The sequence below is a fragment of the Candidatus Zixiibacteriota bacterium genome (assembly GCA_035380245.1).
Lineage (GTDB): Bacteria > Zixibacteria > MSB-5A5 > GN15 > FEB-12 > DAOSXA01.
The window spans coordinates 812,716-928,058 of the sequence record DAOSXA010000001.1 but is presented as its reverse complement, the minus strand read 5'-3'; the positions used below and the strand labels follow the sequence as shown (position 1 = coordinate 928,058).

Genomic DNA, 115,343 nt, shown 5'->3' with positions numbered 1-115,343 from the left:
TTTGGGAATAGAAAATGAAAAGAACGTTTCAACCTTCGAACCGAAAAAAACTCAACGATCACGGTTTTCGGAAGCGTATGTCCTCCCGTGGCGGCCGCGCCGTACTGGCTCGCCGTCGCTCCAAAGGACGCAAGCGTCTGACTTCGAGAGTTGGTAGAAAGAAATAAACTTCCCCGAAAGCTCAGCCTCAAAGGCCGAGCTCGGATCGCACGGCTGTTTCGGACAGGTCGGCGTCTGACCGGGGATTATTTCATTTGTATCTGGGAAAAGAGCGACCGGTTCCGCTATGGCTTGTTTATCCCGGCTCATGTCGGCAACGCGGTCGCCAGAAACCGGGTCAAAAGGCAATTGCGGGAGGCAGTCAGGCTCTGTCGACAGCGCCTGATCAGTCCTGTTTGCCTTGGCCTGATCCCCCGGAAAAACACTGGGAAAATTAGCTGTGAGCTCGTCAAAGCGGATGTCGACCGAATCATCGACCGCCTCAATTCAGCAACCGGCTAAAACCTCAATCTGGGCCTACCCCCTCATCCTATTAATCCAGATTTACCGGGCTACCCTCTCCCCTATCTACGGCGGAGCTTGTCGTTTTGTCCCTACCTGCTCCGAATACGCCGAACAAGCCCTTCGCAAATATGGAGCATATCGCGGGAGCATTATGGCTATCAAGCGTGTGCTCCGGTGCCACCCGTGGCACGCACCGGGATACGATCCGGTCGAGTAAATAATTCTGAATATCAAGGAATTGAGACAGTATCTCTATTTATAGATACCAGGCAGGCCCAAGCGGCCAGGAAATGAAGACTCAGGAAGTATAGGAACAGGAAGTTGGACAAAAAGACCCTCCCGCTGGTGATACTGCTGGTGATCGTAATCATCGCCTATTACCCGGCGCTACAGTATTTTGGCGTAATTCAGGAACCTGCCCCTAACACAGCCGATACGACTGCGGTTGCCGAACCTCCGGTCGATATGCAGGCGGACCAGGTCAAGCCCGCCCAGGAAACGTTAACTACCGAGCGACCCGTCAAAGACGGACAACCGCCGACAATGACCGAACCAGTTGACGCCATGACGTTTGACACGGTGGTCGTGCACACCAACAAATACGATATCGTTATGACCTCCTACGGCGGCGGTCCGGTCTCGATGATTCTCAAAGAGTACACTCTGCGCGACGGCAATCCGATCGACATGCAGGCCGGCTCCGACCGGGCCATGCCGGAAGCGACTTTCGCCCGGCAGACCTTCTCCACTTCGCAGATCAATTTCGAATGCAACTTCCCGCCCGGCGACTACCCGGCAACTTCGGGACCGCTTGAGGTAATCTACACTTATCGCAACGGTCAGGGCGGCGAGATCGTGCGCCGGTATACATTCCATCCCGACAGTTACAGCTATGATTTCGCCCTCGAGGTGATCGCGCCGGAGACGTTCGGGTTCGAGCGCCAATACCGACTCGAATGGAACAGCCCGCTTCAGGTTACCGAGCCGCAGGCGGATATGGATTACCAGGCCATGGAAGCGGTGGCGATGATGGGCGGCTCACGCGAGACACTCAATGATTTCGACGATGGTCGGATGAATCAGTCGCTCGACGGCACCACGACCTGGGCCGGGGTGCGGCAGAAGTATTTCGCGGCGGTGATGATTCCGCACAGCCGTGAGGCGGACGGCGTCGTGGCTCGCGGGATCAAGCAGAAGGTAGCTACACCGGACGGTAAGGTCGAGCGCCGTGAGATCACCATAGCGATGATTATGCCGTTTGCCTCGGTCGAAAGTGTCACCGACAGTTTTCAGGTGTTCGCGGGACCGCTCGATTATACCCTCATGTCGGGCTACAATGTCGATCTTGAAGACATGCTCGGTATCGGTACGACACCACTCGTCGGCTGGCTGATCAAGCCGTTCGCAATCGGTGTAATCTGGCTGTTGCCGCGCATGTATGATTTCCTTCCGAACTATGGCCTGGTAATCATTATCTTCGCGTTGCTGGTCAAGATCGTAACCATGCCGCTTTCGGCCAAATCGTTCCGTTCGATGCAGGCAATGCGAGACATACAGCCCAAACTCGAAGAGCTCAAGGTCAAGCACAAGAAAAACCCGCAAGCGCTTCAGCAGGAAACGATGGCGCTCTATCGCAAACACGGAGTGAACCCGGTTTCCGGCTGCCTGCCGATGTTGCCGCAGATGCCGCTGTTTTTTGCGATGTTCTCGGTGTTTCGCTCGACTATTTTGCTCCGCGATGCTCCCTTCATTTGGTTTATTGACGACCTCTCGCGCGGAGCACAGAGTTTTACCGATCCGTACATAATCCTGGTCGTGTTTATGATAATCGCGCAGTATTTATCACAGAAATTGACCATGCCGACCGGCGGTAATCAGCAAAACAAGATGCTAACTTACATGATGCCGCTGGTCATGGGCTTCATTTTCTACAAATTTTCGGCCGGATTAGTCCTGTACTGGGCTTGTTTCTCGATATTCTCGCTGCTTGACTACGTGGTGTTCAAACGCAAGGCGATCAAGAATCCGGAGGTCCAGTCAGCCGGATGAGCGATAAAAAAAAAGTATCGCCGGACCTGATCAGTCCGATACCATTGTAGCCCCGATTACTCCCCCCGGCGCAGGTGGCATTGCCGCTCTGCGCCTGGCCGGGCCGAACAGCCGTGAGATGCTCCGCAAGCATTTCCAGCCCTCCCGAAACACTTCATCCCAGCCTAAACCATTCCTGATGCGCTATGGGCGCTTTCTGGGAGCATCCAAGGAACCGATTGATCAGGTACTCGCAGTCTTCATGCCGGCTGGAAGATCCTACACCGGCCTGGATCAAGTAGAGATATTCTGTCATGGCGGCGACCAGGTGCTCCGGAGACTCCTTGAGGAGCTGATCCACTCAGGCGCCAGAGCCGCCGATCCCGGTGAATTTACCCGACTGGCTTTCGAAAACGGTCGGATAAACCTCAGTGAAGCCGAAGCTGTGGCTGAAATCGTGGCTGCCAACACCGAGCAATCATACCGCGTTGCTCGGGAGCACCTGATTGGGGCTTACACGGAGCACGTAACTATGCTCCGCAATCAACTTACGGAAATTATGGCCGAAACGGAGGCTTCGGTAGATTATCCCGAAGAAGATATCGACCTGGAACAAAAAGACCAGATGCTCCGCCTGTTGGACCGGCTTACTCAACAAACCAGGGAACTGGCAGATACTTATCGTGGTGGTCGGATTATCCGCGAAGGTTTCACAATTGCGATCGCCGGGCGCCCCAATGCCGGGAAATCATCGCTGTTTAACCTGCTGCTGAAGCAGGAGCGGGCACTGGTAGCGCCGACCGCCGGGACAACCCGGGATTATCTGAGTGAGTGGATTGATCTCGGCGGGTATGCTGTCAGGCTGATTGACACGGCCGGTATCCGTAGCGGCGGGGGGCAGATTGAAAAGGCCGGACAGGCACAGGCAAAGCGGTTAATGGAAGAAGCTGACCTGGTGTTATGGTTGGCCGATGTCTCAGCGAAAGGCTGGCAGGCACATCTCAAGAAAGATAAAATAGACCTGAATAAGCAGGTGATAATCTGTCTTTACAACAAGATAGATATATTAGAAAAACCAACTGAAGCGCAATATGCAGACAACTCGGACCAATCAATAGCGATTAGCTGTGTGACCGAGGTGGGTATTGCGGAATTGAAAGAAGTAATCCTGGAGCGTATCCGAGCCAACCAACCGGACCTGACTTCGGGCCTGGTGGTGACTTCGGCGCGGCATCACCAGAAGCTGGAGCGAGCGAGCGAGCGACTGGCCGAAGCCCGCAGTTTGCTGGAACTGGACGAATCGCCGGAAATTATTTCACTGGAGCTGCGTGGCGCTGCCGATCAGCTTGATGAAATCACCGGCCGGATATATACTGAAGATATCCTGGAGCAGATATTTGCCAAGTTCTGCGTGGGTAAATGAGTTTCACGTGAAACCGGTGTTGGGTAGGTCAGGTTCCTTGGAACCTGACACGGACAAAGGCAGTAGGGCAGGTCTCAGGGAGACCTGCCGTGAAACCGACGACTGAAGCAAAGGATTGGCGGGATCTCATGGATCCCGCTACGAGAGATTGATTGAAACGTACTAACGGTATGCGAAACCCTGAATTTGATCTGATTGTCGTGGGCGGCGGACATGCCGGGGTGGAGGCGGCTCTGGTGGCGGCGAGGATGGGCAAAACTGCAGCCCTCGTCACTATGGACCGCACCAAACTGGCCCTGATGTCCTGCAATCCAGCCGTGGGCGGAATCGGCAAGTCTCATATTGTCAAAGAGATAGATGCTATGGGCGGGGTCATGGGACTGGCCGCCGATGCTTCCGGAATCCAATTCCGACGACTCAACCTTTCACGCGGTCCCGCCGTCTGGTCGACCCGGGTGCAGTCTGACCGGGATGGTTATCGGCAGTTTATCTGCGACTATGTCGAGGCTCAGACACGAGTTGAGGTAATTGAGGGAATCGCCGACCGGATCGTGGTCGAAAACGGCCATGTGGTCGGAGTCGTGACCGAAGCGGGAGAATCACTCAGTTCCCGGACAGTGCTGCTCGCAACCGGCACTTTTCTGGGCGGGATGATCCACATTGGGGAAAAGCAGATCCGGGCGGGCCGGATCGGCGAACCGGCCGCTGTCGGCATGACCGAATCGCTGATTGAGCACGGTTTCGAGGTTGGGCGTCTTAAGACCGGCACACCACCGCGCCTGGACGGCGATACGATCGATTTCGAGCGCTGCACGGTCCAGCCGGGAGATAACCCGATCCCATGGTTCTCACCGAAAACTATTCCTCGGGAACTCAAGCAAGCTGTCTGTCACCTCACTTATACCACCGATAAAACCAGGGATATCGTTACCTCCCAGTCACATCGTTCACCTATCTTCTCCGGACAAATCCACTCCCGCGGTCCGCGTTATTGTCCCTCGATTGAGGATAAATTCGTGCGCTTTGCCGACAAAGACCGGCACCAGATATTCCTTGAGCCGGAAGGAAACGGCACCAATGAAATTTACCCGAACGGCTTTTCAACCGCCTTACCGGAGGAAGTTCAATACGCGGGAGTCAGGACGATCACCGGACTGGAGAACGTGAAAATCACCCGTCCGGGGTACGCAATCGAATACGATTACTGCCCAACTTATCAGATAAAGCCCTCACTGGAGACCCGACGGATCGCCGGACTCTTTTTCGCCGGCCAGATCAACGGGACTTCAGGGTACGAAGAGGCAGCCGGGCAGGGACTTATGGCGGGGATCAACGCAGTCCGACATATCGACCGTGAGCCTGCCGTAATTATCAACCGCTCTACTGCTTATATCGGTGTTATGATCGATGATCTGTGCACTCGCTCCACCACGGAGCCTTACCGGATGTTCACCTCACGGGCGGAGTATCGCCTGACGTTGCGTGAGGACAACGCCCGCGACCGACTCAATGACCTGGCGCGGGAGTTGAGATTGATTCCGGAGGAGGAATATCGAGGTTTTCAATTACTCCAGGCCGAGACGAATCGGGCGGCGAAGCATTTTACCGGGGTGCGGGTGCCTATTGCTGAGTTGGGAACGCTTGGCGAGCGTTTTCAGAAAGCGGAATCGACCAGCCTGGAGAATCTGATGCGTCAGCCGAATCTTTCACTGGAGCAAGCGTTGGAACTGGTGGGCCGCTTCGACGGCAGCAGTGATGTTTCACGTGAAGCGCTTGAACGGGCGATTATCTCCTTGCGTTATTCCGGCTATATCGATAAACAGCAGCGGGAGATCGAACGGTTTCGCAAGTTGGAGGCAGAGACGATCCCGGAAGATTTTTCCTACGACGGGATCAGGGGACTGAAGCAGGAAGCACTCGAGAAATTTATCAAGTTCCGACCCGGGTCGCTGGGCCAGGCGGGCCGGATCGAGGGAGTATCTCCGGGAGATATTGCCGTCCTGGCCGTACATGTAAAGCGGCGCAGGGGAGTAAGCAAATGAGCGAGACGGCTGTTTTCGAGACAACTACCGAGGCGCTGATTGCCGAATACCTTCCCGATGGTGCGGCCGAGGCATACCTTGATGCCCTCCTTGAGGAAAACGAGCGGGTCAATCTGGTTTCACGTGAAACATCGAAGGAAGATCTTCGCCGTTTGATCGCCGAATCGCTTTTACCGCTACACTTCATTGAAACTGTCCCCCGGAGCTATCTCGATATCGGCTCCGGTGGCGGTTTTCCCGCGATTCCGCTGATGCAGGCCCTAATTAGGCAGGGAACCGCACCGGAAGCAATCCTGATGGAACCACGCCAGAAAAAATCGGCGGCGCTGCGAAGAATCTGCCTGAGCCTCGGATTGAAACCGGATATACTCAAAGAGCAGTTTCCGGAAAAAGTTCCCCTGAGGAAGTTCGATCTCATCACAGTGCGCCTTGTTAAAATAACACCGATATTACTCAAAGCAGCCCTGAAAAGTCTTTCAGCAAAGGGCGAATTTGCTTATTTCGGTCACCTCGACAATAATCTGACCATCCCTGAAACCGCTTGTAAATACATCGCTTACCGCCTCGACAAGAGCGCTTCCGTTAAAGCCATCTCACTTATTTCCAAAAACTGATCGAACCCGCCACTTTTTGCTTGTGTGGGTCAAGCGCGACCGCTAAAATCCAATCAGAAAATCAATTCTGGCCTATAAACAAGGAGTGTTGATTGGGCAAAATCATAGCTATTGCCAATCAGAAAGGCGGGGTAGGAAAAACCACCACCGCCGTCAATCTTGCCTCCTGCCTGGCCGCCGCCGAACGTAAAACTTGCCTGGTCGATATGGATCCCCAGGCCAACTCGACCTCTGGAGTCGGTTTCGACAAATCCGAAATCGAATACTCGGTTTATGATGTCCTGGTGGGGAATAAATCCGCCCGCGAGGTGATCCTCACCACCGAATTGCAGTACCTGAACGTCATTCCTTCCTCGATCTCCCTGGTCGGAGCCGAGGTGGAACTGGTGACGATGATGTCGCGCGAACAACGGCTTAAAACCGCCCTGTCGCAGATTGTGGATGATTATACCTACATTGTCATCGACTGCCCGCCCTCGCTCGGTCTTCTGACGGTCAACACCCTGACCGCGGCCGACTCGGTCATTATTCCGATCCAGTGCGAATACTACGCCCTCGAAGGATTAGGGCAGCTCATGAACACGATCAAGCTGGTGCGCGAACATCTCAATCCGAGTCTCGAAATCGACGGGGTGCTGTTGACCATGTTCGACGGTCGGTTGAATCTCTCCAAGCAGGTCAGCGAGGAAGTCCGCAAGTATTTCGACAACAAGGTTTACAATACGGTCATCAGTCGCAACGTGCGTCTTTCGGAGGCGCCCTCGTTCGGCAAGCCGATCATCCTTTACGACATCCTGAGCTCCGGCGCCGAAAACTACATGGCCCTGACCAAGGAGGTAATGTCGCAATGAGCAAAATCGTTTTGGGCAAGGGCCTTCAGGCGCTGATCCCCGGCGAATCGACCGAGGAAACGAAGGAACGCCGGTTCCGTTCGGTGCCGCTCGACCGGATCAGTCCCAATCCGTTGCAACCGCGCCGGACATTCGACCAAGCCGCCCTGGCCGAACTGGCCGAGTCGTTCCGTCGCAACGGCGTCATGCAGCCGCTGGTTCTTAGGCAAGATGGGTCCAGTTTTACAATTATTGCCGGAGAGCGCCGGTTCCGCGCCGCCCGCCTGGCCGGGATGAACGAGGTCCCCGCCGTATTGATGGAGGATGTCGACGACGGCCGCATGCTCGAGTTGGCCCTGATAGAAAACCTCCAGCGTGAGGATCTGAATCCGCTCGAAACGGCCGAGGCCTATCGCCTGCTGCTCGACAAGATCGGCCTGACTCAGGCGCAGCTCGGCGAGCGAGTCGGCAAGAGTCGCGCCGCCGTAACCAACGTACTGCGGTTGTTGACGCTGCCGGCGAAGATCAAGGAGATGATTCGCGAAGGCAAACTCTCCGAGGGACATGCCCGTGCGATCCTGGCGCTTGACGATGAAACCGAAATGCTGAGTCTCGCGGACAGGATTATCGAGGGCGCCATGTCGGTGCGCGAAACCGAACGACGGACGCGCAAGCCGAAAGGCCGCAAACTGATTCCGAAGCGGCGTCTTCCCGCTATCGCCGAAGCGGAATCGATGGTGCGTCAGAAGCTCGGCACGGCGGTCAGGATCAATCACACCCTGAAGGGGGGCAGGATCGAGATCGAGTATTACAGCGACGACGACTTGACGCGTTTGCTGGAGTTGTTTCAGAAGATTGAAGTCTAGCCGATAATATATAATTGTAGACGATTACCCGTCGTCATCGCATGCCGCGTTGAAAAAACACACAACATGCGAACGGCAGTATAAAAAGTATGCGAACGAGTAAATACGTAACGATAATGATTATTCCCGACGGCACCGGGGCGCGCCGCGAGTTCCGCATGCGGAGCTGGTTGCTGCGTACACTGCTGCTGCTGCTCGGAGCGATTATTATCGGCATCGTGTTGTTCGCGGCTTTTTACGGACAGGTGCTGGAACGCGCGGCGATCACCGAGCGGGTACAGGCTGAAAACGAAAGGCTTCAGCGTTATCAATACAAGGTGCAATTGCTCGAAATGAATCTTCAGCAGGCGCGCGAGATTGTCGGTCGCCTGACCGAGCTGGCCGGAATTGAATACGTTTTCCCGCCGATGCCGAGCGACTCGGCCATTCTCGGGGACAACGAACCGAATCCGGTGGTGATGGCTCGTCCGCCCGATGCGGATTTCAATTATCCGCACGGCCTTCCGCTCAACGGCACGATCTCGCAGCAATTCCAGATCAAAGATCCCGAGCGGTATCATCCGGGAGTCGATATCGCCTGCCGTATCGGCACGCCGGTGTTGTCGACCGCCAACGGCACGGTTACTTCGGCCGACTATGATTCCGTTTACGGCAACGTGTTGATCGTGCAGAACTCCGATACGATCGAGACATTGTACGGTCACAACGATACCATCCTGGTCCATCCGGGGCAGGAGGTACTGGCCGGGAGCCGGGTGGCTTTGTCCGGCAACACGGGGATCTCGACCGCACCGCATTTACATTATGAAGTGAGATTAAAAGGTGAACCTATAAATCCTTTGGAAAGCAGTTATGATCAAGAAAGGTAGCAACGGCGAAGGAGGCGGCCTGACCAACACGATCATCGGCCGCGACACCGTCATTACCGGCACGCTTGAAATCAAGGGAGCGCTGCGAGTCGACGGTGAGGTAAAAGGAAAAATCAACTGCAACGACTGCGTGACGATCGGCACGACCGGTCGAGTCGAAGCACAGATTGAGGCTGAATCGGCCATCATCGCCGGGAAAATGATCGGTGATGTGGTTACTTCGGAGAAAATTGAACTCCAGGCGAACTGCGAAATGGACGGCGACCTCCGTACCAAGTCACTCATAATCGAAGAAGGCGCTGTGTTTTGCGGCGGTTGCAGTATGAAAGATGCCGCCCCGAACCTCGGTTTTCTGACTCCGGAGCCGATGATGGAGGAAGAACCGGCGAGCACCGAAGAGGACTGAAATAAACACCATGTGAATTGTGTGGAAAATAGGCGAAAAATGTGGACATCCTTGCAATAAATTGTCTTTCAATAAGATACCTTGAGCTTCCATCGCCCGCAAAGGCAGCCTTTTCCACACCTCATGATTCACTGTTAAGTTACTGTTAGGTTATTCGTTAGAGCGCTTTGGTCAAGTAGTACATTATTTCCGGTTGCCGCTAAACGGTTGGTGTGATAGAAGTTAACGAGTAAGTTCAGGGATATTGCCGGGCGGATCTATTGGACCGGATATAATCTCTAACCGAAGATGCGGAAAAGCTCACCTGACCGGTCTGGAGTTTTCGTCCCGAACGTCGTTGTGATTGTATAAGTCGATACATGAAAACAACATATTGTGACTGCTGAACCTGGAGGAATTGATGTCCGCCGCTGAATCCGGATCCGATATTGCCGCTGTCGAGAGACTCAATAAAAGTTACGCCGAGATAAAAGCCGAGATAGGCAAGGTTATTATTGGTCAGGACGCCGTAATCGAACAGCTCCTGATCTCCCTGCTTTCCAACGGCCATTGCCTGCTGGTCGGCGTTCCCGGCCTGGCCAAGACATTGCTGATTTCCACCCTCGCTCAGGTGCTCGACCTGAAATTCAACCGGATTCAGTTCACACCGGATCTGATGCCTTCCGATATCACCGGTACGGATATTATCGATGACGACCGGGCCACCGGCAAACGTCAGTTCCGTTTTGTCAAAGGCCCCGTGTTCGCCAACATTATCCTGGCCGATGAAATCAACCGCACGCCGCCGAAAACGCAGGCGGCTTTGTTGCAGGCGATGCAGGAGCACGAAGTAACCGCGAGCGGCGAGACCTACAAACTGGACGAGCCGTTTTTCGTGCTCGCGACGCAGAACCCGATCGAGCAGGAGGGGACCTACCCATTGCCGGAAGCGCAGCTTGACCGGTTCATGTTTAACGTTTTCGTGGATTACCCTTCCGACGCCGAGGAAGCACGAATCGTCAAGTCAACTACGACTATACTCAATTACCAACTCAACAAAGTGTTGACACCGACCGAGATCGGTGCTTACCAGCAGCTGGTGCGTAAGGTGCCGGTGTCGGATCATCTGGTGCAATACGCCGTCAGTCTCGTTCGGGCAACCCGCCCAGGCGAACCGAACGCTCCTGATTTCGTGAAGAACTGGGTCAACTGGGGAGCCGGACCGCGTGCCTCACAGTATTTGATCCTGGCCGCCAAGACCCGCGCGATTCTCGACGGCCGCCCGACTCCCGGCCCGGAGGATGTCCGCTTTGCCGCCTATCCGGTGCTGCGGCACCGCATCGTCACCTCGTTCAACGCCGAGGCGGACGGGGTTGACACGCTCGAGATTATCAAGCGACTCCTTGAGCAGATCAAAGAGCCGAAGGGATAACGGCCGGAACGAGCAGACGTTTGCACAAACCGGACATAGGTAACCGTGCCCCACCCCTTGGGTGGGAAAAAGGTTTCACAAGGTACTATGAACAAGGTCAGCCCCTGCGCTTGCGGGGGCTTTTTTGGTTTGTCGAAAATTACATTTTCTTCGTAGGTCAGGACCCTCGCGGTCCTGACGCTGAAGTTACTCGTAAGACCAAATCACTGTGATTTCGACGATATCAATCCTTCCAAGCATCCAGTAGAGCAGATCTTTCCGAGACCTGCCATCAATTGGCAATAACGCTCCGGAACCGGCCGGGATCGCGGGGATCCCGGCCTGCGCACCGCACGCTAGTCAAGCGCAGGATGTCGGGACCAAGGGTCCCGACCTTACAATTCCCGTCATTGCAATAAACCTTGATAGCCGCGCCCGGTACGCCTACCTTGTGACATCGTTTGACTTGTTCGCGGTCAAACCAGCAGGAATTAATAATCTAGATTACGAGCGCCGGGAGTTTGATGGTTTGAATCCAATTGCTACTCTCAAGAAATTGAAGGATACCAACAAAGCACTAATCTTCATTGCGGCTGTCGTCGGTCTTTCGCGTCTGCCGTTTCTGACACCCGGTTACGGCAATGACCCCGACGCCTGGCGGGTTGCGAATGCCGCCAGGACTATCCTGGACACAAGCAGTTATGTCTACTCACGTCCTCCCGGTTTTCCTCTGCACGAGATTATCTCCGCGTTTCTCATTCCCGGCGGGCCGTGGCTCATGAACGGCGCAAGTATGATAATGAGTGTCGCCGCGGTGGTCTTTTTTATTCTCTCGCTCCGCCTCATGAAGGTAAGAAACGCGGAACTCGCTGGTTTGGCGCTCGCTTTCACGCCTATTGTCTATGTGGCCGGCACAATTACGATGGACTACATCTGGGCGCTGGCGTTCATCATGCTGAGCCTTTACCTGTTTCTCAAGGGGCGTTTGATATGGAGTGGAATAGCGCTCGGAGCGGCTGTTGGTTGTCGCATTACCTCGGGAGCTATGGTTCTGCCGTTCTTGATCATCCTTAGCCTTACCTGGCGCAAAGTTTCTTTGCGAACCGTTTTCATCCAGTTAATGTGCTATCTGATTCCCGTACTTGCAACCTCCGCAATTTTATATCTGCCCGTTTACATGAAATACGGCAAGGCCTTCTTCACTTTCTACGATGTCTCGGGCACACCGATGGTGGACGTCCTCAGTAAGTTGACGTTCGGTGTCTGGGGTTATTTCGGCGCCGTTGCGCTTGGCCTCATTTTAGTGGCGGCAGCGTTTTTCCCCGGCGCCGTTGTAACGGACGACCAACACGACAGGTCATGGCGCCGTTTTCTTCGGCCGTCGATCGTGGCAATCGTCCTGTACGTCGTAGCTTTCCTTCGCCTCCCCTGTGAACCGTCCTATCTGATTCCACTCGTGCCGTTCGCGATATTGATCCTGGCCGGAAGTTTGCATCGAAGAGTCATGATCGCTATATGCGTGATCCTGGCGTTTACCTGCTTTTTTGACTTGAAAGAATCCGGCGCGTCGATGCAAATATCACAGGGACAGATCTTGTCTCTGCGCGACAAACGCATCAGAAGCGATCGCTTCGTACATAACCTGATCGAGCAGGGTGAATCGCTCCCCGGGAAAGCAGCGGTCTGCATCGCCTGGTGGGAGCCGTACGTAAGAATGTTGCGACGTAACGACGATAACGACAGCCTCAAATTCATCTACTACCTCGATCAAAATCAGGTTGATATCCTATCGGCCGAAGGATATCGTTTCTATCATTTGCCTGAAGTGGAGAAGTACAACCTGGACAATCAGCATTTCGATCTCACGGAAGTCAGCACGCCGTTGCATGTTATTTTTTGATCGTTCGAGGAGTGAGAGTATACTATGCGCAAATTTCTGATCGGATTCGCAATAGGTATCGCGCTCTGGTTCGTAATCGAGTTGTTCCGGCCGATGGACAGCGGCGATACCGCCGACACCGTTGTTCCCGACACCACCATAACGACCGACACGACTTCGCCGAAATTCGTCTCTGATGAGGCGGAAAGTGCACGGCTCGATTATATCAACAGTCTCAAGGATGACTCCACCGCCCGCCTCGCCCCGATCTGGGACAGCAATTTCGCCGGCGCCGAAGGAATCGCCGATTCCGTCTCGATGGAGATCAAGTTCCGCGAAAGCGACTCGATTTGGGAAAAGAACCAGCGCCGTTATGAGGCGGGGGAAGAATAAACCTCACCATTTTCCCAATCAAGCGGACTGAGATTGCTTTGTTGTCCCGCTCCATGCAATGACAGGAACTGTAGAGGGGAGAGACTTATCAGCGGCGTGTGAAAAGACCCTCGCGATAACGATGAATAATCTTGAATCCCAATCGCCGATAGGCGCGAATGGCCGGATCGTTCTCGGAATGAACGTTGAGGGAGACTGTTTTCTTTTCCTCAACCAGCTCTCCGACCAGTGCCCCGGTCAACCTGGTCGCGATACCGTGTCGACGATGATCCGGATGGGTAGTGATATTACCTAAAACGGCGATGTTGTATTCATCGGAGTCAACATGCACCCCGGCCGCGCCAACCAGTTCGTCGTCTTTGAAACAGCCTAAATACTTGCCGGTGTCCAGCATGCGACGGTCGAAATAATTTCCCGGATAGGCCTTGCGATAAAGCGCCGTCAGATCATCGGCATGATCGGCATGTAAGCGTTTGATGCCCCGGTCGTCCGAAAGCGGCGGTCGATAAGCCTCCGGAGTTAGACCCATCTTGAAATACTCGCCGAACGGCTGTTCATCGAAGAGCTTACGGATAATATCACCGTTGGGATCCTGATAATGGCAATAGAACTTGTCGGGTAGGCTCGTCAGTGAGTTGTCCAGAAAGGCCGGGAAATCATCCGTTTTTCCGAGCGCCAGAACGGTTGGGTGGCCGGGTCCCCGGTAAATGAGAATCACTTCACGGACCGGACCGTCCTCGCCGCCGAGAGTCAGCCAGCGACAGCGCTCGAAATAGAAATCATCCAGATCGCCGATATGTAGCGCAAAAAGCTGCGGGTCTTTCTTAAAGCGTGCAAAGAGTTGTTGTTTGTCCGCCATTTTCAGACACCCTTGTTATCAGCCCTGGTTTTGGAGCGGTTACTTTGCTTTAACCGCTGTTATGGACAATTGGTTCTAGTAATCGACCAATTAAAAAACGTGAAGGCAATAAGTAACTTTTATGAACACTCCCCAATTACGGAACGACAGACTCTAGCCTCGCGTAGTGATTAACTTCATCCTGGCAGAGCCTATCCCGGTAATTTGAACTCCATTTCGAAATGGGTTTCGTTCTGGTCGATAATCACGAACCCAAGGCGTTCGTACAAACGCCGCGCCGGATTGTTTTTCAATACATGCAATCCTACCGGGAGACCGGCGGAGGAAGCTCGATCCATAATCAAGCGCATGATACGCGTGCCGATGCCTCGGTTTTGCCAGGCCGGTAGAAGATACAGCGAGCGGACATAAAACCTTTCGGAGCCTTCTTCATAGCGCAAAGTCCCCATCTCCCGTCCTTCTGCAATCACCACATAACTATTGTCGATGTGCCATTTCTCTTCATGCAGACGGCGCTGTTGATCCTCATCCCAGCCCCAGGTCAACTCGATATATTTACCGAGGGCTGCTTTGGTAACCTCGAAGAAAAACTCGGAGTCCGCGTCGCTCGCGGTTCGGAGGGAGATGTCGGGAACGGCAGTCATGGTCTCTCTTCACTTCTCCCAAATCGCCACGTAGGGCTCGCCGCCAGGCATGAGAAATCCTCGGTACATACCGACTGTGTTATACGGCAGAGTAAAATTGCCGTCGCGATCGATCGCGATCAGTCCACCCGTTCCCCCGGTCGCGTCGAGCTTGTCGGCCACCGTGGTCCGGGCTGCTTGTTCAAGCGTCATACCGCGATAGGCCATGTTGACTGCAAGATCGTACGCCACCACCCCGCGCATAAAAAACTCGCCGTGGCCGGTAGTGGAAATCGCACAGGTTTTATCGGCCCAGGTGCCGGCGCCGACAATCGCCGAATCACCGACCCGCCCGAACCGTTTATTGGTCATACCGCCGGATGATGTCGCTGCGGCCAGACGGCCTTCCTTATCGAGGGCCACCGCTCCGACCGTCCCGTGCTTGCCGTCCTCGGAAAGAGTTATCGAGCCGGAATCTTTGCCCTCAGAGCTTTTTTCTTTTTCGAGTGCGGCCTTGAGTTGATCGCGACGTAGTTGGGTATGAAAATACTCCGGGGGCATCATCTCGAATCCCTGCTCCCGTGCGAACTGCTCCGCGCCGCCGGCAATGAGAAGAACATGCGGCGATTTTTCCATCACCGTTCGGGCGAGATTGATCGGATTGGCAATCTGGCGTACCCCCGCCACCGCTCCGGCTTGGCCGGTGGTTCCATCCATGATCGTGGCATCCTGCTCACAGTCGCCGTCGTGAGTAAACACCGCTCCCTTGCCGGCGTTGAACAGGGGAGAGTTCTCCATCACGTTGATTGCCGCCACCACCGCATCGAGCGCTGCGCGACCGTCGTCCAGAAGATCGTAACCGGCTTGTAACGATTGTTTGAGGGTGGCGCGAATTTCCGTTTCGGTTTCGGGAGTCATTTTCTCGCGCAGAATTGTCCCCGCACCGCCGTGGATCACAATGCCGTATTTATTTTTCATACTGTCCGTTCAGGTTTGAAAGTATGAGGCAATATAGCATCCCCACAACCTGACGAGCAAGAAAGCATTGGCATGTCTCGGAGAGACATGCCCTACTAAGACCTGAAGGTCTGCAACCCACTCCCCACCCGTGGACGGGTTGGCCACCCGAGTCTTCACTACAGGAGCAGACGAAGCATTTGCTGCCCGCGGATAACCTTTTCTGCAGGGGAGACAAGCCCCGCCGCTACGCGTTAAATAACCTTAACCTCGCGCAGCGGGTGGCCTTATGTCGCTCGCATCACAGTTGTGTTTTTCTGAATATCCGAGTGTATGACTTTTTCAGCAGTCCCTATTTGACCGACCACACAGATCCCTTCCCATGAAATTTCATGAGTCTCGTACAGTCCGTTTGAAAACAACATTTATTGGGGAATTATCGGACCGCGATATCAGTTGACACGCATCTTTGTCTATGACTATTGAAAAGCGCTCGTCGCTAACTCAAAGGACTTTTATGCTCAACGTTGAATTCATCAACCAGCGCCTGAATCTTTTCATCGTCCCAGCCCTTCTGTTGACACAGCTCCTTTAACGTTCCCCAGAAAGGCTCCCCACAAACAACACAGGGAAGACCGTGGGCGATGAGCCATTTGACCGTGCCGGGATATTTATGGACCATATCTTCGATGTTTATGTTTGCATCTATCAAAGTCATCACCTCCTGCTCTGTTAGATCGCGTTCGGACCGGATTGATTCAGAAAAAGCTCCTTCGAGAGAACTGTCATGCAGTCTGACATTCAACAATCCACAATGGATAAAATATCTCACTACAGACGAAATAGATAAAAAAACAGTTATAAACCAATATCATTAGAAGTAAATTATACTTGACACTATGTAAAGTATTCTTTACATTAGACCGACATCAATAAACAGCTCGGCTCTTGCCGGATAAAAGCGATGTCATAAAAGGTAATCGATTGAAAACGAACCTCAGAAAACAACGCTTCCTAAACGGGGAGCTTACCCAGCAGCAGACAGCCGATCTGGCCGGTGTGTCGCGCCAGACAATCGCCGCGATCGAGCGCGGCGATTACAGTCCCTCGGTCAAGCTGGCGCTGATCCTGGCGAAGAAGCTCGGGTCGACTGTCGATGGGCTGTTCGAGCTGGAGGAGTCGGATTTATGATTAAGCGTGACCCGATTTTCTATTCCGCTTTGGGGATTTTTGCCCTGGGCCTGATCGCGGCCGCCTTTCAACAAAACTGGGCGATCGTTCTGCTCGTCGGCGCTTACCTTCTGCGACCGGCCTTGAACGTTTTAAACCTGGCCGGGAAGTACGAGGACGAGCGGCAAAATCAAATCCACTCGCGCTCGGGAAATATCGGCTTTCTCGTGCTGATAATCGGGATCGTAGCCTTGATTGTCGTCCGGACGTCGCGCGGCGAGCCGGGTGATGAGCTGTACGGTCTTTTATTTGTCGGGCTGGCGGCGCGGGCTTTGTCGGGCCTGTTGATGGTCGGTGAACCACGCACGGCCGGAACCGTGATCCTGATTTCGATAGGCCTTTTATATCTGCTCTTCAACGCGGCGGAGGGACTTACGCTGGAATCTTTGATGAACAGCACCCCCGGCTGGGCCATATTGATTCTCGGCCTGCTGTCGCGCAAGTTCCCGCGGCCGATTGCGCTGATCGTGATCGCTCTGTCGTTGTTTCTGTTTTACTTTTTCGGCTTGTACAAATCGGAGCAGATCGTGGTGACCTTGTTGTTGTTCGTGCCGCTGGTAGTTTCGGCGGGATGCCTCTGGTACCGCCGTCGCCTCGACCCCGAACCGGCCGGGTGAACCTAATACAGCCCCTCGTAAGGTTCCCAAGGAACTTGACCCGCATGGCTTTTACTGACAGGAGTTTCGATCTCCCTGTCTATTCAGCTAATACCGAGAATCACCTCAACCCCCCCACATTACCGGAACATTATAGCCATTAATGCTTTAATTAATCTTAGGATTGCGTATATTCTTTAACCTGCCGGGCAACGCTGCAATTTCCCGAGCAGATTTGAGCAGAATATGATTTTCCGCCCTTTTACGGGGCTTAGTTGAAATGAGGCTATTATGATTAGCAAAGATGCGGTGATGGAGGTCCTCGGCAAGATCGACGACCCGGAACTGAAAAGACCGCTGACCGATCTCGGCATGATCAACAAAGTCGAGATCGACGGTGAAAAGGTAACGGTAGGGGTAACCCTGACCATCGCGGGCTGTCCGCTCAAGGCAAAAATCCAGGATGATGTGGCGGCGGGCGTCGGTGCGCTCGAGGGCGTTTCCGAAGTCGTGGTAGAATTCGGTGTCATGACCGATGAACAACGCCAGGCACTCAAGGATAAGTTGGGTTACGGCAAGAAGGATCGTGAAGATGCCGCCGAGAAAGTCAAATTTGCCAAACGCTTCATCGCGGTGGCCTCCGGCAAGGGGGGGGTCGGCAAATCGACCATAACCGCCAACCTGGCGGTGGCAATGGCAAAAATGGGTTACAAGGTAGGCTTGCTGGATGCCGATGTCTACGGTTTCTCCATCCCGCACATGATCGGTCTGGAAGGACAGCCGACCGTGATCGACGACAAAATGGTCCCGCTCCGCTGGGGCAACAATCTGCAGGTCGTTTCAATGGGCTTTTTCGTCGGTCCGGATGAACCGGTAGTCTGGCGCGGTCCGATGCTGCACAAAATGATCACGCAGTTCATTTCCGACGTCCTTTGGGACAATCTCGATTTCTTGTTGCTCGATCTGCCGCCCGGCACCGGCGATGTAACCATCACCGTGGCCCAGTCTCTCCCCAAGGCGGAGCTCCTGGTTGTGACGACACCGCAGTCGACAGCCACACATGTCGCCGGTCGTGTCGCCGGCATGGCTAAAAAGACCAACCTCAGTGTCCTTGGCGTGATCGAAAACATGGCCTATTTCGAAAGCAACGGTCAACGCGAGTATATTTTCGGTAAAGACGGCGGCAAACAACTGGCCGAGAAGCTCGGTGTTAAGCTAATAGGTGAAATACCCTTGATGACCTCCTTACGCGAGGGCGCCGACGCCGGTAAGCCGGTTGCGGCTTTTGGCTCCGACGAACAGATAAAAATGTTCGAGGCGATTGCGAAGTCGCTTTAGCGAAACGAAAAATAGCGGTTCGTTAATTCGGATCACACAGACTCAGATCGGGCGGCGTATAAGTCGCCCGATTTTATCTCTGTGACAACGATGCGATGCGAATAAAACCCGAACCGCAACTCTATCCGATCGCCAACGATGAAACCGCGATAAGTGCCTGCCCATAAACGGATTTTCGTAGAAGTGGTTTTCAACACACGCCCGGATATAGAATGCGAGTGAATCGTGTTACCGTGAACGGTATCCGTAATAGCGTGCCAACCAGTAACTTCAGAAATCCACAAATTAATCTGTGACGAGGTCTTGACGCTACCCCCCGTAAGGGCTATTTATACACATGAAAGTGATTGAGCCACATTGTGTTAATAACCTGTGGATAGCTATTCGCCACCTACATAAAACCTGTTGAGATTAAGACACTTAGGGCGGGGCGTTTTTAACAAGAATGTTGATAACTATGTTTATATCCTTCACCGCCGGTTGCAAGTTCTACAACTGCAAGCAATTGGATTGCGACAGCACTTTACCAATGGACTGTAATACTTACCGATCTGGGGGGATCCGTTGAGTACACAGAATGAACTCACCAACAGCAGGGAATGGAAGGAGTGCCTGAAGTATATTTCATGTCGGATGAAAGAGCAGTCGTTTAATACGTGGCTCAAACCGACCCGAGGCACACCCAACAGTGACGGGCAATTCTGCATTTCCGTTCCCAACAAGTTTGTAGCTGATTGGATCAGCTCAAACTACAAAGGTCTTATTGAAGAATCATTTCGTGAGGTGCTCGGCAACGAGTTCGCCATCAGCTATGTCGTGTCGAAACCGATCGAAATAGCCAATCAGACCTCGCTGGAATTCCAGCAACCAACCGTACCGGTTCCTCAACCGGCGCCGGCATCGAGCAAACCGATGCCTCACAACCTTAACGACCGCTACCAGTTCGATTCTCTGGTAGTCGGCGATTTTAACCAGTTCGCCTGCGCTGCCTCAATGGCGGTGGCCGAAGCTCCCGGCACCACTCGCTACAATCCGCTTTATATCTACGGCGGCACGGGGCTCGGCAAAACCCATATCATCCAGGCGATAGGCCATCGCATACTCGAGAACTTCCCGGACAAACGGGTAGTGTATGCGACTTCCGAACAGTTCACCTCGGACTTTATCTCCTCGATTTCCGAGGGATCGGTTGCGGAGTTTGCCCGCTCGTACCGCGATGTCGACGTGCTGATCATCGATGACATCCAGTTTTTCACCGGAAAAGAATCGACTCAGGAGCAGTTTTTTCACACTTTCAACACCCTCTATCACCTCGGAAAACAGATTATTCTCTCCTCCGACCGACCGCCGCGTGATATCAAGGGACTGGAAGAACGTCTTCTTTCGCGCTTCTCCTGGGGTCTCGTAACCGATCTCCAGGCGCCCGATCTGGAAAACCGCACCGCGATCGTCTACAAGAAGCTCGACTCCGAGGGAACCTCCATGCCGGACGAGGTAATCCGCTACGTAGCCGGGAAAGTAACCACCAACATCCGGGAGTTGGAAGGTACTTTGATTCGTTTGATGGCTTACGCTTCTCTCAAGAAAGTCCCGATTGATCTGCCGATGGCGGAAAAAGTTCTTTCCGACAGTTTTTCGAAACCCAAGCGGGACGTTTCCATCGATGCCATCCAGCGCAAGACATCGGAGTATTTCAGCATCGATCCGGAGATGATGCGGGCGAAAAAGAAAACCTCGAATATCGCTTTGGCGCGGCAGGTTGCCATGTACCTGTCGCGTTCTTTGACCAACAGCTCACTCAAAGCCATCGGTGCGGAGTTCGGCGGTCGCGACCATTCTACCGTTATTCACGGCTGCGATATAATCTCGAAACGGATGTCCTCGGACAGCGCCCTGCGCGAAAAAGTGGACCAGATTACGGCATCTTTGCTGTATTGATAAGTTGTGAATGACGATGTGGATGCTTTTGGGAAAACTATTGATAAGTCGGCCGGCGGTGGAAAAGCGGTTGCTTTGTGCAGAAGACGGTTATAAGTTTGGGGATAATTCAGCACCCTTCTATAGCCGTTAAATTATTGAGGTTAATGAAGAAAGGAAAATACAGCAGCAGCTTGTCAACATTTCGACAGCATTAATACTACTGTATTTGATATATAAAAAGGGATTATAATAAGACCACCGGAGGATAACCCGTCGGGGGAGTCAGTATGAAATTCAAATTACCCAAATCACGCCTCGGTTACTGTCTGCAGAATGTTCTGCAGGTGGTGCCAACGAAATCAACTCTTCCTATTCTCACCAATGTCCTGATCGAAGCTCTGGATAACAAGCTCAAGATATCGGCGACCGATCTGGACGTGTCGATCACGGAAGCGATCGAATGTGATGTGAGTAAGAAAGGGGCGGTATCGGTCCCGGCCAGGATCCTCTCCGAAATTATCAAGGAGATTCCGGAGTCGGAGATTACGGTTGAAGTTAACGGCTCACGCATGGAGATAAAGATCCCGAATGGATCGTACAAAATCGGAACCGTCGCAGCCGATGATTTCCCGAAACTGCCCGCGGTGAACACCAAGCGTGAAATTAAAATTGCCGGTAACGAACTGGTTCAGATGATCACCAAATCAACTTTTGCCTGCTCCGATGATGAAACCCGTCCGGCTCTCAACGGCATTCTCTGGCAGACAAAAGGTGATAAGATGCAGATGGTGGCCACCGACGGTCATCGCCTGGCCAAAGCAGCAGTCGAAAACACCAAGCTGCGTGGACTGAACGAGGATGTGATTATTCCGCCGAAAGTGTTGAATCTGATACCGAAACTGGTGGATGATCCGAAGACGGAAGTCGGGATAATTTTCGGTGAGAATAATATCGTTTTTAACATGGAAGAAGTCATTCTCACGTCGCGCCTGATCGAGGGACCGTATCCGAACTTCGAGCAGGTTATTCCCAAAGCTAACGACAAGAAACTTCAAGTCTCGAAGGCGGAACTTTCCGGCGCCGTGCGACGGGTTTCGATCCTTTCCAACGCATTGACACACCAGGTCAAATTCACTCTCAAGAATGGGAGCTTAACACTTTCCACGACCAACGCCGACATGGGCGGTGAAGGCAAAGAGACGATTGAATGCGACTATCGTGGTGATGATATCGAGATGGGTTATAACGCCAATTACATCACCGATATCCTGGGTAAGATGGACGGCGATGATGTGATCTTCGAATTGTCTACACCGGTGGCGGCCGGGGTCGTATACGGTGCCGAAGTACCCAAGGATGATTTCCTGTGTCTGATCATGCCGTTACGTTTGGCCGATTAGAGCAGATTTGAACCGATGAAAATGGCAGATGTAATATCTGCCATTTTTTATGGCCATGAGAATAGAATCGTTACATCTGACTAGTTTTCGCAATTTCGAAGACGCCCATATTGAATTTTGCCCGGGAGTCAATGTTTTCTACGGTCACAACGGTTCCGGAAAAACCAACTTGCTCGAAGCTCTGTATGTGTGTTCGCTGGGACGCTCACAACGCACCGCTAACGACGCTGCGATGGTTCGGGACGGGAACGATATCTATCGCGTGGAATGCGGTCTGATTTCAGAAGATAATGACTACAAAGTCGCGGTTGCTTACCAAAAGGGCGGACGTAAGAAGGTAACAGTTGACGGAGTCGGGGTACGGTTGAGTCAACTTTTCCGCCTGTTCTCGGCGGTGTCGGTCGGCCCCGAAGACTCCGAAATAGTAAGCGGTTCTCCGGGCAAACGGCGCACCTTTATCGATATCCACCTGTCGCAGCTTTCATCGAGTTATCTTGACAACCTGACCGACTATCTCCGCTGTGTCTCACAGCGTAACGCCGCGCTGAAAAACGGTGCTGATCCTTCGCCGTTCGATGAACTCATGGTTACGATCGGCAGTAAAGTTATGGTAGGGCGGGCAGAGTATATCGCACAAATGACGCCAATGGCGGCCAAATACTATCGTGATATTTCATCGGGCGGAGAACTTACGATCGAGTACACTCCCAAAGTGCCGGTCGAAGCAACCGCCTCATGCGAGGAGATAGAAGCGGCGTTCAATCAAAGGCTGCGTATGATCGCCGCCCGCGAACAAGCGGCCGGTGTTTCCTTGATCGGTCCGCATCGCGATGAAGCCACTCTGACGATAAATAACCTTCCGGCGCGCACGCACGGCTCTCAGGGAGAATGGCGCACAGCTGCCATTGCACTCAAGCTGGCCGCTTACAACATCCTCCGCGACAAACGGGAAACGCCGCCGGTGTTGTTGCTAGATGAAATTTTCGCAGAACTGGATGACCGCCGCACCGAGGCGTTGATTGCCGGATTCGAGGGATTCAGCCAACTGTTTCTAACGACAGCCACTCGCCCCCCACAGGCGTTGCATGAAATCGGTCGAAGTTTCCGGATTGAAACCGGCCGCGTCGCGGAGATTCAATAAATGCCGTCACTCACACTCAACGCTGTCTGCAAATCGTTCGATCAAAACAAGGTCCTGCGCGAGATAAGCATCGAGCTTCCGGCGGGTGAGTTGCTCGTGCTGCTCGGCCCCTCGGGTTGCGGCAAATCGACTTTGCTTCGTTTGATCGCCGGTCTCGAGCAGGTTGATCGCGGTGAGATTATACTTGGTTCGAAACGGATCGATCAATTGCCGCCCAAAGATCGCAACGTGGCGATGGTGTTCCAGAACTACTCGCTTTATCCGCATATGTCGATAGCGAAAAATCTGGCGTTTCCACTCAAGGTTGCGAAAGTCCCCCGTTCGGAAATCGACCGGCGCGTGAAAGAAACGGCAACGATGCTCGGCCTTGAGGCCCGTCTCAACGACAAGCCGGGTCAACTCAGCGGCGGCCAACGCCAGCGGGTCGCGCTGGGACGGGCGATTATTCGTCAACCCGATCTGTTCCTGCTCGATGAACCGCTGTCCAATCTCGATGCCGATCTGCGCGTTCGCATGCGGCGCGAAATCGTCACCCTGCAAAAACAGATGGGGACTACGATGGTTTACGTGACGCACGACCAGGCCGAGGCGCTCACCATGGCCGACCGTCTCGCCGTGCTGCACGAAGGTCGCTTGATGCAGGTTGGCACACCGGAGGAACTTTACGATAATCCGCAGCATCTCTTCGTGGCGCAATTCCTCGGACAACCGAAGATCAACAGCATTACGATTGATGACCACACCCGCTTCGCGCGGCTGTTCGGTTCATCAGTGGAACGACTGCCGGGCGCGGTTGCATCGAAAGCCGCGTTTGTGGTCGCCGTGCGGCCGGAGGCGTTGATCGTGCGGGCCGACGGTCCATTTGAGGCGAAGGTGATTGGATCGGAGTATCTGGGAGATCACCTCGTGCTGAGCCTCAATTATCTCGGCGAAACGTTGGCGGCGAAACTTTCCACGGACTACACTCCTGGCGCAACCGTCCGCTTCGCCCTTGATCCCGACTCTCTCATGTATTTCGATAAAAACTCAGGACAACGGATAAAATAGCGTGACGCATCGAGTCAAAAACTACGCGGTGGGATTCACCACCAGATTGACTGGGTCGACCACTTCTTTGATGGCTGCTATCAAGAAGTTGTCAGTAAACCCACTCACATAGTCCACAACGATCTGAGGTTCCGCCTCCTCTTCGGGGTACTTCATTTCCTGAACGAATTTTTCGAAGAATCTGAATACACTGCCTTCCGGGAGCAAGCCTTTGTCTCGGAAGCGATTCGACCTATTTATGACATCAAGCAGAGCATGGAATACGCACCTGAGTGCCGATCGGGCACGTTGCTTTTCGCCTTCGACCTTTGGTGTCAGGTATATGTATTTGTAATTGAAATCCATTAGTTGCTTGAGGGCCTGAAAGCGAGCATCGGACATGCGGATCTTCTGGCAGTCATTAGGAGATTCGTCGATTATATCGACAAGAAGCGTTTTGACGATTTGTGAGTTACGCGCACCTAGCTCCTCTATGATGACTTTTGGAACGTCAGACTCTTGGATGATCCCCGCCTGCAGCGCATCCTCCAGGTCACGCCCAAGGTAAGCAACCTTATCGACCAACCTCACAATGCATCCCTCAAGAGAGACGGGCATGGGGACCTGTTTTCTGAGCGTGTAGCTCGAGAGATCCTTCTCGCCTTGGTAAGGTACCAGCACATTTACACTATTATCCTCTCCGCAGTGTGATATGATCCCGTCGCGAACTTCAAAGGTCAGATTAAGACCTGGATTGTCGCCTCGGTCAAACTGTCCAAGTCTATCCACGCACCTCAAGCCGTTTATTTCATGTTGAAACGGCCTACCTATCCCATTCTCCTCACACAGTTCACTGAGTATCTTCTCGCCATGGTGACCAAATGGAGCGTGACCGAGATCATGACCCAAACCGATAGCCTCAGCGAGATCTTCGTTCAGCCCTAGAGCCCTTGCTACCGTCCGTGCCGCGTTGGACACCAGCAATGAATGCTCAAGCCTATTGCAGATGTGGTCATTATTAGGTTTGTAGAATACCTGAGTCTTGTGTCTAAGTCGCCGAAAAGGCAGCGAGTAAATAATACGGTGAACATCCCGTTGAAACTCAGACCGGATGCCGTCTCCCACAACCGTCTCGGCGCGGCCCTTTGAGTTAACGCTCAAGCATGCGAAGGGGTGAGTGCACACGTCCTTCTCACGTTTGTCGCCAAGATTCGTTGGAGCCATTGACCCTCCCCTATAGTGTGTTATGCTTCCTCTAATACCTTGGCCAGACGCTCAGCGTTGGCCCGGTTTACTCGTCTTTGAGTGAAGATTCTCTGCAATCTGGCGCCCCTATCCAGATTTCGAACCACTTGGTCCGCCAACATGAGCCAGTCGTCAGCATTTCCAAGGTTCTTCGCAAACGCCAGAGAAAAGGCGGTTGGCAACTCACCTATCTCACGTATGGTCTTGAAAGACGCCAGACCAAGCACGAGAGGATTGTCTTGGCCCAGCAGGGCAGACCGGGCATCGTTCTTGTATATGACCACAGGTCTCTTCAACGCCCAAGCAATTCCGGCCTCCACCATGGCACCTTCGTCTGGGACCCGGCCATTGAGGTTAAGCACAAGCCCATCGCACTTCGCCACTTGGTACGTGTCGATGTGGAAAATCGCTTTGGCCAGTAGCTGGTTCGCTTGGCGGTTGTTCATGCCCTCGTCCACCAATGCAGACACTATGCGTGCCATCTCCAAGCCATCTCTCTGCGGAAGGAAGACTCCGAAACCCGCAGATTCTAGGGAGTCCGCAATCTGCTGCATTTCATCTCTCTCCTTGGGATTAAAGAGAGGCCCCGCGCAATATATCCTCTTGATCGCCAACGAACCTATACCTTGCTTGTGATCTGTTTTCATTAGGATACCGACTAGTTGGCACGGGGTCAAGTGCTCACTGGCAATCAATGATCACAATTCCTTGTAGCCGAGCCGATACATTGGTCGAGCCGTTCTCAGCGTCTTGGTCCGAGAATCCCCTGTCGTGCAATAAGTTGAGTTCAAAGCTCACTATATTGTTGAAGCCCGTCGAAAACCTACCCCTTCGGTGCTTTCTGGCAGCGGGGGCAGAAATGGGCCGAGCGGGAGCCTATCTTCTCGCGAATAATTATCGTGCCGCAGCGCTCGCAGGGAAGACTCTCGTTGTTATAAGCCTTGAGATACTTTTGAAATCCGCCCGGATTGCCGTTGACGCCGGAATAGGAGTCCACCGAAGTCCCCATGTTGTCGATCGCCATCAGTAAGAGCGTCTGGATAATTCCATGCAGTTCGATCAACTTCCTGCGCGATATAGATGAAGTCAGCCGCCGGGGGTGAATCCGCGCGGCATAAAGCGATTCATCGGCGTAAATGTTGCCGAGACCGGCGATAAAGGTCTGATCCATCAGAGCCGGTTTGATCATGCGGGTGGTGCGTCGGAAAAGCTCCACGAATTCATCCGGGGAAATTTCAAGCGGTTCCGGTCCGAGCGAAGCGATTCCCGGCTGCTGCATCAACTCCTCATTGTCGAACAAGCGCAGACGGCCAAAGCGACGATAGTCGTTGAACTTGAGAATGTTCTCTTCAAGGCGACACGCTCCCTTCCCGTTCTCCGAGCGAAATCTGAAAACAGCCAGATCGTGTTTATTGATCGGCGCCGAGCGCGGCACCCAGAAAAAATGCCCGGTCATTTTCAGATGTGCCCAGAGGGTGGCGTCGCCGGAGAGCCGAATCAGGATATTCTTGCCGCGTCGGTCAACACGCTCAATCCGTTTCCCGACCAAAGAGCGCTCGAATCCGCGTTCGGCGAAAGCGCGGCCGACGACGATTGTTGCCGGCGGGGCGTTGAGCTTAACCTGTTTGATCGTGCGACTGACTACCGTTTCGCGAAGACCGCGTACGACTGTTTCTACTTCAGGCAGTTCCGGCATGAGTCTTCTTTCTCGCGTCGCGCTTCCGGGATTGGTCGGCAACACGGTCCCCCAACTCCGCCTTCAGGTATTGACCGGTGTAACTATCGGGATTGGCCGCCACTTGCTCCGGCGTCCCGGTCGCAATAATCCTACCGCCGTCGTCGCCGCCTTCGGGACCGATGTCGATAATCCAGTCGGCCGTTTTGATCACATCGAGATTATGCTCGATCACCAGCACCGTGTTGCCGCGGTCGGTCAATTCTTCCAGCACCCGCAGGAGCATCTTGATATCCTCGAAATGCAGACCGGTGGTCGGCTCGTCGAGAATATACAGCGTCTTGCCGGTCGCTATCTTGGACAGCTCGGTGGCCAGTTTGACGCGCTGTGCTTCGCCGCCCGAGAGGGTCGTCGCCTGCTGCCCGAGCCGAATGTAACCGAGACCGACATTGGCCAGGGTCAGGAGTTTGTTCTTAATACGCGGGATGTTCTCAAAAAAAGACAGGGCTTCATCGACGGTCATGTTGAGGACATCGGAAATAGATTTCCCCTTGAACGTTACCTCGAGCGTTTCACGGTTGTAGCGCTTTCCCTTGCAGACTTCGCAGGGGATATAAACATCCGGCAGGAAGTGCATTTCGATTTTGATGATCCCGTCGCCGGCGCACGCCTCGCAGCGCCCCCCTTTGACGTTGAACGAGAACCGGCCTGGCTGGTACCCGCGTGCTTTGGACTCCGGCAATCCGGCAAAAAGGTCACGTATTGGAGCGAACACGCCGGTGTATGTGGCCGGGTTGGAGCGCGGTGTGCGACCGATAGGGGACTGGTCGATCGCAATTACTTTGTCGATATGTTCGAGCCCTTCAATCGATCCGTACGGCAACGGCTGGCGACGACTATTGAAAAAGTGCTTGGCGAGAATGCGATAAAGCGTCTCGTTGATAAGAGTCGATTTACCGGAACCGGAAACCCCCGTTACCACCACAAAACCGCCGAGCGGGATTTCCACGTCAACTTTTCTCAGGTTATTACCGGTAGCGCCTTTGAGAACGATATAATGACCGTTCGGCTCTCGTCGTTCTTGCGGTGTCGGGATTTCTTTTTCGCCCGAGAGATACTGCCCGGTGATTGACTTTTTCTCTTTGATAATATCGCGGGGCGTTCCGGCTGCCACGACCTTGCCCCCATGCACGCCGGCGCCGGGACCGAGATCGACCACATAGTCCGCTTCCTCAATCGTTTCCCGGTCGTGTTCCACCACCAGCACGGTGTTGCCGATATCGCGCAGTTCGGTGAGCGTATTGAGCAGGCGGCGATTGTCGCGTTGGTGCAGACCGATAGAGGGCTCATCCAGAATATACAGCACACCGACCAGGCGCGAACCTATCTGAGTCGCCAGGCGGATGCGTTGTGCTTCGCCGCCGGAAAGACTCGAGGCGGCCCGGCTGAGGGTAAGATAGTCGAGCCCGACATCGCACAGGAAACCCAGCCGCTCGCGCAGCTCCTTGAGAATCTGCGCAGCGATCGTTTGTTGCCGTTTGGTCAGGTGGATTTCATCGAAAAACCGGCGCAGTTCTTTGATCGACTTGACAGTCAGACTGTCAATCGTTTCGCGGTCGATAATCACCGCCCGGGCTTCGGGCCGAAGACGGCTGCCTTTACAGGCGGGACATTCCGACACCGACATGTAATGTTCGATCCACTGACGCACGCCGCTCGATTCGGTCTGTTTATAGCGTCGTTCCAAATGCGGAATGACTCCCTCGAACGTCGATTCGTACACCCCCGAACCGCGCCCCTTGCCGGAGACATGTTCGTATTCGAAACGGATTTGTGTGCGGCCGGAACCGTACAGGATTACTTTTTGAACTTCCTCGGGGAGTTTTTCGAACGGAGTGGAAAATTTGAAGCCGAAATGATTGGCCACCCCGCGCAGTTGATAGCGATACCAATTGGACATCTCGGCGCCGCCCCAGGGATTGATCGCTCCCTCGGAGATCGAAAGCGAGCGATCCGGTACTACCAGGTCGGGATCGATTTCCATCTTCTGCCCGAGTCCGTCGCAGACCGGACAGGCGCCGAACGGAGAATTGAACGAGAACATCCGGGGCGTGGGCTCTTCATAGCTGATGTTGCATTTGAGGCAGGCGAACTGCTCGGAGAAGAGGAGGTCCTTGTTCTTGATATTGATCAGCACTGTGCCGTTGCCGACGCGAAGGCCGGTTTCGACCGAATCGGCCAGGCGGCGTTTGGATTTGGCCTTGACCACCAGACGATCGACCACCGCCTCGATCGTATGCTTTTTCTTCTTGTCCAGTTCGATTTCCGAATCGGTCTCGACCACCTCGCCGTCGACGCGCAAGCGGACGAATCCTTCCCGCAGCGCTTCCTCGATTACCTCCTTGTGCTCCCCCTTTTTACCGCGTACGAGCGGCGCGAGGACCATCAACCGGGTGCCTTCCTCGAACGTGAGCACCGAGTCGACAATTTGTTCAACCGTTTGCTGGGTAATCGGTTCGCCGCATTTTATGCAGTGCGGCACGCCGACCCGCGCGAACAGGAGGCGGAGATAGTCGTAGATTTCGGTGATCGTGCCGACTGTCGAGCGAGGATTCTTGGGGGTCCCTTTCTGTTCGATCGAAATCGCCGGGGAGAGTCCCTCAATGAAATCCACGTCGGGTTTTTCCATCAACCCGAGGAACTGGCGGGCGTAGGCCGAGAGCGACTCGACATAGCGGCGCTGCCCTTCGGCGTAAATCGTATCGAACGCCAGCGAGCTTTTGCCCGAGCCGGAGAGGCCGGTGATCACGGTCAGGGTGTTGCGCGGGATCTTGACGTCGATATTTTTGAGATTGTGCTCCCGTGCTCCCTTGACGTGCAGGTACTGGCGGTTGTCCTGGTATTTTTCTGAGTTGTTGGCCATAACGCTCCTACAATTTGGGCAAACCGCAATATACGCTCAAAGTTCCCTCACCAAAAGGCCTATCTGATTTTCCCGCGTCACATTTTTGGGAAGGGGGAGACTCTGGTGATCATCAAATGCTTGCACAGAGCTTTGGGCAGCTTCATATTTCAAAATGAAGGAGTCCTGTCGCCTCTCTGTAAGGATATGTTCTCTTGGTTGTCAGGGAATGAGCGATTTGGCGATACTGTGTTGAGATAACGAATACAGGATGATCCCCCAGCGGAACGGATTAGGGGGTCTGCCATTGTGAAGAGATATGGAAGCACCAATTCCCACCCCCATATTCCGTATTATGCACGTAGAAAATCTCGCCACTTGTCTCCAGCGTGGTGCGTTGCATGCCCCTAAGCACGTTCCCTCAGATGGACTCAAGTACAAGACGATTCACAACGTGGATATTCAACAACAACGTCGGGTTATGCCAATTGATTGCGGGCCGGGTGGATGTATTCATGATTATGTGTCGTTCTATTTCGGTCCGAGGTCACCCATGCTGTACCAATTGCACACGGGATGGGTGGAGGGATACGACGAGGGACAAGAACCGATAATCTATATTGTCTCGCATGCTCAGGTGATGTGTAATAACGAACAAGGATTTGTATTCTCTGACGGTCATGGTATCGCTGCTTATACGGACTGGTACGATGATCTTGCTTTGCTACACAACCTTGACTGGGATTGCATATACGCCGAGATATGGAAGGACGATCTTGATCATCCAGACCGTCAGCGGCGAAAACAAGCCGAGTTCCTGGTCTATAGAAGCTGCCCATGGGACTTAGTCGATCACATTGCCGTCCTGAACAACGGCATGAAGAAAAAGGTCGTATCAATTATGGAGCAGTATCCAGACAAGTTGCAGAAGCCGGTAAGAGTTTGCAGAAAGTGGTATTATTAAAAGCCGCTTGGGGTGAAAATGATTGAACTAACCAGAGGAAACGTTCTCAAAGCAGATGCGGAAGCATTGGTTAACACTGTTAACACTGTTGGTTTTATGGGTAAGGGAATTGCTCTCCAGTTCAAGAAGGCCTTTCCCGCCAACTATGAAGCTTATCACCGTGCGTGCAAGACCGGTGAAGTTGTCCAAGGTCGAATGCACGTTTTCGAGACCGGGAGGATGATGAATCCCAAATATATTATCAACTTCCCAACAAAACGGCACTGGCGAGGCAAGTCGAAAATTGAAGACATTGAGCATGGACTGAATGACTTGCTAAAAATTGTGCGACAACTCGGCATTAAATCGATTGCCATACCACCACTTGGCTGCGGTCTCGGGGGACTTGACTGGGGCCAAGTTAGGCGATTGATCGAAGAGAAATTCCGCGAAGCTAATGATATACGGGTGCTTCTATATGAACCGGTTGGGGCACCGGATCATTCCGACATGCCGATCGGAACTAGTAGACCCAAATGGACGTCCTCACGGGCTCTCGTTGTACTGGCAATGCACAGATACTCGCAGCTGGCATATCGTTTAACACTCTTGGAAATACAGAAGTTGGCTTATTTCCTCCAAGAGGCCGGTGAGCCGCTAAGGCTTCAATTCAAGAAAGGCTTATACGGTCCCTACGCTCATAATCTCAACAAGGTTCTGGAGAGGATGGAGGGGCACTTCACAAGGGGCTATGGGGACACGCAGAAACCAGACGTAGAAATCGAGTTGGTGAAGGGGATTGCGGAAGAAGCGATAGAATTTTTGAACAGCGAGCAAGAGTCCGTGCAGCGATTAGATGTAGTTGCAGATATCATAGAAGGATTCGAAACACCCTTCGGCATGGAACTGCTATCGTCCGTCTATTGGGTCACGCACGAGGATGATAATCCCGCACGAGATACTGAGACCACAATCCGACAGGTACATGATTGGAATGAGCGCAAACGCTCGCTCTTCAGCAGCGCTCAAATCGCCGCCGCCTGGCGACGGCTTGAAGAGAAGGGCTGGCTCGACATGGGGTCAAAGCCGCACAAGTTTTGAACTACTCGGTCCGGAGCCTAAGTCCACCAAAAGAGGCCCACCTTTCAACACCCCCCCACATTCCTTACAATCCTTCCGCAAAATCCAGCCCACGCTACATCAGTAGAGACAAGGAGCAATAAAGCAGCCGGTCGTGCATGGGGAGACAAAACGGCACAGAATACAAAAATACAAAACGAACCCAATTCACGGTAAGCGGAAACAGGACATTGGATTTGGTGGGATTGGCAATATCGGTACGTGGATAGCTTTGCATCGATTGTCCCACCCGAGGCACGGGTGGGACACCAAAGCACATGTGGGTTACCCAACCTGTAGCAATACAGCCGGGGATCGCAGGGATCCCCGGCTACGATACCGAGCAAGTCTGTTCGCATCGGTGGCCCACCTCTCAAGTGGCTCTCCGTCGCCCCCTGGCCGAAATCGCTTGACAGTTTCTACCGCCCCGTTAAATTGTGGACAATGTCACACGATAAACATCAGGAATTTTTTGATCGGCTGGCTGAGGAGTGGGACCTGCATTACGCGGCTGAAGACCTCGAAAGACTCTCCCATATCGTCGGCGGAATCAAAATTGAACCGGGCAGCGATATTCTCGATCTCGGCTGTGGCACCGGTATCCTGTTCGATATGATGCGTCGCCGGGTAGGGACCGAAGGCTCCATCACCGGGGTGGATTTTGCCCTGCAAATGGCTCTGAAAGCCCACCGCAATTTCCCGTTCGAGAATGTCTCGGTGGTCGACTGCGATGCCTCCCGCCTGCCGTTCACCGACCACTGTTTCGATCTCTGTGTGGCGTTCGGTTCGTTTGCCCATTTCAGCGACAAAGCGGCGGCGATTGAAGAAACCCACCGGGTGCTTAAACCGGGGGGAAGGTTTTATATCATCCATTTGACTTCCTCGAAAGATCTGGCTGCGGCTCATCGGCGAGTCGGCGGAGCGGTCGAGCACGATGAGATCCCTACTCGGGAACGGTTGACGAACATGTTCGAGAGCAGTCGGTTCAAGGATGTCTCGATTGAGGACCACACCGGTCTGTTTCTGGTGACGGCCATCAACTCCGACTGAGTCGTGAATAATCCCAACCCGACATCACAAGCCCGATTCACAGCCCATACGGCCCTTTACCTGGCTCTGGCGGTGCTGTTACCGATAGGGTTCCATGCTTTCGGTATGGGAGGACGTATGTTTCTGCCGATGCATCTACCGGTGCTCCTGGCGGGATTCCTGGTCGGCCCGGGCAGCGGCCTGCTGGTAGGTCTTCTGGCCCCTTCGTTGTCTCATATCCTCACCGGCATGCCACCGTCCTATGCCGTGTTGTTGATGACGCTCGAGTTGATGTTCTACGGTCTCCTGGCGGGACTGTGCTACCGACGTTTCAGGATGAATATCTACATCGCTCTCATGATTGCCATGATCGGCGGGCGGCTGATGTTCGGGCTGGGGCTGTTCTTGCTGGGAATGCTGATAGAACTACCTTACGGACCGGCCGTGTTTTTCTCAGCAGGTGGCCCGCTCGTGGCCGGTCTGCCGGGGATAGCGGTTCAATTAGTAATCATTCCGATCATAGTGCAGGCCGTAAAACGACGCTCGGTCTGAACGTCGTCGATCAATCTTTGAAACGAGCGGGATCGTAAGAGCAATCGGATCGTTATTTCCGGTTCGGATATAGGCTTATCCGTTATTTGAATCGACCGGGTCGTGAATGACCCGGCCTGATTGAAAACCAAAGCGGCGAGAAACCGGGCGATTCCGAGGTATTATCCCTCGAAACCGGCTTTTACATGAGCGCCGTCACAAAACGGTTTATTCTTGGAATGGCCACAACGGCAGAAATGCACCGGGCCGTTCTTCTCAATGGTCGTGCCGTCGCTGTTCACTATCTCGAACTTGGCCGCCTCGACCCGCAACGGACCGTTCTTGATGACGGTGACTTTGATCTTGTCGTCGGACATGGATTCTTCTCCTTGTATGGCATTATTATGAGCGTTCTTTGCTCCCAAGAACCCCGCTGACTTACAAAAGTGCCCGTGATGAGCCTTTATTATTCAACTACTTTTAATGAGAGGTCGCACACCGGTGCGGAATGAGTGAGAGCGCCGATAGAGATATAATCCACGCCGGTGGCGGCGATGGCGGCTACGTTATCGAGCGAGACATTGCCCGAGGCCTCGAGTTTGACGGCGGAGTCGATCTCGCGGGAGACATCCACGAGCACTTCGAGTGATTCCGGAGTCTGATTGTCGAGCAGGAGTCGCTTGATGCCGGTGTCAACCGCCTCGCGCAGTTGGGCTTCGTTGACCACCTCGACCTCTATCTCGATCGTGTCCGGGTCGGTATGGAACTGGCGCGAGAAATCGGCCGAGTGCAAATAAGAGCGAGCCTGTTCGACCGCCGCGCGGATCGATCCGGCTGCGGCGATGTGATTATCCTTAATCAGGATCATGTCGTAGAGGCCATAGCGATGGTTGTGCCCGCCGCCGTGAAGAACGGCCTGTTTTTCGAGTATGCGCCAGCCCGGCATTGTCTTACGGGTATCGAGAATTTGACAGTTGTAACCTTCGATTTTGTCAACGAACCGCCTTGTGAGCGTCGCGACACCGCTCAGATGAGCCATGAAATTTAGCGCCACCCGCTCGGCGGTCAGGACGGTGCGGTTGAGTCCCTCGATTGTTACCAGTACATCGCCCGGCTCGAAACGGCTCCCGTCCTGAAGACACGGGACAAACTGATTGGCCGAGTCGACCAGCTCGAACGCCAGTCGCGCCGGAAGAATCCCGCTCACGACGCCGACGGATTTGGCGACGATTCGAGCAGTGATCATCTCCGGTTCGAGGCAGGCCAGCGAGGTCACATCGCCGGGGCCGATATCCTCATCGAGCGCCAGCCGGACCAGTTGGAATATGGACTTATCGAGAGCAGCCATACGTCTAAAGAACAGAGCCGTTGGCAAAAGTCAATTGGCATTTTATATTGGCGGCATGGCAGGATTGGCAAAACACATAGCAGCGGTAGCGGTGCTCGGTTACGGCTCGCAGGGGCGAGCGATTGCGCTCAACCTGCGCGACTCCGGTTGGCCGGTAACGGTCGGACTCAGGACAGGCTCCAAAAGCCGCCGCAAGGCGAAAAAGGACGGCGTCGAGGTTACTACGGTGGCCCGCGCAACGGCCGGGGCCGGGGTGGTGATCATGGCTCTGCCGGATCATCTGCAGGCGGGGGTTTTTTCCGACCACATTGAGGCGAATCTCAAGCCGGGTTCTCTGTTGTTGTTTTTGCATGCGACCACGATCCATTTCGGCTTGATCAAGCCGCCGTCGAATGTCGATATCGCCCTGCTCGCGCCGCACGCGCCGGGACAGACCGTGCGTGAGAGATTTCTCGGGGAACGGGATATATCGGCGTTTTATGCCGTTCATCAGGATTACAGCGGTCGGGCAACTCGAATCGTGTTAGCTCTGGCCGAGGGAATCGGCTTCGCCCAAAAGCGACTCGTAAAAACTTCCTTTCGCGATGAGGCGGTGGGGGACTTGTTCGGCGAGCAGGCCGTGTTGTGCGGCGGCCTTACGGCTTTGATCAAGGCCGGTTTCGAGATCCTCGTAGCCCACGGTGTCCCGGCGGAGAACGCTTATCTCGAGGTGGTTTATCAACTCGACCTGATCGTGGCGCTGATCAAACAGCACGGCATAACCGGCATGTACGATCGTATTTCCGTAACCGCTCAGGCGGGATCGGCCGCTGCCGGACCGGAAATTGTCGATGAACATGTCCGCCGTAAGCTGGAGCAACTTTTCAAGGGGATCGAGTCGGGGCGGTTCGCCCGTGACCTGGCTAAGCTCGACGACGCCGGCGTTAAAAACCTTAAGGATCGCCTCCGGCAACTCACGAATCCTGCTCTCGAAAAAGCCGCCCGTAAGTATTCCAGGTGATTTCGTGGGCGGCAGACGTCTCGTCTGCCCCTGTATCAACCAGCCACGGAAAACGTCTTTCCCGCTGTAATATCCGTAGGGCAAGTCCGTCTTCGAACCTGCCGAATGAGATTGTGTCTCTTCGTTCGCAATAACAACGAGCGGGTACTATCAGATGATTCGCGGGGAGTCGGGTTTCTACGTTAACGGGGCGTTGCCCGCGCTCACTCCGGAACCCGACCTACGAATGATGGCTCCACGGAGGGAACCGGGAAATGAACACGATTGTCTAAGGGTATAAGACCTTCGGACGAGGACCGATCGTAGGTTCAGGAGACCGACGGGTGCGTTATCCTCGTCTGAGGGAAAACGTCAAGAGGCCTGGGAGGGTCCAAAGAAAGCCGTCCGGATTGACCGGGCGGCTTGTGTTCTCTCGAAACATTCTTGGGGAAAACCGGTTGTAGTCTATGAAAACGATCTGAAATCGGTTACAGCACCAGCGGCCTGGACCGTACATGATCCTGCATTCATCCCGGCCGCCGATAAGGATAACGATATGCCACAACAGGCCAAATCGAAGCAAGCCCATACCAATAAACTGATAGACGAAAACTCGCCGTATCTGCTCTCGCACGCCCACAATCCGGTGGATTGGTATCCCTGGGGAGATGAGGCTCTCAACAGGGCTCGCGATGAGGACAAGCCGATTTTTCTTTCGATTGGTTATGCCGCTTGTCACTGGTGTCATGTGATGGAGCGTGAGTCATTCGAGGACGAGAAAGTCGCCGCCGTGTTGAACGAGAATTTCGTCAGTATCAAAGTCGACCGCGAACAGCGCCCCGACCTGGACAAGATTTACATGTCATTCACCACGGCCATGACCGGCCAGGGGGGCTGGCCGATGTCGGTGTTTCTCACCCCCGACCTGAAACCGTTTTTCGCCGGGACCTATTTTCCGCCGGTCGACGGTTACGGGCGGCCTTCGTTCATGAAAGTGATTACCGAGATCGCGCGGGTCTATCGGGCCGACAAGGGGAGTGTGATCAAGTCCGCCGAGGGAGTGTTCGACCAGATCGCCGCACGTCTGCGACCGCAGGACGATCCCGGCGATATCGAGCCAACGATCCTGAACAAAGCGGCGGTGTCGTTAAGCCGCAATCTCGACCGAATCAACGGCGGGTTTGGCTCCGAGCCTAAATTCCCGCACGCGCTGGAGTTGTCGCTGTTTCTGCAGCAATACGCCCACAGCGGCGATACGACTTATCTCGAAGCCGCGCTGTTGTCGCTAGACGCCATGGCCGCCGGCGGCATTTACGACCAGCTCGGCGGCGGTTTCGCCCGCTACAGCACTGACCGCGTCTGGCTCGTGCCGCATTTCGAAAAGATGCTCTACGACAACGCCCTGCTCGTCCCACTCTACACTGAGGCGTTTCAGATCACCGGGCGAGCACTCTATCGTGAGGTGGTCGAGCAGACGCTCGACTGGATGTTGCGCGAAATGCGCTCGCCGGAGGGGGTGTTCTATTCGGCGCTCGATGCCGACTCCGAGGGAGAAGAGGGGAAATTCTACATCTGGGATAAGGGCGAGATCGATTCGATCTTAGGCGATGACGCGGAACGGTTCAATCGATACTACAACGTCACAGCAGGGGGAAACTTCGAGGAGAAAAACATTCTCAACGTCACGGCCGAATCGCGCCGGGCGCTGGATGATCTTTTCGACGAGAAGAAAGTCGCGTTTCTCGCACGAACGAAAAGCAAACTACTGGTGGTTAGAAACGAACGCGTACGGCCTTTGACCGACGACAAGATCCTCACCTCATGGAACGGTCTGGCTCTCACTGCGCTGGCGAAGGGATTCCAGGTTACTGGCCGAGAGGAGTATTTGGAAGCGGCGAAAGCCGTGGCGGAGTTCGTGCACAGTACCTTATATAATGAGGGACGGTTGACTCACTCGTACCGTGAGGAGCGTTACAGCGAGGGTCTTTTTCTTGAGGATTACGCCTATTTCGCACGCGGGCTGGCTGATCTGTACGAGTCCGATCCGGGCTTGGACAATGAGCGCTGGATTGATTTTGCGACGGAGTTGAGCCGGAATGCCGTCGAGTTGTTCGCGGACGACGCCGGACGCTGGTATCTTCGGCCCGACGGCGAGGCGGATTTAATCGTGCGGCCGCAGGACGAAGAGGACGGCTCGACGCCCGCGCCGGGCTCAATTATGATTGGGGTGCTGCTCAAGCTGGCCCGGATTACCGGCGTGGCCTCGTTTGAGGAGACTGCCCGGTTGAGTCTTCGTGCTGTCGCCGCCAAGGTCAACGGCTATCCGGCGGGTATGGTGTCGGCGGTTACGGCTTATGATTTCACGATGAGTGATAAAATTGAGATTGTGGTCGTGGGCTCGAGCCCGACTCGTGATGCGATGTTGCGTCTTGTTTACGGGCAGTATTTGCCGAACCGCATCGTGGCAATCAGCACCGACGGCCGCTCCTCGCTGCCGTTGTTCGAAGGCCGCGTTGCCCCTGCGGGTACAACGTTAGCTTACGTCTGCTGCAACTCCACCTGCGGCGTTCCCGCCACGACTGCGGAAGAATTGCTGGAGCAGTTGGGGGAGGTGTAGGGGGGGCAGGGGCAGAAGCCCCTCGGTCGCGTCAAGTAGCATGTTTGCAAGGAGGTTGATAGAGATGGGGTGTCGTGGGTTAAACTGAGAGACGGCTAAGCAATCGGGATCGAATTGGTACTTGTATTACCTGACTTCAGGGACTATTATAAAGGCGTTATATGTTTGTAGTAGAGCGTGTTTACCAGCTCTATCTCTAACCTCTCTTCCGGTTATCACATCTAGGGTATGGGTAGGAGATCCATAATACTGTACTCAACATGAAGGAGTAACCCATGAAAGCAGGGTCCACTTTCATTCTCGTGATTCTCTTCTCGTTGCTGTCCAATGAAATGTCTGTTTCTGAGACTGCCGTTGGTGATAGGTCCCCATCGTCCTCGTACACGGAACTCAGGCGAGCATTGGATACAAATGATCAGTCGAATGTGATGGAATGCTTGTTGAGGCTGTCGGAGTTGTCGACAACTGATCTCTTCTGTACCGTTGAGCAGGCATCGGCTGCGAGAGATAGCGTCCTTCTGTTTGGATATTTGGGAGCAGAGATGAGACGGCGGATTAGGGCCGGACAGATTGAAGCATCAGTGGCGATCGAACAACTGCAATCAATACCTCCGAGGGATGACTTGGCGGAGTTCTTCATGCTGAACGTTCTCAATAGCGGCGTCCAGGGGTACTCACCCACGGACCTCAAGCGTTTGTTCTCATACTCTTGGTCAAGATCAAAAGGGTTGATGAACGATAGAAACGAAAATCGTTTGGCTGCTATGATCGTTGCGAGCCACAGCCTGAGCAGACTCATAGCTACTGGCAATGCGAATCCAGAATGGGTGGCTGACTATGGACAGGAGTTGACCGCAGTAGCAACAGTCTCAGGTGAGGACCCTGAGTTGAGGCGTGTGGCCATAAAGGGAATCCGCGAAATAGAATTTAGAGACGCAATCCCAGCTCTGATGGCACTAGCGAATGACACTACGACAAGAACATGTTCTCCTGTTATCCGATCTACGTGCATTGCACTATCTGACTTTGGGGTCAACGAATCCGTGGATATCATAGGAGGCATACTATCATCAATTTCAGATGAATACATATTCAGTTCCGCGGCTACCGCCTTGGGGGATATAGGAGGTATTGAGGCACTCAAGTATCTGGTACAGAATGAGAATCGGTTTGATGAAGGGTGCGTGGATATAGCGATAAGGAAACAAACAGGGCTGATCTTCGCACTTCTGCATTCGAACAATGCAGAATCACAGTCTATCGCTATAGAAGCTAGTTTCTTTCTAAACAAACAGGAGCACATAGCACTCGTGAAGTCGATTCTCATGGATATGCTACGCACCGAGTCTAGCCGCGTACAAACGGAACTGATTCTAAGACGACTTAAGCCCATCATCGATCAATCTGATGCAAAGAAGATACTGAACGTCACGTCAGCGCGAAGCTTGTCTTCCTCAGAGACACAATGGCTCGAGTCTTTCTCAGTATCAAGGGCTATCCCCCCAGCGCGCGAGGCTGCCACATTCACGCCAGACAAGAACGACTCCTATTCGATCGTTCAGGAATATGGCGATCCAGGCTATAGAGAGAATAGCATTGGGTGGGGGCTCTTCGGCTGGCTAGGGCATACGGGGCTCTGTGCCGGTGTCGATTCTGAGGGACACCTGAGGTGTGTCGAAGTTGGACAAGACGGCGACAATGGGGGAGGGATTTATGACAACAACTGGTCTCGCATGATTGATAATCCGAACGACTTGGAATTTTGGGGATCCTATCAACCAAGCAATAGGAGGCTCTCATTTGAAGAACGAAGAAACGTGATGGATACGGCAACTGAATTCATTGGCCGCGACATCGGATATCCCACTTTGGCTCTTGACATCTTGAACTACACGACATCACCGGGGCTCACGATAGATGTTGATGAGGTTAAGGATTTGAGATGTGACGGATTAGTAGAATATGCTTATGAGAGAAATGGTCTGTGGGTTTGGGGAAAAGACGGTTCCAATTATGATGTCAGTGTTACAGCAAACTTGGCAGACCATGACATATTGTATGCGATTGAACAGGTGTTGAGTAATCCTAATACTGGGACTGCTCCAGTAGTACAGTGTGGACTAGAGGGTGGCGCCAGCACATATATGACGGAAGATGCAGTAATCCACCTTCCCGAGTACCACTTCTCTTACTCGGCTAGCAAGAACATTGCTACTGCATACGTAAAGGCAACCGATGAATCTGGTATTCACCAGATATTCTGTAAACCGCAGAATTATGCAAACTGGATTGAGGGTGACATTCGTTCGCAACACCCTGTTGTAGACTATTACAGGCAAGAATTCGTTTTCGTTCTGCCTGTCACACAGGGCTATTATGATGTTCAAGTATATGCTATTGATAATGGAGGAAATGGTGGCCCAGAGTTTGCGGAGACATATCAAGTATTCATCTGTGAGGACTCACCGGACGTGGTTCAAAATATGACCCCAGTAGATGGAGCAGCAGGCGTCGATCAAGATATTTGCTTCGACTGGGACGACATCCCGGGTGCCACAGATTATCGCATTCAATATGGTTTGGAGGAGAGTTATCCCACGGCTTGTGATGATGTCGTGATATCTGATCCAGCCTTGTCCTATTACTGTCCGATAGATTTGAAGGCAGGAAAACGATACTGGTGGCGAGTAAGAGTCTGGACTGACTGTGGCAATAGCGGTTGGAGTCCTTACCGTTGGTTCACGACCACATGTAGTGACGTTGAACCTCCAGAACCGTATGCCACAAGTGAATGTCCGCCCGTGTATATTGCGTTTCCCCCCGTACCGGGAGCAATTGGCTACCTCTATCAAGCAGACTGTTTCGGCACTCAATGGTGGCTCAATAATTCATGGGACGATACTCTTGTTAGTACGTGTGGACTTGGCCCTGTCACACTCAATTTGCGTACGATTAGTGATTGCGATACCAGTGAAATCGTCTCCATCGACATTTTCAAATACTCTCAACCGGACAGGCCCGTTCTACTCGGCCCGGACAGTGGCGCATTCGATATTGATCTACCCATAACTCTCAGTTGGCAGGACGGAACGCAGTTGTATGCAGGTGCGATAACAGAGTATTATGAGTTACAGTTGGACGATGATTCTCTTTTCTCAACAATTGGCACGGAGACAGTGGCTGATACAGCATTGTTGGCATCGGGGTTATCTGGAGGACGGATGTACTACTGGCGAGTAAGATCATGCAATACGTGCTATTGTAGTTCGTGGAGTAAGGTCAGTTGCTTCACACCCAGTTGTGTTGTCCCAACGCAAACATATCCTCTCATATCGCCCTTGGTGAACGCTATGAATATAAGTTGGGAAGATATTGAAGGTGCAGACATGTATGAAGTGAGTATCAGTCAACCGACACCGTTTGGTGACACGGCCCTTACTACGAGTAAGAATAGTCTTAGATATATCCTACCCCTAGATCAGTACGACCTTTCTCAAGCAGGGAAATATGTAGTCGGATTGCGGTGTGCTAACGCGTGCGGATATTCTGCGAAGGAGACCGACTCGGTAGACCTATTTCATATTGCAGGGCAGGTTGTATCTTCCTCTGATGGCGAGGCCTTGGCAACCGCCTGGGTCTACATCAATTCGTATGGAAGTCAGGCGATGAGTGACCCTGGGATAGACTCAACTCTCACGAATGAGGCCGGACTATACCGGTTCGTGGTTGAGCCAGGTTCCTATCAGGTATGGAGAGATAACGTGAATGGAGATATTTATGACGCTGTAGTAATTGACGGTTCATTTGAGGGAAAGAACTTCATCGGAGCAATGGACATCTTTGAGATAGAGAATTCCAGCAGACCGAGTTCGTTTTGCCTTGGCCAGAATTACCCAAATCCATTTAATCCGGTGACTCAGATTGAGTTTGATATCCAGAGATCGTGTTTTGTTCGGGTTCAGATATATGATGTTCTAGGGCAACAAACTCGCACTTTGGTTAACGAGCGACTATCGCCTGGCCGGAAGGTTGTTACATGGGACGGTACTAATGACTCAGGCCAGCCTGTTGCATCTGGAGTTTACTTCTATCGGATTATTACGGAGAGTTATTCCGAATCCAAAAAGATGCTATTGTTAAGATAATGGCTCTTTTAAAATTTAGTCCACTATGTTGGATTGGCAGTTCTTTAGCTTAAGCGATTAATGACTCCTCGTTTTCGTAGAAGGCTCACTGCCACAGATGTTGCCTATATCGTAGCTGTTCCAAGAATTGCTATATGCGCGATATATTTTCATTAGCAACTTATAATAGAAGCCGTACAACACGGCCTCCCTCAATTAATCCAAATATGGGGTTGTCTTGTCCTATTTACAGACCGGGACAGGTCGGAAAAGGAGAGAGTTATGCAACAAAACAATCCCAATATCAGAGTCGCTCAAGTTGTCACTCTTGCGATTGTTATTGCCATTCACCTGACCCTCTTCTCCGGACAACCCATGCTCACCGGTAATAATTACAACGGCAATAGCAATGAACCCGCAATTGCAGACTGGAATTGCATGGAAATAACGCCCGGATCAGACAATTGCCCGCTGTCGGACTATTGCGAGGCAACAGCGCAACAGCCAGATACGGAAGTCGGTGAACGGGATGTCCAACCTTCGCAGCAAGCGGCTATAAATACGGCCGTAAGATTTTGCAATCATGTCCGTCCCATGCGGACGGCTTTTCAATAATCCCCCAAGACCTCCTCTCTCTCTGTCTCTAACAAAGGCAGGCTCACCGGAGCCTGCCTTCTTGCATCGGGGAGGTATAAGTTCAACAGCAGATGAGTAGCTTGAACCTTACTCCAAGAGGTATTTTGTCTCTTGGGATCAATGTTGTTGGTGTTGGAGTTTGAGAGCAACACATGATGTCTGATCAAGTGTGGTATTTCAACATAACTGCTTTTTTACGCCAACAATCATTCTCCATTTTTCCGCTTGACAGGATCTGGAAAGAAGTGTATCCTTTGCGCCGCTCATCCGTATAACGAAAACACGGGATCAGGACCTGCTCATAGAGGAGCAGAGTTACGTTTATTTGAATCCTCCCGGACCGCGGGAGAAAACGATTCGGCCCGGCGGCCTCGCCTCGGCGAACGGGCACAATCAAGAACAGGAGCCGACATGAATCGGCTAAAGCAACGAAGTCCCTATAGAGGGACAGGATCGGTTCTATGCTAGCGCTCACGAAACGTTTCAGGCGGAGCATAGAGCGCTCCGGATGGGGTTGAGCAGAAGAAGAACCAGGTGTTACACTCAGGCGTGCCGACGCGCACGTCTCCGCTCTCTAACTTTCCTCGTTTTTCTCTGCTTAGATCATTCGAGAACAAAAATCAATAACTCTGCGACGGACTGATGTCCGGTTCGGGTGGTTGTCTGCTTCCGAGCCAGGACCAACGTTCGTACGTAGACAAATGCCCCTCCGGCCTTTGGACTGGGGCAAGACGAGGAGAGTTGTTTTGTATTCGAAGCAGCTTCAGGAAGCGGCCGACTTGTTGGTCGTGCTGTTGATCCGCGACAAGGGTTTTCACGCCCCTCATTTCTATATGATCGGTGATGATTATCCGATCGTCGACCTGATCCTGGAGTACAACCGTCGCTTCGGTCAGGTCAATCCGATCGATGTGTCGCTGGTCGTGGATGTGCCGCCCTCAGAGTTGATTGGTCGTATCAACGGCATTCTCATGGATTACTACGACCGGGAAATCCCGGATCTGCTGGAGAAGTTGTTCGACTTCGACTTCAACTACGCCGACAAGATCGAGTGGCGCGAGTATCTGCGCCGGGTTCACGGTCTTGAAGATACTCCCTTGATCGACATTGAGGGTATTATCTGGTAGGAAGCTCCGGTGCTCGCGGCCGGAGTTTTCTGCTGGCATAAACGAAGTTCAAGCGTATAATAGAGCAATGGCGCAGGATTATCGAAAATATCTGGATCCGGAAACGGTCTCCAAGCTCAAGGGTATGGAGATGAAGGCCCGCATGGTGGTCGAGGGATTTATCGCCGGCATGCACAAGTCTCCCTATCATGGTTTCTCGGTCGAGTTCGCCGAGCATCGCCAATATATGCCGGGGGACAATATCCGGGATATCGACTGGAAAGTATACGCCAAATCCGACCGGTATTATATCAAGCAGTACGAGGAGGAGACCAACCTCAAGGGGTACCTTCTGCTCGACTGCTCCCGCTCCATGGCCTACCAATCCGGCGCGCCGACCACCAAGCTCGACTATGCCGGGCTGCTCTGCGGGGCGCTGTCGTATCTGATGTTGCGCCAGCGGGATGCCGTTGGCTTGGTGACGTTCGATGAGAAAATCCGCCGCTATATTCCGCCGCGCTCCAAGTCGGGGCATCTGCATGTCCTGCTTAACGAAATCGCCGAACAGAAGCCTTCCGAAGAAACCGACATCTCAGTTGCCCTGCACGAAATGGCCGACCGAATCAAACGTCGCGGTCTGGTGGTGATTCTATCCGACCTGCTCGATGAGGCGGAGAAAATAATCTCCGGGCTCAAGCACTTCCGCTACAACCACCACGAGGTGATCGTTTTTCATATTCTCGATCCCCGCGAGCGGGATTTTTCTTTCCCGCGCGAAGCGATTTTCAATGATATGGAGACCGGCGAAGAGATGACCACGCTGCCGTACCAGATCAAGAAGCATTTCCGGGGCGCTGTGGAAGGGTTCGCCAACGAGATCGCCTCGGCCTGCCGCCAGTCGAATATCGACTACCACCCGATCGACACCTCGATGCCTTTCGACAAGGCGCTTTACGCCTTCCTGTCCAAGCGGGAGAGGCTGTACTAAGAGATAACCGGTATCTAGTATATATACTAGATGGCGAATGTAAACGTCTGGTCATAAGTTCCTTGCCTATAAAGCAATGGTAAGTTGGCGGAGGCTCTTAAGTGCGGTATTTGCTAGTATATATACTAGCAAATACTGAAACACTCAGTTGCTTCCTCTGTATTATTAGGATTCCATAGCCCCCCAATGAAAAACCACCCCCGGGGGAAGAGGGTGGCTCATCAATATGAAGAGAGTAGTTAAAGGTGCTACGGTTGCCGGCTAGCTCTGCCAGCGGCCTAGAGTGCGATAGGCCAGGTCGGAGTTGTAACGGGGGGCAGATTTGCGAACGCTCGTATTCAGAAGTCGGTACTCACCGTTGATTATCCTTGAGACCACGCGTAGAAACTGCTGCGGACTGAGCGACTGAAGTCCGTACGAATGCCAGTCTTCCTTGGTCTTCGGCTTGGTCGGGAGGCTTTCTAAATCGAGCAGGGACATTTGCTAATCCTTTCGTCAGGCGTTGCCTGATATCTTCGATTCGCGCGCAAGATGGCCTGCTAAGGTTAGAGAAATATGACTGAATTACGAAAATTCGGTTAAAATCGGGGGATTTTTTCGGGGGATTTTGGCGTATCTGAGGTGCAGGCCTCGCGGAGACGGGGATAAGTAAGTATGAAACGATTCGGAGGTGTCGGGTTTCTCCACAAGCGAGGCTGCGCCCGCGCTCGCTCCGGAACGCTTACCTACGATGAATCGTCAGTAATTGCTTCGCTGCGCTTGCATTCGTTCCGCCGCAGAGCGCCGGAACGAGGACAACCTCCCAGAGCGAAGCTCTGGGGCACCGAGCAGCGACGCGAGAAGAGAAAGATAGGCACCTGCTTTCGCAGGTGCGACGTTCTTCGCCAACGGTGTCTTGTCGAAACCTCGCTTCGCGATCCCGCCTCGCGGGACCGGGGGTTTCGCCCTACAGGGCTAGCGGCGTAGGTACGAAGACAGATTATCAGATGATTCCGACGTGTCGGGTTTCTGCGTTCGTGTGACTTAGCCCTCGCTCTCTCCGGAACTCGACCTACGACTTCCGCACGAACGTCCCACCCAATGGGTGGGGCACCTAAGATTGAAGCGGATCAATACGCGCGGAAAATCGCCACGATTGCCGCAGGGGCAGACCGGGAGGTCTGCCGCCCACGAACGACTTCCGCACGAACGTCCCACCCAATGGGTGGGGCACCTAAGATTGAAGCGGATCAATACGCGCGGAAGATCGCCACGATTGCCGCAGGGGCAGACCGGGAGGTCTGCCGCCCACGAACGACGGAGTCAAACATCCGCTCGTTTCGCAAACACGAAATACAAGATCAGCGACAGCAGCAATCCGGGGAAAATAGGTTGCAGGCCGAGCCAGTAGTCGCCGCTCGCACGGTATTGTGACAGGTACCAAATCAGCGATATCCCCCCCGAAAGAAAAATAGACCACATCGCCACTCGCGCCGGAAGGCGTCGTTTTCCCACGAAGGCAAAAAACAGCGGGACCAGCAGCGCCGGGGTACCGATCGACCCGAACAGATGCCAGATATCAACCACCGATCTAAAAAACAGCGCCAGCACCACCGCTAAGGCGGTGGAAAAAAACAATCCGATCCGGGTCCAGCGGATCACTTGCAAACCGGCGTCTTTTTTCAAACGCGGCATGATGTCGTTGCTGAACGTGGTCGCTGCCAGGAATGAATACGAATCGACCGTGGACATAACCGTCGCCAACAGCGCCAGGGCAAACAGGCCGAGCAGACCGGTAGGGAGGACTTTCATCGCCAGCGCCGGATAAGACGCCACCGGATCGGCCAAATCGGGCAGAAGAGCACGAGCGTATATGCCGCATGAGGTGGTAAGAAAATCGAACACGGCCCAGCAGGCGATGGAAATGAAAATCCCGACTTTCGCCACTCGTTCGGTTTTTGCGGCGTAACAGCGTTGATAAAAAGCCGGCTCGATCAGCGTCGCCAGGGCGATCACATACCAGACGGCAATATACCAGGGAGAATTGCCGCCGTGCCAGGTCAGTATAGCCTCGGGCACATGGCTGTGGATGAATCCATACCCGCCGTAGCTAACAACCAGCACGAGCAGCAGAATAATGAAACCGATAAACATCAGAGCGAACTGAAACAGGTCGGTGCGTACGACCGAACGAAAACCGCCGCTGAAAACGTAGACCACCGAGAACAGCGTCCCGGCCAGAATGCCGGCCCACATCGGCCAGCCGAACAGGTATTGGCACAACACGCCAAGCATCAGAATATACGCCGCCGGTACGGTCATCAGATAGACCACCACCGAACCGACGAGAGCGGTGCGCGAGTCATAGGTCTGCGCGAGTCGTTCCGGAATGGTCAACAGTTCCGAGCGGCGCGCCTTGCGAGCCAAGAAAACTGCGAACAGAAAAGCTGCCAGGTAATAAGGAACTCCGAAAACGAACCAGTTGGAAAGGCCGTATTGATAGGAGTATTCACCGACGCCTAAAATGCCGCCGTACCAGGTCGACACCAGCGAAGCGACGAAGGCGGGCAGGGTTAGCATCCTGCCCCCCACAATCAAGTCTCCGGCGCTGCTCTGCCGGCGCAGGCGGCGACTAAGCCCCAGCGCCAGCAGAAGAACCAGGTAGATTACAATCAGGCTGTAATCGGCAAAACGCATGGTTCGCTCAGAACAACTCCCATTTGATCTGGCCCCAGAACCAGCGCTCGGCGGCAGGGTAATACTCCGCTTCGTGCACGTAAGTTGGATTCTGGGGATTCCCCATTGCGTAGCTCCAGCCGTAGCCGGAAGTCTCATAGACATCGTCAAACAGGTTTTCGATGCTCACCTTGATCGTGAAATCACCGAATCCCATAAAATTACGCATGCGAAGAGAGGTCGACCAGGATGCGATCACATGTGGGTCAATCGCCAGCGAGTCGACATTCATCAACTCCACGAACTGTTTGCCGATATACTGCAAGCGCAACGATGTCTGGAGGTCATCGCGCTCGAACTGCACGGCCACGTTGCCGAGAACGTTCGGGAAACCGGCAATGGTTTTATCCTTGTAGTCGTAGTCGATCCGGTCGACCAGGTCCCAGTTGTCGTCGTAGACATCGATCTGACCGACATAGTCTTTCACCCGGTTGTAATTGACGGCCAGGTTTCCCTCGATTTTGATCGGTTCCACCACCTGCACCGTACCGGTCAGTTCGACGCCGGTGTGCACCGAGCGGTCGGCGTTGGTCGTGATCGCCAAGCCGGTGTTTTCGTTAATACCGCCCTCGGGGATGATTTCATCGGAGAAATCCATATAGAACAGATTCAGTCCGACCGCAAACCGTTTGGCCCGATATTCCCCTCCCAGTTCGAGATCGATCACCCGCTCACAGCTGGCGGTCGGATCGCCGAATACGTACGAAGTGTCGTTGCCGGAGACGGACATCGATTCGATTTCCAGCGAGGGGAGAATGTAGGGATCGTTGGCATCGTAAATCGAGGCATCGGTCGGCGTGCGTGAGGAGATCGCCGCGAAGCTGTGAAGGCTCAACTGTTCGTTGACCTTGTAAGACAATTCCAGGCGCGGTGAGAAAAACAGCCAGTCGACATCGTATTGGTAGCCCTTGAACGCACCCATTTTCGCCTGGTCGAAATCGTATTTCTGATAACGCACCTGGGCGGTGGCGGTCAAATTCAAACAGTCGGTCAACTCACGTTCTTCCTGGGCGAACACCGATGCGTGCCATTTCTTGCCGTAGTATTGATAATAACGGTGCTGCGGATCGAAACCGTCATCCAGCGTTCCCTCGATCCCCTGAACCCAAACCACCTGACCCCAGTGATCGGACTCGAAATAATAGAGCGAACCGCCTATTGTCCGACGGCCGTGATCGTGTTTGACCTCCAGGCGCGGATTCCAGCCGTACTGGCTTTTCTCCACCCATTGCTGACGCACCACATCCCCTTCCTCAGCACCGTCGGTAAGGCTGGCCGGGATGTTGTACTCTTCGTACGGTTCGTCATCCTTGTACTGCTCGTAATAACCGCGGCCGCGAATGTAATAGAAGGTGTTGGAGAGAGTGGCGGTCTCACTCAGCTTGTAAACATTGTGCAGTTGATAATGCGGCTGGTTGAAGTTATCGGTTTCGTTGCTATAGGTATGATACGGATTGGCGCGGTGGTCCCGGGCGAGTTGGTCGAGCGTTGCCCCTGAATATGACAGGTGCATTTTCATCGGGCCGCCGTAGAGATGCAACTCGGTCCACATGTTCGGATCGAGTCGCGCCACCGACAGGTAATAAGCCCAGCCGTGATACCAGGAGTCATGGCGATACCCGCCCGATTTCTGTTTGGAAAAACGCCCGCCGAAAAGCCAGCGGCCGTCGACCAGGCCGGAAGAGTATTCGACACTCTGCTTATAGATATCGCTGACCGAGTTCCCCCCGCTGGTATATTCACCGTATCCGGCAGTGATACAAGCGGACCGTTGCCGGTTAAAGGCGTTGGTGGCGATATTGACCGAGCCGCCGAACGAGGCATCGCCGTACATGGAATTGCCCACACCGCGTTGTACCTGGATATCGGTGACATTGGAGGTAAAATCCGGAAGGTCGACGAAATAGGTCGCCTGGTCCTCCGGATCGTTGAGCGGCACACCGTTGATGTAGGTCGAGACACGCTTGTCGTCGAAACCTCGGATCTTCATGTAAGAATAACCGAGCGCCGAACCGGCGTCGTTGAAAGCGTACAGGTTCGGAGTGCCGGCGAGCATGAGCGGCAATTCACCGACCGTATAGTCGCGCTGAATCTCCTCGTGTGAGAGGTTGTCGTAAGTGAGGGCGTTATAGCCGGAGCGAGCGCGATCGGCCGAAACGACGATACGCTCTCCCTGAATATAGACCGGCTCGAGAATCACCGTAGCCGGCACCTGGTCGATACGGTATTGGCGCGCGCGATAACCGACAGCGCTGAAAGTTACACGGGAGGCCTCATCGACTCCCTCGATGGAAAAATTACCCTCGCGGTCGGTCTGGGCGCCGACGCCGGAGAGGTTGGTTACCACCGAGACCGATTCGAGCGGATTGCCCTCGGGATCGACCACTCTGCCGCTGATGGCGCCGGCCGATACGCCGGTTGCCATGAAGAGCATCATGGTGATGATCATCAAAAAACGTGGCATGGTTTAAACCTCGCATTAAACGGTTGATAGTTTTTGCAAGGTTCCGTTCAGACTTGGCAAACGCCCCGAAGACGGGACCGTGGGGGATGAGTTAACATCTCCGTTTCCCTACGCCGGTATTATCCGGATCAGGTCTGAGGGGGTATGATCTCAGGCGGACTTTTACGCCACCCCCAACGGAACTGTTTTTTCTACGGTTTAATATCTAACCAATCGGTCGTCGTCGCGCAAGCGGATTTTGGATTGAGAGGAATCAGCAGATCTGACGTGAAGGTGGCGTGAGGGATCTCTCCCTACAGCGGATGGCAGGTTCCAGGGAACCAGCTTTTGACTGAAGGAGTGTTGAAAAACCTCTTCTACGGCGGATATAAGCCCCGCCGCTACGCGTTTAAGAGGTCTAACCTAGCGTGGCGAGCAGCTTTGGATTGCCTGCATTACGGTTGTGGTTTGCAGAATATCTATGTGTACGACTTCTTCAACAACCCCCTTCGCAGGAGCGACATCTCGGTGACTCTTGGAATCATTCATGGGTCCAATTGACGGCAGTCGACAGAAGGCGGCAGATCTGCGGAAATAGAAAAGGGGCGCTGATGGGGAATCAGCACCCCTCGGGTAGCCCGCGTGTGGCTCATACGTGCGGACTTAAAGGCAGGGCGCAGGTAATGATCCGCCTTGGAACATATAGCTCACCAGCGCCACTAGATCGGAGATATCCGGCCCGACATTGTCGCCGTTGATGTCAACCTCGGCCATACATACAGGAGCCGGTCCGGACTGAAACATGTAGGTCACCAGCATGACGAGGTCGGCGATATTCGGTCCAACATTGTCGTAGTCGGCGTCGCCGCGTATCCGACAGCAGAAATGGGGATTCAACCAGTCGAAAAAGGTCAGGATCTGATCCAGCATATCCTCACGGTCCATCCAGTCGTTCACTCCGGAAGTCACTGCTTCAAGGCCGAAGCTCAGAAATACCGAACGATACTCACCGTCGTATGACACCGCTCCCCAGTCGGTCTCATCGTAAAACATGAGTTCCTCCACACCGCCGTTGATCGCCTGAATGTGATCGAGCACAGTCTGATTGGCGGCACTGCCGGTTCCTTCGAGCTTGATCTGCATACCCGACGCCATTACCTGCGGATTGGCAGCCGAGATGTAATAGGGGTAACGATAAGTGCGCAGGAATTCCGCTTTCAGGTAGTTGTGCAGGAAATCGGCGTCAATCGTATCGAGCGCACTGGCGAGCCCCTGACCTGAAAGCATCAAATTGCCGCCGGCATCGAGAAACTCTTTAAGTACGGCAGTCTCCTCTGCGGTAAGGGCATTGGTTTGATAATCTCCGGTCAACCAGAGTACGGCGTTGTACTCGAGCATTTTCTCGGCCGTTGGGCAGCCGCACAGGAAAATGTCGTGTACTTCATAAATAGAATCCAATGTCACAAGAGAAGTACGCACATATTGATCGGTAGAACCGCCATGATCGTCGTCGATCAGCATAATCTTCGGCGCACCGACCGGCTTCTCGAAAGAATAGCTCGCGCTACGCACACCGTAATCGCTGTGCGCCGTCAGCGTGACACCGAACGAAACCATGGAGCGGTTATGGGAGGCATCGACGGTGATCTCGAATTGATCGAGACTGGAAAAAACGGTCTGGCCGACCGGAATCGTACCGATATAGATCGAATCGGTAATAATCGTTACTTCCGGGTCGGTGCAGGTCAGACGAGCGAACACATCGGTATAATCGGCGCTGTGCTTGTTCACCGCCGCGACATTGAGCCGGACAGTCTCACCGGGATCAATCGAGCCGTTGTCGTTCCCGGATTCATCATCGCTCATGCACACTTCGCCGAGTTTGGGTTGTCCCACCGGTAAAAATATCACCGTGTCGGGATCGTAGCATGGAATTGCCAGGACATGATCGCGACCGTTATAACAGAGATTGGCCGGTTTACTGGGGCGGCAGTCGAGGATCAATTCCGGCGGATTGGAAAAAGTGCTGTCATAGCGATAAACTCGTCCGTTCCCGTAACATGATATATAGAAATTACCGCAAAGGTCGAAAGCGCCGCCATCGAGATATCCCATGGGGGTGGTTACGAGGTCGGTGATCGAGGAGTCCTCGAGACTGATCGCCTGAATCGGGGCATTAGGCGTATAACCGACCACGATTAATCTATTGTGTACTGAGTCGAAAACGATATCCTGCGGACGTTGAGCCAGACCGTCACTCGCAAAGATTGAAACGGTCTGATCGGACAGACGCAATTTGTAGATTCTATCCTGCCCCGAGACCGAATTGCTGAAATTGCCTATATAAAGGTAGCCGGAAGTATCGGTTGTGGGACCATCCATTTGCGATGACCCCGAAACGGTTTTAGTCCATAGCACGTTGCCGGTGTTAAGATCATAAGCTCTGATACTCGTTCCCAGTGAAACGTAAAGGACATCATCTCGCGTCGTGCAAGCCAGGGTATAACCCTGAGAAGTTTTGAAATAGCTGCTGTTTCCGGCAGTGTCAAAAGATACGATACTACCCGAGGACCAACAGGTTACCAGGTATTGATCGCGCGGAGAATCCCATGCTGCGCACTCGGGATCGGCTATGGTTACCTGGGCTGCTGTCGGGAGGGCCGACAAGAGTAGTAATAACAAAATTACTGCCGTCGAAGTTGATTTTCCCATCATCACTCCTTTGTTTATCGCGTCTATATACCTGGTATCTGTCGTATTGGCCGAAACGAATCGGCACTCTGAGATGTCAGGTGACGAAAATGGTGATTTCTTGCACGGTTGTTTGCGAATTGTTTTTTTGGCGGTTATAGTCGATTGTTATTTTTGCTTAAGAGGAGAGTTGCGCCGATTGAGATCCCGGTCTATCTTTCGGGACCCAGGTAAACAAGATGGATATAAACGAGCTTCTGATAAATGCCCTCCGGGGCGACGCGGGTGCGGAAACTCAGCTTTTCGAGGCGCTGACTGCAAGGTTCCGGCTGTTTGCTCACCAGAGATTAAGGGACGGGTGTGACTGTGAGGAAGTTGTGCAGGAGAGCCTTCTGACCATCGCCCGGGAGTACAAGACAACGGAATTTACGACCAGTTTCGCCGCCTGGGCCTACAAGGTGCTCGACTACCGTATCCTGGCCCAGATAAAAAAGCGGAGGACCATCGCGGACCGCGAACAACCGTTGCCGGACGAGGATTGGTCTCCCGGCGCCGGTATCGAAGACGTCAATCCGGATTTGAAGCGGAAGCTACTCGACTGCCTGCGGCAGATTCGTCGCGGAAATCCGCGCTATGCCCGAGCTCTGGCATTGCAGTATCAGGGATACGAGACTGAGGAACAATGTCAACGTATGCGGCTGACACGGAATACATTCTACTCGCTTCTTTCACGGGCGCGTTCAGCGCTTGAACGTTGTCTCGAACAAGGAGGCATGCTATGAACGGCGAATGCCGGGACAAGCGGTTCAGTGAAATGATTCATGCCTACGAGTTAGGTCGTTTGACCGATGAGGAACGGCAGGAGTTCGAGCTGCACCTGATGGAGTGTGAATACTGTTTCAAACGCGTGCAGGCTTTTCGAGAAACGACCAATCTGCTCCTGCACGACCGCGATGTTCAGAGCGAGATCAAAGAACAGGCAGCTCCTCATAAACCGGCCGAACCGGAGAGCAAACCCCACTGGTTACGCTGGACGATAGCCGCGGCGGCAGTGCTCGTGCTGCTGATTCTCAAACCATGGCAAATCAGCGTGACACCGGACGACACCCTGACCGCGGCCGAGAACCGCCTGGCGGTTGTGCGGTTCGATAATATCGCCGATCCCTCCGATTCCACCCGTCTCGGTGAAACGATCGTTAACCTTTTGATCGCCGATTTGTCGGAATCGCGTTATATCGATGTCGTCTCGAGCCAATGGCTTTTCGAAATAAAACATCAGCTCGGTTACAACCTGTCGAAGCAACCCGACAGCATGGCCGCGATCGAGATCGCCCGGCGGGCGCGTGCACGTTATTTACTTACCGGTCGTATACTCCAGGTTAAGCCCAATCTGGTGCTTGTTTCGGAGTTGGTCGATCTGGGCACAGGCGTCAATCTTTCGACCCAACGGGTAGACGGAATTATCGGAGAAGATATTTTCAACGCTGTTGACAGTCTCAGCGCCAAAATCAAAGCCGACCTGCCGCTGCCCCAAGGAGCGCTGATAGAAACGGATCGGCCGGTGGCTGACGTTACCACTCATTCGTCGCGAGCCTATCGTTATTATCTCGACGGTCTCGATTTACACCGGCAGTATATTGACGATGAAGCGGCTGATCGTTTTCTCCAGGCGGTGCGATTCGATACCTCGTTCGCCATGGCCTATTTCTGGCTGGCTCGCACCTATAGTGCCGTTTATCTCGACACGGCCCTGAAGTATCTCGATAAGGCCAGTAACCATGACCAGCTCGTTATTCGGCACTGGGTGGATCGCCGTAGCGGTGACGATAGCGCTGCCGTCGCCGTACTTCGGCAGTTAACCGGATTGTATCCGCAGGACAAAGAAGCCTGGGCAACGTTAGGTACGTTCCAGATGGTGCGCAGGCAGTTTGCCGAAGCGTTACAGAGTTTCGACCATGTTCTCGCTATAGACCCCTACTACACCGAGGCACTCAATTCCGAGGCGTATCTGCACCAGTACCTCGGACATGAAGAAGAAGCACTGGCTATGCTCGATCGCTATCTTACGATCGCTCCCGACGAACCGAATCCGTATGACAGCCGCGGCGACATTTTGCGGATGCAAAAAAAGCCGGACAGCGCCATTGCTTCGTATGAAACGGCTCTGGAGAAATATCCCGAATTCCATGCGGCCCGTTATAAACTGGCGCCGCTGTATCTGTTCAAGGGTGAATATGACAAAGCCGAGGACTGCTATCGCACCGCGGCTACAGCCCGCAATGCTTATCATCGTTCGGTTGGTAAATTATACCTTGCCCTTGCACCGCTTTATCAGGGTCAGTTTGCAAAAGCGCAGGCGGTTCTCGACGACGGTCTGGCAGCGGATCGCCTCGAACGGACCTCCGGCTGGAACCGGCTGCTCAAACATCTGGAAAAAGGGATGATCTACCTGGAGAAGAATCGTAATGATTCGGCGGCCATGCAGTTCGATTCCTGTTTCACGGTGCAAGATCGTCGCCCGACTCAAGGTACCGATCCATATCGCGCACTGTATATCATCGGACTGGCACGAGCCGGAGAGATTGCCCGCGCACAGGATTCACTCGAATCGTTTCGCATCCGCTTAACCGAAACCGAGCAATCACCGGAACCCTATTATCTGGCTCGCGGTGGCCTCATGCTCATACGTGGTGATTCCGCGGGAGCTGTCGATGATTTAAGCGCCTCGCTCGAATCAACGACCTTGAACGATGCTTATTATCCCCGTTATTTATTGGCCATGGCGCTTTACGGTTCCGGTCAATATGATCGGGCTATAGAGGAGTTGTCACTCGGACATGAGTCCCTCGAAGCATGGCGGGCGTTGTTCTGCATTCCGGATGTGAAAGCTTATCTGTATCTCGGGCTGGCTTTTGAACAAATCGGAAAAGATGAACAGGCGATAGCATCATTCGAGGAATTCGTGCGGCTTTGGGATCAGGCTGATCCCGGCACGGCGGAGTTGGATCAAGCACGAGAGCATCTGAAACGCCTGACCGGTCGAATTTAGTATTTATTGTCCGCCACCACGGTATTTTTCAGGATATTTACCCGGTGTGGCTTTGACCATATACCGAGCTGAATACTCTCGCGGTTGGATTATTCGCAATACATCTACCCCGTCGCGCCGGTCCGTCCTCGAACCTGCGTGGAAACAAGGCATTGGGTGTTCATTGGCCGGGTTCAAAAACTGACCCGGTCTGCGCCCCCCACTTGAGATACGTTTGGACTGCCGAGATAGAAAAGACGCCCCACTCAATACCCCGATTCGCAACGAAAACGTCGAATTTCGAAGGCAAACCGGCGGAATTCGAACCCTAAAGACCGAAATTCGTAATCAAAACACCAGAATTCGAAGCATATCCGGCCAAATTCGCAAATCGCCCTGATTCAGCGGATTAAGATGGTCGTCCAATCCTCGGCTAATCATCGCATCACACCTTTATCTTGTTGACCTTCATTCGCATGCGATGTTCGCACGGCATGCAATGCAGCTTCGGCACGGAAGTTGTATTACCTCGTTTCGTTGACTGTTCCCAACGCCTGATCCGATCGGAGGAGAAATTACAGGAAAAACTTTTTTATGGAGAATGAAGATTATGAGAAGTATGTTGGTAACAACAATTGTAATGGCTTCGCTGCTGGTTTCAGCGGTGTTCGTGGCACTATCAGGAACCGGTTGCCGAGAAGATCGTTATGGCCATTGGGAGTGTTATAGGGTTGGGATTGAGACGCTCTGTAAGTGCGTCCCTCCTGGAAATGATTGTATTGTGGGAGAGATATGTTGGGCATCAAGATGAATCACTTCGAAACGGGTACGCGTACCGTCGTCAAGGTGCTCGCCCAAGTGTTGCTTTACACGGGTATTGTGGTCTTCTTAATTGTTGTGACACCGCACGTCTCGGCTGAGTCGCTGGAGACAATTCGGACTGTGTATTTACCGCTGGACACAACTGGCCCGCCAACAGGTATGGCAAGCGTACTTCTGGAAGGCGGGGATACCGTTGTTGTTTGCGTTGCCAGCAGCAGGTTGGGATCTGGAACCGGTGTGTGGGTGCAGTACGATAAGAGTCAACCGTGGATCAAGGTCATTGGCTGCCGACCACCTTCGAATGATTGGTGGGCGGATTGCGATGGAAAGAAGCGTTTCGAGTATCTCTTTCTGCCGATGAGCACCAAACTACTACCGGATTCCAGAGAGCTTCTGGTGTTTGACCGTCACTGCGGTTGCCTGACAACAATCTCTCTTGATAAAACTAATCCGGGCGATGCCCGGCTTTGGCAAGGACAATCCCACAAAGACTACCTGAATGAAGTTATCTTTCAGGACGATTATCTATTGGCCGGTATCTATGGTCCCGGACAGGACATGATGGTTTTTGCCGAAAAACTGGGCGATCGAAAGTCGTACCGACGCATGTTTCCCCTAACGCCGTCCTTTCAGCGGTACCTGGATTCGACGGGTCTTCACAATCCCGAATGCCGCGCTGCAATCTGCCCGCGAGACAACAGCTTCTGGGTGTCAATCAACGGATACGACTTCATTCTCATTGCCGATCACGAAGGCAAGCTCGTGGACAGCGTTCACATTGAAGCCCCCGACTATATTCTCCCCGCTCCCCCTTTGTCTTCTATAGGATCCTGTCCGGTGCGGGACCTGTGGTTCAGCAGTTGGACGCCGACCGCCACCTTTAATTATGTGGCACCCGGCTACATGATCATGCAGTATTATGTCCAAAATCCGGATAGCAGCGGGAATGATATCCCCAGGTACGGAACCCTGGTCTGGGACTCGGAGCGCCGACCGGTCAAGATTGATGTGGATGCTGATTGGCAACTAGCCGGGAGCCATCGCGATGGCCGCGCTGTGTTCGTAAATACACAGTATGACGAGGAGGGAAGATGGGGTTACCGATTGAACATTGCCAGGATAAAACCCTGAGCGATTTTGCGAGGCTGATCGGTGGTATTCTGCCAATCGCTTTCTGTCTGATCATTCTCCTGGGTCTGATCTGCGGTTGTGTCTGGCAGCATCGTGAGATTTACCGTCTGAGTGACTCCAACCTGTCCGAGGCAGTGAAAGAGTTAGTTCGGCAGCAACCGGAGGAGTTTGCCGGGCCAATGACGTTCATGGTAATAGTGGATCGAAGCGTCTGTCGGATTACGCTCGTGGAAACGCCTTATTGGAAGGACTGGCAGCGGCGGTCGCAGGAAGCAGGTTGGGGGTTTGTCATGGCGACCAGCCGAACCGATTCGGCCGATTTGGTCATCACATCCGGTTTGGATTCGGTCTCGGCTCCGGTGCTGGTGATGCCGGGTAGTGAAGAATATGTACTTGATCCTGGTCTTCCGAAAGGATCCATGCCGATGAAATTGATCGTTAGCCCAACTGGCGATATCGAACACATTTGGCCACCGGTAAAAGACACGGCTGCCTGTCGCATTATGACAGAGCAGATTGATTCCGTGATTTCCAATTACGCATCGGAAGATTTGCCAAAAAGCGGGTCGTAGCGTCCAATCTCCGTAGGTCCGTTGTTTGTCAGGTCGCTGCCTGACGACTTCGTCTGTTGTTGAAACCTATCTGCGCGAACTGTACAATCCGGACATAGGTAACAGTGCCCCACCCCTCGGGTGGGATTCGCAAAGCGAAGTTTTGACAACACACCTGCGAGCTTTCGGCCCGGTATGGCTGCTGCAGGGGCAGACGAGACGTCTGCCGCCCACTTACGCGGTTGGATTATTCGCAATACATCTACCCCGTCGCGCCGATTCGTCCTCGAACCTGCGTGGGAAGCAATGATTTGAGTGTATGGCGGCCGGGTTCGAAAACGGCCCTAGCTTACGCCCCCCCACTTGAGATACGTTTGGACCGACAATATAGAGAAGACGCCCCACTCAATACCCCCATTCGCAACGAAACCCTCGAAATTCGTAGGTAAAACCCCCGAATTCGAAGCCCAAAGGCCGAAATTCGTAATCAAAACACCAGAATTCGAAGTATATCCGGCCAAATTCGCAAATCGGCCCTGATTCAGCGGATTAAGATGGTCGTCCAATCCTCGGCTAATCATCGCATCACACCTTTATCTTGTTGACCTTCATTCGCATGCGATGTTCGCACGGCATGCAATGCAGCTTCGGCACGGAAGTTGTATTACCTCGTTTCGTTGACTGTTCCCAACGCCTGATCCGATCGGAAGGGTGATGTGCAAGGCCTGCCGTGGCGGGGTGGTCCGGTCGCAACCGTTCTTTGCTCCCCCGCCCGGCAGGAGACGATTACGTGAGCGCGTGTCGGGTAGCTGCGTCGGGATGTCGTCTTTTCCTCCCAACCCTGCAACAAGACGGCATCCCACGCGGCAGTCCGAGGAATAGGAAAGGAGTCAGCGTAAACACAGACCGATCAATATGACTTTTGACTTGATGGAAACCGATGAGAACGAGTATACTATATTTAAGAGGGAATCTGTAGGAACGACCTTGGTTGTTCTCTTCATGACCGTTATAGGGGTACTCATGGTTGGTTGTTCAAACACGACAGATGAACGATCCAATCCCCTAGTTTTGGATGACGACGTTGTCAAGTCCGGCGACAAGACGGGTACTACTTTACCTGCGTTGGCCCTGACAAGCGCCACTGCTTGGATAAAGACGGTAACGCCTGATTCGATTAACTCCATAGTAGAATTCGAGCTACTAGTAAGCTATGACAGTCTCTCTCCCGTGGAGAGGTCGCTTCTTATTAGTGGTCTGTCACCCTCGCCCACCGATTACGGACTGGGCTTGCAATTGCGTGACGCCTCAGGGGCTGCGCTATGGACGTACGAACTTACCTTTGATGTCGAGCGGGACGGTGATTTCACCTTCGTTGAGGAATCCCCGTCCGACCGGATGGTCATCCAACGACAACTGGTGGAAGAGGGATACTCCGAAACCTACACTCTTAACGGGGACACTCGTACCTTTGAATTTCAATCGACTGATGTGGACCATGTGATATCTCTGGAAGAGGACATGTTGGCGGCCGGGGAGAACGTAGATTCTCTGATATCGAAGTTGACGCAAGCTGATCAAGCTATCGCGGCAGTCATTGAGGATTTCTTTGCGTACTATGAGACGGACAACAGCCTTCACGGTAACGTTGACGGTCGGCTGGCTACCGATCTTCTCTCACAGAAAGAGATATGCGACGAACTGGTTTGGAGGAATGCGGACGGCACAGTAGGAGGCCCGATTTCTTTGGAAGTGTCCGAGATCTGCGTTGTCGCTGCCGACTGCGTCATGCTTAAGTGTCCATTTGGAGCCGATCTAAATCCGGTATGCGACGCTTGCGCTTTCACTTTGGGAATATGCTTCCTAACGGAGATATATAACTGGTTTTTTGACTAATCCAAGAATTAGGAGGGACCATGGCAATCACACTGTTAATCGTCGGGCTAATATCTCTATTAACGGGACTTGTTCTCCGCATCACGGCCCGAAGGTACCGCACGGAGTTGGGTCGTTCGATCCATTGGTACGATGTGCGCTTCTGGTTCACACCTTGGCGGGCGACAGATGTTCTTACAACTCAGGGTATTAGACTCCATGTGACTTCAACCGCTCTGATCGTGGGCGGGGCAGCTCTATATTTGATTGTGCATCAGTTCATCATGCCTTGATGAAAACCAAGTACGCATGGCAGGGATCCACCTGACGGTGGGCTACCAGTCGTGCGGCGTGCGCAGCGGCGGTCGGGTAGGGACACCCGACCGCACAACGCACCCACGTTCCACTGGCGGGTATCCCCGTCGCGCTGCTCCGTCCTCGAACCTGCAGTTAGGGATGGGGCACACAAGACGTCTGTTGCTCACTAATGCGGTTGGATTCTTCGTAATACACCCGACTCGTTCGTGCGTCAATATCTCGGACGCGATTGACTGATAAACGATAGCAGGCAATCGCTACGGTTTGCAGTGCGAGCAGGGGACATAACCCATGTCGGCCACATCCTCACGGGTCAGCGTCATGATGACGGTACTTTTCCGAAGATACGGGCAGTCCTTGCGATGATAAGCCGCGCCGGTACGGCTGGCATAAACGAAATCTTTCCCGGCCGTCTCGGAGTGCTCTGGATCGCGCGACGCCAGACCGACGTGGACAAGCGTATCCCCCAGGTTGACGCCGTCGACGTAAACGTCGGCAATGATTCTGAAAAAGCCGCCCCGGCCAATGTTACGAAGAGAGACCTCATGTGCCTGACCCAGAAACGAGCGGGTGAACTCGGTCGCTTGTTGGGCCAAATGGAGGGAGTCGGGGAGTTTGGCGCGTAATTCGGCGCAGTTGATACCGGCTACTCGAACTTTGATGCTGTCGCCGATGATCGAGGGCCAGTCGGGTACGGTTACCTTGAAGGTATCGCCGTCGACTATCTCGTCAACGTGTACATGGTCGACATCGCCGTAGTTACGGGCCGCCAGACTTATTCCCGCCAGGGTAAGGCAAACCAGCAACACCGCGGCGATAGTCGTTCTCCCCGCTGTGCTGCGAATTTTCATAGCTAGCGTTTATATCCGATCATGCGCAGGAACTTGCGCCGTTCCTCTATGTCTTCGTCTCCCTCGATGCCCGTCGGCGTTTCGCCGTCGATAACACCAATGACACCGCGTCCCAACTGCGTCTCGGCCACCAACACCTCGAGTGGATTGGCGGTGGCGCAAAAAATTCGGCAGACCTCGGGGACCATCTTAACCTGGTTGAGGACATTGATCGGGAATCCCTCGCGCATGTAGATGAAGAAAGTATGTCCGCAGCCGACATCGAACGCCGCCTTGGCGGCCATTTCGATCAGTGCTTCATCGTTGCCGTCGATTCGGATAAGCCGTTTCTGCGAGGCCTCGCAGAAAGCGATCCCGAACTTCATACCCGGCGCCGCCTGGATCAAGGTCTCGTAAAGGTCCTCGACCGTTTTGATAAAATGCGACATGCCGAAGATCGCATTGGCGTCGGCGGGGATATTGATTTTGACAACTTTGGTTTTTAATCCGATTTCGTTAATCATGGGCCACCTCAAACATGTCCGGCGACAGGCCGGTGTTGATTCGTGGATTGCGATAATACTCGGTTCCGGCGAACGACACGCCGAAGAAAAACGCCGCTTTACCTTTGCCGGAGATATCGGTTCGGTACGGCAGCCAGAAACCTTCGGTGACGGGCCGATAGCGTATCGACATGTTCAACTCCTTGAGCTTGAACATCGTTTTTTTGACCAGTCTGGCCGGAGAGAAGTCGACTCGCACGAGATGAAACGACGCCACTTCGAAATAGTAATCGCCGTTGATCAGTTCGTCGCTTTCTTCACGCGCTCTGACTCGAAATTGATAACAGGTCCTCTCTTCGACCAGGCCGTCGGCCATACCCACATATTCGATTTCGTACCGCTCTTGATTCTCCGTGTAAAACGGACTCATGATCGGCCAGGAAAGATCTCGTCCCTTGCGCCTTTGCTTTCGGTCGTAGCGGTCGGCCGCTTCTTTACGAAGGTCCTCTTCGCTTTGCCTGGAGCCTTCCTTCCAATACTCGAGATAATCTTCGCGGAAGTATACCGTGTCGTCGGTATAGAGCAACATCACTTTCTTGACGAACCGAGCCTTCTCTTCGAATACGCCGTCGTCGTTGCGTTCACCCTCGATATATTCGGCATCGAAAGACACATCATGGATTTGCTCTGCCTGCCGGCGGTCGGTGTCGAGGATCCGCTCGATCAGGGCGGGTTTGTCAACATCGTTGTCACGTGCCGTCACGGTTCCAAAACAGAACAACAAAGCCGAGAAGCTCACGAGCCGAATAAACGCTCGATGCATATCAGCCTTCCTTGATCTTGACGGTAACGATCTGATCCCCGGGCAGGAGTTTTTCCACCACGTCCATGCCGGAAATCACTTGTCCGAAAACCGTGTAATGAGCTTCAAGATGCGGTTGCGGCGAGAGCGTCACGAACCATTGCGAACCGCCGGTGTCGGGACCGGAAGTGGCCATACCGACCGTGCCGCGGCGATAAGGAGTGGGGGAGTCCTCGTTACGGATCATCCAGGCCGGTCCGCCCCAGCCGTCACCGCGCGGACAACCGCCCTGAACCACGAAATTCGGGATAATGCGATGAAACTCCAGCCCGTCGTAGAATTCGTTTTCGGCCAGATCAATGAAATTCAGAACGGTCAGGGGGGCGATATCGAACTCGAGTTTTATTTCGAAAGAACCGCGATCCGTCGTCACGACGGCGGTGGGATTAGGCTGAGCCATCTTGAATCGGCGCTCGATCTGACCGACCGAGAAACGTGTGGGGGCCGGGCCGAGTTTATCCTGTTCGTGAGTGTCGAGTATTTCATCGGAAATTCGGGCGGCATCGCGCCTGATGGCATACTCCGTGTCGGTGAGGCCGTATTTCAAGATCGACCTGGCCGAGGTGTCGGATTTGTTCTTGTTTAACAGAGCCTCCGCCGCGGTTACTAAGGAGCGACGCACATCGATATCGGTCGTATATCCGGCGGCCATCATTTTGGAAAGGTGCGGTCCGTAAGAAACTAATGTGTCGTTCGAGATACGGTCGATGGCGTATATTTGCAACATGATATCGGTGTCGGCGAGCGCCTTATCTATGTAGAGCCGAGCGTTGGTGCTGTCGAGCTGCATCAATCCCTCGAACGCAGCGGCACGTACCTGGGGACGGTCATCCTTGAACAACAGAGCCAGACGCGGGACAACTTTCTCGTCACCGATCGCGGTGAACGCCTCGGCACAGGCCTGGGCTACGAGCCAGGAATCCTCGTTCGCCAGCGAATCGAGCATTGACACCATTTTGTCGCCCTCAATCGTTGCCAGGTATTTCAAAATGGCCGCTTTCAAGAACGGCGCGGCGTTATTCCCCAACCAGCGGCGAGCGGCTCCGGTTGCGACCGAAGTCTTATCATCGGTGAACGCCTCGAAAATCATTGCCACGAGACGTTGGTCTCGTTCTTCCTGGAGATGTGAAAGAAGCCGGTTGCGGGCTTCGGCAGTTTTCTTGTTGCCAAGCAGAGAGATTGCCTGCGCCACCACGTTGGAGTTGCGGTCGTTCAGGGCGATGGCCGCATATTGATCGGCCTCGTGTGATTTGCTGCGACTGATACCGATAAGGCTCCAGGAGCGCACCCAGGAATCCGGGTTACTGAGATTTTTACGGTAGAGATCATCGGCTTTACTGTCGCTGACCTTCATCCGCGCAAGGGCGTAGATACCCATGGCGATTGCGCTCGGATCGCTTTCTTTGGCCAGAGCGGTTTCGATTGTTTCGGAGCGGTTTTTGGCGTTGGCATAAAACAGCGCCTGATAGGCGGCTCGTCGTACGGCCGGAGCGGGATGGTTCAGGTATGTCAGAAGTTTGTCGATCCAGCCGGTCCGGGTGCTGTCGCTGAGTCTTCCAATCGACAACACCGCTTGCTCTCCCGCTTTACCGGGCAGGTCAAAGGCAATATCCAGAAGCGCCTGGGCGGCTTTGTCGTCGCCGGTCAGTCCCAGAGCAAAAGCCGCTGCGGCGCAAACATCGATTGAGCTGTCCTTGAGCAGCGGGATTAAACGTTCGGCGGCGCCGTCACCACCGATTCGACCGACCGCCAGAGCGGCTCGCTCGCGAACCTCGGCTGCCGGATCGGCCAGTGCTTCCTTGATGCGGGCGGTTAACACCCGGGTGTCTTCATCGTGAATAACCTCGGCGATCCGTTCGGTCACCGGGTGCTCACGGAGTTTGTCGTAGAGCCAATAGCCGATCACCCCAAGGATACCGACTATCACCACGACCTTGATAAAGGTAGTAATCGATTTCATGACGCCGAAAATCTACGCCTGCCCAAAGAGCACGTCAACCTATTTAATGTGGGCCGGAAATGCGTCAAAATCCTCATTAATATAGGTGGCCAGGGCTTGTTTGATTTTACCGGCGTCCCGAACACAAAAAACCCCTGCTGGTCAGGCAGGGGTCTGGTCTAACATTGCTGGTCTGGTAACAGCATTGTTTTATGTAATTATCTTCATAAGCAAAGCCTGTGCCTCGATCAGGTATTGCTCGGGATCATTAGCGGACTTCTCCTGCAAACGCAAGCGGTTGTAGTGCATCTGGTTAGTAGTTTGGTGCGGCGGCTGTTCAAATCTTGAACAATTTTGATACTTCATTTGCCTGATAGTTATATCCGGTTTTCAGACATACGGCAAAGAGTTGCAGAGAGGGGAGACTCCAAAAAAACAACCGGGGCTCGGACAACCCCGGTTGATTCAAAACACACCGGTTCGGTGCGCAAAGAGAGGCTTTTCTTAATCGACCTTTAGCCCTTCGGCGGAGCGGTCGGCTCGGTCTTATTCCCCGGTCCCTGTGCTTTGATCCCTTCGACCATTGCCGACAGCGAGGATATAATCCCCGAAGCCTCATAAGGCAGGAACAACTTGTTGGCGGAACCTTCAGCCAGCTTGGGCAGCATTTCGAGATACTTGAGCGTTATCAGTTTCTCGTCCGGTTGACCGGCATGGATGGCCGCAAAGACGTTGTTGATGGCTTGCGATTCACCCTCGGCTACCGCGATCTGGCGATATTTCTCAGCGTCGGCGCGAGTTTTGACCGCCTGGGCTTCACCTTCAGCCTGGAGAATCTTCGACTGGCGATAGCCCTCAGCTTGGGTGATCTCCGACTGCCGCACCGCCTCGGCCTCGAGAATCCTGGCCCGCTTGTCGCGCTCGGCCTTCATCTGGCGGCTCATTGCCTCGGTGATATCGCGCGGCGGGTCGATCCGCTGCATCTCGACACGATTGACGCGCACGCCCCATTTGTCGGTGGCCTCATCGAGGACATCGCGCAGTTGGGCGTTGACCGAATCGCGCGAGGAAAGACAGGAGTCGAGGTCCATTTCGCCGATGACGTTACGCAGGTTGGTCTGAGCCAGCTTGGTCGAGGCCATAATGTAGTTGGCGATTTCGTAGCGCGAGCGCACCGGGTCGGTGACCTGGGCATAAATAACCGCGTCCACTTCGACGCCGACATTGTCCGCCGTAATCACGAGCTGCGGCGGTACATCGAGTACCACCTCGCGCATATCGACTTTCTGGACCGTGTCGAAAAAGGGCACGATCATATTCATGCCGGGTTCGAGAATTCGTTGGAATTTGCCGAGTCGCTCGACCAGTCCGCGCTCGAACGGCCGAACAATACGAATCGACATGCCGACCACGATAAAGATGGCTCCGGCGGCGATAATCAGAAACAGCGCCACACCGTTCATGGATAATTCCTTTCGCTATATCTTTCGGGTAACGTGCAGCTTGGTGCCGGTCACGCTACCGACCGTTACTTTTTCACCCTCCGCAATGGCCTCATCGGCTACCGCAATCCAGACTTCTCCCTCGACTTTTACCTGTCCGCCAAGGTCCGGATCGATCGCCTTGGTCACCAGGGCGACCTTGCCGATCAGGGCGTCGATGTTGGACTTTTGCGGCGATTCCCGGGTTATCTTTTTGGCCAGGGTGCGAGTCATCGGCAGAAGAATCGCTGAAGCCGTGATGAATATCCCTACCTGCCAATAATATTCTTCGGGAGCGAAATAGCTGAATATCCCGGCTACGAGCGCTCCGGCGGCAATGCAGGCAAACACCAGGGTGGGTGTAAGAATCTCAAGTACGAGGAACACCACCACGGCTGCCGCCCATATCCAGAAGATTGTTGACATAGTCAGTCCTTTCAAGATTACTGAGATCAAAGGTCAATACCGGCCAACGTCCGGTTTATTCAGGTGATTCCTTCGATTTTTAACCGAAAACGCTCACCGGGTATGGATTAACGAAGGGCAAGTTCCCGGGCGGTGTCAACTTAAAGCAGCGGGGGGAGATTGCGTTCTCGCGGTGCGGTCGAGGGGGATGCCCGGCCGATGAACCGACCAGTGGGGGCGTCGGGACCACGAGGGTCACGACCTACGAAGACTACCCGGTTTGTACCCATCGGTGCCCCACCCCTCGGGTGGGATTCGCGAAGCGAAATTTCGATAACCTTCTATGTAAAAGGTAAAAAACACCTGACCGAAAAAAGATAGGCGCCTGCTTTCGGGAGTGTTGAAAAAGCTATACGCTCGTATATTCGACAAACCACAACTGTAATGCGGGCGACACAAAGCCACCCGCTACGCGAGGTTAGGGCTCTTTAACGCGTAGCGGCGGGGCTTGTCTCCGCCGCAGAAGATGTTTTTCAACACTCCCTTTCGCAGGTGCGACGTTCTTCTGAGCGGGCTTGCTGCAGGAACAGATCGGGGATGTCTGCCGCTATATATATACACTTTCGCATCGAGAGATTCATCCTATATTGCAGGCGATAACACAGAGCGGATTTTCCCGATGTGGAGGGATAATACCTTGAACAGACAAAAACTCAGACTCGTTGGACTTGGTTTGATAGTCCTGGTTTCTTTCTTGAGCGTCGATGCTTGCGCTACCGATCTGTCGCAGGTAGGAGCCGGGGAGCGCGTGCGAGTGACCTACGATACCACCATGAGCCGCTCGCGTCCGTTCATGGAGGCGCTGCAGAAGGACACGATCCTGTCTCGACCGGCCTGGTTCCTCTGGGCGAGAAACGACACCCTGGCGTTTGCCGAGGGCAGCATCGCCGGTTCGCCCCGTTATTTGTCCCTGTCGGAGGTGATCAGGCTCGATCGTTCGGTCAGCTCGCACCGACATACGCTGGCCGGGACTATTATCGGGGTGGTGGTGGGCCTGGGTATTCTCTCTTTACTAGTAGCCCTTTTTGACAGCGATATGTGGGAAGGCAATGCCGACCGTAACAAGTGCTTCGTGAAAGGCGCTGCTATAGGCGCCTTCACCGGCGCCATCGTAGGTTCACTGACACGCTCGGACAAATGGCAGGAAGTCCAAATCAGAGACCTTCCGACGCAGGGCCTGCAGGACAACGGCTCTACGACGATTGGGTTGAGATTGGGATTCAAGTTCTAGGCACAAGGCCGCGAAAGGGATGCTGACAATGCGACGTTCTTTCTACATGGTTAGCGTTTTGACGGCGGTAACGTTCCTGATCGCTTTGGCTCCCTCGGTTGGAGCGAAACGGCTTTACGAGGTGGAAACCGGCGAGCGGATCAAGCTGATCCGCACTGTCGCGGCAGAGAAGACCGATGACGCTGCATCCATCGCGATTCCTGACGCCGTCTTCGAGCAAACCGGACGGCTGCTTTGGATCAGCCGTGATTCGCTGGCTCTCAAGCCCGAGCAAGCGGCGGGAGCCGTTGAGGTAGTCCCACAAGCTTCGATCAAATCAATGTATCGCTACGACAAGCCGCGACGATACGCTATCGCAGGCGTGGTCCTGGGAGGTTTGGGAGGCTTTGCGGCGTACAAGATCGGACACGAGGTTGACCCTTCTAACGAGGGACGCGAGACCGGCTCCGGTTTCTGGTCGGTGCTGGCCACCGGTGTGGGAGCGGTAGTAGGAGGCATAATCGGATCGGCCGTAACTCGCGAAACCTGGGAGCGAGTGGAGTTGGGGCCGAGTCGGACCACACCTCAGTCGGCGGCTGTGCCAAATCGGGCAGGTATCCAATTAACCTGGCATTTCTGATCACAGCGGCGTATCTTCCCGCATTCACATAACCGGAAGCGACTATGAAATACGCCGACCCCTATCAAAAACTCGCTATTGTCTACGACCTGATGAGCGCCGACCGGCATTCAGAGCAGATGACCGAATATTGCCGGAGCATTTTCAACCGCCTCAAAATCCAGCCGCAACGTGGGCTCGATCTGTGCTGCGGCACCGGCACCGCGATCGAGATTTTCACTGATTGGGGCATTACGATGTCCGGTCTCGACGGCAGCTCTTCGATGCTGGCCGTAGCGGCGCGCAAACTCAAGGGCCGGGGTGTGAAGCTCTACCACAAACGTCTCCCGAAATTCCGATTGCTGGATCGCGATCGTCCGGTCCCGGTCACGTTCGACCTGGTCACCTCGTTCTACGACTCGCTCAACTACATACAGACACAAAAGGATCTTCGGGCGACCTTCCGCTCCGTAGCTGAGCACCTCGAACCGGGCGGCTGGTTTATCTTCGATATGAACACCGAGGCGGCGTTGACCCAGATCTGGGGCGGGCAGGTGTATGCCGACGCACATGAGGATATCGCCTGGGTCTGGAAAAACGACTACGATGCGCGGCGACATCGCGCTACCTGTCAAACCACCTGTTTCTACCGGGAGGGGACGCATTGGGCGCGGTTCGACGAACTGCATACCGAGCGGGCTTATCCCAACGAGACGATCGTGAAGCTGCTGAAAGCGACCGGATTCGAGGTCCGGGGGCTGTACAACTGCGGAACCTTCCGCAAACCGACCAGGAACTGTTATCGAATCGCCGTCGTAGCCCGGAAGCGGACGGGTGGCCCGAGGCTTGGGGGCTGTTGAAAAACCTCTTCTGCGGCGTAGACAAGCCCCGCCGCTACGCGTTTGAGAGCCACAACCTCGCGTAGCGGGCAACCTTGTGTCGCCCGCATTACTGTTGTGTTTTGCTGAATATCTGCGCGTAAGACTTTTTTAACAATCCTCTGACCTCGGATTTCCAGTTGAGACCGTTACCTATGTCCCCAGTTTGTACCGCTCGTTAGCTCGGCTGCCGCTGCCCGCAAAGGATGGCATCTTCATTCGACGCCTCGCTCCAGACAGTGTGTCATCTGCTTGTTCCGCCGATGAAAACACTTACTCTCTATCCTTGACTATTTTCCAAGCCGGCCTGTTCTTAGGATAAAGACCAATGTGAATCCGCCTAACGACGATGTCCTGCGGATACCGACGGGAGTAAAAGTTATATGCGCTATATTATTCTGATGGTTTGTCTGGCGTTTGTAATGGCGGACGAGCCAGCCGCACAGACAACCAACGATATTCAGTTGTCAACGACGATCTTGCCGGATACTGATCAGTACCACGGCTCGAAAGTACTTCAGTTTGCTAAACCGGCCGAAGGGACCATTTCGGTTCCACCGAATTGGACGGACGTGGAAACAGCGGTGGTTGGTGACAATCCCCGTCTGATAGCGGCGATTGTCGTGCGATTCAAGGACGAACGAGGTGAAGTCGGATACGCCATAGCCAACGACGGGAAAACGGCTGTTGACTCAACGTCGGTGCTGAGCTTTCATCGCGGCGGCAATCGGATGATTGCCGATTTTTCAATTGCCGTTCGATCCGACAGGGATGCCGCCGACGCGGAGCGACAAATCTCCTACCAGATCGTCCTGTCCAAAGACCGTGTCATTGCTCGTCTTGCGGAATGTCGCGAAGGCACCCTCCGGGTCAATGACCGAGATTACGGTATTCGTCTCTATGCGCCCTCGATAAACAATCCGTTCTTTGATTTATCGACGGATGCTGCCTGTGTGATTGACATGAACCGGGATGGTCGTTATTCATGGAAATGGCGTGTCGATGATTCCGATCGAACAGTCATTCCTTCCGAGCAAGTCAAGCTGACCGGGCCGTTTAAGGTCGACGGACAAACGTTCAAGGCTAAGGCGGTAGATCCGGTCGGCACGCTATTAACCTGTTCTGATTATCCCGGAGATACGGCGACCGTTGTCGGTTTTTTTGCTCCTGACTTCTCTGTCACGGATCTGACCGGAGTTACCCACACTCTCGGCGACATGAAAGGTCGGATCGTACTGTTGACCTTCTGGTCCGGCAGATGCCCCTACTGTGAGAAAATCAGACTGCGACTGGATACACTTGTCTCGCGCTGTGACACCACGCAGTTCCAGGCAGTAAGCGCTTCTACCGATACGAGCAGAACGGCAATCGCGGAGTTCGTTCAAGAACGGCCTTATGCGGGCATTGTTGTTCCCTACAGTGTTCCACTATGGAAGACGTTCAACGCTCGCGGAACTACCCCGGTTTACTATGTTTTTGATCGCGACGGTTCGGTGATGTTTTCGGGATCGGGGGCTTCGGCTTTTTCTGTGGTTGAGCAGATTATTACGAACAAACTGTCGACCGACCAGTGAGGCGGACATTTTACCGGGCCGCCGGTTATCTCATCTGACGTACCTGAATGAGTAGTGGCAGGGCTTGTCTCCGCTGTGGAGGATAGTCTGCCGTGATTCCGCTTGATCGGTATTCTAAATCTTGTCGCTCTGAACAGCTACCAACAACACAATACAGAACCCGGTGGCGCGAGCATTACGCCACCGGGCTGATATGGCCGGTCAATTGCCACCGGCCCATCTTATGTTCCCCTCATTGTTATTTCAAGAGCAACATCTTCTTCGTGTCGATAAACGTCTCCGTCGTCAGGCGGTAGAAGTACACACCACTCGACACCGCTGAACCATCCCATTCAAACTCGTGCGGGCCGGCATCCAGCATGCCGTCAACCAGGGTCGCCACCCGCTGGCCCATCACGTTGAACAACTCCAGCTTAGCCTGTCCCCCCTCGGCCAGACTGAAGCTGATCGTCGTCACCGGGTTAAACGGGTTGGGGTAGTTCTGATTGAGACTGTAGACTTCCGGAACAACTGTCCCGGCTACGCTACCTATGCTCGGTTGGATAGCGTTGAAAGCCAGATCAGCGACCATCGCCGAGACAATCTCGTACTCGCCGTCGATGGTGATAATTGAGCCATCGCCAGACTTGATCAGAGCCGCCCCTTCCATATCCAGAAGGCCAACGCGCAGTTCGCCTTCGACAGTACCATAGACCAGATCGAGGTCGCCGTCGACCAGACTAGTTGGGGTATTAGAACCGATTCCAACCAACTCCAACTGGAGCCCTCGCAGGTCAACATCGCTCTTGAGGTTAATCACCGTTTGACCGCCCTCAATGTTCGCGGATATTATGATGTCGTCCCGTTGTACCAACTTGGCCGTTGATATTGACCCGCTGCAGCGCGGCGCCGGGCCACCCTGGAACATATAATTCACGAGATATACCAGGTCGGCGATATCAGGGCCGGAACCGTTGCCGTTACAGTCGGCGGCGGCCATCACACAGGGTGGCATATCTCCCTGGAACATGTATGAGACCAGGCAGACCAGGTCGGAGATATCCGGACCGACACCATCGCCGTTGATGTCGCCGGGAATGTATCCGATCACTCCGGTTGAGTTACTTTCGGCTTCGAAGCCGGGGACAACATTGTTGCCGAGGGTGTCGGCAAACATCAGGTGCCAAGTCAGATCCTCCGACAGCGCGGTGTCGAAATGGATGTACGCCGTGTCGAGGCAAAGTCGTTCTACCTCGAACAGCAGGTTGGCGATAGTGTGAGTACCGGGGGCAAGGAAGTCATCCCCCTGCTCCGGGTACATCGAGAACGAGATGATCGTTGAATCGGCGCTGAGCTGCGTGAACATCTGCCACAATTCTGTCTCCAGACCGGTGCGATCGAGGCCGCAGAACTTGACGCCTTCGTCGGATGTAATTGAGCCGCTGATCCCCTCGATTGGCGTGGTCAGCGACACCTCCATCGGTTGCACCGCGCACTCATCATCACACGGCGCAACAAAGACGGAGGGAAGGAGGAGGGAGTCGGGGGCTTCCTCCAAACTCGTTACAATCACATAGTCCAACTGGCATTCGGCATCCCAAGGCTGTGAGAAGCTAATTGCGGTGTAGTTCAATGGCATACTCCACGATGCGTCAACTACTAATGTATATGAAGTGTCGGAGTCAGTCTTAACCCAAAGCAAGCCGCTGTCAGGGTAGATTGTTTGCTTCAGAGTGCGCCACTCACCTACTGCTGTTGGGCCCATTGTATCAATGAGCGTCCATCCGGCTTCCATGAACTTCCATCCACAGCCAGCGGCCGCATTCGGAAGGTAAGTGGTTGCTGATCTGCCGGAGTCCGAAGACACACCGACCCATGGCAGTCTGTATCCACCGCCACCTGAGCTCAGTCGGATTCTTGTTTCAATAGTAACCGGGAGAATGAAGGATAAGTTTATCCACGCACTATCACTAACGTCACCTCCCCCGTCGATATACAGCCAACCGGAGTCACTGTCTACGTATATGGACGGATCACTGAACTGCCAGTCTCCAGGATCGGTGTCGAAGTGTTCCTCATAAATGACTGCTGCTTCTCCGACGCCGGCACACAAGACCAGCAGGGTTAACAGTACTTCGATTCGCTTCAGCATTTTCATGGTGTCTCCTTCTTCTGTTGTGTGGAAATTGTTTCCAACAGTCAGTAGGCACCATGATGAGTGTTTATGAAAGATTAGTGCGAGGAAATCGGATTTTTGTGAGATCGATCGTAGAAGTCGATACCAGCGGCTGTATGGTGTACGATCGAATCTCGATAGTACACGATCACTTCACTGAGCATCGAGTCTCGGAGACTGGTCCAGTTACTAACAGTATCCTTTCCAGAAAGATGAAGCCATTGATTCAACAATAACAGATCTCCATCACCATGTTCCAAACCGATAGGTATCATGTTCGAATCCAGAGTGAAGAAGAGGTTTGGCAACTCTGAGTGAGATGCCTTTCTCTCGCCACCGATGCAGGTGTTCATGCCCTCGCCGACTTGAATACTCAGTTGTTTGGTTGCTGGATCGCGGTTTAGCCATTTACCGACGCTATACACGTGACACGGCGAGCTCAGTGGTGTGCTGGGCAGCCTGACGTAACACACTTGCGATCCGCGCTGCTCTCCAGAGACAAGGAAGGTATCATTATCCCAGGGAGGGCTGACACCGCAAAGGTTTTCGGGGTTAAGTACGAGGATTCCAAGACCATAGATATTATTGACGGACGGGATGATGACTTCATCCGTGCCGTCATTGTCCAGATCTTCCGACAGTGTCTTGGTTCCTAATCCCACAACTCCCGTGTGAATATAAGCGGTAGAATCACACGGGCCGTCTTTTCCAAAGAGCCTGATTTGGTCACGCGAGGGAAAGGACGCAAACGAGGCGCTTATCACATGCGGTTTACCTGTGGAATCGCTCCAGGGATACAACCTCGCCGGGCCGTAGACCGGCTCTAAGGTACTGCCGTTCGTGCCTGCGCCCATGCCGTAGCGTGTCCGGACTGTGGCCGGATATTCCCATGTTAATGTCCCGTTGTCGCGGTATAGCCTGACAGTCGCTGAACGGTTGAAAGACTGAGGGCTGAAGAACAGCTCGTCGATCCCATTGCCGTCAAGATCGACAGCGAATGTCGCACTATGCACGGGGTCAGCGTAGTAGTCCGCCAAGACCTCGAACCCTAGAGGCGCCGTCACGAAGATCGTCTCGTCCTTCGAGTTGCGGGCAACCACGCGGTTTTCTTCAATTGTCACTGACGTTATGTGTCCATCAAACAACGGATTAAAGAATCTCGGCCAAAGGAGAGCCAGCAGCAACCAGGACAACCCCATCAGTAGCGGCACTTGGACTTTCACCGAGCCGATGTATTTCCGCGCTTTGCGTGCAACAAACGGGGTGAGGCAAATCTTCTCCGGCCGGACGATGTTGTGATCCTGGATTACATCGCGAAGGTGATCGTGCGCTACAATCCGCAAACGTCGACAGGGATATCGTTCGCGGAGTTGCTCAACGCAGGCACGCGCATCGTTTTCGTTGCCGCGCGGCACAACGACATACTTCACCGGTGAGAAAAAGGCCCGCTCAATTTTCCTGGAGAGGCTTCCTGCGTTAACAGCTTGTAGCAAACCATTGCCAATGATCGACCCCGTGACTGCGACTTCGCACGGTAGGAAACGTTCCTGGCGCTGAATCTGAGGTTTCATGAGATAAACATACGAAACAAGTGCCACCGCTAAAGCAATGGAGTCACCCGTGAAAGTGCGACTACTGTCCTCAATCGAGAGGTGGACACGGACAGCCTTCCTCTTCGCTTTCGTCGTAGCGTCTATCAGCGGTGCTGCCGCCTCCAGGGCAGCATAGGCTGCTCCAACGAAAGGATCGTCCTTGGACCGCGGCTGGTTGTCAAACACGACCTCATCTGTTTCTTGTTTCTCAAGCCATTCAGCACTCTTACAGACCAGCGTCCGCATCCGTCCCCTTCCGGTGGCTTTGGTGATGTTGTCGCGATCGACGAACAAACATCGCACCGTTTCGTAGCTGAGCATCTCACGTTCCAGGCGCCACTCACGGACTAGCCTGCCTAGCGTATCGGCGGTTTTCGATCCGGGCGGTAACTCGGCCAGTGATATCACGGCCAACTCGTATTCATCGAATGAAGGGAGCGGACTGTCACTCTCCGCAAACGTGACAGACTCGTTGTCGTTCAACAGCGTCATTGCGTGTTCGATCTCGCCAACATAGAGCAGCTTGCGGACAAGCTCAGTAGTCACACGTTCGGCGGTCTTGTCATCGCCGACATCCCTGCAGACGTCGAGAATGCTCTCAAGTTCATGGGGCAACAAATCGACAAGAAGCAAATCGCTCTTGAACTGATGATCAAACAGGGACTGCCACTCATTGGCATAACTGGCATGTGATTGTTTGGCAAGATCATCTCTGTGATCTTTCCGGAACTCAATCAGCTTGAGCAACCGCATGTCGGCTTCGTCGTAGCGAGACAGGTAGGCTTTGAGCTGCGTAAACTTCCGGGCAAACTCGACAATAGATGTCATGATCCGCTGTATATTCTGATGGTAATCGGTGTTTTCCGATCAGGCAGGTCGAATGTGAACGGGACACCTAGGTGGCCAACTCCGGACCCTGAAGCTGTGCCGGCGGCGACAATAGCTCGCACACCTTCTAGTTCAGTCCTGCCTCGTAACTCCAGGATTTCCACAACCAGTGAGCAATCGCTGTCTCTGGTCTCCAGACGAACCCGAATGCGATCATCTTGCTCGCTATGTAGCTCGACTGACTGAATCGAATCAGGCGCGTCAGCGTTGAACTCCAATGGCTTGAGTTCAAATCTAGCTTCCGGAAGGCGAATCCTCCAATCGATGGCTTCCCAGGCAGCCTTCTCGGACTTGGGCAACAGGACACGGCCGTTCTTGTCAGCGACGAACTCATGATTGAGCGAAGGCGCCTCAATCAATGCATCGTGGATGACAGCCGGATCGCTCGAAACCAATTCAAGCAGATCCTGCGATTGCGAATGATCATGCATCAGGCGAAGGACAAGATCGTGTTTCTCCGAAACCAGCGTGGCTAACTCCTCCACCTGTGGTGTGTCAGCGCGGTCACCATCGGCAGCCAGGCTAAGCTCGCCGTGATAGTCATCCGACGGCAGTCTGGTAAATGAGATCACCAAACCCCGTGTCGATTGGCGATGTAACCGGTCAAAGGTCTTTCTCGCAACGGCAAGGTCTTCCTCCAGGAGAACTGGAGTCGCCTGTTGGAAATTCCGGAAATCATCAGCAATTTCACGGCAGAATTCACACTTCTCCACATGCTCCAGCACGCTTGTGCATTCCTCCTCCGGGAGCAGCTTCAGGATCGCTCTTTCTATGTCTCGCCGGGTCGGGTGCATAGTCATCCTTTCTGTGACCCATCTGCTGGATAAGTAGATACCAACTCGATCGTTTGTAGATCATTTATCCAGAATTTCTGCAAGATGATTCAATCCTCCCTTCATGGCCGTTTCGAAAACGTACTTATACTTCTTAAGGTAATTGCTATGTGTCGAAACAGGCATGTTCTCTCGGAAATAGACTGGTAGCTTCTCAATTGTTCCACTGTGCAGACCATCGGCGACGATGGCATCGAACGCCTTCAGCATTGGTTCAATCTCATCGATAGACAAACGCTTCTTACCGACGAAACCCGGTAAGACACTTTCTTTGAGCCATGACCGGGAGTCCCGAAAGGCTTGCTTGACTTGATCTTCGCTCAGGCCGTGTTCGGTCGCAGGAAGGTAAGCGGTGAGATCATAACGCTCGAGTTCATTGATCCTGCTCACCCGAATCATGGCTGTGATCATCATATGACGATATACCCATGAGACAAAGCGACCATCGTCAGCTACCAGCTCGAGCAACTTGTAACACCACATGCTGCGGCTATTGCTGTCCTGATAGGCTATTTCGGCGATCAAGTTGAGTTCTTGCTGAGGCCATAGCTCAAGGCTGTCGCTCGACATGTCTACTTCCGCGAAAGCAATCCTGTCGTATCCGGACGAAGCTGCGGTGGCCACATGGATTCTATCAGACGCCTTGATAGTATCGTTAACACGGCGTTTGAGATTTTCAATCTGGGGGTCGGCTTGTTTACGTAACCTGCTCAGCCTCTGAGTCACGAAGCTTCTTATGAGAACTCCCAGGAGATAGTCCAGTTCGTGTTCGTCGGCATCGTCAAACGACGGGTATCCTTCCCTACTATAGAATTCAAAGATTCTGAAGTAGGGTTCGTTTGAGCGGCTCTTGCAAAGTCCAATAAGCAACTCAACGGCAAGGTCGCGAATAGGATTATCTGAGGGATATTGATCATCGGGCAGTTGCCAACTCTTGGCCTTCAGACATCGCAGGTGCGCAATCGCGATTGCAAGGCATCGCGCAAAGAAAGCATTGGCTTTGCGTTTATCATGAGGTGATATCAGAAACGATCTGACTGTCTGGCTCTCGTGCTGCCCTGATCTAGCTGTCATTAAATGTGAGCACCGTTGTAAAATGTCACAAAACATACACCTTTCGCCGTAAGCTGTCAACAGTCGACCGGGTAGATTGTCCAACTTCCGGTTAATAGAACTTGGCCCATGTTCTTGACAGTGTGCTCGCTCGGCGTTTGGTCATCACTTTTTTTAGATAAGATTAAGACTTGATAGAGGCTTGTGTTAGGCTTGGATCTTTATCCACCGCGAAGGATGGTTTCTGAAGCCTCCACTCAGATTGGACCCATGAAAAAACCGCATCGGGCTTATGCCTCTTGCGGTTGATAATTTTGGTGGCGGGGGGAGGATTTGAACCTCCGACCTTCGGGTTATGAGCCCGACGAGCTACCAGACTGCTCCACCCCGCGATGTTAGGATAAGCAATATATCAACTTAACCCCCGCTGTCAAGCGGTACCTGTACTATTTAAGAAATACCCGAGGAACGCACTTCGGCGGGCCTGCGCGGGCGCTAATTAGCCTCCGGGCAGGCAACCGGCTGTTCTTCAAGGCTAAAGGCCCGTCAGGAGCCCTGGAGCCTTCTGTCGGCCGGAGTCATTGAATAGACCACGGCGGGTTTTCCATGGCTGTCAACGGTCTCTTTCTCAAGGTGCATGCCGATTTTTTCGGCGACTCTTCGCGATGCCGTATTTGCCGGATTCATCCACGAGATGACGCGTTCTCTCTTAAGCTCGTCAAAGGCATAGTCTCTACAGGCTGTTGCGCATCTGGTGGCCAGTCCCTGTCCCCAATAGGACCGCAAGATATGATAGCCGATTTCCAACTCTTCGACACCGTCGACTAGCTGGATCGTCAGCCCACAATCGCCGATCAAGCGCTCATCTTCAGTGTGCATCACCGCCCAGAGACCGAATCCGTACTGCTCGTAATTGCGAAGATTCCATTCAATCCAGCCCGTTGTCATCTCACGGGTGAACGGCCGTGGATAGTATCTCATGGCAATGGGATCGGAGAAAACGACATGGAGCTCCTCAAAATCATCCGGAGTCATCTCTCTGAGTTCCAACGGACCGGTTTTGAGAACAATCATAGTAGATCCTCACGGCGTTATTGGAGTCGCACGAATGGGGATTGTTGAAGAAGTCATACGTGCGGATATTCAATAAAAACACAACCGCAATGCGAGCGACACAAGACCGCCCGCTACGCGAGGCTAGAGCCACTGAACGTGTAGCGTCGGGGCTTGTCTCCGCCGCAGAAGAGGTTTTTCAACAGCCCCAATGGTTCCGGAGCACCGAACATACTCTCTATTGTTGCCCCCGGCAAGGGATTGTTTTTTAGCACTCAATTCCGATGTATTTCCACAGGATACTGAACTACCCCCGTTGCCACTCGGTCAAAATAATAGTCAGTAAAAGAGCCCAGAGTTTGAGCACGGTTCTCTGGGCTCACCAATAGAGGCATCGGGCTGGTCGATGTGACCGAGCCCTGATGCCTGTTCCCCCCTCCACATCAAGCCTGTTGAACAGGTCCTTTATTACGACAGGTGTTGGTCAACAGGTCGTAATGATCGAAATGCGAATGCAAAACAATGATTCTCATGAGACTTGAAGCTTTGCCAAAGTGCTCTCAACTTCCGCTTTTAGCGCCGCCGTGTCCTTTCATGGGATTGTATTCTTCCACGACGGGGGCGTTGGCTGCGTCGTACGCCTCATACCATATCTTGTTTCCTGTCATACCGCAATCGACGACAATGTCTTCACCCTGAGCCTGCTTGAACTTGTATACCAGGTTAACGGCTTGTTGGTGCATTAGAGCTCCGACAAACCTGGCCAGAAACGTCCGTTGTATAACCAGCTTATGTTTTCCTGGTTTCAGTTCTATCGTGATATGTTCACCGTTCTTCAGCAGTACCTTCTTACGATCCAGCTTGACTTCGAGCGAAGCAGCCGCGGCGCTGAACTTAGTTTTCTCTCGTCTGATTGTCACCTTAGGCATAGCTGTCTCCTGTTGAGTTTACTCTTCAGTCGGTTGATGTGAGACTTTTCCCTGATATTGTTAGAAGCAAACACGGGATCATCTCCTCAATAACTTGAATCGCTTGTTACGTCTATTCATTGCATTCCCAGTGCAATCCTGTTTATTTTCCAGCCCAGCTTGAAACCGGACCATATCCATACGCCGATTATGCCAAGGAAGACGATACTCGCCATTTCACTTCCAAAGGCTTTTTCCGCTCCTGCCGACAGGACTGCCCCGCCGAACAGTACCAGAGCGGCCTGCTTAACGGTGCTAGTCAGATCGCGAGACCAGTGCTTTGCCAGGGCCCACTGAGTTACGACAAAATTCTTCTCCACAGTCTGCCTCATTGCCGCATTGTCAAACTCCAGCTTGATAGCCCTGGAGAAATAATCCAGTCCTCTTTCTGCCGACTCCTTGCTTACACAGTATTTTCTCCCATCCGGGCCTTCGATCCATTCGTCGATGATCATGTCGTTGTAGGCCATGGCCAGATACCAGCTATAGGTCAGATTGTCCTTTTCCTCAGCCACACACCCCTCGAGAATAGGAATAGCCTGATGGTACCGGTCCATTCTGACAAGAACACTCCCTACCGCGGATCGATACATCACGATATCCGGATCTATCCTGGCAGCACGTTCGAAATTATCGAGGGCCTCTTGCCATTGTTCGACAGATTCATAGACTGTACCGAGGTCGAAGTAAAACTCCGATGGCCTTGGGTCCAAATTAATGGCCCGTCGGTACTCATACACGGCATCATCTGTTTGTCCCCAACGGAATTTGGCTTGCCCCAGCACCGCCCAGACCCATGGATTTGTTGGGAATCTTTCGGTTGCCTTGGTCGCTAACCACAGCGCACCCGGTATATCTCCTATAGCAAGCAGCCGCCAGACCTCATCGATCATTGACTTGGCATCGGATGATTCACTGACAATCGCTTCTCCTATGGTTGCTACCTCCCTGGAGCTTTGTTTGAGGCTCGCGTCGTAGGCCTCGCGTTTAGCTGGAACCAGGAGGCACTGTTCGATTTCATCGAGTTTCTCTAATCGACGTTTCGCCTCGTCGCGGTGGTGCGCATCGGGAGCGTTAGTCCGGTTGGTCCATATACGGGCTTCTCTGTTCAGGGCCTCTTTTATCTCTTCCTCATCGGCCGTGCGACCAACAGACAGTTCTTTGTAGTAATCAAACACGGTCACTCTCTATCGTATATTGGTTTTGTTTATTTCTCATGGTTTTGTTTCTTTGGTAACTCAAAGTGAAACCTTTCAACATCCCTGTTGACAGCACGAGATCGTATGTCGCGTGAGTTCGTGGATTCGAGACGCGTGACAGGGGAGCATGTTCCGCGTCATCCCAAACACTAAACTCGATTCACGGACAAGGAACCGGCGCCGGTCCACTCTGGAACATGTACTGCACTAGATAAATCAGATCGCTGATGTCGGGTCCGGCAGCATCGCCGTTGATATCAGCCTCGGTGAACAAACCATCGTAGCTGCACGGTGGTTCTGCTCCCTCCTGAAACATATAAGCGACCAGATAGACCAGATCGGAAATATCCGGACCGGATCCGTTATGATCTATATCCGATCGGATCTCACAGCATGGATAAGGACCGCTCGTGTTGAACAGGATCGAGACAATATCGTCGTCTCGGCATACAACGATCATATCTTTGTCGCCGTCACCGTCAAGATCGGCCAGGTCGGACGAGTGGGGCTCCGCACCAACATCATAATTACCCGATACTTCGAAAACACCGAAACCGTCGTTCAGCATGATGGATATCTGATCTCCACCGTTGTTGGCCAATACGAGATCATAATCACCGTCGCCGTCTATGTCGTCTGAATGTATATCCCAGGGGTGATCCGCATTTATATCGTAGTAGACGGCCTCGGCAAACGAGCCGTCGCCGTGGTTGAAGAACACGGCCATATTGTCTGAGTTTTCATTGGCTACTGCGAGATCTTTGTCATCGTCTCCGTCAAGATCATTGGCGCAAACCGATACCGGACCCGTGTTAGTGCTATAATTAATCTTTGGTGCAAAAGTTCCGTCACCGTTATTCATAAGAACGGAGATGTAGCCATTCCATTCGGCCGTTGTCACCAGATCATTATCGCCGTCCTCATCAAGATCGGAGGAGCAGATCGCATACGGATAGCTCCCTACGCTGTAGTTGACGGCAACACTGAAAACCCCGAAGCCATCGTTCAGGAAAACCGAGACATTGCTGGAATGGTAATTCGCGACGGCAAGATCGATATCATTGTCTTCGTCAAGATAGGCCGCCACAACCTCATGGGGACTATCGGCCGTAACGTAAGTAACGGCGCTTTGGAAGGTTGCGTCGCCGTTGTTGAAGAGAATGGCCAGGCTGTCCGCATCTCCGCAGGCAACCACGAGATCATTGTCGAGGTCGCCGTCAAGATCCGCCGAGCATATATTCACGGGCATACTGCCGCAAGTGTAATCCACTCTGTCTGCGAAAGTACCGTCACCGTTGTTCAGAAAAACGGAGATTAAATCGGAAAAGCAATTAGGAATAGCGAGATCATTGTCCCCGTCACCGTCAAGGTCAATCGAAACGACGTCGCGAGGGCCATCTCCGGTTACATAGTCGGCACCGGCAACAAACAGTGTGTCCTGAGCGGCTGCACCTGATATCAATATCGTGATCAGTAAAGCAGCCAGTGTTGCACATTCGTGAAGTGGTGTGAGCTTCATTCGATCCTCCTGCTGTATTTAGTCAGTGCTAAGAAATGCGATGCGATTTCTTTTTTCTTGCCCAATTATGTCGTTTGCCCATTGCAAGCGGTGTGCCGGATAAACGCATTGGTTCAAGACCATGCCTGCGATGTGTCTTAAGCGACTTGATTACATGAAGATATAATTCACACTGAGACAGAGATAAAAGGAGTGTCAAAGCGATGCGATCGCCGCCGGTTGTAAACCGGAGTTAACGGTTGACAATTGGAGTTGACAGATAAAACCGATAAAAGCCGGGGAGATGTCGCTGATCACAATCCGGCGAAACAGGCCTTGTTCCGTTTGCCTCAGCAGCTTACCGAGACGGCGATGAGGCAGACCTGTGTTTGGCATGTTATTTGATAATTAGATTCAGTTATGGAAAGGACGGAGCTACAAGAGATACGTTTATGTCGAGCACGGCCGCTTCTGCTGGTGGTCGATGATGATCAGGATATGGCCAATGACCTCAAGCTGCTTTTAGCGCAAGCATTCGATGTGATTACCTGTGGCGGCAGTTCTCTGGGAATGCGGGTGATAGAAGAAAAGCAACCTGACTGCGTTTTGCTCGACATAGATATGGAGGCCCACTTCGCAACCGATCGGCGGCGGGAGGGACTGGTTTTTCTCAGACGACTTCGTGAGCAAGTTCAATCGTCTCAACTATCCGGTATTCCGGTGATACTGATCTCGGAATCACAGGAACCCGATGCGGACCACGGCGCCGATGATTTCTTTCACAAGCCGATCGACCTGGGGCCGCTGGTGAAACGCATCAATGAACTGATAAAGTCCTGACCTGAGGCAAGAAACGTGGATTCTTCGCAAAAATACAGGTCCATAATCGGGGAATGGCAACCAATTCCTGCCTGTCATTCTTCCGGCAGCCGTTGACAATCGCGAGCAGTGCGACTATAATTGATAATGTGCTCGACATCTATAGGACAACTGCTATATGAGAATGGCTCTGACTATCGTGCTCGTGGTTCTGGCAGCTCTGGCAGTAGTTGATCTGGTTCTTGACTTCCAGCATCTGCCCGAATTCAAAATCGAATATCTGGATGCCACGGACAAGTTCCGTGATTACTCCCATGCCGATCTTGACGGCGATAGTATCTTGGAAGTAGCCAAGCTCGGGTGGAACGAGAAGAGCGTGGAAGTATTCGACGCAGATGGTTTCACCTTTCCTCACAAGTTCCATCGTACTGATGCCAACCTCATTATCTCACTCAATACCGTTGATCTGGACAACGACGGTCGTGCTGAGATCATCCTGGGAATGAAAGACACGACGGGAGATTCGGTATGGATTACCGTTGTCGACTGGGACAATCAGGTGCTGTGCAACACGGTGTCGATCAAGGGAAAGGATATAACTCCTCAGGGAGATTTTCCGGGTTGGGGTGGAATTATTGACTCAGTTATTGCAGCCGATTTGGACAACGACGGTCGCATGGAGCTGTTCGCCCAACTGAACACAGGATACGATAAGTATCCTCGGGGGCTCTATGTCTACTCCTATCCTGATGGAAACCTCAAGTGGAAATTCCTGACGGGCGGTGCTCCGGACTGGACAGCGGTTCAGGATGTCGATGGCGACGGATTGGCTGAAGTGTTCTTCGGCACCATGGCGCCGGGAAACGGAGCGGAGGCGAACGGAATCTCGGATACATGCGGGTATATTGTTTCACTGACCAACGACGGTAAACTAAGGTGGAAGCAACAAGTTACACCGTGGAGTCATCACGCCTGGATGCTGCTGCTTTCCGACAGTTTAGGCACCGCCGATATCTACACGCTTCGGGTGGTTGGGCGAGCCAATAGCGGCAGCAGTGTTCCGATCTTCGAGAAGCTGAATGCCGTGACCGGTGAGGTCGTGTCCCGCTGTTCACAGGGATTGGGCAATAGAACGAGGTTGTTGCCGCTTAAGACTTCGGCTAATTATGCTTCATTACTGGTCTCCGACACGGGGGTGATCGTAATGGATCGAGATTTAAATAAAGTGAGGGCCGTATCGCTGCCGGGTTGTCGTCTGTACGTGGCAAAGGACTTCGACGGCGACAAAATGTGTGAAATTCTGGCTGTTAAGGCGGACTCGTTGTTTATCCTGGACACTCTCCTTGAATGCAAAGCTCATTTCCGCTGTGATCAGATCCGTCGTATCGACCGCGTCTTTTCATTTAACCGATCGCTTCCATGCAAGACAGACATAGAGCCGGCTTCGCTCATCTACCTCCGCGAGTCGCATTTCTCTTCCAGTAAATACTGGTTTGTGTTGTCTCGGATTATCCCGGGAAAACTTCCCTGGAAAGAACAGATAGGGGAGGTATTGCGGGAGTCGGATTGGCCGCGAGCGTCAAACCTGGCCGCAATCTGCTTCGTTCTGGGCGGGTTGGTCTTCGTAAGCAAGCGCAGAGCGGTCGATCCCGGCGATACGATCTCAACCAATCCCGGTTTCTCGCACCTGTTGACCACCCTGACCAATTTCAATCACGGCCAGACGGCCTCAACCAACCTGAATCGCCTGGCGTTTCTGATCAAAAACATCCCGGGTGAGGAGTCAATGTTAGGGCCGTTTTCCGAGAGTTTGTCCGACGCTATGCAGACCTTTCATCAGTTCACACGTCGACAGATCGACGATGTCGTCAGCGCCGTACGCCGCTCCGGACTGACTACGATCGATAAAAAGAGTTTCGAGGAATCAGCGGCGCGCCTCGTATCCAGCGTGCTTGAGATCAATCCCCAGGATGTGAGATCCCTGTCACGCCATGCCGGACATTATAAAAAAACGCTGCCTCCCGCTGTCGAGGACGTCAGGCAACATATCAAGCAGGCACGCTTCGATGTCAAGCGGCAATTCCAAACGGATGTCGTTCTCGAAACGAGTAGAGTTTTGTCGAGCACGGCATCGGAAATGAAGGAAGAAGGGATTGTCGCTCCGAAGGTGAGTATCAGCGGCGATGCGGGCGCCAGGGCTTTTTTCGATGCAAGCGAGTATCGTACGATCGTGGAGGAGTTGTTGTCCAATGCGCGGCGGGTGTTGAAGCAGAGCGACCGGAAATCGATAGAAGTGCAGATCGAGCTTAACGAGTCCATCGTGGTACGCGTTATCGATTCGGGTCCCGGGTTGGCGTCTGGAGATTTCACGCGAGTTTTCGACAGAGGATTTTCCACCAAATCGGTCGGTGGCGGATACGGCCTGTATCACGCGGCTACTACCGTAGCCAAGTATGACGGTATTATTCGAGTCGCGGAGAGTGAACCGTTCAAGCGCACGGTATTTTTGTTGGAACTGACGCGTATTCAGCAGGCGGATTCATGAAAACGAAGCTGTTGATAGTGGACGACAACAAAGAGTTCTGTGATGATCTGGGGCTTCTGCTTGCGGATGAGTACCAATGCCATGTTAGCTATGATCCCGAAAATGCTCTCACGATACTCGACGAAAAGTCGATAGACGCCGTTCTTCTTGATGTGGATCTGGGGACTGACCGCGACGGTTTGCAGCTTTTGCAACAACTCAAGCGGCAACAACCGTATTTACCGGTCGTGATGATTACCGAAGACGAACGAGTATCAACCGTTGTACGGGCGATGCAATTGGGAGCCTCGGGTTATGTCGGGAAACGACCTGACCTCGAAAGCCTGAAGACGGCGGTTTTAACGGCCATACGGGAAGCTGAAATCACTCGGGATCGTGATTATTACCGTGAGGAAGTCGATCGCGGGTGGACGGATATTATCGGCGAAGGTCCCGCGATGAAAGCTGTCAAGGCGGATATTCTCAGGGCGTCAGAGGTGAAAGCCAACGTTCTGATTACCGGCGAAAGCGGCACCGGTAAGGAGTTGATCGCTCGGGCGATTCATCGGCACTCGGATTATGCCTCGGAGCCGTTCGTAGCTATCAACTGTGCGGCAATCCCTAAGGACCTCTTTGAAAGCGAGCTGTTCGGACATGAAAAAGGCTCGTTTACCGGGGCCGCCACGCGTCGCATAGGGCGCTTTGAACAGGCGCGCGGAGGTACGCTTTTCCTCGATGAGATCAGCGAGATCCCGGTGGGTGAACAAGCCAAGTTACTGCGGGTTCTGCAGGAGAAGCGTTTCTACCGCGTCGGTGCTACCGAGGAGTTGGAGACAAACGCCCGGATAGTGGTATCCTCTAATCGCATCCTGGAAGACGAGGTGGCAATCGGGAAGTTCCGTGAGGATTTGTATTTCAGGTTGAAGGTCTTCGAAATAGCCGTACCTCCGCTCCGGGCGAGACCCGAGGATATTCCGGATCTGGTGGCTTTTTTCGTTAATAAGAAAGCCGTCGAAATGAAGCGTCCCGTACCCACGATCGACATGCAGAGCATGGAAAACCTCAGAAACTACCAATGGCCGGGGAACGTCCGAGAGTTGGAAAACTGTATCGAGAGTGCATTGGTAAGAGATCGCGGGAACCATCTCAAGTTGCCGACCGCAGGACGACAAAATTCAATGGACATCCATTCCTATTCCAACTACGAAGAGGCCAAGCAACATTTTATCGGACAATTCCAGCGAAATTACATAAGGGCCGTGCTCAAGGATACGGATGGGAATATCACGCAAGCTGCCGTGAAAATGGGGATATCACGGCAAGGTCTGATGAAGATGATGAAGGCCTGCGGCATCCATTAGTCTCTTTTGTTTACCCTGGTAATTTACACGAAGCAGGTTAGCCCGCTCATCACGAGTTACAGCGTTGGTGCTTGCCGGGGTGAGTAGAGTTGCATAAAAAACAGTGGGACCTCGGATCATCCATTAGCCGAAACATCCCCTGAATCTTGTCGTACGATTAAACATGGTTAGCCTGTAACAAGCAGGACTATTCGGCACTAGCGATCGAGAGCAAAAAAGAAAGTGGGTTGGGTTTATGGATAATCGTAGTGTTATCAATCTCGTCACTTTGTTTTTAGTTCTGTTTGCCGCCGGTTCTGCATCGGCAACCGGTTGTTTCAGCGTGATAGTCGGAAAAGATGCCTCAGCCAACGGCTGTGTTATGGTTGGGCATACGGAAGATATTTCTCCCGCTCAACCCATCGCTATGGTCAAGATTTCCGATGAAATTCCTTATGTCGACAAAATCATATCCGAGACACTCCTATACCCACCTGCATCACAAAGAAAGCGCATGGCAACTCTTGTTTCCGGGGAAGAATTCTGTGACTGTATCCTGAACGATTTCGGGGTAACGGTTGCATCCGACCAATGTCCTTCGGTTGAGGACAAGCCTGAACTGGTTAACGGGGGAATTGGCCGGGGGCTCAGACATATCGTAACGGCTCGAGCCGTATCCGCTCGCGAGGGAGTTCACATCGCGGGGGCGGTTGTCGAAAAGGTCGGTTACAACAGTAACGGAAGGACGTATATCATTTGCGATCCCGACGAGGGATGGGTCTTCTGCCCGATCGGCGGCAAGCACTGGCTGGCTCACCGGGTTGCCGACGACGAAGTGGCCGTGGTCGCCAACTCATTTACTGTACGAGAGATTGACCTTGACGACACTTTGCAATTTTTGGCTTCGGAGGGATTGATAGAATATGCCGTCGAGAGGGGCTGGTACGATCAAGAAAACGATGGTGCGTTCGACTTTTCGAAAACTTTCGCCGATTCCGCCGTCGCCGCGGGCAGCTTCAATGTCTGTCGGCAATGGCGTGGTCTGGACCTGCTCAGCACCGATCGGATAAAAGCCGATTGGGGTAATTTGCCGTTCTCGGTAAAGCCCGGCAGAAAAATTGGGGTGTCTGATATCACAACGGTGCTGCAGGACCATTATGAGAATACCCAGTTGTATATTGTTCCTTCGGATTCCTCGAGTCCTCACACCAACCGTTTCATGACAATATGCAGCGGAATTTCTCAAATGAGCTTCGTAGCCGAATTACGAACGGACCGACCGAAAGATATCGGTTTTGTCTTCTGGTTGTGCCTGGGCCAACCCTGTACGTCGTTTTATATCCCGTTTTACTTCGGGATTGGTGAAATCCCGGAGCCTTATCTCATACCTGCCGATGATTCCACCTCAAATCTCGCAGACAGGAAGGAATCAATCCCGTCATCATTTGGAGAAAACGAGGCCTTCGCAACCTTTTCCGAGTATTGTGGGTACGTTGACTCGAACTACACAACTGCGGCTCCTCAAGCGAAGCGAGTTTTGGAGACCTATTACGACAGAATGCTGCCGGAAAAAGAAGCGGTGGAGCTACAGGCAACGAAGAGTTATCGAAGTGATTCCCTGCAAGTGAACGAAGAACTTCGAGAATTCACACTCCGGCAAATCGGACTCGCCTTTGACCTGCTTCACCGGGTGATGGCTCACTGAGTGTATCACCGCGACTTCGCGTAACGGCGGGGCTTGTCTCCGCCATAAAAAGAGGTTTTTCAACACTTCTGGCTTGAGTGGGCCACCAACGGCAGATTGTAAAGGGCCAATTTCGACTATTGACCGGTTGAATATTCCCATCTGTTCGGTTAAAACTTGTTCCAGTTTTCAGATTGAATAATGTTGCTTCCCGTCAGAAGCCCTGAGAACCACCTTTGTCGGAGGCGTCCTTGACTGAGTCCAAAGTTGACCCAAAAAACGAAAAAACATGCCTGACCGCCGAGCGGATCAGGACCGCTGAAGAGCTCTTCAACAACGGCCGGATTGAATCGGCCCGCGATAAATTCCTCGATATATTAAAAGAACAACCGAACTGCAAAGAGGCGCTCAATAACCTGGGTGTGATCGACTTCCAGGAGAGCCGCCTCGATATGGCCGCCCAATGGTTCGTGCGTTCGCTCAAGATCGACCCGTTCTACGTGATAGCGCTGCTTAACTACGCCGACCTGCTGCAGATATCCAACCATCTTCCCGAGGCAATCCAACTGCTCGAGATGGCCGTTGCGCGCCATCCCGACGACGACACGATCCGGCAGCGTCTGGCGGAATGTCGCAGTCGCCTCAACCAACCGGCTCCTTCGCCCGCCCCCACGAAACCGATCTCGCTCAAACGCCCGGCCGAGGATCCGTTGGCGGGCAAGCGCGTTCTGCATGCGCCGTTCGAGGTCGCCGGAAACATCGGTCGTATTACGACGCATTTGCGTAATCGGGGCGTCAAAGCCACCGGGGCCAACTACTACGACAACTGGCTCGACTATCAATGCGATATAAATCTCAAGGTCAACTCGCTCAAGCCGAAGCAGCGGGATGAGGTGATCGATGATTTCGCCCGTGAGGCGATCAGCCAATATGATATCTTCCACTTCCATTTTGCCCATTCGCTCAAACGCGACCTCAGCGATTTGCCGTTGCTCAAGGAAAAAGGCAAAAAAATCCTGTTCAACTTCTGGGGGAGCGACAGTCGCGGCAACGAATGGATTCTTTATCAGCAAGCCCGCTATCTCGGACATCGCCCGCCTCGACCCTACGCTCTTACTCGCGATCTCTACCGCAGCCACAAGAAGATCAATCTCTACGCCGATGTGCTTTTCGGTCTCGACAACATCCCGCGCGGCATCTGGATGCGCGGGCATGCCGATACCCAGGCCTGGCCGGTGGAGGAGCGCGACCGGATTCGCGCCCGTAATCTTTACGAGCGCAAAAAGGATGTTACCTATTTCGTTCATGCTCCCTCATCGAACTGGAAAAAGGGTTCTTCTTTGATCCTCAAGGCGCTCAAGGAATGTCAGGAAGACGGCCTTCCGATCGAGGTGATCTACGTTGCCAAAGTCCCACCGGCGCGCGCCCGAGAAATGTATGCCTATGCCGATTATGCCATTGATCAGGTGGGAGTCGGCACCTACGGCCTGTTCGGGATTGAAATGATGGCCTGGAAAATCCCGGTGCTGGTCTGGCACAACGCCATGTACGACCGGATTCGTAATAATCCACCGGTGATCCATATAACGAAGGAGAATTTCAAGCAACAAGTTGAACGTTGTATCGAGATGAAACGGACCGGCGAGATGGAGCAGCTTGGCGAGCAGGCACGGAAGTTCGTGATTGAAAACGAGGACCTTCAGATGGGCCTCGATGTCTACATGCAATGCTACCGCGACCTGCTTTCAGGCAAAGCGGTGCCGCAGTTGTTCAATCCGGCCTGGTACCGGCAGGAGCGGCAGATGGAGGAGGGCTTCAAGTCGGAGTTTTATCGTTACATGATCGAGCAAAACGTGTTCGAGGATCTCCGACTCGAGGTTCCGGACTACGACCGCGAACTTTACCTCTAGTCGCAATACGACCATGCAGCTTGACGAGATAAAGAAACATTGGGAAACGGCCGGCAAGGCAATCGGGCTCGATGATCCGATGCCGGTCACGTCGCGTGACCCGTTCATGGGGCAACTCGAACGCCGCTATATTCTTCAGCATTTGCCGTCCAACGGTCGGGTGCTTGAGATAGGCTGCGGCGATGCCCTCCATGCCCCGCTATATGCCGCTCGTTCACATGAGTATCACGGTCTCGATGTGGCCGCCAGTCTGCTGGCGTTGGCCGAGACACGACTCTCCGGGAGTGATCTCAACAACTGGACACTTCATTGCGCCTCGGTCCTCGATATAGACAAACGATTCGAGCCGGGGTCGTTTGACTGTATCATTTCTCAACGCTGTATTATCAATTTGCCGACCTGGTCCGATCAGAAAGAGGCTCTCAACAAAATCTGTAGCCTGCTCCGACCGGGAGGAAAATTCCTGTTGTCGGAGGGATTCACCGGCGAGTTGGCCAATCTCAATCAGTTGCGCAACGAGATGGGGCTGCCGCCGATCAACGTGGTGGAGTACAACCGCTTCATGGACCGGGGAGAGTTCGAGACTGAAGTCGGTTGTCAATTCAGCGTTGAGGCTTTTTGCCATTATGGGCTCTATCTTTATCTCTCCAGAGTTTTTCATCCTTTGGCGGTATTTCCGGACCAGCCGCAACATCTGTCGCCGATGAACGAGGCTGCCATGAAACTGTCTATGCAGGGGGAAGTCGATCAGTACAGCTCCCTGAGCTACAATCTTTTCTATTCTTTGAAGAAAAAGACCTGATTCCGGGATCTCATTGTCCGGGATTGTCGCTACGAGAGGTCAGGGCTGTAGAACGTATAGAGATGAGGCTTGTCTCTGCCGTGAAATGAGATTTTTCAACAACCTCTTATGTTAATACCGGCCCTGAATTCACGCAATTGAGGCGCCTTTGTCATCCGTGGGCCGGACTTGTTTTGATAGATATCCAGGCTCATCCCTTCTTCGATCAGCCCCGCTGCTTCAGAATCAGGCGAATTTTGCCGATATTTTGAAAGAGATACAAAAGGGGCAATACTGAACAATTACGGAGGGATCACCCTCGCAGCCTTTTATGATGGAAAAAGACTACAATTCCATGTCGCGGTCAGAGTTGATCGCCGAGGTTGAACGTTTATCCGCACAAGCGGCACCGCCACTGGCCGATGTAGATCAGGCTATGATGGCCAGGTGTTTCGATCTGGCGGATGTCATTCTGATTGCTATCGATCCGCACGGGGATATCTCGTTGATCAACGAAAGAGGTTGTGAGATACTGGAACTGCCTCGTGAAAAAGCAATTGGTATGAACTGGTTCAATAATTTCCTGCCCAAGGATCAAGTAGAGGCAGTCAGCGATATATTCAATAAGCTCATGTCCGGTGAAGTCGAAAGTACGGTGGAATTTGTAGAATCCCCGCTGATTTCGAGTAAGGGCAAGATCAGAACGATTTTATGGCATAACACCATTATTCATGACGAATCGGGTCGACCGATCTACTCACTCAGTTCCGGAGAAGATATTACCCGGCGTAAGGCTGCCGATAAACGCCTTCGTCAAACTTCGGATTTGCTGGAGTCCTGGATGTCGAACAGTCCCACCCTGGCTTTTGCCAAGGATCGAGACGGCCGTCTGACGTTTGTCAACGCCGCCACCGCCAAGACCTTCGGGATGGAACCGGAAGAGATGATAGGCATGACTGAATATGACCTTTTTCCGGACGATCCCGATCTGGCCGAAGAAATGCGTGCCAATGATCTTGAAGTCGTTCAATCGCGATCTCCACTCATCATCAACGAGATGATAAAGGTAGAGGAAGGATTAAAATACTATGTCTCGGTTAAATTCCCATTATTCAACGAGCATGGTGAAATCTATTCCATAGCCGGAGTGGCCACTGATGTTACTGAGTTGAATCAAGCCAAACGTTCTTTAGAAGAAGCAGAGAGTCGTTACCAGGCGGTAGTCGAAGGCTCTCTGATGGCCATCATGGTAGTTCAGGACGGCAAGTATATTTTCTGTAACCGGGCAGGCGCCATGATGCTTGGCTTCGATTCTCCCGAAGATATGATCGGCTATGAGCTGATTGAATCGATCGAACCTCAATATCACAGTTTGGTCAAAACTCGTCTGGGCAGAATATCCAACGGTCTCTCCAACGAACCGATGGAATTCGATTACATTCGTCATGATGGATTAAAAGTACGGGTAGAATCGACTTCAATGCCGATTATGATGAACCAGCGTCCGGCCATAATGATCATCGGCCGAGAGCTTCCCGCGCCGGTCGTTAAAGACCGGGTTTGAACCACCTTCAATCCCCCATAGTTTTAAGTTGAAAAGGGTCGCTTCGGCGACCTCTTTGTTGCCGGAGAATTACACCTATGTGTGGAATAGCCGGACTATATCATTTAAAGGGATTGCCGGTCCCCGCACATTGTCTCAAGCCGATGTGCGACAGTATGGCTCATCGCGGGCCGGACGGGCAGGGGTATGTCTTTTTCGATGTACGCAATCATCCGTTCAAAGATGAGGGATACTGGATCGAGCGCAACGAGGATCTTCCGGACACTTCCTCCGCCGAGCAATGGCATGCGCTGTTCAGTGAACATGGTCGATTCAATCTGGCTTTGGGACATCGCCGCCTGGCCGTGATCGACCTGACCGAGACCGGACGGCAACCGATGTCCAACCGAGCCAACGGCATCTGGGTCGTTTACAACGGTGAGATTTATAACTTCCGCGAGTTGCGCCGTGAACTGCAGGCATGCGGACATCATTTCTTCTCTCGTTCCGACACCGAAGTGATTATCCATCTCTACGAAGAATTCGGCGAGGAAGCGTTTCGTCGCCTTAACGGTATTTTTGCTTTCGCCCTCTGGGATGGTCGTCGCAACCGCCTGCTCCTCGTGCGTGATCGCTACGGTGCCAAACCGCTCTATTATACGATCAAGAACGACCTGTTGGCGTTCGCCTCCGAGGTGAAAGCCCTGCTCCAGGTCGACGGAATCAAAGCCGGTCTCAATCATGCCGCCCTGGCAGAGTATTTCACTTTCCAGAACTGTTTCGGTGCGGCAACGCTTTTTGAAAATATCAAGCTGCTCGAACCGGGACACTATCTCGTGATCGAGAATGGCCGAATCTGGGACAACGAGTATTTTGACTTTGATTTCACCGAAAGCACGGATGCCGATGAAAGCTCGCTTGTCGATCGCATGCGCGAGTTGTTGCGCGATGCCGTGCACCGCCAGCTTGTTTCCGATGTGCCGGTGGGAAGCTATCTTTCGGGCGGTCTCGATTCCGGCAGTATCACCGCTCTCGCTTCTGAAGTTATCCCCCGTATGACCACCTTTACGGGAGGTTTCGATGTCGCTACGGCTGTGAGTATCGAAAACTTCTTCGATGAACGCGAAAAGGCAGAGTTGATGTCCCGCCGGTTCGGCACCGAGCATTACCAGATGGTTATCCATGCCGGTGATCTGGAACATGCCTTGCCGCATGTTATCTATCATACCGAAGATTTGCGGGTCGGTATGTCCTATCCGCATTGGTATTTGTCGCAACTGGCGGCCAAGTTCGTCAAAGTCGTGCTGGCCGGACCGGGCGGCGATGAGACCCTGGGCGGTTATCCCTGGCGTTATCAGCATTTGTATGAATGCGAGAGCGAGCTTCAATTCCGGGCGCTGTCGTACAACTACTGGTCACGATTGATCAGGGAGTCGGAACGACTGGCTTGTTTTACGCCGCAAACGTTGCGGCGAATGAACGGCCACAGCCCGAGGGAGTCGTTCGATCGTGTCATGGATGCTTCGGGTGATCTGCCGTTCGAGCGACGAGCGTTCTATTTCGATGCCAAAACCTTCCTGCACGGCATTCTCGTGATCGAAGACAAGCTCAGCATGGCGCACTCACTCGAATCACGCGTGCCCTTCCTGGACAACCTGCTGGTCGATTTCACCACACACGTTCCGACACGGTATCTTATCAATCGAACCTGGCATGAAAAAGCGGCCGAGGATATCAATCTGTCCGGTAAGTATCTGCTCCGGAAGGCCATGAGCGATTTGCTGCCGCAGGAGATAATCGAGAATCGTAAGCAGGGATTCAGTGCGCCGGATCAATCCTGGTATATGCAGCAACTGGTGCGGTATATCAAAAGTACGATTCTGAGCGAGCAAAGTCTCGACCGCGGTTATTTCCAGCGTGAGTTTATCGAACGGATTCTGAGCGAACATATCAACGGTGAGGCGAATCATCGTCTGTTGATCTGGTCGCTGCTAAGCTTCGAATTTTGGAATCGTATTTTTATCGACGGCCTGACGCCTGATCGGCCGAGTTCCCACAAACTTAATTTGCAGCGCCGGGGTGAAGAACCGCCGGTAGCACGCAACCGCCTGAAACTTGCCACCTCTTACTCCGGGATAGAAGACGAATATGTCGTACAAGACCAGTTCCAAAACGACCCAAATGAATAAAATACCGATAACGAAACCGTCGTTCGATGCCGCTGAAGAACAAGCGGTGATAGATGTCCTCCGCAGCGGCTGGGTCGTCCAGGGACCGCGTGTAGCCGAGTTCGAAAAGTTGTTTGCCGCCTTTACCGGAGCGACACATGCCATTGCCGTTACTTCCTGTACCGCCGCTTTGCATCTTGCCCTGCTGGCGGCCGGAATTAAGCCGGGTGACGAGGTGCTGCTCCCGTCGTTGACCTATGTCGCTACGGCAAACGCTATCGAATACTGTGGAGCACGCCCGGTGCTGGTCGATGTCGATCTGCGCACTTTCACGATCGATCCGGAGCAGGTTGTGGCCACCCTGGATCAGTCTCCCAACGGACCGATCCGCTGCATGATTCCGGTATCGCTGTTCGGCCTGTGTGTCGATTACGAATCGTTACAGGCTGTTGCGGCCGGTTTTGGCTTGACCCTGGTCGAGGATGCCGCCTGTGGTTTCGGAGCCCGCCGACGGGGACATCATGCCGGGTCCGAAGCGCTCATGGGTTGTCTCAGTCTACACCCGCGCAAGGCAATTACTACCGGTGAAGGCGGTATGATCGTTACCGATGATTCCGATCTGGCGGCATCGTTGCGTTCGCTGCGCAATCACGGCGCCGCCGTGACCGATCTCCAGCGCCATCATACGGTCGGAGGCTCGCTGTTGCCGGAGCACGACCGTCTCGGTTATAACTATCGCATGACCGATCTGCAGGGAGCGATCGGCGTGGCGCAGATGCACAAAGCCGAAGGCATTATCGCGGAACGCCGCCGTCTGGCCCGCCGTTACAATGAACTCCTGGCCGAATGTGAATGTCTCACCCCGCCGTTACAGCCCGAAGGCTACGAGCATGCTTACCAATCGTACGTTTGTATGTACGGCCTGAAGCGATTGGATATCGATGACCGCGAAGGCATCGACTGGACTGTCGCCGAACAGCTCAATCGCGAGCGGAACATCCTGATGACCGAACTCGAAGAAGAGGGGATCTCGGTGCGCCAGGGTACGCACGCCGTGCATACGCTGGCCTGGTATCGCGAGCGTTATCGGTACGATGATCGTGATTTCCCGATGGCGCTGCTGGCCGACCGGCTCTCGATTACCCTACCGCTTTTTTTCGGAATGACCGAGGAAGAACAGGTGCGTGTAGTCGAGACGGTATGCGATCTATGTACCTGGTAGAGCAGGTTTATCAATAGCATATATGAACCTTCGGTGATTCGTCAACATGCCTTTAACAGGTGAGGGGGACTGATCCTACTTAACCGAGAATCGTACCGAGCTCGCCCGGCCCTGGTCATCCACGCAGGTCAGTCGGTATGATCCAGGTTGGGGTGGATAAAACAGCCGTTGTCCGGACGGAACGGTGCGATAATGTTCCCCGTTCAGAAACCAGTGCAGGCGACTCCGGCAATTCTGGACCGAAGCCTGCAGCAGGATTTGCTGATAGTCGCGCGGTATTTCCGATGCGATTTCATACGAGGCGTTGTCCTCGGGTGATACGATCACCGGAGCATCCCCCTGCAGCATCGTGCGGCATTTCGGATTGTGCTCGGGCAGGCTGGTGGCAATACCGTTGAGAGCCAGCCAGCCGGCGGTTTTAGAGGGATAAACCACCACAATCGAATCCACCAGGTCATACCCGTCGCTGCATGCGGCACAATGGCGATAGCCGGTGCTGCGGTCAACGAGAATGCGTTGATGAAGATCGCAGCGCTCGATCGGTGAAACCCCCTCGATATATAATTCTTCACGTGTTTCCGAGCAGAACGGCCCCGGCAATTTACCGCTGAGAGCGCAGACGCGTCGCATACCGACACCTTTCGGCATCGCGAACCATTCCTCGGCTTTCTGTCCGACCAGCTCGTGAAAAATCTCAATCATAAGCGGTGTGGCAATAGCCGCCCCCACGATGTCGGCCGAACCGGCGCCGTCAAAATTCCCGGCCCAGACTCCCACCGTGAAACGTGGATTGTACCCGATTGACCAGGCATCCTTGCGGCCGTACGATGTCCCGGTTTTCCAGGCCACACGCGGCATGTCGGCGGTAGATTCCCAGGCAGTCGGCAGGTCCGGCCGTTTCAGACCGCTAAGCAGATCGCTCAGAACGTAACAGACCTGCTCCGATAAAAGCTGACGGCCTGTGTCGGAGGGCATCGCACCGATCGTATCGGAGACGGGTCGATAATACCCGGAAGAGGCAACCGTGGCGTAAAGGTTGGTCAAGTCGAGCAGTTGCACCTCGCATGCTCCCAGCACGAGCGGGAGGCCGTATTCCTCGGGTTTGCGATCGATCGTCGTCAAGCCTCCGGAGCGAAGCATGTCGTAGAAATTCTTAAGCCCGATCCTGGAGGTCAGGTTGACGGCCGGCACGTTGTACGAATTGACCAGCGCATCGCGCACCGTTACCAGGCCGTGGAACTGTTCGTCGTAATTGTCCGGTTGATAGCCGCTGTAGTTAACCGGGATATCCTCGATCTGCTGGCTCGGTGAAATAAGTCCCTGTTCGAGTCCGAGCGCATAAACGAACGGCTTAAGCGCCGAACCGGGAGAGCGTTTCGCCAATGCGCCGTTAATTTGCCCGGAATGAGGTTCATCGGTGAAATCAGCCGAACCGACCATCGCGAGCAGATCATGGCGACGGTTATCCAGCACCACTACGGCCAGGTTGTTGATATCGAGCGGCGCCAGACGAGCATGATGCCGCCCGACAAGCTGCTCGCACATGGTCTGGATGTCGTGGTTCAAAGTGGAGCGTACGGTCGAATGCGAACGGTATTTCTGTGAAACCCACTGGCTGTAATGAGGAGCGCTCGCAGGCGGGGTTACGCGCTCTTGCGGCAATGTTTCCTCAAGTGCTGAGGCGTACAGGTCGTCGTCAATCACTCCCTCCGCATGTAGTGTTTCGAGAACCCGATCACGACGATTACGACAAAGCTCCCGATCGCGATCGGGGCGGAATCGGGTCGGCGAAGCTGGAATGGCAGTAAGAATCGCCGCTTCCGACCAGGAGAGTCGACTCGGTTCTTTCTCGAAATAGAAATAAGTTGCGGCGCCGACTCCCTCGATATTCCCGCCGTACGGAGCGAGATTGAAATACAGCTCCAGCAGTTCATCCTTGGAATAATGCAACTCCAATTGCAAGGCGCGGAGAATCTCAATCGCTTTGGAGGCGTAAGTGCGCTCCTTGGGTTCGATCATCCGGGCGATCTGCATGGTGATGGTCGATCCGCCTCGTTTGATATGCCCCGCACGGAGGTTGTCGACCGCCGCCTGCGCCAAAGCTACCGGATTCACACCGGGATGGTAGTAGAACCAGCGATCTTCCATACAAAGGACTGCCTCTATCAAACGGGGAGAGATTTCCTTCAGAGGCACCGGTCGACGCCAGAACCTGTCGGATGAGGTAAAACAGGACAGCATCCGACCCTCGCGACTGTACACGAAGGTAGCAGCCGGACGATGGAGCTTTTCAACCGGCAGCGGAAACACCCAAAGGTCGAGCACGATCGACAGGAGCAGGAACGCTCCCGTCGACCAGAGCAGCCTTCTGTATTTCATGACCAGCGGTTTCAATCGCATCTCTCCAGGGATCAACGGCGGCTATTGCTCCGTCGAAGTTTCCCCCACGCCTTTGATCGTCATTACGCCGGACGATGCCGCACCGGCAATGAGTGGATTGTACATACACTCTGCCGATATCGCCGGTATTTTGAACTCACCGGTCGAGATCGCCCGCAAACTGTAATGGAACGTCTTGGGTTTGTTCTCCGATAAATCCATGAACAGGAGCAAACGATCATCCCGAATGTCGCGGTAGGTGAACGATGACTCCGTTTTGGGAATCCAACTCATCTCGGGGGTGTTGGCCAGCCGTGGATTCTCGACTTCGAATCCGGCCGGGAGCATGTCGTTCACGACCACGTTTTGGAGCGTTTTGTTAAGAGCCGTTATTGTAATCCGGGCTATTACCTGTGATCCGAGTTCGACATTCTGTAAATCGAGCGGTTTGCCCTCGTCATTGAGATACTCCCGCTGCACCCGGATACCGCGCTCGTACTCCGGTGTCATCGGCGAAGTGCTGACCCCCGACGAGTTCCAGTAATAATAACAATCTCCGGAACCATCGATACTTAGCGTTATGCGTTCCCCCGCCAGATCATCGCGCAACAGCTCGAACGCCGCCGTATCGAAGGGAATCGTTTCTCCGGAGCTGATTGCCAGAGTCCCCTGGAAATCCGGTACGTCATGATCCTTGAAAAATTTACCGAGCGCCATCAACGCAAACGAAGTAGCCTGGGTCGTATACCAGTGTCCGATCCGGGCATCCTCCATGAGCGACTGGACCAATACCGGAATACCGGTATGATCAGGCGTCAGTTGTATCATGACATCGAGCAGAATCGCGTTGGTGCGAACGCCCGAGTTGAAATTACCGCCGTCTTCGGGATCGGTCAGATCGGGATGTATTTCACCCGGCAGCATCGAGAGGGCCAGATCTATTTCACCGGCCATGCCGAGCGCGCCGGCCATCTGGTAACGAGCGTAAGCGGGAAGGTCGCTCTGATCCATATCTTTGAGAGCGTTGATTACCTTCTTGTCGATCTTGCCCGCACGGGTCAGGGCATAAGCAGCGTAGATGCGATGGACATCGGTTATGTCCTTGTAAACCTTTCCGCGCGCCATGTTTTTGAGAAAATCCAGCACTCGGTCGTAGGCTTTATCATCTACCTCGTAACCGGCCGCTTTAGCCTCGACCAAAAAATGCGCGGTGTAAATCGAGGACCAGTTGTGATAACCGGAACTGAAAGAGGGCCAGTAGTTGAACGCGCCGTCGGAGCGCTGCATGCCGATCAGTTTCTCGATCCCTTCATCGATATAATACTCATGCCCGTGCCCGCCTAGCAGTTCCGGTCTCACGAACCTGGCCAGATCATTAAAATAAATCAGCGGGAACAGGCGTGAGGTGGTCTGCTCGACACAACCGTACGGATATTTGAGCAGGAACTCGATATTTCGCGTGAACGAGACCGCCGCCAGCGATGAGGTCTTGATTACGTATTGATCGGTTCCCTCAACCCACGATCCGCCGAACATGAAACTGGCCGGAGTCGAGTCGTTGACCGTTCCGGAGCCGTACACGGTCGTGAGCGGTTGAGCCGGACGATTCGATAATTCGAACTCCTCGGTGCTGGTTTCGCTGCCGCTCGAAGCGCTTATTTTCAGTTTGACCACGCCCGGTTTCAGGTTCGCCTTGAACTTGAAACGAACCACCGCATCACCGCTCTCTTTAACCGTGACCGTCTTGCTGCCCGGTTCGAGCAACTCCGCCGGTCCGTCGAGCGCCAGGTCGACCGTAATGGGAGCCTCCCGGCCGAGATTGTTGTAAACCGTGATCATACCGTCGATCACATCGTTCGGGCTGATGAAACGCGGGAAGCTTTCCTGAATCACGATCTTATCGCGTACTTTGGTAGCCGTAACAGCCGAACCGAATAAATCATTCTTCGTTGCAACCGCCATGATCGTCAACTGCCCGTTGAATTGCGGGACCTCAAGGTCGACAGTCGCCCGGCCGAAACTGTCGGTCTTGACCGCTCCCGACCAGAGCGCTACCGGTTTGACCCGTTTGGCCGAGAACGGATTCAACTGCCGCTTGCGCTGTTCCGCGAAACGGCTCAACTGAGCTCCTCCGGCCGGACTGAGACGGTTGCTTTCCTCCGACGCCTGCGGATAAATGAACGAATACAGGTCATAGGCCTGAACTGCCGCTCGGCGCTTGCCGTGGAAGAAATCGAGCGGATCAGGAACTTCATAGGCGGTCAATTGGAGGATCCCTTCATCGACCGCCGCCAGCATCAGGGTGCTGTTTGGTTGTTCCGGAGTTTCGACCTCAATCGATATGTTTTGCTTTGGCTTCATCACCTCGGGAGCTTCGAGCTTGATCAACAGTGCCTTTGTTTTGGGATCGAGGCAAAGGGGAATTGTTCCGAACGCTCTCGCCGGAGTCTTGCTCTCGATCTCTGCTGCCGCCTTGACCAACGTCCCGGTGATGTACACATTGGGGAACCAGTTCTTACGCACGATCAGGGGAATTTCGGCGGTGTTCTCCGGCATGGTGATCGTTTCGTAATGAACGACTTCGTCCCGCTCCACCGTTAACAGCAGCTTTCCGGCGAACGGTGCCCGCACCTGTAGCATTGCCGTGTCGCCGGGATAGTAAAGCTCGTGATCGAGATCGAACTGGATCCGATCCGGTTGCTCCATGGACCAGGGGGCATATCCCCAGCCGCTGGCATAGAACTCGATTGCGGCCTGATGCCCTCCCTGCGGATCCTGAACGGTGATGCGATAACGGCCGTAATTTGTCGGCACTAGCCCGACATGCGCCCCCTGCGGAGTAATATCGATCCTGGCGGAGTCGAGCAGGCGTTCGGTTCGCTCCGAGACCCAACGGTTACGTCCGCCCTGAATTTTCCGATAGACCGAATTATACTCGACCTTGTAGTATTTTACCAAAGCGTTCTTAATCGCTACCGGGCCTCCCCCGGGTACATAGGCAATGACTTCGGCCGTTGCCGAATCATTGAGTTTGGCATAGCCCTCGATGTTCGACCGCAATCCTATGTAGACGGGATAAGGATGAACCGTAATCGTGGCATAATCGCTTACCCCGCGACCACCGTGCTCCGAAACCTGTCCCCAGATAGTTCCCTTAAGGGCTGCCGGTGCGGTAATACTGCTGCTCAGTCGTTGTTCGTAAACATACTTGCCGGAGTCATCGAGCTTAGCGTCGCCCAGCTTGATCAGATCCTGCTTGAAGGTAATTTGATTGTCGCAGAACACGTACTTCGAATAACCCTGCGGTTGAAACGGTTGTGCCTCGAGTGTGAGACTTGCCGAAACTTTCAAACCCGCTGCGGGCGGACCGAACAAATAAGTACCAACAACCGTGAACTTGACCGTGTCACCCTCTTTGAACTCCGTCGCCGCCGGTTCGATCACGGTTTTGATCCGATCCGGCATGAACTCTTCCACCTGGAACTCGGCTCGTCCGATACGGTCGTCTTCGCCGACCAGCGCCGTCACGACATATTTTCCAGTCATGGCCGCACCGTCGACCTCGAAATCAACCGAGGACATGGCTTCTCCGGCGTCGTTCATCAGATAGGTTTTAATAAGTTCTCCGCGTGGGTCGGTAATTTCGAGCCGGTAGGGAAAATCAGCCGGAATCGAACAGCCGGTGCCGCGTACGATCGACACCAGATGCGCCGTCTCACCGGGTCGGTAGACACCGCGGTCGGAATACAAAAACGATTCGTACCCTTTGGTCAAATACGGTCGTCCCTGGATGTCGAAATCGCTCTGGTCGACCAGACATTGGTTGAACAACAGGTAAGCCAGATCCTCCCCGTTTTCGACGACTACGGCAAACGGAGCAGCTTCTTTGTCGAACTGCGACAGGTTGTCGAGCGTTACGATACCTTCTTTGTTCGAAACGGCTTCTTTCAACACCTGATTATTGCGACTGTAGAGAGCTACGCGCGCTCCCTTGATCGGCTCGACCTCGTTAAGCGTGTTTAGCCAGACGGTGAGCTGGTCGTCGGTCTTACGCGTCACGATGCCGATATCGGTCAACATTGCCTGGCGCGTGTCGGAAGTCCAGCGTCCCTGGCGGGAACGCGCTGTAATGCGGAAAATCCCGGTCTCTTTTTGTCCGATCAAATCGCTCAAATCGACCGTGGATAAAAGCGTCTTGTTCTTTTCTCCGTACAGGGGAAAATCCTTGATCCAAAGCTGACGGCCGTAGAGAGAAAGATCGAAACCGTAATAATAATCCGGACGCGCACCTGCCAGATAGTGGACCAGATTGTTGGCGTAGATTTGCTGAACCTCGATTGTCACCGTGTCGACATTGATCGTTTCTATCTGGAGCAGACGATTGCCGCGCCTCGGAAGGTATAAACCCTCGTCGGAGAACTTCACCGAAGGCGACAGGTCGGGGATATAGACGCGGCCGGAAAAGCTGCGATCCAACCGGGAGCCGTCGACCGAGCGCAGACCCGAAGTGATATTGATTTCATAGGTTTCCCCCGGATGGAATTCCCCGTCAAGGTTGAATCCGGCATAATCGCTTCCAACCGATAATTTCTCGACTTTCGGCTCCACCGAAACATGTTCAGCCGCCTCCGATGAGTTAACCCGGTGACTCAAACTCACCCGGATGGATTTGCCGCGCGCCTCGACATTCGTGATCTTGAGCGCCCAGGTTGGTTGTGAGGGCATTTCGAGACGGCGACCGTAGTCGTGTTCCAACGATTCGCCGCAGTTGCGGCATTTGAGTGACTGGTCGAGGCGTGCTTCGAAAGATTGCTGGAAGCGGTTGAGGGGCACTTTGTCGGTTTTAATAGTGAATTCATAAGCGTAAACGGAATCGTACTGTTCCTGTACGAAATCGTCGAGCGAGACATCAATCGGCGCCACCTCGAAGTCGAGGTGCTCGACGAGGACGGAGCCTCGGCCGGAAATGCTCAGACGGTTGCGTAACTCCTCGACCCTGACTTCGTAATTGAAGCGGATTTCGATAAAAAATCTTCCCGCTTGCGTATCGTCCGCATCACGCTGCGCCCATGAATTCCAGTGTCGCACACTCAGCTTGGGGGTATGGAACTCGAACTCGGCGGCGTCCTTGATCCGGTTGCCGCGCACCCAGTCGCGGTTGGATTTGATTTTCACCGAAAACGCGGTAGCGGCGGCCAATGGCTCATCCGGGAAAAAACGAATGGCATCCGTCGCCACCCAGCGGGCAAGGCCCGCGATCGGCGGATCGAACACTACCGGCATGTCGATCACCGGACGGTCGATGCTGTCCGGCGGGACGAGTTCGTTGGAAAAGACGATGGTTATGTTCGTTTGCGGCTGCGTTTCTCCTTGCGGCTCGAACGATTCGACCCGGACCTCACGATCCGGCTTTTCGCCCGGAAGATCGGCCAGAATGCCGAGACCTGCCCCGGCTGTGACGATCAAGGCAAGCGCTATCAGGACAATACGAATATAACTTCCGCTTAAAAACGTGATATTAGGATGACGCATGAGGTGCTCCCCGAATAAGGTAGATTTTTTGTTTTCACATTAATATGGTTCGACAGCCCCTTCGCCGGAATGATTCATACCGGTGATGTCTCTGCCTCCGCTTTCGAATATAGGTAATCGGTTACGATTGGACAACGGCTGAATACGAAATCAAATCAGGATTCATGTGGGTTCGATGAATCCTGAGACGATTCCGTTTGCTGTCGTGTGTGAAAAATCTGACGCTTTAGAATCGTGTTGTAATATCCGAACAAATAGTTATGGGAATAACTTCTGATCAGACACCAGGTGCATCGGGTAGCAGTAACCGGACATTGCTCATTGTCATCATAGTCTTTCTCTACGCCGGCGCGGTACTGCTGATAATCAACCGGCAGACGGACTACCTCTTCCTGGTTATTACAGCAGCGGTGACCTGTCAGGTGTATTTGAAACACGGCAAGAGGATCTGTCGTATTCTGATGCTGTTCCAACCGCCAAACCGGACAGCCGTCAATCAGTCGATCCAGCCCGAATCGGCGTTTAACGGCGCCCTGCCCAAAATCCTGCTGGGGTTGGGTGCGATCCTCGTCACAGTCGGACTCGCCGTCCACTTCAATCTCACCGATTGGATAGGACCGTGTCTGACCCTCGCTGTTCCGTTTGTTCTGGTTATTTTCGTGGCTGGACGACTGCGACGGGGTGTGGATCAGCAAGCTCTTCGCCGTCTGGTCGCCGATCTTCAAGCGGAGCGCCGTCGTTCAGCCGGTGTTGGAGATGCGACGAAAGAGCGGCAGCCGGAAGAACTCATCAACAAGTAATCTCTGCTTATTACAGTGATCCTCATAAACGGCGCGACCGAGGCGGTCTTTTTTATTCAGACGCGGTAAGTGATTTCTTCTAAGGTTTCTGACCCTTGCGCACGCGCGACCAGTACCACCATTTCTTCTGCTCGTCCGGAAGATCGGGATTTTCCGCCTGGGCAATCGCCGCCCGGAAGACATCCTCACAGCAACGATCCACCGGTCCGCCTTTGAGTCGCTGCAGCTCCTCGAACAACTCACCGGCGTCACGGCCGATCAACTGTTCCACTTCGGTGATCCCCAGATCTTCCAGATCTCTTGCAATGGATGGTCCGACTGAAACCAGATTGGTCAGTTTATCAGGCTTTTTCATTTCAAGAAGAAACGAAGAATAACCGCACTGCGCCATCACTTATCGAATAACGGCATAATTACCTGACGGCGATAGGTGAAATTCTTTTCGATTTGCAGATGAACCGGTAAGCGATGGATTAACTCACGCTTCGTGCTCGAGAATGGAGACTTTTCATCGGTTCTCCGTTAAGAACGACGTCGTTTTTTCGATGTATCCATCCACGTCGAATTTACGACGACAGCCGTTATAACTCATGTAGCGAATTTTGCCGAAAATATCCCTTTCGAACCAGGCTCTGTCATGTACGCCGCCGATTGACCAGGCGATACCGGCGTAGCCGTTGGGATCCCAACCGTCGAGAGAATAGCGGTCGTTGAGATATATGGCGGTTGCCATTGCTCTCTCGGCGTTCGGCGACCATTCAAGTATTTTTTTGGCCCAGTACATCCGCAGATATCCGGGCATTTTACCGCGTCCAACCAGCTCGGCCTGGGCCGCATTCCAAAGCGGATCGTGGGTGTTGCCGGTCTCGAACGGCTCGATACCGTATAAGTATTCACGTGGATCGGAACGATGCTCCGCCAGTGTCCGTTGCGACCATTCGGGAAAACCTTCAATCCGGTCATAGTCGGAAGTGTACAGGCAGAAATTATCCGACAGTTCCCGACGCACGATTAACTCCTCCAGAAATGATTCCTGCGCTGGTATGTTCTCGTCGTATGACTGTGCTTCAAGAGCCACACGTTGAGGACCAAGTTGACCGCAGTGCAACCAGGGTGAAAGTTCCGACTGTGCCCGAGCTTGCGGATCATTCCGTCGTTCGGCGTAATCCGCCAGCCGTTTATCCAGAAATTCCCGCATTTGGCGCTCGCCGCCGGCCGATCCGGGGACAATCCAACCGGGAAGAACGACTTCGGTAAGCCCGAGATTTCGGATAAGACCGGTCCAGTCCGGTTTCGTTATCTCCGATGCCGGTTGAAAGGGATGTTTCTTCAGGGATGAGAACGCGGTCAGATATTGCGGCAAAAGGCGATTGATTTTCGGCCGAAGGGTATAAGCTCCGTACTCCCGCTTATCCGTGACCAGCCAGGCCGGTACGATATTGTGAGCATCGACTTGCTCAACAGGAACAGCCACGGCTTCGGCAACCAGGCGAAGTTGTTCCAGGTCAAACCTTAAAGGCATAAAATCGGTTACAAGTGCCGTCGCATTGGTTTTCCTGATCAGTTTCGGAAGTATCTCGGCAGCGTTTCCTGTTTCAACTATTAACGGAATATGGCGGATTTTGAGCTGCTCTGCGGTACTTTTCAGTCCCTTTATCTGAAACAACAACTGCCGTGGATTGGCGCGATCAAAAGACAGACCCACCCAGACCAATAACGGTCGTTTCAACCGTAGCGCCCAGTCCTGAGCGTACAGCAACGCCCAGTTGTCTACAGCCCGCTGGTCGCGGTTCATCCAGTATATCACCGGTCCGGGGCCGCTGTGACCTTCTTTGATTGTCCGGCTTCTTGTCGCTAGTTGTTCTCTTATGGTCATGGAACTCTCCTGGTCATTGAACGGCCGGACGCCCCGGCTCATCGCCTAAACGTAAGGATTGCAACAAAGTTCCTAAAGGCTGTGTCCTAAACCGGAACAATCCGTGATGGGGCCCCTTGCACAAACGGCCGCAATGGGTTATATTGCCCCGTCATGAGTGAACCTATATATATGTCCAAGGAAGCACGCCTCAAGTTGGAGGCTGAGCTGAAGCAGTTGAAGTTCACCGATCGACCGAGAATCGTCGATGAGATTCGTCGTGCTCGGGAACTTGGTGATCTTTCCGAAAACGCCGAGTATCATGCCGCCAAAGAGGCTCAGGTCCATCTCGAGCGGAAAATAGCCGAGCTGGAGGACAAGCTCTCCCGGGTACGTTCGATTGATACCGATAGTATCCCGACCGACAAGGTCTACCTGTATGCCAAAGTTACGGTCAAGGATCAGCGCGATGGCGAGGAAATCGAATATAAAATCGTTTCTCCCGAGGAAGCGGATCCTGACAACGATATTATATCAATCAAGTCGCCGGTAGGAGCGGCCTTATTAGGTAAGGCGGTCGGTGACCAGGTAGAAATTACGATTCCGGCCGGGACTCTTCGCTATACGGTTGAGAAGATCGGCCGTGACTAATTAGTAAAAACTTCGAGCGTGGCGGGTATTTCGCCCGTCACGCATCGTCTTCTTCCTCCCAAAGACCTTCCAGTTCGTTTTCATCGTAATAGGCATCCGGTTCATCAGTATCGATACCCAGAGCCCGGTGGGCACATTCAAGAGAACAGAAATACTCGCCGCCCTGGTTGATGGGCTTGCCGTTGATCGGTTCAGAGCAGTAACTACAGTAAATCATGTATGTGCATCTCCACAAGGTTCCCGAATAATCGCAACCTTCCAACAGTGCGATATCCCGCCGTTTTCGAGAAAATACGGCTTTTGCCAGTATCTCTATAGAAGTCCTGTTATTTCGTCAAGACAATTTTATATGGGGGAGAAGAAAAAAGAGAATGGCCTTAAAAGCCCGGATTAAGATTAAAGGGTAATAAAGGTCTCTTTAACGTTCCGGTCAGTCCTCAACCAGACTCATGATATCGCCGACTTTGATCGGTTCAACGGCATAAAATCCCTGACCGTATTTACAACCGGCCTGGAGTCCGAACGAACGCGACTGGGCCGTGATAGACTCAATATAATCCTTGCTCTTCTCGGGATTCAGGAATTGTGATTCATGAGCTTTAAGAGCCTCGATCCAACGCTCGAAATGAGGGGTGATATCGACCACAAAGTTGGGGACTACACGCGGGGGGAGAAAATAGTGAAAAATTCTTGTTACGAGATGCGGGTCGCCCTTCAGGTCGGCTTTCTTGAGTGAAGCCAGGTTGGCGGCGTTAATGGTAATAACGCCCGATGCGACATGGTCAGGATGAGATTGTCGTCGACCGTGCCCTACGTGCGGATATGGAGCCAGGATAATTTTGGGACGGGTGTCGCGTATGACCTGAGCCAGATCGAGTCGTTTCTGATATGAGTCTTCGAGACGGGTGTCGCCCCAGTCGAATACGCGGATAATGTCGGCCTGAAGAACCGCCGCTGCCGCCTTGACTTCATGGGCTCGAATCTCGGCCGTGCCGCCGGTGCCCATTTCACCCTGGGTCATTATCACGATGCCGCAACGATATCCTCGCTCGGCCAGGTCTATCAACACCCCGCCGGTGCCTACTTCGACATCATCGGGATGAGCCCCGATGGAAACGAGATCGTATGTACCGTTAGTTTCACTCATAGTTATAAAAAAACCCGGAGATGATGTCTCCGGGTTTTTATAACTCGAATCCTATTCGTGCCGTTCCCGTTGGAAGCTGTTGTTGTGGAAAATCAACATCTGGCGCATCAATTCATAGGTATACCGGAAGTTGTCTCCGGAGAGACCCTCGTAACCGGTGTATTCGAACACCGTCGGATTGAGGCCGGCATCTTCCAGAGTGCTGGCCCAGGACATGGTTTGTTCACGATAGGTCCGTCCGAATTCGGTCCCGGAACCAATCCAGCAGTCGACTCCCTCGAGGGTAGAAGCCGCCAGGAGTGTGTCTAGGTTTTGCGACATCCAGAGCTTGCCCCAGATCGGGGTATACGGACGCTGGCTGTAAGTGAACGGCAGATGGAAATCCAGGTTGCTGGACGAAGCCAGAACGATATGTTCGATCAACGAAGTGGAATCCGTAATACAGTAACCGGGCTTGCCGCGAGTGGTGGTATCGATTTGCAACACCTGAGATCCACTTACGATCCTGATGCTCCAATTGAGCAGAGTGTCATGCGGTGAGAACGCCATGGAGCCACCCATTAACAAACGCGCGATTGGATAAGTACGAGAGCTGTCTATCCCGGTCCGGAGAGTTTCATCGCTGGTAAGATTCGGATTTTCCACAAACACCGAATCCATCAGGCGAATGAGACCACCGTTACCATCGGGGCCGTCGAAATCCATCGGACCGTCGGCTCCGGCAATACTGCCGAATACTCCCGGGTGTTTCAAAGCTGCCCGGTAGGCGCCGTAAGCTCCGGTACCGAGACCGCCGATGCCCCGCTGGGTTTGATCGCCGGTAATGAACCACGTCGCGAGAACATCCTCAAAACGCTTAACCAGCGAGTCGCCGATCAGGACATCATGATAACCGGCCGGATAGCTGTAGCCGAGATAATCCTGCGTTCCGGCATCCCAGGCAAAACCATGGCCGCCGTAAAAATAGGAACCGATTGTTTTGAATTCGTTCGGAATACAAACTATCGCCATCGGTTCGATTACGCCTTCAGCAATCAGCTCATCGGCCAATTCGTTGAGGCCGTGGTTCATGAAAAAGTAGCTGTCTTCACCCTCGGGAGCCAGCCAGATCACCCACGGCACCTTTTGTTCTTCACCACCGTGCTGATAATCCATGGTAACGGCCGGAATGTAAATCTGATAGTCAAGGAGCTGACTAGTGTTGCCCAACTGCATGATCAGCTCGTTCGTGAAAACGTGCGGGCCGGGGCTTACGCCACCTTCCTCAACAACAACCGGCTCGCTTTCAACCGTACGATCGCTGCAGCCGAAGGCCAGAAGGAGGCCCAGGAGCGAAGCGATAATCAAGATATATTTAGCCATGCGATCTCTCCTTAGAACCGATAGTTGAACGAGAAGGTTGACTGATAAGTCTCAGCCGTATACGAACCGGGGAAGCTGTCAGGCATTCCGTCATTGTCCAGGTCCACCATATCGGTATCATCATCATCCGGTTGATTGACATAGGCGGTGGAGAAGGTCAGGTCCCAGCGGTCGAGATGAAGCTGTAAACCTCCGTAAAGACCGAGCTTATTACCGAGATCAATCGCCAGCGGCGTTTGCAGCATGTTGTCTCTGGCCGGTGACTGATCGAACGAAACACCACCCAGGAGACTCAGCTTTTCGATCATGCGATAGCGCGCGCCGCACATGATCTTGACGGTGTTTTCCCAATCGACCACGTAGGCGAGATTGGACGTGAAAAATTCGTTCAGGTACGAGGTGGTGTCGGCTGCGCCGCTGAGGCCGCGATGGTTCGAGTAGACGTAAGTGAAGCCCTCGAAATTCGACCACATCGTGTATTCAATATCCGCAGCTACGGTCAACTTCTCGTTGACATCGTAAGACAAACCGGCGCCGAGAGTGGCCGGCATGTTAATATCGGTCTCAAAATCGGCCGAGTCGGTTACCGTACCGCCCGCGGTCATCAAGTTCTCGGGAGAGCCACCCGGATCGACCGGCTCGTAAAGCTCCGGCAGATAGTAGTGGGTCACAGCGTCGCCCTTGAGAGTGATCTTGGACGGAACATGCGCCGAAAAACCGACACGGAACTTATCGGTAGCGTGCCAGAGAGCACCGAGACGAATTCCGAAACCATAGCCGTCGCCGTCGTTCTGATTCCAATCGACGATCTTGTCGTAAGGACGATCAGCGCCGGTGAACTCCGGATCAACTTCGAGGTAAGGATTATCGCGGAAACCGATCGTGCTGATCAGCAAGTCGCCGCGGAGGAGTTCCAGTCCGAGACCGAGCCAGAGTTTCTCATCAGCAAACTCGTGTGCGGCCGTAGCCTGGAAAGAGACGACATCGAAATTGTTCTCGAATTGATTCTGCGGCGGGTTCATGGTTGAGTTGTAAGACCGATTCGGTTTATACAACTCCCAACAAACGTTATAGTCGAACTCCTGAAACACCGTCAGACCGAAAACGGTCTCGCCAAACACCGGCAAACGGAAAATTAAACCGCCGCCGCCGTTGCCGAACACATCATAGCGATTATAAGCCTCGACATCGTTGATGATGCCGCTCTCATAGGTACCGCCCCAGAGATAGTTCGGAGTAACAGAGTTGCGCCAATTGACTAAGATATAGTCGCCGCCCAATGAGTTGTCCTGAATACCGGCTAACCCGGCCGGGTTGTAAAACGCCGCCGTCCAATTGTCGGCCACGGCCCGGAACGCGCCGCCCATGGCGGTGGCTTCACCACCGACACCAACTACGCCGAATCCGCTGGCGAAAACCGCAGGACAGAGCAAGGTAAAAACAGCCAGAAGCAGGACTAAAGCTCTACCTATTCCCATTCTCGACTCCATGTATTAATGCCAGATACTCGTATGTTCACACCTCTAACTGCCCGGCTGATAAGGCAATACATACCCACACGCACGAGACAGAAATAATTACAGTAACGCCTGCCACACTAATACAGGCGATACCCCAAAAAAACGTCCGGTCAAGTTACCATAAAGCCCTACCATTGTCAAGAGGCCCAACCCCTTTTTTGATAAGGCTTAAAGGCTGTTTTCAACTGGCCCATTTCATCTCGCATTGCAGCCTAATGACGTATGTATCAAGCAGTTTGTGAAGTCGATTTTTCCGGGCCGAACTACTGGGGAGTTTCTACCCGCCTACCGCGGGATCGCCGGCGTCCCGCCTCATTATACGGAATCATCACACCGCCACCAACAGCGCGATTGGAAAGAAAAACCCAAACAAGCCGGAAACCACTTCCGGGAAATGATCCATGCGACTGTCGCATCGCATCCTGATCGCATTGTTATGTAATGTATCAGCAATCACTTACGACGCCAGGTGCGCTTTTGGCATCCGGCTTGCAAGAACTCCGTTCATCAGGTGACGCAATGTCGCCTGGAGGCAATCGAAACCATAGGAAGGTAGAAATGTCCAAGAAGATTCTAATTCTGGCCGTGCTGGTGATAGTACTGGTGTCGATGAACTGGTTCAGAGTTCTGCTGGCTCAGGATCTGTCATCGCTGAGCGAAGACCAGAAAGCGGAGTTGTTCCGACAGTATCGCCGGAATCGGACACAGGACGCTCCGGAGCGGTACTACCGCAGTGCCGACTTGTTCGGTCAGGACAGTAGTTCGCTGATGCCCGAGGAGGTTAGACGTCAGGCGGTCTCGGAATATATTGATCGCGATGATGCCCGCCCCGAACCGGTTCTTAACGACTCGCTTGCCGGGTCACGGCTAAGGCCGCAGACGATGATTGACTTCGACCGGCTCAAGCCGTTCGGTATGGAGTTGTTCGAACGTTCGTCCGAAATCGATCCGCCGACCGATATTGCCTCCGCCTCCGATTACGTTCTGGGGCCGGGGGACAATCTCGTAATCTATCTCTGGGGTCGAGTCGAGAAAGAATACAACCTGACGGTCGATCGCGAGGGAAAGGTATTCGTGCCGACGGTCGGTGAGATTCCGGCCTGGGGTTTGACGCTCGATCAATTTACCGATCGCGCCAAAAGAACTTTCAGCCAGGCTTATTCCGAGTTCGATTTAACCTGTTCGCTCGGCCGCGTTCGCTCGGTGCGAATTTATGTCACCGGTGAAGTCAAACGTCCCGGTGCGTATACCGTGTCGGCGCTGACGTCGTTGTTCAACGCCCTCTATATCGGCGGCGGTCCGACCGAACGCGGCACCATGCGCAATATCAAGTTGATGCGTCGCGGTCAATGCACGGCTCAGGTCGATCTTTACAAATTATTATTGCAGGGGGACAACTCGACCGATGTCCGTCTCGAGAGCGGCGATGTGATTTTCGTGCCGGTGGCCGGCGCCCGGGCCGCGATTCGGGGTCAGGTCAAACGCGCCGCTCTGTATGAGTTGAACGGCAGCGAAACGGCTCTCGACCTGCTCGAACTGGCCGGACGACCCACCGCGGAGGCTTATCTCGACCGGGTTATGCTCGAACGAATTTCCGGCCGAAGCGAATGGGAAGTCCTCGATCTCAATCTCAATCCGCAGCACCCCGACAGTCTTGAAAACGTGATTCTGCTCGACGGTGATCGCGTCACTATCTACTCGATTTTCGAGGCTCAGAAAAACATGGTGGCGGTCTACGGGCAGGTGCAACATCCCGGTTATTACGAACGCACCGACACCACCCGTGTCTCCGATCTGCTCGATTTGGCCCGGTTGCATCCGTACGATGTCTATTTCGAACGGGCCGACCTGTTCCGGATTCATCCCGACTGGCGTACCGAAGTGATCCCGGTCGATCTCGGTGCGATTCTGGCCGGCGACACCGCCGCCGATATGCTCGTGGACAACCGCGACTCCCTGCACATCTACTCGATGGAAGAAGTCAAATGGGAGGAGCAGGTCTATATCGAAGGGGCCGTGCGCAATCCCGGCTGGTATCATCTCTACGACGGTATGACCGTGGCCGACCTTGTTTTTCTGGCCGGTTCTTACACCCGCTCAGCCGACCGCAACGAAGCGGAACTGGCGCGCCTGAGCGAGTCCGGCGAAGTCGATTTGATGTATGTCTCGCTTGACGAGCAATCCGCCGGTCTGGTAAACCTTCAGAACGACGACCATTTGTTCGTTCGTCAGATCCCGGAATGGCAGGAGAATCGCACCGTCTCGCTCGAGGGAGAAGTGATGTATCCCGGGACTTATGTCCTCAGCGGCCGCAACGAAACTCTTTACCGCCTCATTCGTCGCGCTGGAGGTTTCACCCCGTCGGCTTTCCCGACCGGTCTGATTCTGGAACGGCCTACTATCGAAACCGACCTGGCCCGGTTGCGTGTCTCGGAGTTGCTGCATCGTTCTCAGCCGATAATCTCCGACAGCACCGGCAACCTGGTACGGCAGGAACATTTCGAATTCGATCCGGCCTCGATGAACCGCATTATCATCGATATGGACCGGTTGTTGTCCAGCAAGGGAAACGAAGGAGACGTTGTTCTTCAACCGAACGACCGCATTTATATCCCGCCGCAGCCTTCGGGAGTATCGGTCATGGGCGCGGTGGGCTCGAACGGCACGCTGAAATTCACGCCGGGCAAGAAGGTCAAGGATTACGTTGCCCAGGCGGGTAATTTCACCAAACAAGCCGATAAAAAATCTACTCGTCTGATCAAGCCCTCCGGTTATGTGCTCAACGGCAACTCGGTATTGAGCCGTCCGGTCACCCTCGGCGACATTATCGTTGTCCCGACTAAAATTGAAAAGGAACGTGACTGGGGCAAGGTTCTCACGACCGCCGTCACCACGGTGACTTCGGTTCTGACCACGGCCTATATAGTAAGCAACCTGTAGGAGGAGTTAGTCAACTACTCCAGCTTTTCTTTACCTTCCTGTCAGCCGCTCGGGGAATGCCTCTCCCCGGGCGGCATTCTTTTATCCACAATCCACCTCGTCGACGGGTCGGATAGCCTCAAGCATAGTCTTCGTAGGTCGGGACCCTCGTGGTCCCGACGCTGCAGGGTACGTCTCCCCGAGACGTGCCAACACAAGAGAAGATTGATTCCCGCTTTCGCGGGAAAGACATGAATCAAGAATCTGTTTTCGATTCGAAGGTCCCACCCGAGGGGTGGGGCACCTTTGTCCGAACCTTTCAGTCTTCGTAGGTCGGGACCCTTGGTCCCGACGCTGCAGGGCATGTCTCCCCGAGACGTGTCAACACAAGAGAAGATTGATTCCCGCTTTCGCGGGAAAGAAAGGTCCCACCCGAG

The 115,343-nt window shown here is 53.5% G+C and carries 87 protein-coding genes, 1 tRNA gene, 1 pseudogene and 1 riboswitch; of the genes and pseudogenes, 51 read left to right on the top strand and 38 right to left on the bottom strand.

Going from position 1 to position 115,343, the window contains the following annotated elements; translation table 11 throughout:
- The first annotated feature begins 14 nt into the window (after positions 1–14).
- The 13 genes from rpmH (at position 15) to PLF13_03520 (ending at position 13,244) form a co-directional block, all read left to right on the top strand.
- Positions 15–167 carry a 50S ribosomal protein L34 gene (rpmH, locus tag PLF13_03580; GenBank protein HOP06352.1) on the top strand — a complete coding sequence of 51 codons (153 nt, stop codon included), beginning with the start codon at positions 15–17 and terminating at the stop codon, positions 165–167.
- 290 nt (positions 168–457) lie between these two features.
- On the top strand, positions 458–721 hold the full coding sequence (gene yidD / locus PLF13_03575; protein HOP06351.1) for a membrane protein insertion efficiency factor YidD: 264 nt from the start codon (positions 458–460) through the stop codon (positions 719–721).
- A 104-nt stretch (positions 722–825) separates the two neighbouring features.
- Positions 826–2,553 carry a membrane protein insertase YidC gene (gene yidC, locus PLF13_03570; protein HOP06350.1) on the top strand — a complete coding sequence of 576 codons (1,728 nt, stop codon included), beginning with the start codon at positions 826–828 and terminating at the stop codon, positions 2,551–2,553.
- A 43-nt stretch (positions 2,554–2,596) separates the two neighbouring features.
- On the top strand, positions 2,597–3,955 hold the full coding sequence (gene mnmE / locus PLF13_03565) for a tRNA uridine-5-carboxymethylaminomethyl(34) synthesis GTPase MnmE (GenBank protein HOP06349.1): 1,359 nt from the start codon (positions 2,597–2,599) through the stop codon (positions 3,953–3,955).
- Positions 3,956–4,125: 170 nt separating this feature from the next.
- On the top strand, positions 4,126–5,997 hold the full coding sequence (gene mnmG / locus PLF13_03560) for a tRNA uridine-5-carboxymethylaminomethyl(34) synthesis enzyme MnmG (protein ID HOP06348.1): 1,872 nt from the start codon (positions 4,126–4,128) through the stop codon (positions 5,995–5,997).
- Complete coding sequence (locus PLF13_03555) at positions 5,994–6,611, top strand: class I SAM-dependent methyltransferase (protein ID HOP06347.1); 618 nt, start codon at positions 5,994–5,996, stop codon at positions 6,609–6,611. The genes mnmG and PLF13_03555 overlap by 4 nt, the downstream gene beginning before the upstream one ends.
- A 92-nt stretch (positions 6,612–6,703) precedes the next feature.
- Positions 6,704–7,462: an AAA family ATPase gene (locus PLF13_03550; protein HOP06346.1), complete on the top strand. Its 759-nt coding sequence runs from the start codon at positions 6,704–6,706 to the stop codon at positions 7,460–7,462.
- The gene (locus PLF13_03545; GenBank protein ID HOP06345.1) at positions 7,459–8,307 is read left to right on the top strand and encodes a ParB/RepB/Spo0J family partition protein; all 849 of its coding nucleotides are present in this window, start codon (positions 7,459–7,461) and stop codon (positions 8,305–8,307) included. Before PLF13_03550 ends, PLF13_03545 begins: the two co-directional genes overlap by 4 nt.
- A gap of 89 nt (positions 8,308–8,396) precedes the next feature.
- On the top strand, positions 8,397–9,176 hold the full coding sequence (locus tag PLF13_03540; protein ID HOP06344.1) for a M23 family metallopeptidase: 780 nt from the start codon (positions 8,397–8,399) through the stop codon (positions 9,174–9,176).
- Positions 9,160–9,582, top strand: a complete 423-nt coding sequence (locus PLF13_03535; protein HOP06343.1) for a polymer-forming cytoskeletal protein — start codon at positions 9,160–9,162, stop codon at positions 9,580–9,582. Before PLF13_03540 ends, PLF13_03535 begins: the two co-directional genes overlap by 17 nt.
- A 400-nt stretch (positions 9,583–9,982) precedes the next feature.
- Positions 9,983–10,993: a MoxR family ATPase gene (locus PLF13_03530; GenBank protein ID HOP06342.1), complete on the top strand. Its 1,011-nt coding sequence runs from the start codon at positions 9,983–9,985 to the stop codon at positions 10,991–10,993.
- 508 nt (positions 10,994–11,501) lie between these two features.
- Complete coding sequence (locus PLF13_03525; protein ID HOP06341.1) at positions 11,502–12,872, top strand: hypothetical protein; 1,371 nt, start codon at positions 11,502–11,504, stop codon at positions 12,870–12,872.
- A 24-nt stretch (positions 12,873–12,896) separates the two neighbouring features.
- Complete coding sequence (locus tag PLF13_03520; protein ID HOP06340.1) at positions 12,897–13,244, top strand: hypothetical protein; 348 nt, start codon at positions 12,897–12,899, stop codon at positions 13,242–13,244.
- Positions 13,245–13,332: 88 nt separating this feature from the next.
- Here the strand turns inward: PLF13_03520 and PLF13_03515 are convergent, their stop codons facing one another.
- The 4 genes from PLF13_03515 to PLF13_03500 all read right to left on the bottom strand — a co-directional run bounded on the left by PLF13_03515 (position 13,333) and on the right by PLF13_03500 (position 16,395).
- A complete protein-coding gene (locus PLF13_03515) occupies positions 13,333–14,103 on the bottom strand; it encodes a GNAT family N-acetyltransferase (GenBank protein HOP06339.1) in 771 nt (256 codons plus the stop codon).
- A gap of 191 nt (positions 14,104–14,294) precedes the next feature.
- Positions 14,295–14,747 carry a GNAT family N-acetyltransferase gene (locus PLF13_03510; protein ID HOP06338.1) on the bottom strand — a complete coding sequence of 151 codons (453 nt, stop codon included), beginning with the start codon at positions 14,745–14,747 and terminating at the stop codon, positions 14,295–14,297.
- Between the two features lie 9 nt (positions 14,748–14,756).
- Entirely contained in the window at positions 14,757–15,704 is a 948-nt protein-coding gene (locus PLF13_03505; protein ID HOP06337.1) for an isoaspartyl peptidase/L-asparaginase, read from the bottom strand.
- Positions 15,705–16,182: 478 nt separating this feature from the next.
- Positions 16,183–16,395, bottom strand: coding sequence for a DUF1858 domain-containing protein (locus PLF13_03500; protein HOP06336.1), 213 nt, complete (start codon positions 16,393–16,395; stop codon positions 16,183–16,185).
- Between the two features lie 272 nt (positions 16,396–16,667).
- Between PLF13_03500 and PLF13_03495 the strand changes: the two genes are divergently transcribed.
- The 7 genes from PLF13_03495 (at position 16,668) to PLF13_03465 (ending at position 24,355) form a co-directional block, all read left to right on the top strand.
- Positions 16,668–16,874: a helix-turn-helix transcriptional regulator gene (locus PLF13_03495; GenBank protein HOP06335.1), complete on the top strand. Its 207-nt coding sequence runs from the start codon at positions 16,668–16,670 to the stop codon at positions 16,872–16,874.
- Complete coding sequence (locus PLF13_03490) at positions 16,871–17,530, top strand: hypothetical protein (GenBank protein ID HOP06334.1); 660 nt, start codon at positions 16,871–16,873, stop codon at positions 17,528–17,530. The genes PLF13_03495 and PLF13_03490 overlap by 4 nt, the downstream gene beginning before the upstream one ends.
- 270 nt (positions 17,531–17,800) lie before the next feature.
- Entirely contained in the window at positions 17,801–18,847 is a 1,047-nt protein-coding gene (locus tag PLF13_03485; protein HOP06333.1) for an Mrp/NBP35 family ATP-binding protein, read from the top strand.
- 564 nt (positions 18,848–19,411) lie between these two features.
- Positions 19,412–20,785, top strand: a complete 1,374-nt coding sequence (gene dnaA / locus PLF13_03480; GenBank protein ID HOP06332.1) for a chromosomal replication initiator protein DnaA — start codon at positions 19,412–19,414, stop codon at positions 20,783–20,785.
- Between the two features lie 269 nt (positions 20,786–21,054).
- The gene (dnaN, locus tag PLF13_03475) at positions 21,055–22,167 is read left to right on the top strand and encodes a DNA polymerase III subunit beta (protein ID HOP06331.1); all 1,113 of its coding nucleotides are present in this window, start codon (positions 21,055–21,057) and stop codon (positions 22,165–22,167) included.
- 49 nt (positions 22,168–22,216) lie between these two features.
- Complete coding sequence (locus PLF13_03470; protein HOP06330.1) at positions 22,217–23,308, top strand: DNA replication/repair protein RecF; 1,092 nt, start codon at positions 22,217–22,219, stop codon at positions 23,306–23,308.
- Positions 23,309–24,355, top strand: coding sequence for an ABC transporter ATP-binding protein (locus PLF13_03465; GenBank protein ID HOP06329.1), 1,047 nt, complete (start codon positions 23,309–23,311; stop codon positions 24,353–24,355). It abuts the gene before it with no gap.
- A gap of 21 nt (positions 24,356–24,376) precedes the next feature.
- On the opposite strand, the gene PLF13_03460 is transcribed toward PLF13_03465, so the two are convergent.
- The 4 genes from PLF13_03460 to uvrA all read right to left on the bottom strand — a co-directional run bounded on the left by PLF13_03460 (position 24,377) and on the right by uvrA (position 30,177).
- A complete protein-coding gene (locus PLF13_03460) occupies positions 24,377–25,558 on the bottom strand; it encodes an HD domain-containing protein (GenBank protein ID HOP06328.1) in 1,182 nt (393 codons plus the stop codon).
- Between the two features lie 20 nt (positions 25,559–25,578).
- Entirely contained in the window at positions 25,579–26,226 is a 648-nt protein-coding gene (locus tag PLF13_03455) for a nucleoside 2-deoxyribosyltransferase (GenBank protein ID HOP06327.1), read from the bottom strand.
- 176 nt (positions 26,227–26,402) lie between these two features.
- Positions 26,403–27,275, bottom strand: a complete 873-nt coding sequence (gene mutM / locus PLF13_03450; GenBank protein HOP06326.1) for a bifunctional DNA-formamidopyrimidine glycosylase/DNA-(apurinic or apyrimidinic site) lyase — start codon at positions 27,273–27,275, stop codon at positions 26,403–26,405.
- Positions 27,259–30,177 (bottom strand): excinuclease ABC subunit UvrA, encoded by a 2,919-nt coding sequence (uvrA, locus tag PLF13_03445; protein ID HOP06325.1) that lies wholly within the window; start codon positions 30,175–30,177, stop codon positions 27,259–27,261. Before uvrA ends, mutM begins: the two co-directional genes overlap by 17 nt.
- 298 nt (positions 30,178–30,475) lie before the next feature.
- On the opposite strand from uvrA, the gene PLF13_03440 reads away from it, so the two are divergent.
- The 4 genes from PLF13_03440 to PLF13_03425 all read left to right on the top strand — a co-directional run bounded on the left by PLF13_03440 (position 30,476) and on the right by PLF13_03425 (position 33,799).
- Positions 30,476–31,120 carry a DUF4433 domain-containing protein gene (locus PLF13_03440; GenBank protein HOP06324.1) on the top strand — a complete coding sequence of 215 codons (645 nt, stop codon included), beginning with the start codon at positions 30,476–30,478 and terminating at the stop codon, positions 31,118–31,120.
- Between the two features lie 18 nt (positions 31,121–31,138).
- Positions 31,139–32,200, top strand: a complete 1,062-nt coding sequence (locus PLF13_03435) for a macro domain-containing protein (GenBank protein HOP06323.1) — start codon at positions 31,139–31,141, stop codon at positions 32,198–32,200.
- Between the two features lie 462 nt (positions 32,201–32,662).
- Positions 32,663–33,268, top strand: coding sequence for a methyltransferase domain-containing protein (locus PLF13_03430; protein ID HOP06322.1), 606 nt, complete (start codon positions 32,663–32,665; stop codon positions 33,266–33,268).
- A gap of 3 nt (positions 33,269–33,271) precedes the next feature.
- Entirely contained in the window at positions 33,272–33,799 is a 528-nt protein-coding gene (locus PLF13_03425) for an ECF transporter S component (GenBank protein HOP06321.1), read from the top strand.
- A gap of 161 nt (positions 33,800–33,960) precedes the next feature.
- Here PLF13_03425 and PLF13_03420 read toward each other — a convergent pair whose 3' ends face one another.
- Together PLF13_03420 and nadC are read right to left on the bottom strand one after the other, a co-directional pair.
- Positions 33,961–34,155, bottom strand: coding sequence for a CDGSH iron-sulfur domain-containing protein (locus PLF13_03420; GenBank protein ID HOP06320.1), 195 nt, complete (start codon positions 34,153–34,155; stop codon positions 33,961–33,963).
- An 89-nt stretch (positions 34,156–34,244) separates the two neighbouring features.
- Positions 34,245–35,126, bottom strand: coding sequence for a carboxylating nicotinate-nucleotide diphosphorylase (nadC, locus tag PLF13_03415; GenBank protein HOP06319.1), 882 nt, complete (start codon positions 35,124–35,126; stop codon positions 34,245–34,247).
- A 55-nt stretch (positions 35,127–35,181) separates the two neighbouring features.
- Here nadC and ilvC point away from each other — a divergent pair, with 55 nt between their 5' ends.
- The 6 genes from ilvC (at position 35,182) to PLF13_03385 (ending at position 45,576) form a co-directional block, all read left to right on the top strand.
- Complete coding sequence (gene ilvC / locus PLF13_03410) at positions 35,182–36,126, top strand: ketol-acid reductoisomerase (GenBank protein ID HOP06318.1); 945 nt, start codon at positions 35,182–35,184, stop codon at positions 36,124–36,126.
- 535 nt (positions 36,127–36,661) lie between these two features.
- Positions 36,662–38,722, top strand: a complete 2,061-nt coding sequence (locus PLF13_03405; protein ID HOP06317.1) for a thioredoxin domain-containing protein — start codon at positions 36,662–36,664, stop codon at positions 38,720–38,722.
- Between the two features lie 275 nt (positions 38,723–38,997).
- A complete protein-coding gene (locus tag PLF13_03400) occupies positions 38,998–42,867 on the top strand; it encodes a T9SS type A sorting domain-containing protein (GenBank protein HOP06316.1) in 3,870 nt (1,289 codons plus the stop codon).
- Positions 42,868–43,128: 261 nt separating this feature from the next.
- Positions 43,129–43,461 carry a hypothetical protein gene (locus PLF13_03395; GenBank protein ID HOP06315.1) on the top strand — a complete coding sequence of 111 codons (333 nt, stop codon included), beginning with the start codon at positions 43,129–43,131 and terminating at the stop codon, positions 43,459–43,461.
- 767 nt (positions 43,462–44,228) lie between these two features.
- Positions 44,229–44,609 carry a hypothetical protein gene (locus PLF13_03390; GenBank protein ID HOP06314.1) on the top strand — a complete coding sequence of 127 codons (381 nt, stop codon included), beginning with the start codon at positions 44,229–44,231 and terminating at the stop codon, positions 44,607–44,609.
- 67 nt (positions 44,610–44,676) lie between these two features.
- Positions 44,677–45,576: a DUF58 domain-containing protein gene (locus PLF13_03385; protein ID HOP06313.1), complete on the top strand. Its 900-nt coding sequence runs from the start codon at positions 44,677–44,679 to the stop codon at positions 45,574–45,576.
- 261 nt (positions 45,577–45,837) lie between these two features.
- On the opposite strand, the gene PLF13_03380 is transcribed toward PLF13_03385, so the two are convergent.
- The 4 genes from PLF13_03380 to PLF13_03365 form a co-directional block, all read right to left on the bottom strand.
- Complete coding sequence (locus PLF13_03380; GenBank protein ID HOP06312.1) at positions 45,838–46,056, bottom strand: hypothetical protein; 219 nt, start codon at positions 46,054–46,056, stop codon at positions 45,838–45,840.
- Between the two features lie 822 nt (positions 46,057–46,878).
- On the bottom strand, positions 46,879–48,252 hold the full coding sequence (locus PLF13_03375) for a sodium:solute symporter family protein (GenBank protein ID HOP06311.1): 1,374 nt from the start codon (positions 48,250–48,252) through the stop codon (positions 46,879–46,881).
- A gap of 7 nt (positions 48,253–48,259) precedes the next feature.
- Positions 48,260–50,755: a TonB-dependent receptor gene (locus PLF13_03370; GenBank protein HOP06310.1), complete on the bottom strand. Its 2,496-nt coding sequence runs from the start codon at positions 50,753–50,755 to the stop codon at positions 48,260–48,262.
- 88 nt (positions 50,756–50,843) lie between these two features.
- A riboswitch (TPP riboswitch) is annotated at positions 50,844–50,940 on the bottom strand.
- 457 nt (positions 50,941–51,397) lie between these two features.
- Positions 51,398–53,449 (bottom strand): SMP-30/gluconolactonase/LRE family protein, encoded by a 2,052-nt coding sequence (locus PLF13_03365; protein ID HOP06309.1) that lies wholly within the window; start codon positions 53,447–53,449, stop codon positions 51,398–51,400.
- Positions 53,450–53,664: 215 nt separating this feature from the next.
- Here PLF13_03365 and PLF13_03360 point away from each other — a divergent pair, with 215 nt between their 5' ends.
- From PLF13_03360 to PLF13_03340, 5 genes are all read left to right on the top strand, one after another.
- The gene (locus PLF13_03360; protein ID HOP06308.1) at positions 53,665–54,207 is read left to right on the top strand and encodes an RNA polymerase sigma factor; all 543 of its coding nucleotides are present in this window, start codon (positions 53,665–53,667) and stop codon (positions 54,205–54,207) included.
- Positions 54,204–56,474: a tetratricopeptide repeat protein gene (locus PLF13_03355; protein HOP06307.1), complete on the top strand. Its 2,271-nt coding sequence runs from the start codon at positions 54,204–54,206 to the stop codon at positions 56,472–56,474. Before PLF13_03360 ends, PLF13_03355 begins: the two co-directional genes overlap by 4 nt.
- Positions 56,475–57,245: 771 nt before the next feature.
- Entirely contained in the window at positions 57,246–58,406 is a 1,161-nt protein-coding gene (locus PLF13_03350) for a hypothetical protein (GenBank protein ID HOP06306.1), read from the top strand.
- Positions 58,367–58,978 (top strand): hypothetical protein, encoded by a 612-nt coding sequence (locus PLF13_03345; protein ID HOP06305.1) that lies wholly within the window; start codon positions 58,367–58,369, stop codon positions 58,976–58,978. The genes PLF13_03350 and PLF13_03345 overlap by 40 nt, the downstream gene beginning before the upstream one ends.
- A 1,002-nt stretch (positions 58,979–59,980) precedes the next feature.
- Positions 59,981–60,853 (top strand): hypothetical protein, encoded by an 873-nt coding sequence (locus tag PLF13_03340; protein ID HOP06304.1) that lies wholly within the window; start codon positions 59,981–59,983, stop codon positions 60,851–60,853.
- Between the two features lie 554 nt (positions 60,854–61,407).
- Here the strand turns inward: PLF13_03340 and PLF13_03335 are convergent.
- The 7 genes and pseudogenes from PLF13_03335 to PLF13_03305 all read right to left on the bottom strand — a co-directional run bounded on the left by PLF13_03335 (position 61,408) and on the right by PLF13_03305 (position 67,191).
- Positions 61,408–62,001, bottom strand: a complete 594-nt coding sequence (locus tag PLF13_03335) for a thermonuclease family protein (protein ID HOP06303.1) — start codon at positions 61,999–62,001, stop codon at positions 61,408–61,410.
- A 2-nt stretch (positions 62,002–62,003) separates the two neighbouring features.
- Positions 62,004–62,492 carry an adenosine-specific kinase gene (locus tag PLF13_03330; protein HOP06302.1) on the bottom strand — a complete coding sequence of 163 codons (489 nt, stop codon included), beginning with the start codon at positions 62,490–62,492 and terminating at the stop codon, positions 62,004–62,006.
- 4 nt (positions 62,493–62,496) lie between these two features.
- Positions 62,497–63,306, bottom strand: a complete 810-nt coding sequence (locus PLF13_03325; GenBank protein ID HOP06301.1) for a hypothetical protein — start codon at positions 63,304–63,306, stop codon at positions 62,497–62,499.
- A gap of 1 nt (position 63,307) precedes the next feature.
- Positions 63,308–63,745 (bottom strand): peptidylprolyl isomerase, encoded by a 438-nt coding sequence (locus PLF13_03320; protein ID HOP06300.1) that lies wholly within the window; start codon positions 63,743–63,745, stop codon positions 63,308–63,310.
- A gap of 402 nt (positions 63,746–64,147) precedes the next feature.
- Positions 64,148–65,305: pseudogene (locus PLF13_03315) on the bottom strand (HEAT repeat domain-containing protein).
- A gap of 494 nt (positions 65,306–65,799) precedes the next feature.
- A complete protein-coding gene (locus tag PLF13_03310) occupies positions 65,800–66,747 on the bottom strand; it encodes an SPFH domain-containing protein (protein HOP06299.1) in 948 nt (315 codons plus the stop codon).
- A gap of 15 nt (positions 66,748–66,762) precedes the next feature.
- On the bottom strand, positions 66,763–67,191 hold the full coding sequence (locus PLF13_03305; GenBank protein HOP06298.1) for an NfeD family protein: 429 nt from the start codon (positions 67,189–67,191) through the stop codon (positions 66,763–66,765).
- Between the two features lie 676 nt (positions 67,192–67,867).
- Between PLF13_03305 and PLF13_03300 the strand changes: the two genes are divergently transcribed.
- The 4 genes from PLF13_03300 to PLF13_03285 all read left to right on the top strand — a co-directional run bounded on the left by PLF13_03300 (position 67,868) and on the right by PLF13_03285 (position 71,511).
- Positions 67,868–68,461 (top strand): hypothetical protein, encoded by a 594-nt coding sequence (locus PLF13_03300; protein HOP06297.1) that lies wholly within the window; start codon positions 67,868–67,870, stop codon positions 68,459–68,461.
- Between the two features lie 28 nt (positions 68,462–68,489).
- On the top strand, positions 68,490–69,080 hold the full coding sequence (locus PLF13_03295; GenBank protein ID HOP06296.1) for a hypothetical protein: 591 nt from the start codon (positions 68,490–68,492) through the stop codon (positions 69,078–69,080).
- A 44-nt stretch (positions 69,081–69,124) separates the two neighbouring features.
- Complete coding sequence (locus PLF13_03290; protein ID HOP06295.1) at positions 69,125–69,919, top strand: class I SAM-dependent methyltransferase; 795 nt, start codon at positions 69,125–69,127, stop codon at positions 69,917–69,919.
- A 401-nt stretch (positions 69,920–70,320) separates the two neighbouring features.
- Positions 70,321–71,511 carry a TlpA disulfide reductase family protein gene (locus PLF13_03285; protein ID HOP06294.1) on the top strand — a complete coding sequence of 397 codons (1,191 nt, stop codon included), beginning with the start codon at positions 70,321–70,323 and terminating at the stop codon, positions 71,509–71,511.
- Positions 71,512–71,749: 238 nt separating this feature from the next.
- On the opposite strand, the gene PLF13_03280 is transcribed toward PLF13_03285, so the two are convergent.
- The 9 genes from PLF13_03280 to PLF13_03240 all read right to left on the bottom strand — a co-directional run bounded on the left by PLF13_03280 (position 71,750) and on the right by PLF13_03240 (position 82,771).
- Positions 71,750–73,648 carry a T9SS type A sorting domain-containing protein gene (locus tag PLF13_03280; GenBank protein ID HOP06293.1) on the bottom strand — a complete coding sequence of 633 codons (1,899 nt, stop codon included), beginning with the start codon at positions 73,646–73,648 and terminating at the stop codon, positions 71,750–71,752.
- Positions 73,649–73,722: 74 nt separating this feature from the next.
- A complete protein-coding gene (locus tag PLF13_03275; GenBank protein ID HOP06292.1) occupies positions 73,723–76,086 on the bottom strand; it encodes a hypothetical protein in 2,364 nt (787 codons plus the stop codon).
- On the bottom strand, positions 76,083–76,940 hold the full coding sequence (locus PLF13_03270; protein ID HOP06291.1) for a hypothetical protein: 858 nt from the start codon (positions 76,938–76,940) through the stop codon (positions 76,083–76,085). Before PLF13_03270 ends, PLF13_03275 begins: the two co-directional genes overlap by 4 nt.
- A 60-nt stretch (positions 76,941–77,000) precedes the next feature.
- Entirely contained in the window at positions 77,001–78,053 is a 1,053-nt protein-coding gene (locus PLF13_03265; GenBank protein HOP06290.1) for a hypothetical protein, read from the bottom strand.
- Positions 78,054–78,347: 294 nt separating this feature from the next.
- Positions 78,348–78,424, bottom strand: a tRNA-Met gene (locus PLF13_03260).
- 154 nt (positions 78,425–78,578) lie between these two features.
- Positions 78,579–79,106: a GNAT family N-acetyltransferase gene (locus PLF13_03255; protein HOP06289.1), complete on the bottom strand. Its 528-nt coding sequence runs from the start codon at positions 79,104–79,106 to the stop codon at positions 78,579–78,581.
- A 539-nt stretch (positions 79,107–79,645) separates the two neighbouring features.
- Entirely contained in the window at positions 79,646–80,014 is a 369-nt protein-coding gene (locus tag PLF13_03250; GenBank protein ID HOP06288.1) for a hypothetical protein, read from the bottom strand.
- Positions 80,015–80,130: 116 nt separating this feature from the next.
- Positions 80,131–81,237 carry a tetratricopeptide repeat protein gene (locus tag PLF13_03245; GenBank protein ID HOP06287.1) on the bottom strand — a complete coding sequence of 369 codons (1,107 nt, stop codon included), beginning with the start codon at positions 81,235–81,237 and terminating at the stop codon, positions 80,131–80,133.
- Between the two features lie 175 nt (positions 81,238–81,412).
- Positions 81,413–82,771, bottom strand: coding sequence for a VCBS repeat-containing protein (locus PLF13_03240; GenBank protein HOP06286.1), 1,359 nt, complete (start codon positions 82,769–82,771; stop codon positions 81,413–81,415).
- 399 nt (positions 82,772–83,170) lie between these two features.
- Here PLF13_03240 and PLF13_03235 point away from each other — a divergent pair, with 399 nt between their 5' ends.
- From PLF13_03235 to PLF13_03195, 9 genes are all read left to right on the top strand, one after another.
- Positions 83,171–83,590, top strand: a complete 420-nt coding sequence (locus tag PLF13_03235) for a response regulator (GenBank protein ID HOP06285.1) — start codon at positions 83,171–83,173, stop codon at positions 83,588–83,590.
- 157 nt (positions 83,591–83,747) lie between these two features.
- On the top strand, positions 83,748–86,114 hold the full coding sequence (locus PLF13_03230; GenBank protein HOP06284.1) for an ATP-binding protein: 2,367 nt from the start codon (positions 83,748–83,750) through the stop codon (positions 86,112–86,114).
- On the top strand, positions 86,111–87,454 hold the full coding sequence (locus tag PLF13_03225; protein ID HOP06283.1) for a sigma-54 dependent transcriptional regulator: 1,344 nt from the start codon (positions 86,111–86,113) through the stop codon (positions 87,452–87,454). Before PLF13_03230 ends, PLF13_03225 begins: the two co-directional genes overlap by 4 nt.
- Positions 87,455–87,689: 235 nt before the next feature.
- The gene (locus PLF13_03220; GenBank protein HOP06282.1) at positions 87,690–89,138 is read left to right on the top strand and encodes a C69 family dipeptidase; all 1,449 of its coding nucleotides are present in this window, start codon (positions 87,690–87,692) and stop codon (positions 89,136–89,138) included.
- Between the two features lie 230 nt (positions 89,139–89,368).
- Complete coding sequence (locus PLF13_03215; GenBank protein HOP06281.1) at positions 89,369–91,027, top strand: tetratricopeptide repeat protein; 1,659 nt, start codon at positions 89,369–89,371, stop codon at positions 91,025–91,027.
- A 13-nt stretch (positions 91,028–91,040) separates the two neighbouring features.
- Positions 91,041–91,829 (top strand): class I SAM-dependent methyltransferase, encoded by a 789-nt coding sequence (locus PLF13_03210; protein ID HOP06280.1) that lies wholly within the window; start codon positions 91,041–91,043, stop codon positions 91,827–91,829.
- A gap of 310 nt (positions 91,830–92,139) precedes the next feature.
- Entirely contained in the window at positions 92,140–93,372 is a 1,233-nt protein-coding gene (locus PLF13_03205; GenBank protein HOP06279.1) for a PAS domain-containing protein, read from the top strand.
- 77 nt (positions 93,373–93,449) lie between these two features.
- Positions 93,450–95,540 (top strand): asparagine synthase (glutamine-hydrolyzing), encoded by a 2,091-nt coding sequence (asnB, locus tag PLF13_03200; protein ID HOP06278.1) that lies wholly within the window; start codon positions 93,450–93,452, stop codon positions 95,538–95,540.
- On the top strand, positions 95,500–96,741 hold the full coding sequence (locus PLF13_03195; GenBank protein HOP06277.1) for a DegT/DnrJ/EryC1/StrS aminotransferase family protein: 1,242 nt from the start codon (positions 95,500–95,502) through the stop codon (positions 96,739–96,741). The genes asnB and PLF13_03195 overlap by 41 nt, the downstream gene beginning before the upstream one ends.
- Positions 96,742–96,816: 75 nt before the next feature.
- Here the strand turns inward: PLF13_03195 and pbpC are convergent, their stop codons facing one another.
- Both pbpC and PLF13_03185 read right to left on the bottom strand, forming a co-directional pair.
- Positions 96,817–99,120, bottom strand: a complete 2,304-nt coding sequence (pbpC, locus tag PLF13_03190) for a penicillin-binding protein 1C (protein ID HOP06276.1) — start codon at positions 99,118–99,120, stop codon at positions 96,817–96,819.
- A 42-nt stretch (positions 99,121–99,162) separates the two neighbouring features.
- Positions 99,163–104,652: an alpha-2-macroglobulin gene (locus PLF13_03185; GenBank protein ID HOP06275.1), complete on the bottom strand. Its 5,490-nt coding sequence runs from the start codon at positions 104,650–104,652 to the stop codon at positions 99,163–99,165.
- Positions 104,653–104,912: 260 nt separating this feature from the next.
- Between PLF13_03185 and PLF13_03180 the strand changes: the two genes are divergently transcribed.
- A complete protein-coding gene (locus PLF13_03180) occupies positions 104,913–105,452 on the top strand; it encodes a hypothetical protein (protein ID HOP06274.1) in 540 nt (179 codons plus the stop codon).
- A 79-nt stretch (positions 105,453–105,531) separates the two neighbouring features.
- On the opposite strand, the gene PLF13_03175 is transcribed toward PLF13_03180, so the two are convergent.
- Positions 105,532–105,807 (bottom strand): helix-hairpin-helix domain-containing protein, encoded by a 276-nt coding sequence (locus PLF13_03175; protein ID HOP06273.1) that lies wholly within the window; start codon positions 105,805–105,807, stop codon positions 105,532–105,534.
- Between the two features lie 153 nt (positions 105,808–105,960).
- Complete coding sequence (gene phrB, locus PLF13_03170; GenBank protein ID HOP06272.1) at positions 105,961–107,328, bottom strand: deoxyribodipyrimidine photo-lyase; 1,368 nt, start codon at positions 107,326–107,328, stop codon at positions 105,961–105,963.
- Positions 107,329–107,481: 153 nt separating this feature from the next.
- Here phrB and greA point away from each other — a divergent pair, with 153 nt between their 5' ends.
- Positions 107,482–107,958 (top strand): transcription elongation factor GreA, encoded by a 477-nt coding sequence (greA, locus tag PLF13_03165; GenBank protein ID HOP06271.1) that lies wholly within the window; start codon positions 107,482–107,484, stop codon positions 107,956–107,958.
- A 37-nt stretch (positions 107,959–107,995) separates the two neighbouring features.
- Here the strand turns inward: greA and PLF13_03160 are convergent, their stop codons facing one another.
- From PLF13_03160 to PLF13_03145, 4 genes are all read right to left on the bottom strand, one after another.
- Positions 107,996–108,175: a hypothetical protein gene (locus PLF13_03160; GenBank protein HOP06270.1), complete on the bottom strand. Its 180-nt coding sequence runs from the start codon at positions 108,173–108,175 to the stop codon at positions 107,996–107,998.
- 213 nt (positions 108,176–108,388) lie between these two features.
- Positions 108,389–109,105: a PIG-L family deacetylase gene (locus tag PLF13_03155; GenBank protein HOP06269.1), complete on the bottom strand. Its 717-nt coding sequence runs from the start codon at positions 109,103–109,105 to the stop codon at positions 108,389–108,391.
- Positions 109,106–109,156: 51 nt separating this feature from the next.
- Positions 109,157–110,467: a hypothetical protein gene (locus PLF13_03150; protein ID HOP06268.1), complete on the bottom strand. Its 1,311-nt coding sequence runs from the start codon at positions 110,465–110,467 to the stop codon at positions 109,157–109,159.
- Between the two features lie 11 nt (positions 110,468–110,478).
- Positions 110,479–111,945 carry an outer membrane protein transport protein gene (locus PLF13_03145; GenBank protein ID HOP06267.1) on the bottom strand — a complete coding sequence of 489 codons (1,467 nt, stop codon included), beginning with the start codon at positions 111,943–111,945 and terminating at the stop codon, positions 110,479–110,481.
- 600 nt (positions 111,946–112,545) lie between these two features.
- Between PLF13_03145 and PLF13_03140 the strand changes: the two genes are divergently transcribed.
- Positions 112,546–114,927 (top strand): SLBB domain-containing protein, encoded by a 2,382-nt coding sequence (locus PLF13_03140; GenBank protein ID HOP06266.1) that lies wholly within the window; start codon positions 112,546–112,548, stop codon positions 114,925–114,927.
- Positions 114,928–115,343: the final 416 nt, after the last annotated feature.

Excerpts from the sequence above, each read along its gene's own strand:
- rpmH (HOP06352.1), top strand. The coding sequence starts at position 15 with ATGAAAAGAACGTTTCAACCTTCGAACCGAAAAAAACTCAACGATCAC.
- yidD (HOP06351.1), top strand. The coding sequence starts at position 458 with ATGTCGACCGAATCATCGACCGCCTCAATTCAGCAACCGGCTAAAACC.
- mnmG (HOP06348.1), top strand. The coding sequence starts at position 4,126 with ATGCGAAACCCTGAATTTGATCTGATTGTCGTGGGCGGCGGACATGCC.
- PLF13_03555 (HOP06347.1), top strand. The coding sequence starts at position 5,994 with ATGAGCGAGACGGCTGTTTTCGAGACAACTACCGAGGCGCTGATTGCC.
- PLF13_03545 (HOP06345.1), top strand. The coding sequence starts at position 7,459 with ATGAGCAAAATCGTTTTGGGCAAGGGCCTTCAGGCGCTGATCCCCGGC.
- PLF13_03540 (HOP06344.1), top strand. The coding sequence starts at position 8,397 with ATGCGAACGAGTAAATACGTAACGATAATGATTATTCCCGACGGCACC.
- PLF13_03535 (HOP06343.1), top strand. The coding sequence starts at position 9,160 with ATGATCAAGAAAGGTAGCAACGGCGAAGGAGGCGGCCTGACCAACACG.
- PLF13_03530 (HOP06342.1), top strand. The coding sequence starts at position 9,983 with ATGTCCGCCGCTGAATCCGGATCCGATATTGCCGCTGTCGAGAGACTC.
- PLF13_03520 (HOP06340.1), top strand. The coding sequence starts at position 12,897 with ATGCGCAAATTTCTGATCGGATTCGCAATAGGTATCGCGCTCTGGTTC.
- PLF13_03515 (HOP06339.1), bottom strand. The coding sequence starts at position 14,103 with ATGGCGGACAAACAACAACTCTTTGCACGCTTTAAGAAAGACCCGCAG.
- PLF13_03510 (HOP06338.1), bottom strand. The coding sequence starts at position 14,747 with ATGACTGCCGTTCCCGACATCTCCCTCCGAACCGCGAGCGACGCGGAC.
- PLF13_03505 (HOP06337.1), bottom strand. The coding sequence starts at position 15,704 with ATGAAAAATAAATACGGCATTGTGATCCACGGCGGTGCGGGGACAATT.
- PLF13_03490 (HOP06334.1), top strand. The coding sequence starts at position 16,871 with ATGATTAAGCGTGACCCGATTTTCTATTCCGCTTTGGGGATTTTTGCC.
- PLF13_03485 (HOP06333.1), top strand. The coding sequence starts at position 17,801 with ATGATTAGCAAAGATGCGGTGATGGAGGTCCTCGGCAAGATCGACGAC.
- dnaN (HOP06331.1), top strand. The coding sequence starts at position 21,055 with ATGAAATTCAAATTACCCAAATCACGCCTCGGTTACTGTCTGCAGAAT.
- PLF13_03470 (HOP06330.1), top strand. The coding sequence starts at position 22,217 with ATGGCCATGAGAATAGAATCGTTACATCTGACTAGTTTTCGCAATTTC.
- PLF13_03465 (HOP06329.1), top strand. The coding sequence starts at position 23,309 with ATGCCGTCACTCACACTCAACGCTGTCTGCAAATCGTTCGATCAAAAC.
- PLF13_03460 (HOP06328.1), bottom strand. The coding sequence starts at position 25,558 with ATGGCTCCAACGAATCTTGGCGACAAACGTGAGAAGGACGTGTGCACT.
- PLF13_03455 (HOP06327.1), bottom strand. The coding sequence starts at position 26,226 with ATGAAAACAGATCACAAGCAAGGTATAGGTTCGTTGGCGATCAAGAGG.
- mutM (HOP06326.1), bottom strand. The coding sequence starts at position 27,275 with ATGCCGGAACTGCCTGAAGTAGAAACAGTCGTACGCGGTCTTCGCGAA.
- uvrA (HOP06325.1), bottom strand. The coding sequence starts at position 30,177 with ATGGCCAACAACTCAGAAAAATACCAGGACAACCGCCAGTACCTGCAC.
- PLF13_03440 (HOP06324.1), top strand. The coding sequence starts at position 30,476 with ATGGAAGCACCAATTCCCACCCCCATATTCCGTATTATGCACGTAGAA.
- PLF13_03435 (HOP06323.1), top strand. The coding sequence starts at position 31,139 with ATGATTGAACTAACCAGAGGAAACGTTCTCAAAGCAGATGCGGAAGCA.
- PLF13_03430 (HOP06322.1), top strand. The coding sequence starts at position 32,663 with ATGTCACACGATAAACATCAGGAATTTTTTGATCGGCTGGCTGAGGAG.
- PLF13_03420 (HOP06320.1), bottom strand. The coding sequence starts at position 34,155 with ATGTCCGACGACAAGATCAAAGTCACCGTCATCAAGAACGGTCCGTTG.
- nadC (HOP06319.1), bottom strand. The coding sequence starts at position 35,126 with ATGGCTGCTCTCGATAAGTCCATATTCCAACTGGTCCGGCTGGCGCTC.
- ilvC (HOP06318.1), top strand. The coding sequence starts at position 35,182 with ATGGCAGGATTGGCAAAACACATAGCAGCGGTAGCGGTGCTCGGTTAC.
- PLF13_03405 (HOP06317.1), top strand. The coding sequence starts at position 36,662 with ATGCCACAACAGGCCAAATCGAAGCAAGCCCATACCAATAAACTGATA.
- PLF13_03400 (HOP06316.1), top strand. The coding sequence starts at position 38,998 with ATGAAAGCAGGGTCCACTTTCATTCTCGTGATTCTCTTCTCGTTGCTG.
- PLF13_03395 (HOP06315.1), top strand. The coding sequence starts at position 43,129 with ATGCAACAAAACAATCCCAATATCAGAGTCGCTCAAGTTGTCACTCTT.
- PLF13_03385 (HOP06313.1), top strand. The coding sequence starts at position 44,677 with ATGGCGCAGGATTATCGAAAATATCTGGATCCGGAAACGGTCTCCAAG.
- PLF13_03380 (HOP06312.1), bottom strand. The coding sequence starts at position 46,056 with ATGTCCCTGCTCGATTTAGAAAGCCTCCCGACCAAGCCGAAGACCAAG.
- PLF13_03375 (HOP06311.1), bottom strand. The coding sequence starts at position 48,252 with ATGCGTTTTGCCGATTACAGCCTGATTGTAATCTACCTGGTTCTTCTG.
- PLF13_03370 (HOP06310.1), bottom strand. The coding sequence starts at position 50,755 with ATGCCACGTTTTTTGATGATCATCACCATGATGCTCTTCATGGCAACC.
- PLF13_03365 (HOP06309.1), bottom strand. The coding sequence starts at position 53,449 with ATGATGGGAAAATCAACTTCGACGGCAGTAATTTTGTTATTACTACTC.
- PLF13_03360 (HOP06308.1), top strand. The coding sequence starts at position 53,665 with ATGGATATAAACGAGCTTCTGATAAATGCCCTCCGGGGCGACGCGGGT.
- PLF13_03355 (HOP06307.1), top strand. The coding sequence starts at position 54,204 with ATGAACGGCGAATGCCGGGACAAGCGGTTCAGTGAAATGATTCATGCC.
- PLF13_03350 (HOP06306.1), top strand. The coding sequence starts at position 57,246 with ATGTTGGGCATCAAGATGAATCACTTCGAAACGGGTACGCGTACCGTC.
- PLF13_03345 (HOP06305.1), top strand. The coding sequence starts at position 58,367 with ATGGGGTTACCGATTGAACATTGCCAGGATAAAACCCTGAGCGATTTT.
- PLF13_03340 (HOP06304.1), top strand. The coding sequence starts at position 59,981 with ATGGTTGGTTGTTCAAACACGACAGATGAACGATCCAATCCCCTAGTT.
- PLF13_03335 (HOP06303.1), bottom strand. The coding sequence starts at position 62,001 with ATGAAAATTCGCAGCACAGCGGGGAGAACGACTATCGCCGCGGTGTTG.
- PLF13_03325 (HOP06301.1), bottom strand. The coding sequence starts at position 63,306 with ATGCATCGAGCGTTTATTCGGCTCGTGAGCTTCTCGGCTTTGTTGTTC.
- PLF13_03320 (HOP06300.1), bottom strand. The coding sequence starts at position 63,745 with ATGGCTCAGCCTAATCCCACCGCCGTCGTGACGACGGATCGCGGTTCT.
- PLF13_03310 (HOP06299.1), bottom strand. The coding sequence starts at position 66,747 with ATGAACGGTGTGGCGCTGTTTCTGATTATCGCCGCCGGAGCCATCTTT.
- PLF13_03305 (HOP06298.1), bottom strand. The coding sequence starts at position 67,191 with ATGTCAACAATCTTCTGGATATGGGCGGCAGCCGTGGTGGTGTTCCTC.
- PLF13_03295 (HOP06296.1), top strand. The coding sequence starts at position 68,490 with ATGCGACGTTCTTTCTACATGGTTAGCGTTTTGACGGCGGTAACGTTC.
- PLF13_03290 (HOP06295.1), top strand. The coding sequence starts at position 69,125 with ATGAAATACGCCGACCCCTATCAAAAACTCGCTATTGTCTACGACCTG.
- PLF13_03285 (HOP06294.1), top strand. The coding sequence starts at position 70,321 with ATGCGCTATATTATTCTGATGGTTTGTCTGGCGTTTGTAATGGCGGAC.
- PLF13_03280 (HOP06293.1), bottom strand. The coding sequence starts at position 73,648 with ATGAAAATGCTGAAGCGAATCGAAGTACTGTTAACCCTGCTGGTCTTG.
- PLF13_03275 (HOP06292.1), bottom strand. The coding sequence starts at position 76,086 with ATGACATCTATTGTCGAGTTTGCCCGGAAGTTTACGCAGCTCAAAGCC.
- PLF13_03270 (HOP06291.1), bottom strand. The coding sequence starts at position 76,940 with ATGCACCCGACCCGGCGAGACATAGAAAGAGCGATCCTGAAGCTGCTC.
- PLF13_03265 (HOP06290.1), bottom strand. The coding sequence starts at position 78,053 with ATGACAGCTAGATCAGGGCAGCACGAGAGCCAGACAGTCAGATCGTTT.
- PLF13_03255 (HOP06289.1), bottom strand. The coding sequence starts at position 79,106 with ATGATTGTTCTCAAAACCGGTCCGTTGGAACTCAGAGAGATGACTCCG.
- PLF13_03250 (HOP06288.1), bottom strand. The coding sequence starts at position 80,014 with ATGCCTAAGGTGACAATCAGACGAGAGAAAACTAAGTTCAGCGCCGCG.
- PLF13_03240 (HOP06286.1), bottom strand. The coding sequence starts at position 82,771 with ATGAAGCTCACACCACTTCACGAATGTGCAACACTGGCTGCTTTACTG.
- PLF13_03235 (HOP06285.1), top strand. The coding sequence starts at position 83,171 with ATGGAAAGGACGGAGCTACAAGAGATACGTTTATGTCGAGCACGGCCG.
- PLF13_03230 (HOP06284.1), top strand. The coding sequence starts at position 83,748 with ATGAGAATGGCTCTGACTATCGTGCTCGTGGTTCTGGCAGCTCTGGCA.
- PLF13_03225 (HOP06283.1), top strand. The coding sequence starts at position 86,111 with ATGAAAACGAAGCTGTTGATAGTGGACGACAACAAAGAGTTCTGTGAT.
- PLF13_03220 (HOP06282.1), top strand. The coding sequence starts at position 87,690 with ATGGATAATCGTAGTGTTATCAATCTCGTCACTTTGTTTTTAGTTCTG.
- PLF13_03210 (HOP06280.1), top strand. The coding sequence starts at position 91,041 with ATGCAGCTTGACGAGATAAAGAAACATTGGGAAACGGCCGGCAAGGCA.
- PLF13_03205 (HOP06279.1), top strand. The coding sequence starts at position 92,140 with ATGATGGAAAAAGACTACAATTCCATGTCGCGGTCAGAGTTGATCGCC.
- asnB (HOP06278.1), top strand. The coding sequence starts at position 93,450 with ATGTGTGGAATAGCCGGACTATATCATTTAAAGGGATTGCCGGTCCCC.
- PLF13_03195 (HOP06277.1), top strand. The coding sequence starts at position 95,500 with ATGTCGTACAAGACCAGTTCCAAAACGACCCAAATGAATAAAATACCG.
- pbpC (HOP06276.1), bottom strand. The coding sequence starts at position 99,120 with ATGAAATACAGAAGGCTGCTCTGGTCGACGGGAGCGTTCCTGCTCCTG.
- PLF13_03185 (HOP06275.1), bottom strand. The coding sequence starts at position 104,652 with ATGCGTCATCCTAATATCACGTTTTTAAGCGGAAGTTATATTCGTATT.
- PLF13_03180 (HOP06274.1), top strand. The coding sequence starts at position 104,913 with ATGGGAATAACTTCTGATCAGACACCAGGTGCATCGGGTAGCAGTAAC.
- PLF13_03175 (HOP06273.1), bottom strand. The coding sequence starts at position 105,807 with ATGAAAAAGCCTGATAAACTGACCAATCTGGTTTCAGTCGGACCATCC.
- phrB (HOP06272.1), bottom strand. The coding sequence starts at position 107,328 with ATGACCATAAGAGAACAACTAGCGACAAGAAGCCGGACAATCAAAGAA.
- greA (HOP06271.1), top strand. The coding sequence starts at position 107,482 with ATGAGTGAACCTATATATATGTCCAAGGAAGCACGCCTCAAGTTGGAG.
- PLF13_03160 (HOP06270.1), bottom strand. The coding sequence starts at position 108,175 with ATGATTTACTGTAGTTACTGCTCTGAACCGATCAACGGCAAGCCCATC.
- PLF13_03155 (HOP06269.1), bottom strand. The coding sequence starts at position 109,105 with ATGAGTGAAACTAACGGTACATACGATCTCGTTTCCATCGGGGCTCAT.
- PLF13_03150 (HOP06268.1), bottom strand. The coding sequence starts at position 110,467 with ATGGCTAAATATATCTTGATTATCGCTTCGCTCCTGGGCCTCCTTCTG.
- PLF13_03145 (HOP06267.1), bottom strand. The coding sequence starts at position 111,945 with ATGGGAATAGGTAGAGCTTTAGTCCTGCTTCTGGCTGTTTTTACCTTG.
- PLF13_03140 (HOP06266.1), top strand. The coding sequence starts at position 112,546 with ATGTCCAAGAAGATTCTAATTCTGGCCGTGCTGGTGATAGTACTGGTG.